Origin of the sequence: Microcystis sp. M20BS1 (assembly GCF_020245305.1) — a bacterium.
GTDB lineage: Bacteria > Cyanobacteriota > Cyanobacteriia > Cyanobacteriales > Microcystaceae > Microcystis > Microcystis ichthyoblabe_A.
The window spans coordinates 1-103,371 of sequence record NZ_JADBUZ010000017.1 but is presented as its reverse complement, the minus strand read 5'-3'; the positions used below and the strand labels follow the sequence as shown (position 1 = coordinate 103,371).

At 42.2% G+C, this 103,371-nt stretch carries 89 protein-coding genes; 39 read left to right on the top strand and 50 right to left on the bottom strand.

Features of this window, described 5'->3' with window-relative positions; translation table 11 throughout:
• Positions 1 to 554: 554 nt before the first annotated feature.
• Together IM507_RS02230 and IM507_RS02225 are read right to left on the bottom strand one after the other, a co-directional pair.
• Positions 555 to 1,337, bottom strand: a complete 783-nt coding sequence (locus IM507_RS02230; protein ID WP_002734632.1) for a DUF3153 domain-containing protein — start codon at positions 1,335 to 1,337, stop codon at positions 555 to 557.
• 2 nt (positions 1,338 to 1,339) lie between these two features.
• Entirely contained in the window at positions 1,340 to 3,592 is a 2,253-nt protein-coding gene (locus IM507_RS02225) for a ribonuclease R family protein (RefSeq protein ID WP_287231635.1), read from the bottom strand.
• 89 nt (positions 3,593 to 3,681) lie between these two features.
• Here IM507_RS02225 and IM507_RS02220 point away from each other — a divergent pair, with 89 nt between their 5' ends.
• Positions 3,682 to 3,813: a hypothetical protein gene (locus IM507_RS02220; RefSeq protein ID WP_002732870.1), complete on the top strand. Its 132-nt coding sequence runs from the start codon at positions 3,682 to 3,684 to the stop codon at positions 3,811 to 3,813.
• 201 nt (positions 3,814 to 4,014) lie between these two features.
• Entirely contained in the window at positions 4,015 to 4,836 is an 822-nt protein-coding gene (locus tag IM507_RS02215) for a hypothetical protein (RefSeq protein WP_287636479.1), read from the top strand.
• A gap of 317 nt (positions 4,837 to 5,153) precedes the next feature.
• Here IM507_RS02215 and IM507_RS02210 read toward each other — a convergent pair whose 3' ends face one another.
• Positions 5,154 to 6,446, bottom strand: coding sequence for a DUF4377 domain-containing protein (locus IM507_RS02210; RefSeq protein WP_123231094.1), 1,293 nt, complete (start codon positions 6,444 to 6,446; stop codon positions 5,154 to 5,156).
• Between the two features lie 163 nt (positions 6,447 to 6,609).
• Here IM507_RS02210 and IM507_RS02205 point away from each other — a divergent pair, with 163 nt between their 5' ends.
• The 3 genes from IM507_RS02205 (at position 6,610) to IM507_RS02195 (ending at position 8,115) form a co-directional block, all read left to right on the top strand.
• A complete protein-coding gene (locus IM507_RS02205) occupies positions 6,610 to 6,954 on the top strand; it encodes a YbaB/EbfC family nucleoid-associated protein (protein WP_002733791.1) in 345 nt (114 codons plus the stop codon).
• Between the two features lie 59 nt (positions 6,955 to 7,013).
• Entirely contained in the window at positions 7,014 to 7,736 is a 723-nt protein-coding gene (locus IM507_RS02200) for a pyridoxine 5'-phosphate synthase (protein WP_211569805.1), read from the top strand.
• A gap of 67 nt (positions 7,737 to 7,803) precedes the next feature.
• On the top strand, positions 7,804 to 8,115 hold the full coding sequence (locus tag IM507_RS02195) for an MgPME-cyclase complex family protein (RefSeq protein WP_002734125.1): 312 nt from the start codon (positions 7,804 to 7,806) through the stop codon (positions 8,113 to 8,115).
• A gap of 41 nt (positions 8,116 to 8,156) precedes the next feature.
• Here the strand turns inward: IM507_RS02195 and IM507_RS02190 are convergent, their stop codons facing one another.
• The gene (locus tag IM507_RS02190) at positions 8,157 to 9,785 is read right to left on the bottom strand and encodes a DUF655 domain-containing protein (RefSeq protein ID WP_287636477.1); all 1,629 of its coding nucleotides are present in this window, start codon (positions 9,783 to 9,785) and stop codon (positions 8,157 to 8,159) included.
• 355 nt (positions 9,786 to 10,140) lie between these two features.
• On the opposite strand from IM507_RS02190, the gene IM507_RS02185 reads away from it, so the two are divergent.
• Positions 10,141 to 12,567 carry a dynamin-like GTPase family protein gene (locus IM507_RS02185; RefSeq protein ID WP_002740487.1) on the top strand — a complete coding sequence of 809 codons (2,427 nt, stop codon included), beginning with the start codon at positions 10,141 to 10,143 and terminating at the stop codon, positions 12,565 to 12,567.
• Positions 12,568 to 13,173: 606 nt separating this feature from the next.
• Here IM507_RS02185 and IM507_RS02180 read toward each other — a convergent pair.
• From IM507_RS02180 to IM507_RS02155, 6 genes are all read right to left on the bottom strand, one after another.
• Entirely contained in the window at positions 13,174 to 17,595 is a 4,422-nt protein-coding gene (locus tag IM507_RS02180; protein ID WP_287636475.1) for a hypothetical protein, read from the bottom strand.
• A 247-nt stretch (positions 17,596 to 17,842) separates the two neighbouring features.
• Positions 17,843 to 18,619 (bottom strand): YajG family lipoprotein, encoded by a 777-nt coding sequence (locus tag IM507_RS02175; RefSeq protein ID WP_287636473.1) that lies wholly within the window; start codon positions 18,617 to 18,619, stop codon positions 17,843 to 17,845.
• A gap of 43 nt (positions 18,620 to 18,662) precedes the next feature.
• Entirely contained in the window at positions 18,663 to 23,255 is a 4,593-nt protein-coding gene (locus IM507_RS02170) for an FkbM family methyltransferase (protein ID WP_287636472.1), read from the bottom strand.
• 48 nt (positions 23,256 to 23,303) lie between these two features.
• Positions 23,304 to 27,068, bottom strand: a complete 3,765-nt coding sequence (locus IM507_RS02165; protein WP_123231110.1) for a tetratricopeptide repeat protein — start codon at positions 27,066 to 27,068, stop codon at positions 23,304 to 23,306.
• A 164-nt stretch (positions 27,069 to 27,232) separates the two neighbouring features.
• Entirely contained in the window at positions 27,233 to 27,691 is a 459-nt protein-coding gene (locus IM507_RS02160; protein WP_123231098.1) for a hypothetical protein, read from the bottom strand.
• Positions 27,692 to 28,300: 609 nt separating this feature from the next.
• Positions 28,301 to 28,768, bottom strand: coding sequence for a hypothetical protein (locus IM507_RS02155; protein ID WP_123231099.1), 468 nt, complete (start codon positions 28,766 to 28,768; stop codon positions 28,301 to 28,303).
• Positions 28,769 to 29,176: 408 nt separating this feature from the next.
• Here IM507_RS02155 and IM507_RS02150 point away from each other — a divergent pair, with 408 nt between their 5' ends.
• The 5 genes from IM507_RS02150 (at position 29,177) to IM507_RS02130 (ending at position 32,385) form a co-directional block, all read left to right on the top strand.
• Positions 29,177 to 30,037, top strand: coding sequence for a formylglycine-generating enzyme family protein (locus tag IM507_RS02150; RefSeq protein WP_287636468.1), 861 nt, complete (start codon positions 29,177 to 29,179; stop codon positions 30,035 to 30,037).
• A 46-nt stretch (positions 30,038 to 30,083) separates the two neighbouring features.
• Positions 30,084 to 30,392, top strand: coding sequence for a nucleotidyltransferase family protein (locus tag IM507_RS02145; protein ID WP_002733690.1), 309 nt, complete (start codon positions 30,084 to 30,086; stop codon positions 30,390 to 30,392).
• On the top strand, positions 30,379 to 30,720 hold the full coding sequence (locus IM507_RS02140) for a HepT-like ribonuclease domain-containing protein (protein WP_002734383.1): 342 nt from the start codon (positions 30,379 to 30,381) through the stop codon (positions 30,718 to 30,720). The genes IM507_RS02145 and IM507_RS02140 overlap by 14 nt, the downstream gene beginning before the upstream one ends.
• Positions 30,721 to 30,863: 143 nt before the next feature.
• A complete protein-coding gene (locus tag IM507_RS02135; protein ID WP_190537480.1) occupies positions 30,864 to 31,439 on the top strand; it encodes a Uma2 family endonuclease in 576 nt (191 codons plus the stop codon).
• A 49-nt stretch (positions 31,440 to 31,488) separates the two neighbouring features.
• A complete protein-coding gene (locus IM507_RS02130) occupies positions 31,489 to 32,385 on the top strand; it encodes an AEC family transporter (RefSeq protein ID WP_123231102.1) in 897 nt (298 codons plus the stop codon).
• 147 nt (positions 32,386 to 32,532) lie between these two features.
• On the opposite strand, the gene IM507_RS02125 is transcribed toward IM507_RS02130, so the two are convergent.
• A complete protein-coding gene (locus IM507_RS02125; protein ID WP_287636466.1) occupies positions 32,533 to 33,807 on the bottom strand; it encodes an O-antigen ligase family protein in 1,275 nt (424 codons plus the stop codon).
• A gap of 1 nt (position 33,808) precedes the next feature.
• Positions 33,809 to 34,636, bottom strand: a complete 828-nt coding sequence (locus tag IM507_RS02120; RefSeq protein ID WP_123231103.1) for a YaaW family protein — start codon at positions 34,634 to 34,636, stop codon at positions 33,809 to 33,811.
• Positions 34,637 to 34,733: 97 nt separating this feature from the next.
• On the opposite strand from IM507_RS02120, the gene IM507_RS02115 reads away from it, so the two are divergent.
• The 4 genes from IM507_RS02115 (at position 34,734) to IM507_RS02100 (ending at position 38,976) form a co-directional block, all read left to right on the top strand.
• Complete coding sequence (locus tag IM507_RS02115; RefSeq protein ID WP_123231104.1) at positions 34,734 to 35,678, top strand: NAD(P)/FAD-dependent oxidoreductase; 945 nt, start codon at positions 34,734 to 34,736, stop codon at positions 35,676 to 35,678.
• Between the two features lie 98 nt (positions 35,679 to 35,776).
• Positions 35,777 to 36,031 (top strand): DUF7219 family protein, encoded by a 255-nt coding sequence (locus IM507_RS02110; protein WP_002740468.1) that lies wholly within the window; start codon positions 35,777 to 35,779, stop codon positions 36,029 to 36,031.
• A 218-nt stretch (positions 36,032 to 36,249) separates the two neighbouring features.
• A complete protein-coding gene (locus IM507_RS02105) occupies positions 36,250 to 38,313 on the top strand; it encodes an ABC transporter ATP-binding protein/permease (RefSeq protein ID WP_287636463.1) in 2,064 nt (687 codons plus the stop codon).
• 129 nt (positions 38,314 to 38,442) lie between these two features.
• On the top strand, positions 38,443 to 38,976 hold the full coding sequence (locus tag IM507_RS02100) for a GNAT family N-acetyltransferase (protein ID WP_016517284.1): 534 nt from the start codon (positions 38,443 to 38,445) through the stop codon (positions 38,974 to 38,976).
• 209 nt (positions 38,977 to 39,185) lie between these two features.
• Here the strand turns inward: IM507_RS02100 and IM507_RS02095 are convergent, their stop codons facing one another.
• The 10 genes from IM507_RS02095 to IM507_RS02050 form a co-directional block, all read right to left on the bottom strand.
• The gene (locus IM507_RS02095; protein WP_002733569.1) at positions 39,186 to 40,160 is read right to left on the bottom strand and encodes an MvdD family ATP-grasp ribosomal peptide maturase; all 975 of its coding nucleotides are present in this window, start codon (positions 40,158 to 40,160) and stop codon (positions 39,186 to 39,188) included.
• Positions 40,161 to 40,265: 105 nt separating this feature from the next.
• Positions 40,266 to 41,243: an MvdC family ATP-grasp ribosomal peptide maturase gene (locus tag IM507_RS02090; RefSeq protein ID WP_287636461.1), complete on the bottom strand. Its 978-nt coding sequence runs from the start codon at positions 41,241 to 41,243 to the stop codon at positions 40,266 to 40,268.
• A 42-nt stretch (positions 41,244 to 41,285) separates the two neighbouring features.
• A complete protein-coding gene (locus IM507_RS02085; protein ID WP_002732918.1) occupies positions 41,286 to 41,507 on the bottom strand; it encodes a DUF2283 domain-containing protein in 222 nt (73 codons plus the stop codon).
• A gap of 107 nt (positions 41,508 to 41,614) precedes the next feature.
• Positions 41,615 to 41,941, bottom strand: a complete 327-nt coding sequence (locus tag IM507_RS02080) for a mannose-binding lectin (RefSeq protein ID WP_002775566.1) — start codon at positions 41,939 to 41,941, stop codon at positions 41,615 to 41,617.
• A 385-nt stretch (positions 41,942 to 42,326) separates the two neighbouring features.
• The gene (gene rodA / locus IM507_RS02075; RefSeq protein ID WP_016517289.1) at positions 42,327 to 43,607 is read right to left on the bottom strand and encodes a rod shape-determining protein RodA; all 1,281 of its coding nucleotides are present in this window, start codon (positions 43,605 to 43,607) and stop codon (positions 42,327 to 42,329) included.
• Between the two features lie 219 nt (positions 43,608 to 43,826).
• Entirely contained in the window at positions 43,827 to 44,888 is a 1,062-nt protein-coding gene (locus tag IM507_RS02070) for an Mrp/NBP35 family ATP-binding protein (protein WP_002733003.1), read from the bottom strand.
• Positions 44,889 to 45,018: 130 nt separating this feature from the next.
• On the bottom strand, positions 45,019 to 45,810 hold the full coding sequence (locus IM507_RS02065; protein ID WP_002740456.1) for an MOSC domain-containing protein: 792 nt from the start codon (positions 45,808 to 45,810) through the stop codon (positions 45,019 to 45,021).
• Positions 45,797 to 47,074, bottom strand: coding sequence for a glycosyltransferase (locus IM507_RS02060; protein WP_123231107.1), 1,278 nt, complete (start codon positions 47,072 to 47,074; stop codon positions 45,797 to 45,799). The genes IM507_RS02065 and IM507_RS02060 overlap by 14 nt, the downstream gene beginning before the upstream one ends.
• Before the next feature lie 271 nt (positions 47,075 to 47,345).
• A complete protein-coding gene (locus IM507_RS02055; RefSeq protein WP_123231108.1) occupies positions 47,346 to 48,677 on the bottom strand; it encodes an AtzE family amidohydrolase in 1,332 nt (443 codons plus the stop codon).
• On the bottom strand, positions 48,674 to 48,850 hold the full coding sequence (locus tag IM507_RS02050; RefSeq protein ID WP_069474623.1) for a DUF4089 domain-containing protein: 177 nt from the start codon (positions 48,848 to 48,850) through the stop codon (positions 48,674 to 48,676). Before IM507_RS02050 ends, IM507_RS02055 begins: the two co-directional genes overlap by 4 nt.
• Positions 48,851 to 49,372: 522 nt before the next feature.
• Here IM507_RS02050 and IM507_RS02045 point away from each other — a divergent pair.
• The 3 genes from IM507_RS02045 (at position 49,373) to IM507_RS02035 (ending at position 53,406) form a co-directional block, all read left to right on the top strand.
• Positions 49,373 to 50,974: a B12-binding domain-containing radical SAM protein gene (locus IM507_RS02045; RefSeq protein ID WP_069474622.1), complete on the top strand. Its 1,602-nt coding sequence runs from the start codon at positions 49,373 to 49,375 to the stop codon at positions 50,972 to 50,974.
• A 169-nt stretch (positions 50,975 to 51,143) separates the two neighbouring features.
• The gene (locus IM507_RS02040; RefSeq protein WP_123231109.1) at positions 51,144 to 52,559 is read left to right on the top strand and encodes an ABC transporter substrate-binding protein; all 1,416 of its coding nucleotides are present in this window, start codon (positions 51,144 to 51,146) and stop codon (positions 52,557 to 52,559) included.
• Positions 52,560 to 52,680: 121 nt separating this feature from the next.
• On the top strand, positions 52,681 to 53,406 hold the full coding sequence (locus IM507_RS02035) for a WecB/TagA/CpsF family glycosyltransferase (RefSeq protein WP_002733785.1): 726 nt from the start codon (positions 52,681 to 52,683) through the stop codon (positions 53,404 to 53,406).
• 9 nt (positions 53,407 to 53,415) lie between these two features.
• Here IM507_RS02035 and ureG read toward each other — a convergent pair whose 3' ends face one another.
• From ureG to psbP, 4 genes are all read right to left on the bottom strand, one after another.
• Positions 53,416 to 54,009, bottom strand: a complete 594-nt coding sequence (gene ureG / locus IM507_RS02030) for an urease accessory protein UreG (RefSeq protein ID WP_002792251.1) — start codon at positions 54,007 to 54,009, stop codon at positions 53,416 to 53,418.
• 175 nt (positions 54,010 to 54,184) lie between these two features.
• Positions 54,185 to 54,772 carry a Maf family protein gene (locus tag IM507_RS02025; RefSeq protein ID WP_002731779.1) on the bottom strand — a complete coding sequence of 196 codons (588 nt, stop codon included), beginning with the start codon at positions 54,770 to 54,772 and terminating at the stop codon, positions 54,185 to 54,187.
• A 133-nt stretch (positions 54,773 to 54,905) separates the two neighbouring features.
• Positions 54,906 to 55,316 (bottom strand): hypothetical protein, encoded by a 411-nt coding sequence (locus IM507_RS02020; RefSeq protein WP_002731575.1) that lies wholly within the window; start codon positions 55,314 to 55,316, stop codon positions 54,906 to 54,908.
• Positions 55,317 to 55,569: 253 nt separating this feature from the next.
• A complete protein-coding gene (gene psbP / locus IM507_RS02015; protein WP_002731843.1) occupies positions 55,570 to 56,118 on the bottom strand; it encodes a photosystem II reaction center PsbP in 549 nt (182 codons plus the stop codon).
• Positions 56,119 to 56,180: 62 nt separating this feature from the next.
• Here psbP and IM507_RS02010 point away from each other — a divergent pair, with 62 nt between their 5' ends.
• Complete coding sequence (locus IM507_RS02010) at positions 56,181 to 56,963, top strand: tetratricopeptide repeat protein (RefSeq protein ID WP_002732050.1); 783 nt, start codon at positions 56,181 to 56,183, stop codon at positions 56,961 to 56,963.
• Positions 56,964 to 57,037: 74 nt separating this feature from the next.
• Here the strand turns inward: IM507_RS02010 and psb34 are convergent, their stop codons facing one another.
• Positions 57,038 to 57,217 carry a photosystem II assembly protein Psb34 gene (gene psb34, locus IM507_RS02005; RefSeq protein WP_002732326.1) on the bottom strand — a complete coding sequence of 60 codons (180 nt, stop codon included), beginning with the start codon at positions 57,215 to 57,217 and terminating at the stop codon, positions 57,038 to 57,040.
• A gap of 396 nt (positions 57,218 to 57,613) precedes the next feature.
• On the opposite strand from psb34, the gene IM507_RS02000 reads away from it, so the two are divergent.
• A complete protein-coding gene (locus IM507_RS02000; RefSeq protein ID WP_002733807.1) occupies positions 57,614 to 58,204 on the top strand; it encodes a ScaI family restriction endonuclease in 591 nt (196 codons plus the stop codon).
• On the opposite strand, the gene IM507_RS01995 is transcribed toward IM507_RS02000, so the two are convergent.
• The 7 genes from IM507_RS01995 to IM507_RS01965 all read right to left on the bottom strand — a co-directional run bounded on the left by IM507_RS01995 (position 58,201) and on the right by IM507_RS01965 (position 66,003).
• Complete coding sequence (locus tag IM507_RS01995) at positions 58,201 to 59,250, bottom strand: DNA-methyltransferase (RefSeq protein ID WP_069474620.1); 1,050 nt, start codon at positions 59,248 to 59,250, stop codon at positions 58,201 to 58,203. The two genes, IM507_RS02000 and IM507_RS01995, sit on opposite strands and share 4 nt — an antisense overlap.
• A 237-nt stretch (positions 59,251 to 59,487) precedes the next feature.
• A complete protein-coding gene (gene trpS, locus IM507_RS01990) occupies positions 59,488 to 60,498 on the bottom strand; it encodes a tryptophan--tRNA ligase (protein ID WP_069474619.1) in 1,011 nt (336 codons plus the stop codon).
• 61 nt (positions 60,499 to 60,559) lie between these two features.
• Entirely contained in the window at positions 60,560 to 61,873 is a 1,314-nt protein-coding gene (locus IM507_RS01985) for a dolichyl-phosphate-mannose--protein mannosyltransferase (protein ID WP_069474618.1), read from the bottom strand.
• Between the two features lie 13 nt (positions 61,874 to 61,886).
• The gene (locus IM507_RS01980; protein WP_016517300.1) at positions 61,887 to 62,516 is read right to left on the bottom strand and encodes a Uma2 family endonuclease; all 630 of its coding nucleotides are present in this window, start codon (positions 62,514 to 62,516) and stop codon (positions 61,887 to 61,889) included.
• 34 nt (positions 62,517 to 62,550) lie between these two features.
• On the bottom strand, positions 62,551 to 64,599 hold the full coding sequence (locus IM507_RS01975; RefSeq protein WP_069474617.1) for a DNA phosphorothioation-associated putative methyltransferase: 2,049 nt from the start codon (positions 64,597 to 64,599) through the stop codon (positions 62,551 to 62,553).
• A 43-nt stretch (positions 64,600 to 64,642) separates the two neighbouring features.
• Positions 64,643 to 65,422, bottom strand: a complete 780-nt coding sequence (locus tag IM507_RS01970; protein ID WP_002733167.1) for a photosystem II S4 domain protein — start codon at positions 65,420 to 65,422, stop codon at positions 64,643 to 64,645.
• 71 nt (positions 65,423 to 65,493) lie between these two features.
• Positions 65,494 to 66,003 carry a hypothetical protein gene (locus tag IM507_RS01965; RefSeq protein ID WP_002732892.1) on the bottom strand — a complete coding sequence of 170 codons (510 nt, stop codon included), beginning with the start codon at positions 66,001 to 66,003 and terminating at the stop codon, positions 65,494 to 65,496.
• 578 nt (positions 66,004 to 66,581) lie between these two features.
• Between IM507_RS01965 and pyrC the strand changes: the two genes are divergently transcribed.
• Entirely contained in the window at positions 66,582 to 67,616 is a 1,035-nt protein-coding gene (gene pyrC / locus IM507_RS01960; RefSeq protein WP_002732640.1) for a dihydroorotase, read from the top strand.
• Positions 67,617 to 67,758: 142 nt separating this feature from the next.
• Here the strand turns inward: pyrC and IM507_RS01955 are convergent, their stop codons facing one another.
• From IM507_RS01955 to IM507_RS01945, 3 genes are all read right to left on the bottom strand, one after another.
• A complete protein-coding gene (locus IM507_RS01955) occupies positions 67,759 to 70,128 on the bottom strand; it encodes an endonuclease MutS2 (protein WP_287636457.1) in 2,370 nt (789 codons plus the stop codon).
• Between the two features lie 281 nt (positions 70,129 to 70,409).
• Complete coding sequence (psb27, locus tag IM507_RS01950; RefSeq protein WP_108935662.1) at positions 70,410 to 70,811, bottom strand: photosystem II protein Psb27; 402 nt, start codon at positions 70,809 to 70,811, stop codon at positions 70,410 to 70,412.
• Positions 70,812 to 71,394: 583 nt separating this feature from the next.
• On the bottom strand, positions 71,395 to 72,759 hold the full coding sequence (locus tag IM507_RS01945) for a sensor histidine kinase (protein ID WP_287636456.1): 1,365 nt from the start codon (positions 72,757 to 72,759) through the stop codon (positions 71,395 to 71,397).
• A gap of 243 nt (positions 72,760 to 73,002) precedes the next feature.
• Here IM507_RS01945 and IM507_RS01940 point away from each other — a divergent pair, with 243 nt between their 5' ends.
• The 3 genes from IM507_RS01940 (at position 73,003) to IM507_RS01930 (ending at position 75,401) form a co-directional block, all read left to right on the top strand.
• Positions 73,003 to 74,211 (top strand): RNA-guided endonuclease InsQ/TnpB family protein, encoded by a 1,209-nt coding sequence (locus tag IM507_RS01940; protein WP_287636455.1) that lies wholly within the window; start codon positions 73,003 to 73,005, stop codon positions 74,209 to 74,211.
• 24 nt (positions 74,212 to 74,235) lie between these two features.
• Positions 74,236 to 74,928: a response regulator transcription factor gene (locus tag IM507_RS01935; protein ID WP_016517306.1), complete on the top strand. Its 693-nt coding sequence runs from the start codon at positions 74,236 to 74,238 to the stop codon at positions 74,926 to 74,928.
• Between the two features lie 170 nt (positions 74,929 to 75,098).
• Complete coding sequence (locus IM507_RS01930; protein WP_104396653.1) at positions 75,099 to 75,401, top strand: hypothetical protein; 303 nt, start codon at positions 75,099 to 75,101, stop codon at positions 75,399 to 75,401.
• Positions 75,402 to 75,460: 59 nt separating this feature from the next.
• On the opposite strand, the gene IM507_RS01925 is transcribed toward IM507_RS01930, so the two are convergent.
• Positions 75,461 to 75,547, bottom strand: a complete 87-nt coding sequence (locus tag IM507_RS01925; protein WP_238560410.1) for a hypothetical protein — start codon at positions 75,545 to 75,547, stop codon at positions 75,461 to 75,463.
• A 134-nt stretch (positions 75,548 to 75,681) separates the two neighbouring features.
• Between IM507_RS01925 and IM507_RS01920 the strand changes: the two genes are divergently transcribed.
• The gene (locus IM507_RS01920) at positions 75,682 to 76,245 is read left to right on the top strand and encodes a Uma2 family endonuclease (RefSeq protein ID WP_123231198.1); all 564 of its coding nucleotides are present in this window, start codon (positions 75,682 to 75,684) and stop codon (positions 76,243 to 76,245) included.
• Positions 76,246 to 76,383: 138 nt separating this feature from the next.
• Here the strand turns inward: IM507_RS01920 and IM507_RS01915 are convergent, their stop codons facing one another.
• The gene (locus tag IM507_RS01915) at positions 76,384 to 77,043 is read right to left on the bottom strand and encodes an SDR family oxidoreductase (RefSeq protein WP_002734230.1); all 660 of its coding nucleotides are present in this window, start codon (positions 77,041 to 77,043) and stop codon (positions 76,384 to 76,386) included.
• Between the two features lie 124 nt (positions 77,044 to 77,167).
• On the opposite strand from IM507_RS01915, the gene IM507_RS01910 reads away from it, so the two are divergent.
• From IM507_RS01910 to IM507_RS01900, 3 genes are all read left to right on the top strand, one after another.
• Positions 77,168 to 77,872 carry a DUF1997 domain-containing protein gene (locus IM507_RS01910; protein WP_287636454.1) on the top strand — a complete coding sequence of 235 codons (705 nt, stop codon included), beginning with the start codon at positions 77,168 to 77,170 and terminating at the stop codon, positions 77,870 to 77,872.
• Between the two features lie 151 nt (positions 77,873 to 78,023).
• Positions 78,024 to 79,817 carry a translational GTPase TypA gene (gene typA / locus IM507_RS01905; RefSeq protein ID WP_287636452.1) on the top strand — a complete coding sequence of 598 codons (1,794 nt, stop codon included), beginning with the start codon at positions 78,024 to 78,026 and terminating at the stop codon, positions 79,815 to 79,817.
• A 216-nt stretch (positions 79,818 to 80,033) separates the two neighbouring features.
• Positions 80,034 to 80,993 (top strand): ribose-phosphate pyrophosphokinase, encoded by a 960-nt coding sequence (locus IM507_RS01900; RefSeq protein WP_002733299.1) that lies wholly within the window; start codon positions 80,034 to 80,036, stop codon positions 80,991 to 80,993.
• A 271-nt stretch (positions 80,994 to 81,264) separates the two neighbouring features.
• On the opposite strand, the gene lepB is transcribed toward IM507_RS01900, so the two are convergent.
• Positions 81,265 to 81,867: a signal peptidase I gene (gene lepB / locus IM507_RS01895; protein WP_016517311.1), complete on the bottom strand. Its 603-nt coding sequence runs from the start codon at positions 81,865 to 81,867 to the stop codon at positions 81,265 to 81,267.
• A 326-nt stretch (positions 81,868 to 82,193) separates the two neighbouring features.
• Between lepB and IM507_RS01890 the strand changes: the two genes are divergently transcribed.
• Positions 82,194 to 82,364, top strand: coding sequence for a hypothetical protein (locus IM507_RS01890; protein ID WP_223211047.1), 171 nt, complete (start codon positions 82,194 to 82,196; stop codon positions 82,362 to 82,364).
• Between the two features lie 5 nt (positions 82,365 to 82,369).
• Here IM507_RS01890 and IM507_RS01885 read toward each other — a convergent pair whose 3' ends face one another.
• Both IM507_RS01885 and IM507_RS01880 read right to left on the bottom strand, forming a co-directional pair.
• Positions 82,370 to 82,585 (bottom strand): hypothetical protein, encoded by a 216-nt coding sequence (locus tag IM507_RS01885; protein ID WP_002733358.1) that lies wholly within the window; start codon positions 82,583 to 82,585, stop codon positions 82,370 to 82,372.
• Positions 82,586 to 82,969: 384 nt separating this feature from the next.
• Complete coding sequence (locus IM507_RS01880; protein ID WP_287636450.1) at positions 82,970 to 85,297, bottom strand: tetratricopeptide repeat protein; 2,328 nt, start codon at positions 85,295 to 85,297, stop codon at positions 82,970 to 82,972.
• Positions 85,298 to 85,902: 605 nt separating this feature from the next.
• On the opposite strand from IM507_RS01880, the gene IM507_RS01875 reads away from it, so the two are divergent.
• Positions 85,903 to 86,964: a CIA30 family protein gene (locus tag IM507_RS01875; RefSeq protein WP_002775482.1), complete on the top strand. Its 1,062-nt coding sequence runs from the start codon at positions 85,903 to 85,905 to the stop codon at positions 86,962 to 86,964.
• 86 nt (positions 86,965 to 87,050) lie between these two features.
• The gene (locus IM507_RS01870; protein ID WP_002732774.1) at positions 87,051 to 87,671 is read left to right on the top strand and encodes a CPP1-like family protein; all 621 of its coding nucleotides are present in this window, start codon (positions 87,051 to 87,053) and stop codon (positions 87,669 to 87,671) included.
• On the opposite strand, the gene IM507_RS01865 is transcribed toward IM507_RS01870, so the two are convergent.
• Positions 87,668 to 88,363 (bottom strand): HAD family hydrolase, encoded by a 696-nt coding sequence (locus IM507_RS01865; RefSeq protein ID WP_002775478.1) that lies wholly within the window; start codon positions 88,361 to 88,363, stop codon positions 87,668 to 87,670. The two genes, IM507_RS01870 and IM507_RS01865, sit on opposite strands and share 4 nt — an antisense overlap.
• Before the next feature lie 413 nt (positions 88,364 to 88,776).
• On the opposite strand from IM507_RS01865, the gene sds reads away from it, so the two are divergent.
• A complete protein-coding gene (sds, locus tag IM507_RS01860; RefSeq protein ID WP_002775476.1) occupies positions 88,777 to 89,748 on the top strand; it encodes a solanesyl diphosphate synthase in 972 nt (323 codons plus the stop codon).
• On the opposite strand, the gene IM507_RS01855 is transcribed toward sds, so the two are convergent.
• Positions 89,745 to 90,290, bottom strand: coding sequence for a hypothetical protein (locus IM507_RS01855; protein WP_123231200.1), 546 nt, complete (start codon positions 90,288 to 90,290; stop codon positions 89,745 to 89,747). The genes sds and IM507_RS01855 overlap by 4 nt on opposite strands.
• Positions 90,291 to 90,408: 118 nt before the next feature.
• Positions 90,409 to 90,741 carry a 2Fe-2S iron-sulfur cluster-binding protein gene (locus IM507_RS01850; RefSeq protein ID WP_123231201.1) on the bottom strand — a complete coding sequence of 111 codons (333 nt, stop codon included), beginning with the start codon at positions 90,739 to 90,741 and terminating at the stop codon, positions 90,409 to 90,411.
• Positions 90,742 to 90,803: 62 nt separating this feature from the next.
• On the opposite strand from IM507_RS01850, the gene cimA reads away from it, so the two are divergent.
• Entirely contained in the window at positions 90,804 to 92,444 is a 1,641-nt protein-coding gene (gene cimA / locus IM507_RS01845; RefSeq protein ID WP_004158098.1) for a citramalate synthase, read from the top strand.
• Between the two features lie 110 nt (positions 92,445 to 92,554).
• On the opposite strand, the gene IM507_RS01840 is transcribed toward cimA, so the two are convergent.
• From IM507_RS01840 to pilM, 4 genes are all read right to left on the bottom strand, one after another.
• Positions 92,555 to 93,049, bottom strand: a complete 495-nt coding sequence (locus IM507_RS01840; RefSeq protein ID WP_002731919.1) for a hypothetical protein — start codon at positions 93,047 to 93,049, stop codon at positions 92,555 to 92,557.
• 64 nt (positions 93,050 to 93,113) lie between these two features.
• Positions 93,114 to 93,578, bottom strand: a complete 465-nt coding sequence (locus tag IM507_RS01835) for a hypothetical protein (protein ID WP_002733632.1) — start codon at positions 93,576 to 93,578, stop codon at positions 93,114 to 93,116.
• 52 nt (positions 93,579 to 93,630) lie between these two features.
• Positions 93,631 to 94,410, bottom strand: coding sequence for an ABC transporter permease (locus tag IM507_RS01830; RefSeq protein WP_002733502.1), 780 nt, complete (start codon positions 94,408 to 94,410; stop codon positions 93,631 to 93,633).
• A 450-nt stretch (positions 94,411 to 94,860) separates the two neighbouring features.
• Positions 94,861 to 95,988: a type IV pilus assembly protein PilM gene (gene pilM, locus IM507_RS01825; protein WP_123231203.1), complete on the bottom strand. Its 1,128-nt coding sequence runs from the start codon at positions 95,986 to 95,988 to the stop codon at positions 94,861 to 94,863.
• A 508-nt stretch (positions 95,989 to 96,496) separates the two neighbouring features.
• Between pilM and ilvC the strand changes: the two genes are divergently transcribed.
• A complete protein-coding gene (gene ilvC, locus IM507_RS01820) occupies positions 96,497 to 97,489 on the top strand; it encodes a ketol-acid reductoisomerase (protein ID WP_002734030.1) in 993 nt (330 codons plus the stop codon).
• Positions 97,490 to 97,614: 125 nt separating this feature from the next.
• Here ilvC and IM507_RS01815 read toward each other — a convergent pair whose 3' ends face one another.
• A complete protein-coding gene (locus IM507_RS01815) occupies positions 97,615 to 98,403 on the bottom strand; it encodes an ECF transporter S component (protein ID WP_002734248.1) in 789 nt (262 codons plus the stop codon).
• A 303-nt stretch (positions 98,404 to 98,706) separates the two neighbouring features.
• On the opposite strand from IM507_RS01815, the gene IM507_RS01810 reads away from it, so the two are divergent.
• From IM507_RS01810 to IM507_RS01790, 5 genes are all read left to right on the top strand, one after another.
• Positions 98,707 to 98,991 (top strand): hypothetical protein, encoded by a 285-nt coding sequence (locus IM507_RS01810; protein ID WP_002732467.1) that lies wholly within the window; start codon positions 98,707 to 98,709, stop codon positions 98,989 to 98,991.
• A 166-nt stretch (positions 98,992 to 99,157) separates the two neighbouring features.
• Positions 99,158 to 99,934, top strand: coding sequence for a M48 family metallopeptidase (locus tag IM507_RS01805; RefSeq protein WP_002733454.1), 777 nt, complete (start codon positions 99,158 to 99,160; stop codon positions 99,932 to 99,934).
• A 356-nt stretch (positions 99,935 to 100,290) separates the two neighbouring features.
• On the top strand, positions 100,291 to 100,467 hold the full coding sequence (locus tag IM507_RS01800; RefSeq protein WP_002734246.1) for a hypothetical protein: 177 nt from the start codon (positions 100,291 to 100,293) through the stop codon (positions 100,465 to 100,467).
• A 307-nt stretch (positions 100,468 to 100,774) separates the two neighbouring features.
• A complete protein-coding gene (gene argZ, locus IM507_RS01795) occupies positions 100,775 to 102,886 on the top strand; it encodes a bifunctional arginine dihydrolase/ornithine cyclodeaminase (RefSeq protein ID WP_287636445.1) in 2,112 nt (703 codons plus the stop codon).
• Positions 102,887 to 103,044: 158 nt separating this feature from the next.
• The coding region (locus IM507_RS01790) for a serine/threonine protein kinase (RefSeq protein WP_287636444.1) at positions 103,045 to 103,371 on the top strand (327 nt) is incomplete at its 3' end.

Sequence of the window (103,371 nt, the reverse complement as noted above, 5' to 3'; positions counted from 1 at the left end):
CCAAGCAGTGTCATAACTGATCCCTTTTTTCTTAGCATAATCTGATAGTTTCATGTGAACTGCAACGTAAACTTGTACTAACCATATTAGCAGTTGTTTGCAGTCATTTGCATATATTTTTTACAAAACTTTACAATACAATCTTTTTAGGCTGCCGCATACTGATGAGCCTTTCTTTGTCAACTCTTGAGGTTGATGCTTTTCATTTTTGAATTGGCACTTTCTTGCGTCAGGCTTTGGCCTCTGTCCATCACCCCTTGAATAGGTTTGTCTCTCTTATCCCCACTGCTGATTTTTCTCTCTTTGTCAACCCCTAGACCTGAATAGCAGCAATTCTCAGTTTTAGACACAGCAAGCCTTTTAAGGGATTTAAAGAACATTTTAAAGGGGGATTTTTGGCGCAACTTTGGGTGTACTATCACGTCAAAAGTCCGAAGACTCGTCAAATGAAATTCGCCATCCCATTGAATTTCACCCCGTATTATGCGAACTAACTCCCAAAAGCCTTGCTACAGGGCAAATTTAGAATTGCTGCCTGAATAGTTACTCTCAATTTAAGTCGATGGGGATACACCAGGCAAGCGTTTATATTTCAAGTAATAGGCAAAAACTGTTATTACAACAATAATTATTGTGCCGATACCCAAATAGTTAGGAACCCAAAAAGCCGCGCCAATGGTGTTAATTTCTCCCGGTTTTAAATGCCAAATTAACTGATTGTCAACTTGTTCTACTGGGGGATTTAATCCTGAGTCATCTTCAATATTTTGACCAGCTAAGGGAGTCTTTAAAGCGAAGTCGATATCAACTAAGGAACCGGGGCTAATGATAATATTTCCCTGTTCGGAAAGTACACCCAAAGCCCGCAAATCAACGGTTAATTTTAAGTTTTTCTGGGTCAAAAAGAACCAATCTTTTTCTGTAACTGCCAGTTTTGAATCCAGTTGCAGTAACTTTATATCATCAGTATTAGCGGAATTTTTAATTTTAAAGGAAGAACTAGGATCAAAAAATTGATTGAATTTTTCCTCTAATTCCTGACTATTACTAAAGGGAATAGTGACAATTATTTCTCGTTCGGAAATATGATCGGTTTTCCCCTTAAGTAATTTTGCCCTCTGTTCGATACTATTTAACCATTTAGTGGCTTCGGTTTGACTGAGACTGGTTAAGCGTTGTCCGAGGGTGATATGTTGAATAATTTCCCCGTGGTGTTGGTGGGGAAAATTAATGCCCACATCGTAACGGACACAGCCAGTTAAAAAGAGAAAAATACCGCATAAAAAGGGCAGAATAAAGCGGGTTTTCCCGATTTTTTCGGTGGTTAATTGATTCATAATTAATCTTCTTCTAAGTCGTCATAACTTGCTGAACTGCCACCGCTAACCGTAACTAGATCGATTTGCTGACGATAATAGTCTACATCTTTTATCTCCACTTCTACCTCATCACCGAGACGATAGGCAACGCGATTTTTCCGTCCTACCAAACAGCTATGACGAGCGCGATATTCGTACCAATCATCCTTGAGAGAAGAAACATGGACCAACCCTTCCACTAATAAATCGGAAATTTCCACGAAGAAACCATAGGATTGTACACCGGTAATTAAGCCGCGAAAAACTTGACCCATTCTTTCTTTCATTTTCTCGGCTTTTTTCAATCCTTCTAGGTCTTTTTCGGCATCTTCAGCAATTTTTGAGCGATCATTGAGATGGGAAACAATTAGATGGCTTTCTTCTTCCAAATCCTCCTGAATTTGACTTGGGAGAATATTCCAATGAATCTGTCCATGACAGCTATTACTGCCCAAATTAACCCCGACTTTGACGATTTTGCTGCGGCGATCTTTCCCCTCGGTTAATAGGAGTTTTAACACCCGTTGTACCCAAAGATCCGCATATCTTTGTAGGGGTGAGAGACAGTGGGTATAATTGCTAGGATAGGCCAAACCAAAATGGGACAGAGGATGGCTGCTATATCTAACTAATTTGAGAGTTTCTTGCAGGAGATAATTGAGGACTTTCACCGATGAGGAAGCGGAAAAAGTGCGGGTGAGATTTTGATAGTCATTGGGTTTAATCTCCTCCTCGGCAGTTAAATTTAATTCTGCCCCTAAATTATTGGCCAATTTGAGTAAATCCTCCAATTCATCCCAATCTGGTTCCGATTGTCCACAGTAGATACAGGGCAATTTTAAGGCCTGTAAATGTTCAGCGACGACTTTGCCGGCTAAAATTGCCACTTCTGTCAGTAAAGAACGGGCAGGTAAATTATTAGAAGCGAGAACAGTCCCCCCCCGTCCTTCGTCTTTGTAGGGAGAGATTTTGTCTAATTGAATATCAAAACTACCCCGCTGCAGACGTTGGGATTTTAGGGTGGGGCAAACGCTGAAAAATAAATCTTTCAGGGTTTCAACGGTATCGGTGGGGGCAGCTTCGCTATCTTCTTCACTGAGCAGATCGCGCACCTGTTGATAGGTAAAATGTTGATCCACTTGGATGAGGCTGCGGGTGATTTCGTACTCCACTAGCTCCCCCTTGTCATCGAGGGTGACGAGGATAGAAATAGCGGGGCGCTGTTCTTGGGGTGACAGGGAACAACGACTGGCAAGGGCAGCCGGGACTAATGGCAGCACTTTTTCGCCTAAATAGACGGCTGTTCCCCGTTTTTTGGCAACTTTATCCAATAATCCGCCCCGTTCAATGTAACGGGTGACATCGCTGATATGAATGGCGACTTGCCAGCGATTTTGGTTGATTTTCTCTAAAGAAAAGGCATTTTCAATGATTGGGGGATAATCTAGAGGGGTGTCATCTTCGATGGTAAAGGTGAAGAGTTGGGTTAAATCTCGCAGTTGTTCTTTTTCGCCACTATCGAAGAAATCCGCTAAATTATCGGCAATTTCGAGGGCTTCTGGCGGAAAATTATGGGGTAGATCGTGTTTACAGGAGACGATATCCGTGTCGGCAGCGGCCTCGGCCGTGGAACCGAGAACGCGAGTAACTTTACCGATGGGAGGCATTTCCCCTAGGGGATAACGGAGGACGGAAACATGAACGAGGTGATCGATGTTTTCTAGGAGATTTTGACCATTTTCGAGGAGATTAAGGGTAAATTTCAGACGATCATCCAGGGGAACCGCCACAAACTGCTCATTTTCCTGTTTTACTTGCGCTAGAAGCGAAGGATTAGCTCGTTCGAGAATTAATCTCACCTCTCCTTCTGGGGAACGACGACGGGTTCCCTCGCGGATGATTTTGACTAAAACTCGATCGCCATTCCAAGCGTTACTGAGATGATTTTTCGAGACGTAGATGTCATCAGCATCTTCGATATCTTGGATAGCAAAGCAAAATTCTTTACTGGAACAGCGCAGCTTTGCTTCTACAATATTTTCCTCGATCACACGACGATAGCGCCCCCGTTCTTTGACAACCATTCCCAGACGTTCCAAAGCATCGAGAATCACTTGCAATTTTTCGCAGCTTTCGGGATCGTCTTCGCAGCCTAATTTTTTTTCGAGAAGTTTACCCGTAGCTAATTTATCATCACTAAGATGAGAGAGGAGTGTGGCGATCGAGAAGTCCATCTAACAATAATCCTTACTTACAAGACACTGACGGAATGGTGGACAATTAAGTTTAAATACTTATATAATGAGAGGATTGATTTAAACCATTGACTCGAGAGATTATCTCTATCGGGCTAATTGCGATCGCTGGTGGTGACAGTGAAGGTAAACTGACCAAGCATCGAACACCCGAACCTACCCTGAGAATTATCGAAGCCTTCGTTAGTATAAGCCAATAGCGAACACTGGCAAACCTTTTGGCGATCGCTCATCTTGCTGGCAGAAGCTTCAGCCTAGTAGAATCTTGTTACTGTGGGCAAGGCTAATCCTAGGACTGAAAATTTTATCTAATCTTTAATCCTAGCAAGAACTTGCTACATTTTTCCATAATTACGATAGAGTATTTTAGTATAAGTACAAAAGAACTCGAAAAAGTCACCATGTTGCAAAAGTTACGCCAACGTTACCCCCAAGTTGCCCTGATTAGCGAGTTAGTTCAAATCGATCACGGCAAGTATATTGTGAGAGCGATCATCGAAATTGAGGGAAAAACGGTTGTTACAGGTTTAGCAGCGGCAGATACGGTGGAAATCGCCGAAGATAGAGCCAGAGAACGAGCTTTACTGCTTTTAGAGGCTGAAAACACCCCCGATCTCCAGCTTGTGGAAAAAGTCAGCCCCAATAATATTTCTCTACCGTCCGATTTACCTAAAACCGTCCCTAGTACCAAAAAATCGACTAAAACGGCTAAAGTCACTGAAATACCTCGTCCTGAAGCTAAAATTGAACCGGAATTACCCCAAGTTCAGGATATTCCCCCGGCTAAAATTGAACTGGAATTACCCCAAGTTCAGGATATTCCCCCGGCTAAAATTGAACTGGAATTACCCCAAGTTCAGGATATTCCCCCGGCTAAAATTGAACTGGAATTACCCCAAGTTAAGGATATTCCTTTACCGGAACCAGAGCCTTTATTATTAGAAATGGAAACCGATAATTACTCCTTATTATCAGAATTGCCAGAAGAAGCGAGTTTAACTGAAGAAGAACCCCCGGCACCGGAACCAGTTGTTGTTATTCCCGAAGAAATCGATTATTCAGTGCTTAAAACTAAAATTGATGTGGAGATGAAACGATTAGCTTGGACTACAGAAAAAGGTCGAGAATACCTGATTTCTACCTATGGCAAAAAGTCCCGTTTACTGCTAACTAATGAGGAGTTATTAGAATTCTATAACTACTTATCTAGTATCAGTGCCTAATCACTAAACCTGCTGCATAAATCAAAAATCTTCCGTTAAGTGAGGAGTCCCCGATCCAGTATTCTCCGAGTCAGGATAAGCGGAAAGAAATAGATTATTTTCTGGCAGTAGAAAAGCGATCTTTTTCTGTAAAAATCCTTAAATTAAGGACTTTAATAGCATCTGCGATTAAAAACTCACTTTTGCGGGAGATATAATAAAAAAGTAAGCTATTAGCTGCCAGTCTTTTTTTCCCTATCTCACTGATAACTGATAACTGATGACTGATAACTGATAACTGATAACTGATAACTGATAACTGATAACTGATAACTGAATTAATTTCTTACTGCTTCTGTTTCCGCTTCTTTGGGAACAACCACTGGCACTCCGCTGACTGTTTCAATTTGATAAACAACGCGACTTAATTGGGAAGGACAACAGAGAGGATCAGTATCTTTATAGCGATTAAAAACCACAATAATTCGAGTGCTATTTTGTAAAACAATTCTCTGAGATGCACCATCAGTGCGGGAATCCATCGGTCGCGGGGAAAGAGTGCCAGCGAATTTACCATCGACAAAAACAAAGTCTTGATAACCCATTGGTCGGCACATTCCATCCACTCCACTCATAGCCGAAATAACGCTAGTTTTGCCATAGGTTTGCACGGCCCCGTAGAGTAACCATCCTGCTTTATTAAGTGCTTGATCATTGGCAGTAATTGCCGGACGAACCTGTTCACGACACTGGTTATCGATCACGGTTTTAACGGGAGATTTGGGGATAGGGGACTTGGCTTTATTCCAATTAGTTAACGGTCGATCAAACCAAGCTCGCGGAGTCTCTTTTTCTGGGGTTTGGCTAATAACTTCTAATAGCTTCCATGTTTCGGAATTTTGATTAGTAGCTGGATTGGATACGGTTTCAACGCTAACTTTAATTTGATAGAAAAATCCTGGTTTATAATCAAATCCCTCGATACTATTAGGGAACAATCTCCAGTTTTCCTCTGGTTTTTCTCGCATCTGTAAACAGTCTTTGCTTTGGCCTTGAGTACAGGGTTGTTTCCTAGAATTGATATAAATTGTCCTTTCCGTGCGCGTGGTGGTTGGTGCGGGGGTAAAAGTGAGTATTCCTAAACCTTCGGGAGTACGATAAAATAATTGTAAATCGCCTTTAGCTGTCACTTGGAATTGTTCCACTCCTTGCAAGGCAGCAAGATATTGATTTTCTTGTTTCATCTGCGGTTCCGGACAGGCTTTTTTGGTAGTAGCGATCGCTTGATTGATCTGAAGCGTGTCATCATTGACTTGATAGCCAGTATTATACTGGTTGCATCCGGCCGAACCACTGAGGATATTTTTCTGGAAAGCGGCAGTAATTTCCGTTTCTTTCACCAAACTTCCGGCTGTCCACCCCCTTAGTTTCCATCGAGTCCCCTCCAAAGGGGAAGTATTAGCGATCGCCGCTTTCCCCGCTAAAGCACAACTTAGGGCAATTGTCAAGAAAATTCCCGTTTTTTTGGCGTTCAAAATTGCTATTCTCCTCGTCAAAGCAACAATTCTATTATGGCGTGGGGCGGTTGCCCAGCGGCCCGGGATGAAGGATAGAAAAAGACTTTTCCCCATTCCTTGACTCCTTCCCTTGCCTTGATTCTATCAGAGGCAAAAGCCGATGGTCGTCCCCCGATTGCAGAGGTTTGATCGTCCTCCAATGGCCAAAAGTTGACCCCAGTTCACCTTAAGCAGTACAATAAAAACCTTGAGTGACCCCTTAAACAAAAAAAACATCATGGCACAAGGACAAGGATTCGGATTCGGTCTCGGTAAGATTAAAGAACTACAAGACGCTTTCCAAAAAGCGCAACAGGTGCAACAAGGGGCCAAAGTTCTGCAAGAAGAACTGGAAACTATGGAAATTCCTGGCCAGAGTGAAAATGGCTTGGTGACAGTCTATCTCAGTGGCAACCAAGAACCCCGGGGGATTGAAATCGACCCTTCTCTCCTCTCCCAAGATCTGGAGATTGTGGCTGGGTCTATTCTAGAAGCCATGAAAGCCGCCTATGATGCCTCCACGGAAACTATGCGCAGCAAAATGGAAGAACTGACCATGGGTTTAAATATCTCCAGTATGTAATCGCTTTTGACCGCAATGGTAAGATGGAAAGTTGGACTAACAAACAAGGAGGTTCAACTTTGCTGACTTTGGGTGTCAATATCGACCATGTGGCCACAATTCGCCAAGCGCGTCGTACCGTGGAACCGGATCCCGTGGCGGCGGCAGTTTTGGCTGAAATCGGCGGTGCTGATGGCATTACCGTTCACTTGCGCGAGGATCGTCGTCATATCCAAGATCGCGATGTGCGGATTCTCCGGCAAACGGTGCGGACTCATCTGAATCTGGAAATGGCCCCGACGGAGGAAATGATCGCCATTGCTCTCGATCTTAAACCCGATTATGTCACCCTTGTCCCCGAAAAGCGCGAGGAAGTGACCACGGAAGGGGGGATCGATATGCTGGGCAATTTTAACCGTTTTTGTCAGGTTGTCGAGCGCCTACAAGCGGCTAATATCCCCGTTAGTTGGTTTATTGATGCCGATTTTGCCCAAATTCAAGCGGCCGCTAACACGGGGGCGAAATTTATCGAACTCCACACTGGTCAATACGCCGAAGCACAACAGGAGAGCGATTGTCAAGCGGCATTAACAATTCTTAAAGAAGGCTGCGAATACGCTTCCTCTCTGGGTTTGCGGGTGAATGCTGGTCACGGTTTGACCTATTGGAATGTTTATGCCGTCGCCTGTTTGCCCAATATGGAAGAATTGAACATTGGTCACACAATTATCAGTCGTGCGGTTTTAGTCGGGTTGGAACGGGCTGTTAGGGAAATGAAATTGGCTATGCGTGGGCAATTGTAAAGGCTATCAGCTATCAGCTAATCTCCCGACTAGGGAACAATTACACTGAAAAATTAAAGGAAAGATGATGACAACTTATTATTATTTGGTAGCCAGTCAAAAGTTTTTAGAAGAAGAAGCGATCGAAAAGGAAGTTTTGAAGGAAAGAATCAGGAATTACCAAGAAAAAGGTCAAGAAATTGATTTTTGGTTAATTGCCAACCCAGCTTTTTTAGATACCCCCGCTTTTGCCGATATCAAAAAGAAAACTCCCCAACCAGCAGCGGCAATTGTTTCTCTCAATCAACAGTTTATTACTTGGCTGAAATTGCGTCTAGAATACGTGATTACTGGACAGTTTGAGGCTCCTTCCGATAGTATTCCCGATCCGTTAAAATAGTCCCTTTTGGACTGGGGCAAAAAATACAGACGAGACAATCATCACCAGCTAACTTTGCCTTGCAGCTTGTTAATTTTTCCCTTACCGATTCCCGATACTCGATCCAAATCTTCTAGGGAAGTAAAGGGTTTTTCTTGCCGGGCTGCGATAATTTTTTCGGCTAATTTGCCACTGATACCGGGTAAAGTATCTAGTTCCTCTTTTGTGGCGGTGTTTAAATTAATTAAGCGATCGCTTTTAACTGTTACGGATTGGGGGCAGTTTTTTCTATCCCGTTCGATCCGATTTTTAATAGTTTCCGGCAGTCCTAATTTAGCGGTACGGTAAAGATATTGAAATTCTCGATCGAAATGAGCGGCAACGGTGGGATTATCGATAATAACTAAAGCTTCATCATTTTGATGGTTAGCGGCTCTTGACCAATTATGAGAACCAGTAATCACAATTTTATCATCGATTAAACCGAATTTATGGTGTAACTTATCTCCCGCCGCTAGAGCGGGAACTCCTAGGGTATTAATTGGGTTTTGCCAAGGCTGATTATCTGGTTCATAACGACATTTATTACTGAGAGCAACTCCTAATAAATCTAATCCTTCGCTATAGTATCGGAAGGCAAAACTAGGATCAATTAAAGCTTTAATTTCTATCTCTTTTTGATGTCGTTGATCGAGAATATTAGCTAAAGGCTGTTCTGTAAAGACAAACAGGGCTAAATTCACGGATTTTTTAGCTTTATTTAAAGTTTCACCGATCAGACCATTGCTAGTAATTGCCCAAGGATAAGCGGTAGAATCGGGGGAAAATTTTACCGTCAGACTACTATTACCGATAGTAATTGTTTGCGGGTTTCTCTGGGGTTTATCTAACCCAAATCTAGGCCGATCTTCCCTTCCCCACATCAGGTTAAATTCTTTTTGAAAAACTCTAGCTAGTGGGGGATTAGTAATTACTAATAAGTGATTGGCATTCCCGACAGTTTTGGGATTAGAAAAGTCTCCATGAATATCACTTAAGGTATAGTTAGCTGAACTGATTAAAGTAGTGTGATGATCAATAACCATGAATTTATGGTGCATTAAACTGCTACCTTTTGAGCGATCTGCACTATCATCAATTAGGGGAATACCAGCTTTTTTGAGGATAGTAATTGCATCTCTTTGGGCGATTTCCTCCGCACTTAATTTACCATCTCGATTTAGATCAACTAAATCAAAAAGGTTTTGATAACGTTCCTGTTCTCGATCGCTTAATTGTTCTTGGTTTTTGGCTAAACTATGAATAGGTTGATTGTAAATATTTTCGAGGATAACCCTAACTTTAATTCCCTGCTGCTGACGAGCAACTAAAGCTTGAGCGATGGCGGGTAAACGTAACTCTTGCACCGCTAGATCGATCGAACTTTTTGCCGAGTTAATATTATCAATAATAATCTGTTCTAAATTATCCCCTGGACGATTAATTTGGCGATAGGGATCGGTATAATTTGAACCCTGGGCCTGATTATAATTAAAATAGACTTGAATATATTGATCTTGGGGCAAGGGTTGGGGACGATTTTGGATAGCATTGAGAGAATGACAGCCACCCAAAAGAAAAACTGTTCCTAACAAAAATCCTAACTGTCTCATCGGCTGAATTTTTTTTAATCTCAATTTATCTAGTGCCATTTTTGCCCATATAATTATCATTGTACTAGGATTGAGTAGGAGTCAGGAGAGAATTTTTACCTAAGGAGGTTCTCGGCAATCAGTATGTACTAAATTGATTATAAGTAGTCGGACATAAATTCTGTTGTCTATCTTAAGAAATGTAAATTGCCGCAATTCTTACTGACTACTGACTCCTTACCCCACAGTTAACTTTACTTTTGTCCAACTACTTAATCAATCCTGATTCTAGATTGAAGACGATGACTTTGTCCTTGATTGCTTAAATCGCCGACCAAAGATCTGACATCTAGTTAGTGAATTTTGTTATAATCTGGGAAACAATAGCACTGTTCTTCTAGATCTGGGTTTTACCATGACTGAACTTTTACCCCAATGCAGTAATCTGGCTGGTAATGTTAACAGTATAATTGAACTATTAAAAGGCGAATCCTCTCTCCGCAATCAACAGGATACCAGCAAGATAGAAATCGCCCTACAAAAAGCCATTTCTCCCAAATTTGAAATCGTTTTCGCTGGTGCTTTTAGTGCGGGGAAATCAATGTTAATCAATGCACTTTTAGAGCGAGAATTGCTGTATAGTGCCGAAGGACACGCAACGGGTACAGAATGTTATATTGAGTACGCAGAAGCTGATGAGGAAAGAGTGGTTTTAACCTTTCTCAGCGAAGTAGAAATTCGTACTTTAGTCGATACCGTCTGTCAAAATCTGCAATTAACCAATCCCAGTAACATTAATTCCCCGGAATACTGTAGTCAGTTAAACCAATACTGTCAAAAAATTATCGAACAGGAAGGGGGAGAAGGCAAATCCGAGCGAGCTAAACAAGCTCAGGGTTTAAAATTATTAATTGAAGGATTTACTCAAAATCGTGAGCGAATCCATACGCTGCATAATGCCACCTATTCCATGGAACAATTTCACTTTTCTAATTTAGCAGAAGCGGCCAGTTTTGCCCGTCGTGGTAGTAATAGTGCCGTCTTAAAACGTCTAGAATATTACTGTCATCATCCTCTCCTTAAAGATGGTAACGTTTTGGTAGATTTGCCCGGTATTGATGCCCCAGTCAAAAAAGATGCCGCCTTAGCCTATCGTAAAATAGAGCATCCTGATACTTCGGCAGTGGTTTGTGTTTTAAAGGCTGCTTCTGCGGGAGAATTAGCCACAGAAGAAACGGAATTACTCGAAAAAATTCGCTCTAATGCTGGTATTCGTGATCGAGTTTTTTATGTTTTTAACCGCATTGATGAAACCTGGTACGCAGCCCAACTAAAACAACGTTTAGAAAACCTGATTCAAACGCAATTTCGTGATACTTCCCGCCTCTACAAAACCAGCGGACTTTTAGGATTTTATGGGTATCAGGTGAAAAATCAAACCAATATTAATCAGCGTTATGGTTTAGATTCTATCTTTGCCGAAAGTGTCAAAAATTTAGGAGGACAAGAAGAAACACCGCAATTTGTCAGCGAGTTTAATAACTATTGTGCCAACTCCGGTAAATTACTGGCAACTCCCTTTAAAGTTTCCATCCACGGTTATGAAACTCCCAATAAAAATTATTTCCGAGTTTTAAGTGAGTGGGGAACTCCTTTACTAGAGCAGTTAATTGCTGATAGCGGTATCGCAGAATTTCGCACGGCAATTACTCGTTATCTCACCGAAGAAAAACGTCCGCAATTGTTTGCTAATTTAGCCGATGATTTACAATCTCTCTGCATTACTCTGAAAAATCATTATCAAGGGATTTATCGTGATTTAGAAAGTCAACCACGAGAAATTGAGGCGATGAAAGCTCTGGAGTTAAATCACCTCAATCAAGAGTTAAAAGAAGTGGGAGAGAAATTAACTAAACATATCGATGGTTATGTCAATGCTATCGTGGTTAATAGCGATGAAAACTTTGAGGAAGACTTTAAGAAACTGAAAGCGAGAATGGTATCAAGATTGGATGAGTTATTAAATACTTTTTCTGTCAAAAATGCTTACTCACAAGCGACTTTAACCCATCCCCGCAATGCTACAGCACCTTTATTAGCAGTATTGGTAGAAGCTTTTTATTATCTGTCTAACCAGCTAGAAGATGTGTTGATTGAGGAGTCAACAAGTTTAATTAGTCGCTTTTGTCAGCGTCTTTTAGATGCGGTAAGGCAAGGTGATTATTATCGGCAAATTTATCGTTTATTGGGTAACGATAGTGGCATAGAAAATCAGCTAAAACAGCTAGAAGATCAGTTAATTCATGCCTTAGTTTCCGAAGCGAGAACAGAGTGCGATCGCTATGTAAGAGAAAATCACAATTTTTACAACGAAGGCACTTTTTCTATCTTTCAATTTCGGCAAACTGTCCAACAAACTGCCCAAGGTTATGACTGTGAAAGTATTCTTGATGCTGAACCTGCTATTCGTCAATTACTTAAGTTAGATTTTGAGCCAAAAGTATCAGCGACAATTCAGAAAAACTTCCGTCAAACTATTAATAATACTCTGAAAAATCAATTGATACCAATGGCAAAAAAACAAGCCGATACTATTCTACAACAGTTCAATCAAGCTCGTTCTTATCTAGAACAAACCTTAGAACAGGAAGCGGCAGAAAAAATTGCGAATAATGCCCACAAACAGGAAGAAATTAACCAAAAAATTGAGAATTATAACCAAGCGATAAATTCTCTCAATACTTGTTTAACTGCTATGGGTTTACAGAAAAATCATTTACCTGTCATTGGTGAACAAGAATTAGAGATTGCCCCTGAAGTTGTTAATCACTCCAGCAATTAATATGGGGAAATTATCGGCATGAAGCACCAATTCCAGTGTGAATTGGCGTTGTCTTTGAGTAAAAAATGTAAGTTATACTGGCTCTTCGTTACTTGTTATGGTTCGATAGGGGGGCATAGATCGACTAAATCCTTATCTGGCAAGAGACTTAATTGATTAGTTCGCTCTAGATAAAAAACAATTGACAAAAATCGCTAAATGACTTTCTATATAAGGGTTCCATCCCTTATAACCCCCGTCCATTGCATAACACAAACCGAAGAGCCATAATCAATCCCGATTCTAGGCAGTAATCTGGCTGGTCATGTTAACAGTATAACTGAATTATGTCGTCCTTTGTATCCGGTAGAAGAATGTGCGGTTAGGCAGTTTTGATCATTACCCTTAATTAGGGTTTGATCAATAAATGTGAAATGTAGGCAAGGTAAGGGTTTTGTGGCTTTTCTGGCGAAACAGGTGCCAGATTTTGAGAGAATCGTGCTTCAAAACCTTGCGTCTTCATCGGCCCGCGTCCCGTAGGGGCGAAGCATTCGGGCAATAACCTATCGGTGAAACCGGAGATTTTCTATCCGAATGCTTCGCCCGTACTTTTTCAGCAGACCCTAATTAGAACTTAAAGTTTATGCTAGATTGAATTCGACCCCTAAAACCAGAATCACTATGACCCAGATAAGCTTCTATGGAGAGCAAAGATGAAGGATTATTGTATTTGATTACCAAGCCATAGTTAGGATCTTCAAATTGGTTATCAAAACCCCGAGTAGCGACGGAATAGTTACTATAATAAAATCCTAGTCTCGTACTACCAAGTTTTTGATCTTTAATAATGGGATAAGTTGCCTCAACAGAATAAAAAACTTTATCGCCAAACGAAATAGGAAAAATAATATTTAATCCTGAAGACTCGGAAAAATTAAGAGAACTAAAATAGGAAATATTCCCAAGACTAGACCTGGGAGCTGCCGCATTTAATTCTTGAGGGCTGAAGCTAAAGTTACTAAACCAAGTCAGATTCCAATTTTGTCTCACGAACTGAAAAACATTACCAAAATTGGCACTGGAAATATTCAAACGATTAGGACTACTATTCCAACTAAAATTGACAAATGGCGAATTACTAATAATTGTCTCCCATTGTTTGTTCTTATTATACCAAATGTTATTAAAATTCCACCTTAAGTTAATACTGGAAAATATTCCAACTGTTTTTTCCTGGAGATCGGAAATATTTTCATCAATTTGAGGAGAAGATTGAGGATATAAATTTGTCCAAGCTCCCAGGGATAAACTATAGCTGAAACCCTTGCTTGTACCGGAGAGTATAAACTCCAAAGCGGGTAAATACAAATAACCGATGTAGGACGTATCTTCAAATTCTCTTTGACGAAATCGACTAATTTCTATTCTGCCAAATTCTATGTCGGCGGCTTTCCCAGGACCGACAATCGGAAGAGCAGTAAAAGCTTCGGATTGTACTGCCAATTGTTGCTCGAACAATACATCTCCCTGGCTATTTTGAACTTTTGTAAAAGCAAAACTTGTACGATTCAAAGGTTCTATATTCGTAAATTCAATGGGGACATTAACACCAGTATAGGCTAAGGGTCCAAAATCATTGGGAGATATTACAGAAAAGAATAGAGGACTTTCCGGAGTCCATTCACCAATTTCTCGACTAAAAAATTGAACCGCCCTTTGATAAGTACCAGTACGCAATTGAAAAAGCAGAGAACTATTAGGAGTAACATGATCTGTGATTGTATAACTACCAGATACTTGATTTAATTGACTAACAAGGTTTGCATTCTGAAGACTATTATTTAATCTTAGGTTCATTGCTCTTCTATCAGCCGAGGTGGATTGAGTAGAAAAAGACTCGGGAGCTTGATTCTCTTCATACTTTTGTCTGGCTGTGGTTAGAGCGCCATTAATATCATTCGGGTTGAGTAAGTAAAATAGCCCCCCCAAAGCTAAACCCAAAGTAGCATTCACCATTTGTCTCTCATCTACATCACTCAAAAAGGGAGATACGGTTAGGGAAACGCCAGGATTAGCAAAGACATTTGTATAACTTAATTCAACTTTTTCAGGGTGATATTTTAGAAGAGTTCGATTCTGGGAATAATTGAAAATATAACGATACCAATTATGAGTTTCTGGCTCAAAAGAACGAGTCGTAATTTCGGGCGCTCGTTGACCGCCACTATACCAGATAAGAGAATTCAGGTAATGAAAATCTCGCTGCTCTTGAGTTAAAAAAGGATTGCTCATCAAAGCGACAATATCATTATTCTGCAATTGTGAACTATCAAGATTTAACGCACTAGCATAAATTCGAGACAATTGATCCTCAAATCCTTTGTCAAATTGTAAGGTTTTTACCCCGGGTAAGGAACTGAAAGACTGATTGAAGTTAAACCCCGCCGTTGTGAAAAAATCTCCTACTGTAACCCCGATTTTGGCTAAATTTTCTAGGGGAATTCTTTGGCCAATTTGCAATCTGACTTTATTGTCTAATAAACCTTGAAAGTTAATAGTAGGAAACCCTTGTAAAAATTTGGGAGCATTTTCTGCATCTAAGTTACCGAAAGAAGAACCTCCCCCCTGTTCGGTAAAAGTTGAAGCTTTACGAGTGTCATCCAAACTAACAACCTCAATCTCTCCGTTAATATTAAAAACTACTTGAGGAACACCTGGCACACCTTGAGGAGAAACAACCTCAACAGCACCGCTAGTAATATTTAAGTTGTTATTATCTTTTTCAAAACCCCTAGCACTTTCAAATGCTTGAGGTAGGGCAAAGACTGTCTGAACTCCGAAAAATGGGATCGTGGAAATTGCCGTCTGTCGAGATTTTTGAGTAATAACGTTTCCCTGATAATTGATGTTGCCATGAAAGCCATTTGTTTCAATCACGACATTGTTATCATAAAGCCAATAAAATTGCTGATTATTTGGATAGTAAGAAAAATTAAAGTTTTTAAGTAGAGGATCATTAAACTCTTTAAAACTTAATTGATTACCCAGGGAATATTGATCTAAATCAAAAGTAAGATTAACATAAAAATTAAGAATAGTTGGCCTATATTCGTAGGGGTTTATTGTAAGTAAGTCATTGGTATTAACAATAAAAGGATAGCGTACCGCAACACTTTCCAGAAAACTCTTGACGGCAATATCTTTAATTTTCAATTGTTCCTCAGTTAACGGGGATTGACTGGGAACTTCTTCCTCTGGTTTAATAATTTCTGGAACTGGAGGAACTGGAACAGTGGGTACATCTTTGGGAATAAAAAAATCTGAGGTTCCAGTTTGTGCTAAATTTAGTTGGCTAATTTCTTTGTATGTAACTATACCAAAAACAGGTGCGTTAATGATATTTTGATTTAATTCTAAGTCATTCAATATATCAATTATTGCCGGCGTAGCAGGAATAGTAAAGGGAGCTAACTGAGTATCTGCCGATAAAAATTCTTGAGCGGGAATCTGAGCTATCGATCTATCGCCGGAAGAATCAATCTCCAGTTTGATGGTGGTGGTGGGAATTTCCCAGGTATCAATTATTGCCGGCGTAGAAAAAGTGGTAAAGGGAGCTAACTGAGTATCTGCCGATAAAAATTCTTGAGCGGGAATCTGAGCTATCGACCTATCGCCGGAAGAATCAATCTCCAGTTTGATGGTGGTGGTGGGAATTTCCCAGGTATCAATTATTGCCGGCGTAGAAAAAGTGGTAAAGGGAGCTAAACGAGTATTTGGTAAGAAAAATTCTTGAGCGGGAATCTGAGTAATGACCTTCGGTGAGGAAGAACTAATAGTTACAGTTGCAGCCGACCCTTGATCCGTTTCGGCCCGACGGTGATATTGCCCCTGGGTGAGGAACTGACGCAAATCCGAGTCATCCTCCACTGACGGTTGATCAGATAGATTCAGAGACCCGGTTGAAGCAGAATTTGGAGAATGGGGCAGAGACTGATCCAGGGTTTGACTGTCCAACGGCATTAAATCTGACGCTTTTCCCGAGAGATTCTCCCCAGAAAAAGCTTGAGTTATCAATACCGACTCCGTGGAGGGCTGCTCGGAGCGTTTAGAGAGACTCTCTGAAAGGTTCGGGGAGGAGGAACCAGTAGTTACAGTCATAGCCGACTCTTGATCCGTTTTGGACTGACGGTGATATTGCCCCTGGGTGAGGAACTGACGCAAATCTGAGTCATCCTCCACTGACGGTTGATCGGACGGATTCAGAGACCGGGTTGAAGGGGAATTTGGAGAATGGGGCAGAGACTGATCCAGGGGTTGACTGTCCACTGGCATTAAATCTGACGCTTTTCCCGAGAGATTCTCCCCGGAAAAAGCTTGAGTTATCAATACCGACTCCGTGGAGGGCTGCTCGGAGCGTTTAGAGAGACTCTCTGAAAGGTTCGGGGAGGAGGAGCCAATAGTTACAATCACAGCCGACTCTTGATCCGTTTCAGCCCGACGGTGATATTGTCCCCGGGTCAGGAACTCAAATAAATCTGACTCATCTTTGGCTGACGCTTGATCAGACAGATTCAGAGACCCAGCTGACGCAGAAGAAACGGTTTTTTCTGTTTCAGCGACTTGAATGGTCTCTTGACGAGATTGGGTTTCTCGGTTCGCCGATGCTGCCGCAATCGTAAGAGACACGCCCTTAACATCGAGGATTTGTTCGGACGATCGATCGAGTAAGATTTGCCCCGAATCAGAAGTCAGAGCCTGATTTTGGGCAGAACACAAAGAAGGATAAAACCATTGCAACAGTTTAGCTTCTATGGCTTGCCAGTTAACCAATGGGAGCGGGTCAAATTTGCCAAACAAATGATCGCTTGATTGGTAGCGATGATCAACATACAGTACAATTGAACTAAAGCGTTTGACCTGCCCGTTAACCAATAACGATTCATGAGCATCATAAAACAACAAAATGAAGGGGGTTGAGCTAATAGCTAAACCCGACAAAATCACAAAAACAAAGAGGTGATTCGGAGACTCATTCGCTCGCCTTGTCATCGAGATTCAGAAAGATAAATATTTTAGGCACTCCATACAGGATAAGCAATACGGCTCACCACTACTACCAAATCATCATCGAAAATGTTATCTAGAAGAGGGCGTGTGTTTTATGCCCCTACATAAAACGGATTTGCTCCACATTTGTGGGCGCAGGTTCTTTGCGCCCACAAATGTAATACACTAGAACGTTTCCGCCCGTGATATTGCGAAAGTCATTGGGCTTACTTACTTATCACCGTTCATCCTAGTCTAAAACCGGAGGCGTGAAATTAACAGTTAAAGTTGATGACTGAATTGTAAATGGGTTGGAAGGATTGCTGAATGAATTGTTAAAACTAGAAGTTATATTACTGGCTTCGGCTTTTTGACTAGATGGAAAAACTACATTAACTGTAGATACCGTGACCAGCTGATCATTGACTGCTGTTGGTTGTGGAATAGTAATACTTGTGCCTGCACTTGTTTTGACAACTTCGGTCAATAGATCATTCGTTGGGTCTGGTGTCACTCCATTATTGTTATTGTTAATAACAGAAAGAAAACTACTAGGATTATCTTCACTTCCCGTGACGGAAAAAGTAAGGGGTTTTAACTCAGGAACAGCAGTAGGAACACCCTTATTATCAAATGTGACATTTACTGTCGGAATTACCGGAGTGGGAGAATTGATTAGGGAAGTAGATGGAATATTATTTGTTGTTGTTACGTTTACCGTCGGAATGATCGGTTGAGATCTGAGGCTGGTGGCAGGAATATTATTTGTTGTTGTTACGTTTACCGTCGGAATGACCGGTTGAGATCTGAGACTGGTGGCAGGAATATTATTTGTTGTTGTTACGTTTACCGTCGGAATTGCTACATTTGGGGTTATTACGGGAATAACAGGAGTAGCAAGACCTGGAATAGAAATTCGGGGAATTGACTGGGCAATTACCCGATGATTAACGAGAAAAATTTGTGAAACAATAACTAAGACAGTTAGTGCTGATTCTTTGGAGTTGAGTCTGCTGAGAGTTTTCATTTTGTTAGCCTCATTTTTAATTGTTGACAAGGGAATCACGCTGTCACTTGTTTGGATTGTAAACAGCAATTAAATTTAACTGACTGTTGAGCTGGTTGGCATCGGTCACAGGAACTAACTCCTGGATATAGGGGCGGTAACTGTAAACCTGATAACCCTTTGCTTGGATGTATTCCATTATAGCACCATTGCTACCGTGGGCTCCAGCAATATTTTCATAGATAATATTGGGCTTAAATTCTGTTAATAAACGTTCTGCTCCCTGTAGAACTTTTATTTCATGTCCCTCGGCATCTATTTTTAACCAGTCAACCCTCGTCAGGTTTTCTGTTTCAATTAAACTATCAAGGGTTAAACATTGAATAGTTACAGTATTAGCCAAATCATAATTAGGGGAATTATCGCTGATAACTTCATTTAACTCACTGGCATTATGGAGAGATAGTTTCGCCGAACCACAATGATCACTGGCCGCCGCTTCGTAAATTTTAACCCAAGGGAGTTGATTGATACGGCTTGTTTCTTGTAAGCAGTTTACACAAGCTTTAAATGGTTCGATAGCGATGACTTTCCCTGTTTCTCCCACCCTTTGAGCAGCACTAAAGGTATAAACTCCCACATTTGCCCCCACATCAATAACGGTCATATCAGGACGGATTTGGGTACGCCACAATTCCATTTCCGCTTCAAACCAATCTCCTTGGGCGAGTAAAACAGCAGTGGTAATACTTTTTAAGTTAGCTTCCACTGTCAGAATGAGATTATCATAGGGAACATAAGTAAAAGGATTTTCCGGTCTGGCTTGGGTCCAAATCCACTCTCCCACATCGGGAGAGTTGGGGTTAAAATGAGTGACCCCTTGCTGAAGCCAATATTCTGCCGCTTTTGCTTCCGGTAAGTTACGATAAGCCAAATAAAGAGCTTGTATTGAGGGTGCGTAATTGGGATTAATCTGATGGGCTTTGAGCAGGTAAAAAATACCATCCCATTTTTGCCCACAAAAACGAGCAATTCCTAGTTGTAACTGTACGATGGGAGATGTTGCAAGGGATTGAGAGATTAATTGTAGGGTATCTTGCCCAGAAGCGTTGTAAAAGTAGGGTTGAGATAGATTAAGAACTTCGGCACATAAAAATAATATTTGCTCGTAGCAGTTTTCGGCTGCTAGAATTTTCTCTAAATATTCAGCTTTGTTTAATAAAGTACGGGCGGTGGAAGGTAAATAGACAAGTCCTTTGTTTGAAGCGGTTTTCCTAAAAGCCGGATCAAGAATACCGACAAAAACAGAATAAGCTAAAACATAGGCTTTGCTGTAATCGCCTATTAGACTATAAATCAGCGCTAAATGGACGGCGGCTAAGGGATGGGCTTTTCCCTGCTCCAAAACCGCTATCGCATTGTTTAATAGTTGTTTGCGAAAGGCAATATCTTGTGTCTCTTCTGCCTCAATAAGCATAATAACTGCTACATTGTTCCATTCTCTGAGCGTAGTGGGTTGATTCCAGTTAGTATTATCAGCAAAAGCTAAAAGTTGATCACAATCTTCTGAGGTCATTTGAGGGCAATTTTTCTGCACATATTGACTGTAATAATTGAGGGGACTTTGCGTCTCTACATTCCTCAATGCATTAAGATAATCTATTAAGTTCTCAGGTGATGACTTAATGATTTCTAATCTGCTCATAGGGGTAAAGTTTGTAAAAACAGGACTAACTAAAGGACTAGACGCGAAAATAAAACCGTCATAAGAAGTTGTTTGATCAAAATCGGAGGACACCTCTACTCTATAGCTAAAATGTTTTAATTTTTGAATAACCTCATAATGTAAGTCTTGAGAATGAGTGGAAATAAAAAGATAGTCAATATTGGCATTACTTAGAGAAAAACTGCAATCACTCAACATTTCCACTTCATACCCTTGAATATCAGAGTGAAGTATCGAAAGCTTTTTAATATAGTTATCCCTTAAGTACTTGTCAACGGAAAAATAGCCTTTACCTACAAAATTTTGCAAAAATTGACCTTCAATTCCGTTTAACTTAAAGTTTTTTTTGCCAACTTTGATATTTTGACTTTCAGGTTCCACCAAGATCACAGTAGCGTTGGGATGTAAAATCTTTAACCACATAGAATAATGTCCCCAATAGGCTCCCAACTCAAGCATATTCGGAGCAACAGAAAGCCGTTTAAGCACCTGTTGAAATACAAACTCTTCTAAAGGCTCGTGAACACCACGATTCATGACAAGAATCGAACTAAAGTCACCGTAATAAGCATCTTGCCCTTTGAATGGAACTTTTATCCCGTTGTGAAGATAGACAAAATTGCCATCAACAATACCAGCACGAGTATCTCTCTTAATCACTAAATTTAGTGGATCAGAAATAATTTCTCTAAACCTGGCAGAAAAGTCATCAGCCCTAGCTTTTTTTAACAAATCAATAATCGATGTATCAGAAATAGCGCTTGTTATTTTTGGGGGGATAGGTAAGGCAATTTTGTTCAAATTCTCGTGCGGGTTGTCGAACTCATCTTCAAACCTATCCACTTGAGCAGCTAAGGTACTATTCACTAAACTCTGAAAGCAGGCTTCTAAGGCTAGGGTTAGGCCTTGTATATCTCCTAGTTCAGAATGTTGAAAACGCTCTCTTAAGCTAGTTCTTAATGAGGCGATCGCCTCTAGATCCTGGGCAAAAGTAATGGCTTTGTTAACGTATTCTTCGGGACTATGAGCGATCCAATCCCCTAAGCCGATCGCCTGTAGGAGACTATTACCCATCCGTTGAATTTTACGATCGCCAGCAAGGGTTAAAACCGGAACCCCCATCCACAAAGCATCGCAAGTGGTAGTACAACCATTGTAAGGAAAAGTATCAAGGTGAATATCGATACGATGATACAAGGCGAAATAATCCTCAGCCAATGTCGGTGAGTCAATTAATTCAACTTGTTCGAGATTCAAGCCCTGTTCTTGCAGGAATAATTCAACACTTTGTTTTTCTTCGGTATCGTCTAAATTATGATAGTGGCTTTTGAGGATGAGACGGGACTGAGGTAATGCCTGAAGGATTTTTGCCCAGAGGGATAAAAGGAAAGGATTAAGTTTAGAAAAATTGTTCAAACAACCAAAGGTAATATATTCTGAACTTAAAGCGGGCAGGGGATTGACTTCTAGGGCTTCCGGGGAAGGTTGATAAGCCACATAGCATCTGGGGAGTCGCCAAATCGTCTCGCTGGTTTTTTCTTCCGTATCTACGGGGTGTAAATGATGATCGGTAATCCAATAATCGATGGTAGGGATACCTGTCGTGGCAAAATAGCCCAAGTAGGAAGCTTGAATAGGGGCAGGTTTGCTAAAAAAGATCGGCAAGCGATTATCTTCCGTATGACCCGCTAAATCAATTAGGATGTCAATCTGATCCTGTTTAATTTGCTCGATTACTTCAGCATCGGTAAGTCCAAGGGTTGATCGCCAGTGATCGCAAGAAGACTGAATTTCTTCCGTTATTTCATCAACTTTGCGGATTTCCCCATAACAATAAATCTCAAATTTTTGACGATCATGATGTTTAATAATTGGGGCAATAAACTTGCCCACGGGATGACGTTTAAAGTCAGGGGACACATAACCAATTTTGAGTTTGTGTTGGGCAGCAGACCCTTGGTTAGGGATATTTGGTTGGGGAATAGTCAATTCTGCCATATTATTACTTGTATTTCCCTTGAGAATCGACAGGCCAATATTAATTACTTCTGTGAAATTATATTGAGGATTAGAACCATAATTGACGGTGAGATATTCCAGCAATTCTAAAGCATAATCAGGAAAGTACAATATGTCCGCGATACAAGCCTGTTTTAATAGTTTTTCTGGGGATACCGGACTAGATTGACCAATTAAATCTTGAAAGTAAAACGCATCACCCCACAACATTTGTGCCGCAAGATACTGAGGAACACCCGCTTTAATCTCAACAGGAAAAGATTTTTTGGAAATACAATGTAATCCTTTAAAACCTTGAAGAAAAAAACCTTGCTGCCGTAAATGATTATCTACGTCAGCAAAAAGCGGTTGATTTTTATAGATAGGGGCAAATTCAACTTCGGTTTGAATAGCCAAGGTGCTGTTTTTGATGATCTGTTGCGCCCCTTGAAAAATGTTTAATTCTGCCCCTTGTACATCTACTTGCAGAAAATCAATGGTATCAATTAATTCACTAGCACAAAAACTATCCAGAGTGGTTGTTTCTATTTCTGATACATAATCTAGGGTAAGAAATTCAGGCAAAGAACTACGAAAACGAGATACATAGCTGTGATTTGGTTCATAAAGAGAACTACACGCTTTATCTTTAGTAACATATAGTTGGGATTTGCCTTGAGTGTTACTGAGGGCGATGGGAATATGTTTTTCTTGATGCCTGATATTTCTTTCCTTTAAATTCTGATTCATGCGCTTACATTCATCGGCATCGGCCTCAAATCCATAGATAGTTAAGTTAGGGGCAAAAATTCCCCACGATTGACTACTATAATCATCGGCCCCAGAAATTTTTCGAGAACCTATCTGGGCGATGGTAATATGAATGTTATCTAAAAAATGTTGAGCTTTTAGCGTTTGTAAGAAGATAGTCATGGTAGTAAATTTAATGATTATAGAAACAACTGTAACTATTGACAATATTTAAGTTTGGATTTTGTTCCGATACCAACGAGAAGAAGCATCGTAAATTTCCTCGGAACTAACTTCTTTAATACCACTCAGCGCAAAAAGAAGTGCTGTATGGGCTAATTTATTTGCGGGATCACAGCGGAGGCACTGACGAAAACAATCAACCGCTTTCTTCTCATCAGGTTGACAGCTATAAACCACTCCCAGATTGTAATAGGCCATCGCATAGTCGGGATCTAACTCGATCGCTTTTTCAAAACAACTTTTTGCCTTGGTTAACAATTTTTGCTGCTTATAACTTATTCCTAAGTGTAAATAAGCGATCGCATCTTGGGGTTTGGCTTGAATAATTTTTTGGAAGCAACTGACTGCTTTATCAAACTTTTCCTGTTCGTAGAGAACGACTCCCAAGTTATAGCGCAATTCTAAGTTATGGGGTTGCAGCAGTAAGGCACAACGGTAGTATTTTTCCGCTTTGGCATAGTTTTCTTGACGATCATACAGTTGCGCCAGGGATTTATAAACCTCCACATTAGTAGAATCTAACTGTACACTATGGGAATAACAAGCGATGGCTTTTTCTGTCTCTTCTAACTGTTCATAAACCAAGCCGAGATTATAAAAAGCGGTGGGATAATCAGGTTGAGATTCAATCGCTTGTTGATAATAACTAATCGCCTGCTGTAATTGTCCTTGTTGTGCGGCTAAAAAGCCCAGATTATGATAGGACTTGGCATAGGTGGGATCTACTTTTATCGCTTGCACATAGAAGTTTTTGGCTGACTCCAATTCTCCCGTAAGGGTTTTTTCTCGTCCAAGTTGGTGATAATATGCCGCACTGTTCTCCTCTGGGACTACGGGAAGGGGAGGAGAATTAACCTTATTTTGTTCCTCTAAATAAATTTGCCACATTTGTCGATAAGCCTCCTCCATCGCCGCTGCCATTCCCTCGGCATCTAACAATTTCGATTGAGCTAGGCGATCGCGCATCGTAGCTCGTAAATTGGCTAAATAGACAGTATCTTGAGCAAATTGTACCGCCTTCTGCACATAATCTTCGGGAGTATCCGCAATCCACTCGTCTAAACCCACTGCTTTTAAGAGGGTGACACTCAAACGCTCCATATTACGTCCCCCGGCTAAAGTCAGGGTGGGAACTCCCATCCACAGGGCCTCGCAGGTGGTAGTACACCCCCCATAGGGAAACGGATCAAGATGAATGTCCACATTATTGTAGGACGAAAAATGTGCTTGATTGCCTAATAATCCCCCTTGAATAAACAGTCGATCAGCACTGATTCCCCGTTGGGTAAAGTCATTGATGATGTTCTCTTGAACCCTAGGATCAACCCCCGCCTGATGAATTGCTTTTAGGAAAAGACGGGAGTTAGGAACGGCTTTCAGTATTTGGCACCAAACATCAAGGGTTTCAGGGGTTAATTTTCTAGTGTTGTTCAAAGAACCGAAGGTAATTAAACCCGTTTTTTGACAAGGTAGGGGCGAAACCTCTGGGGTGTCGAGATAGTTGTTATAGGTTAGATAACAACGGGGTAAACGCCAAATTGTCTCACTGGTTAATTCGGGAGTGTCTAAAGGATGTAAGTCCTCATCGGTAATCCAATAATCAATGGTGGGTAAACCCGTGGTGGCAAAATAACCTAAATAGGTCGCCTGAATAGGAGCGGGTTTTATTCCCAACACTTTAAGGCGGGTCCCCACAGTGTGACCGGCTAAATCTACCAAAATATCGATTTGATCTGCCTGGATTAACTCCGCTACTTCTAAATCCGATAAACCCACAGTACAGCGCCAGTGATCGCAGGCTGCTTGGATTTTTTCGGTAACGTAATCCTCTTTGGCGACTTCCGCGTAGGCAAATATTTCAAACTGATCGTGATGATGATTTTCTAGTAAAGGTTTAATAAAAAAACTACAGGAGTGACGACGAAAATCAGGAGAAATATAGCCGATACGCAAGCGGCGATCGGGGTCTGGTTGTCTCCGGTGGTGTTTGAGGGTAGGAAGGCCCTGTTTAACAACGTGGTAGATATACCAGAGATAGGAACTATCGAGAATCTCCTGGGGAGAAACAATGGTCAATGCGCCAAGACACCACAACAAAAATGAGTGGTTACCACAATCATGCGGCTCTAATTGCATGATTTTATGACTATAATCGACCGCATTGGCTATTTTACCGAGTTTTTCGGCACAAACAGCTAAATTTGTGAGAGCTGCAAGATGATCATTGTCTATAGTTAAGATTTTTTGATAATAGCTGATCGCCTCGTGAATATAACCACTTTTTTCTAAGATAATGCCACAATTTTGTAGCGCGGGAATGTAATTAGGGTCAAGGGTTAAGACTTGGCGATAATACGCCATCGCCTCGGGTAGTTTGTCCTGTTTTTGAAAGATGAGAGCCAGATTAAATAAGGGTTCAATGGCCGAAGGTTCAAACTCCAACGCCATCTCATAACAGTTTTGCGCTTGAAGGAATTTTCCCCGTCGCTCCCATTTGTTCCCTGTATTAATTAAATAGGCAACAAAATCCGGCAATAACTCCCATTCTTTCGCTGTTAAAAGACTTTTGGCTTTTGCTGATTCTCCTTGATCCTGCCAAAATTTAGCTAGTTGAAATTTGATACTAGGATGATTGGGGTCAAGATTTAAAACCTCAGTCAAGCATTCGCCTATTTCCAGGGTGATTGCTTGCTTTTTCTCGTCTTCGAGGTTTTCTCTCTGGTTAATTAATTGCTGTTTGAGATTTAAGCCTAAACGATAGTAGGCTTTAGCGTATTGAGGATTCAACCTAATCGCTTGACGATAATAGTCGATCGCCGATTGCCATTGTTGTTCTTTTTCATTGACAACCCCCAAATTGTAATAGGATTGGTAACGTTCAGGCTCTAACTCGATCGCCTTGAGATACCAAGACTGAGCCAAAGCAAAATGACCCTGCTGGGTGAATTGATTGCCCAGATAGTGGGCGATTTCCGCACCTTGATTCCCTAAACCGCAATCGGCAAAGGAATCGATCAAAGAATTTTTTATTGCTTGATAAACTAGCTCCCGCTGCTCGGGTAGTATTTTCCAAACGTCTTTCTGTAGGGTTGCTAATAAATCCAGCCAAGTTTGCCAATTTATTTCTTTAACCAAATTTAAAAATATTTCCCTGAAGGTTTCGCCGGTTTCATCTCCGCCGAATAGCAGCAAGGGTTTAAAGAGACAGTGGATTAATAACTGCTCTTCCTTGGTGAAATATTCCTGCCAAGGCGCAGACTCGGTTGGAAAATCTAATAAATGCTCGATCGGATAATCTTGGCTATTAAACCTTAACCCAACGGACTGGGCTAGAGCCTCTATCTGCCCTAGGGGTGTTTGCCTGATGTCCTTTTCTTTTAACCAAATAACTCGATGGGCTAAGGGCAGCCAAATATGGGGCTGACATTGCAACTGTTTGGCCACGGCTTGGGTAACGGTCTCTTGACTACCCGTGATGGCGTTGCCCAAGGACTGACGCGGATCCGCGTGGCTATAGACCACTAACGCCCCCTCCCGTTGAATCTCCTGAAGGGCATCTTGCCCCAATACCTCAAACTGCAATAAAAGGGGGATAGCTTCTCCCTGCCGTAACCTTAAATAACGGTCAAGAGACACCGCATCTGGAAATACCCCCGCCTGAAAATCGAGGCCCGATTGAGTGTACAGTTCACCCAATACTCGGTAACTCCAAGCGGTTTGATAGTAGGGAATACGATTACAGAATATGATCATTACAACGACTGCATCCGCAGAGCTAGAAAGATTCAGGTTATTGGCAACCACTCAGAAGACGTTTGGGGAGTGACATCAGTAAAAAATTCTCCCCCTACCCTTCGGCTTTGCCCAGGGTAACAATTCCCTCACTGAAGCGCCGACTTTAAAAAGGGGACTTGTTGCTAATCTAAGACGGAAGTACCAGCAGTCCAAGCCCGGACGATACCAGACACATCCCCAAACTGACTGGCAGCAGCAGCCTGCGAAATAGCATCGGCAGTGGCACGCTCAACTGTTAGTTGCGTACCTGAGTTTACCTCCACCGTAGCGGTCAATACTGCGCCTGTAATAGCAACGAAGTTTTTGTCCTTATCCAGGGTATCGTAACTTATTTGTACTGAAATAGGAGAACTGAAAACATAGTCACTGGAGGGCAATACTTGCTCAATGGCAAAGCTATTGGTGGCTGCAGTGTTGCCGTCGGTGAGAATGCTAGTGGTGGCACCGGACACTCGGGATTGGGATGCTGTACCGATAAATTGGGCTTGGGCACTGTCGCCAACGGATAATACACCCGCGGCGGCGAGACCACCGGCTAGAATAGCTCCTCTGGCGATTCCTTGGTAATTAGAGGCCTTCATTGTTTGTCTCCTTTGTTAAGGGGCCAATGATTTTGAGGTCATGAGGCAGACTATGGCTCAGTTCTTCGTCTCGATAAGCTGTTGACTATCTAAATTACTCGTTAAGAGTGCGGGGGAGCGGGCTTCGTCCGTGAGCTTAACCGAAAGGGAGCGGGGAGAGGCAGTTTGAGCATTTGTACCAAAATTTCCGATAGCGCAGTTTAAATTCAGTACAGCTTACCCGCGTTTTCTTGGTATGGATCGTTACAGACTCGACCGTCATCAGCTACATATAACTGCGGTTGGCCACTGTCAAGGTTTACCACCCAGAACTCTTGGCTCTGTCAATCACCTATTGGACGTAAGTACCTAAGCAAAATTAATTACACACTTCGATAAAGCTTTTGCCTCTTGCCTATTGCCTCTTGCCTGTCTTCACTAGGAAATTTATTTTGCATGACTACTTATCCCTTGCGATTGATCGATTAAAAATAGGCCACCCAGGGCAATCCTGGGGGGCAATTGCACCACTTTTCTACTAGCGAAAAAAAACAGCAAGAGTTAATTCGGGTAGTATGTGGCTACAAAGTGGTATTTTTCACCCGGGTTGAGACGGGTTGCCCACTTCAACTAATCTAAGACGGAAGTCCCTGTTGTCCAAGCCCGGACGATACCGGACACATCCCCAAACCGACTGAGGTCAGTAGCGGCTGTAATAGCATTAGCAGTGGCACGTTCAACCGATGGGGTGGTAGATGCGTTTGCCGCTACGGTAGCAGTAAGCACTCCTTGAGTAATAACAGGGGTGACCACGCTTGCCGTACCAACCGGCTGCGTAGCGTAAGTCACTTGTACCGTAACCGGACCAGTAAATACATAGTCGGCAGAAGGCAGAACCTGCTCAACGGCAAAGCTATTGGTAGCAGCAGCGTTGCCATCGGTGACAATGCTAGTGACGGCGGCGGACACTCGGGATTGGGATGCTGTACCGATAAATTGGGCTTGGGCGCTTTCGCCAACGGACAATACACCGGCTGCGGCGAGACCACCAGCTAGAATAGCGGCTTTGGCGATTTCTTGGTAGTTAGAAGCTTTCATCGTTTGTTTCCTTTGTTAAGGGGTTAATGGTTTTGAGGTCATGAGGCGGGTTATGAACTGTTTGGTCGTCTCAATGCCCTCGTTTTTTTTGGTATGGATTGTTACGGAATCCAACCTCTTCTAGTATATATCGCTAGGAGGCTCTACTGTCAAGATCAACTACACAAAATTAAAGTTTTGTAAATGATCTATTGGACGTATCTTTTGTGATCGATGAATTAGAGGCAACTTGGGGCAATTCCGTGCCTAGTTATACCATTTTTCTAATTTTCTAGTAAGGAAAAAAACAGCAAGAGTTAATTCGGGTAATCGATCGAAGTCTTGTTATTCTTATAACTGGTAGGTTTCGAGATTTTTCTAGGCTCGCAGCTTAACCCGATCGACCGATAACTGATAGAGGGGTGCAGAATGGGAGAATGGTTAGATTTTATCGATGAAGTGGTCACTGTTAATGGCAAAGGTGAGGAAATTAAACGGGAAAAAGTCACTAATCGAGGTTATAAATATTTTTTAAGCAAAAAAACCTTTTTAGAAATGATTTTTATCCCTAGCGGTCAATACCTCATCGGTGCACCCAAAAGCGAGTTAGGCTGGAAATTGAGTCAAAGTCCCCAATCTCTGGTTAATATTCAGGCTTTTTGTCTAAGTCGCTACCCAATTACCCAACGACAATGGCGCGAGGTGGCAAAATTAGAAGCAGTAAATATTGAACTTAATCCCTATCCGTCCCATTTTGAAGGTTATGATCGCCCCGTAGAACAAATTAACTGGTGGGAAGCGGTGGAATTTTGCGATCGCCTATCCCGTCTCACCGGACTGAATTATCGTTTACCCGCAGAAAAAGAATGGGAATACGCTTGTCGGGGAGGTACATCCACCCCCTTCCACTTCGGCCCGACAATTTCCACGGATTTAGCCAACTATTCCGGGGTGGACTGGGATTATGGCGGCAAAGTGTGCAGTTCTGGTCGTTATGGGGAAGGTTCCCTAGGCTGCGATCGCAGGGAAACCACACCGGTGGGAATGTTTGCCGTCGCTAACCCTTTCGGACTCTACGATTTGCACGGAAATGTCAGGGAATGGTGTGCAGATTACTGGCGCGATAACTACGAAGCAGCCACAATAGAAGATAGGGACAGACGAGTTTTACGCGGCGGTTCCTGGAATGATGGCCCTAACAAATGTCGCTCGGCCTACCGAGTCAAATTTATGGCTACTGCTGGACTCTATGATATTGGTTTTCGTGTGGTTAGCGATAATTCTCCTTAAATCTGAAAACCGATCACTGATTACTGGTGACAGGGAGGTGAAAAAATTGAAAATAGAACTACCCCAGCAAATAATCAGCGAATTTTGTCAGAAATGGCAGATATCTGAAATGTGTTTATTCGGATCGGTTTTGCGGGAAGATTTTCGTCCAGATAGCGATATTGATATACTGGTCAGTTTCCAAGATAGTGTTTCTTGGGGACTTCTGGAGTTTTCGAGGATGAAACGGGAATTAGAGAATTTATTGGGACGGAAAGTTGATTTGCTAACGAAAAAATCGATCGAGCAGAGTCATAATTGGATTCGTCAACGAGAGATTTTAGGGACAGCGCAAGTGATTTATGTGGCGGGATAAGGCTTTTTTACTAGATATTGTCCGAGCAGGTCAATTAGCTCAACAATTTGCCGAGCAGCTGGATCGGGAACTACTAGAATCGGATTTACGCACCCAATCCGCAATTCTCTATCAAATTACTATTATGGGAGAAGCTACCAAGCGCCTATCCCCTGGATTTCGTAAACAACATCCAGAAATTCCTTGGGACGACATCGCCGGTATGCGAGATATTATCGCCCATCAATATGATCGGATCGATCTTGATATCGTCTGGCAGGTTATTCGACGCAATATTCCTGAACTATTGAACTTGTTAATACCTTTATTGCCCACACAAGATACTTGATTAGTGATATCTTTGATAAGGTTCGGTAAAATGAAAGAGAAATACTAACTTTAAATCAGACTTCTGGTCAAATTTTAAAAATGTACCGCTCCTCGATCGAGAGTTAGAATTGATTTTAGAGACAATAAAGGTGATTTAACCAAATGATTGCTAACTTTGACCATAACTATCTTTCCCCGGAAGATTATTTAGCAACGGAGACAATAGCCAAGGATAAACACGAATACATTCGCGGTCAAACCTACGCCATGGCTGGTGCAAGTAAAGCCCATGGTATGATTATTATCAACTTAGCCACACTTTTAAAAAACCGGCTGCGGGGTAGTGGTTGTCTTGTCTATGCCACAGCTATGAAAGTTCGTCTAGAAATAGCTAATAGTTATTTTTATCCCGATCTTGTGGTCACTTGCGACTCGCGAGATAATCGGTCTTTCTCGGAAGATTTTATCCGTTATCCGCGCTTGATTGTAGAAGTATTATCCCCCACTACGGCTGCTTTTGACCAGGGCGATAAATTTGCCGACTATCGTTCCCTTGAAACTTTAGAAGAATACGTTCTTATCAGTCAAGAACGCATCAGTGTGGATTGTTTTCGTCGCAATGATGAAGGATTCTGGGTTCTTTATCCCTACAGCAAAGGAGCAGATATTTATCTAGCTAGTATCGATTTTCACTGTGCGATCAAATCTTTATATGAAGATATAACAGAAATCTGTTAAAAAATCAGATCAGTTTTTTTCTATGTACTATTTACTTTTTACTTGATTAATGCTTGCTATTCTCTCCGCTATTATTCCAGTGGGTTTTATCATCCTCATCGGTGTGATAGCAGGAAAAGTTCTCACTGTTGAAGTGCATTCCCTTTCCCAAATCACGGTGTATATTCTTGCTCCCGCTTTGGTGATTGATGGACTCTATCGCACCACTTTATCCGGCAACAATATCGGTTTAATTCTCCTAGGCTTTGCTCTTATCTCACTGGTAATGGCGATTGTCGTCGAAATTATGGCCTATTGTCTCAGTCTCGATGATGATACCCGCAAAAGCCTCATGGCTGCCGCTGTGATGCCCAATAACGGTAATATGGGTTTACCGGTGGCTAGTTTTGCCCTGGGTGCGGCCGGACTGGAAAGAGCGATAATCTATATGATTGGTTCTAGTATTCTGTTATTTGGTATTAGTCCCGCTTATTTGCGAGGAAAAAGCTTTCTTTCAGGATTTCGCCTAGTTTTTCGCTTGCCCTTAATCTGGTCAATTTTTATCGGCATTAGCTTTCAAACTTTCTCTTTTCATCTTCCCCTGCAATTAGATAAAAGTATTAGCTATCTGGGACAAGCGGCAATTCCTTTGGCTTTAATTATCCTAGGTATTCAATTATCTCAGCAAAAATTAGCGATCGGTAAATTAGAATTATTAGGGGCCGGTTTGCGTCTTTTAGTCGCTCCTCTTTTGGCATTTGCGATCGGCAATAGTTTAGGATTAACCGGTATGGATCTAAAAATTCTTATCCTACAGAGTGCCATGCCCACCGCCGTTAATACCGTCATTTTAGTCACAGAATTCGGTGGTTCGGCCGCTTTGATGGCCCGCACAGTTGTGGTCACTACCCTTGCTAGTTTTCTGACTATTCCTTTCTTTCTTTGGTTATTAAAAGTCTATTTATAGCAGTTATCTTAATGGTGAGGTGCGAAGTTTTCGTTTTGGGGAGCCAGTATTCAGTTATCAGTTATCAGTTATCAGTTATCAGCTCACTGAGAAAACTCCCCACTTCCCCACTTCCCACACCCTACACCCCACACCCCACTTCTCACTTCATAATTCATAATTTAACCTTTGACTGACACCAGCAATGGCAGCCAAGAGAAGCCAAACAATAGTATTAATCTTGACATCGGAGAGGGTGACATCGACGAGATTAAATAAAACGCAAGCACCAAAGGCCACCAGATAGGTAAAGATAATTAACTCCCCCCCGGCTTTTTGTTGCCGTAGAAAGATAAATAAACGCACCCCTTGGGCATAAATCCAACCCACCCAAACAGACAATAAAATTAAGCCAATAATTCCCGTTTCTGCCATTAACATCAAATATAAATTATGGGGATGACCTAACCACAATCCCTGACTTTTTTCGTAGAGAGGTGTAAAACTGCGTAATCCCCAACCGAATAGGGGTCTTTCTTGGGTCATTTCTAGAGTAAAACGCCATTGAGTTGATCTGAGAGTAGCTAGAGGGCGATTGGGGAACATTTCATCGGATAATCGCGCCCAAATCGCTCTAGGAACCCAAAAACGCAGACTATCCCTGAAAGGATTTGGTCCCCAAGAAGCAAGAGAAATCACCCCTCCCAAGAGGACAAAACCGGCGACTAAGGCATTCCAACCCAGATAAAGGGCGAAAATTAGGCAACCTAAAAAGGCTAAGGCCCAAGCATTGCGAGAATTGCTTAAAAATAGCCCTACACTGTCGATAAATATGGTTAAAGTTAAAAACCCGACTTTGAGATTTAAAAGGGTATTTCTTTGTCTGTGCCACTGCCGCCAAGTTAGAATTAATAAACCGAGCGCTAAAATCAGAGTTATCAGTAAATAAGCCCCCAGAAGATTAGCATACATAAAAACCGAAGACATCCGCCCCAAAGGTTCGCCCCCCGCTCCGTAGGGCCAGGTAAAAATCCCTTTTAATGCTTCCGGTTTTTGCCAACCGAGAAAAATCTGTCCCCATCCCATCACCACTACCCAAACCGACGGAATAACCATCACCCAAGCTAGTTGACGCAATTGAGAGGGTTTTTTAATTAATTGCCGAATATTGCTAAAAAAGAAGAAAAAAGGCAGAAAATTTCCTAAACCAATCCAAGCATCCCCCGGAGTTGGGGAAAGACTGGCACTAATCATTAACCAAAGAGTGACGATACCGAGACCTTGATTGAGACGTGACCGGATAATTGCCCGAAAATTGCCAGTAAAAACCCTTATTAAGACGATAATAATGCCGATACCCGCCAACTCCGGCAGAACCATGGCGATAAAAACTGAAAAAAGTATTAAATTCCACTCCCACCCTTGACAAAAAATCTTTTTCATGTTATGCAGGTTGCCAACAATCCTCACGAGTCAGACGAATTTGGGCAAGAGCAAAAATAGTCGGGATAATCCGGCCGTAATCAGTGGCGATCGCCTTCCAACCGAGATCAGCAATAAACCAACCCCATAGAGCCGGTCCTACCAAACTTAACACGGTTCTGACGGCTCCGTAGCGGGCTGCCGCTCTAGTCATGCCCTGTTTAGCCGTTTGTAGGGCGATTTGATTAACAATTGTCCCACCCTGGACTAGGGCAGTTTTTGCCCCTTGATAGCGGGCAAAATGGAGAGCGAACTGCCAGGCGATATGTTTGAGCAGAATCGGTTTCAGGATAGAATTAATGGCGATGACGCTGCCGCCTTTGAGGACTATATCGAGGGGATTGTGTTGTAGGTGAACCGGTAAGGGTTGGGGAGTGTGGGAATCCGCGAGTGCTTTTTGAATTTGAATCGAGAGGGATTTTTGTTCCGATGGGGGGAGACGTTTCCAAGCTTTGTTAACGAGGTGAAGATAGATTTCCGCTTCAATTTCCGTTGTCGGCATTTTTTGGGAGTAGGGAACCTTGAGGAAATGACAGACACGGACGAGAATTTGACGATAACTAACTTTTTCGGTTTGACCTTTTAATACTGTCACACCATCGGCAGCCAAGTAACGAAAACGATCCTCGACGCTATCTAACCAACTATCCCAATCTTGACTTTGAACGGCGATTGCGTCCGGCGCTCGTAGATAATCGAGAGGGTTAAAACGACGGCAAAAGAGGATGTTAGTGATTTGCTGTAGTTCCTCCTCGGTGGCTAACTCCAAAGCTGTGCGTAGTTCGTCCAATGTGGTTTCTCCTCCTCAGCCCCAATAATCAACTTAGTTTCGCTAGTGCTGATTACTACTAATATTAACTCAAGGGTTCACAGGATTAGGAAGGCTAGTGACAAATTTTTCGATTAATGTTGGGATCATTGGTGCGGGTTTAGCCGGGTTAACCTGCGCTCGTCAGTTGTGCGATCGAGGTTATACTGTTAAGCTATTTGATAAGTCTAGAGGTATTGGTGGTCGTTTAGCCACGCGACGGGTTAATCGAGCCAATCAAGAGATGGCTGTGGATCATGGCTTGCCTTTTTTGACTATTCAGGGGGAAAAAACGGCGGCTTTAATTGATAATCTCCTGAGAGAGAATATAGTTACTTCTTGGTTTGATTCTAGCTATGTTGCTCCTTCTGGCATCAATAGCGTGGCGAAATTTTTAGCTCAAGGTTTAGAAATTGAACGAGATTTTCTGGTTACTCGTCTGGAAAATCGTCAAGGAAAATGGGTTTTAAACAATAACGGTCAAATTCGGGGGGAGTTTTCGGTGATTGTCCTGGCTATTCCCGCCCCGCAAGCAGCGTTATTGTTAGAAAACTCTCATATAACTACTATGCCAGAATTGCGATCAATCGTTTACGATCCCTGTTTAACGGTAATGGCGGGTTATGGCGATTCTTTACCCGCAGTTGCTCCCTCCACCGATATCGCTTGGTTAGGACTTGATAGCAGTAAACGGCAATCATCCCCTGATTATGTCTTTGTTGTGCATAGTAGTGCCGATTTTGCGGTTAAATATCTCGATAGCGAGGATTTAGAAGCAGTTAAGCTAGATTTGCTCTCTCGTGCTTCTTTGCCTCTCCCGGATTGGTCTCAGCTGCACCGTTGGCGTTATGCTTTAGTCCGTCAGGGTTTAGCTGTACCCTGTTTAAGTGTTAATAGTCCTTTACCTCTAGTTGCCTGTGGTGATTGGTGTCAAGGGGGAGATTTATCGAGAAATTCTTCCCTAGAAACGGCCTTAACTTCTGGGATAGCGGCGGCTAATCAAGTTCAGCAGCTACTCTCTTAAGAATCTAGGGACAGGTTTAAATTCTTAGGTTAAGCCTAAGTTAACAAAAGTTTAAATATATAATAATGTAGATATCCTATACTGGGGGGTCGGTAACAATGGAAAAATTCAATTCTAAAGATAACTTTCTCTACCCTAAAACCAGCTACAGGGGTTTATTCACGCCACAAAATTTAGTTTTTAACGCTAATTTGCAGGAATTCGCCCTGAGAGTCTCTTTTATCGCTGGTTTACACAGTGGGGGAAAGCTTACCTCCACGGAAGCTTACGAGAAAATTAACCAGCTTTGGCAAGAGTTGAATACCAGTCAAAAATTCCTACTAGCTAATCATTTTGAGGATCACGGAGATTGAGAGATGGGGTTTTTCAGTGACCAGTAAACAGCATCTAGACTGCCACAGTAACAAAAGTGGGTCAAGTAGTTCTTAGTCAAGTCAGAGCTTTCTGACCATAGCTGGCTTTCATCTTCTAGATAAAAATGTCAACAAAAGACAAAAGCGGGTAATTCTGCCGCTACAATATGATAGCGAGTTGTCAAGAGAACAGTAAAAGAACTGCCAATTGGATCTAGATGCCTCAATATACTACTAAACAAGCAACGGAAAACCCTGTTGTGTCCGACCAGTCCGCCAATAATCCCTTTTCACTATTTGGTCAATTTTGGGAAAGCCTAAAAATTGTCGCTCAACCCTATTGGTATCCAACGGAGTTAAATGGACGTGCCTTTGGAGATGTGATCATTTCTTGGGGAATGTCAGCTTTGATCCTTTTAAGTATCTTGGCAACAGTCGGGGTAGAAGCTTTTAGTAGCTACTGGAATCGTTATGTACTCGATATTATTATTGAAGATAGAGATCTTTCTAAATATCTAAATACGCTTTGGTTATCCAGTTTGTTGATTATAGGAACAACGGGGTTATTTGCTTTTTCTCAATTTATTCGTCGTCAAGTGGCATTGGATTGGTATAAGTGGTTAACCAAACAAACCGTTAAAAAATATCTCAATGATCGCGCTTATTATAACATTGATTTTACCTCAGCTTTAAAAAATCCCGATCAAAGATTATCTCAAGAAATTGAACCAATTACGACCATGACCCTAAGGTTGTTAATCACCTTCGTGGAAAAAGGGTTGCAAATGATTACTTTTGCGATTATTCTTTGGACAATTTCTCGGCAAATTGCGGTTTATCTAATAATTTATACAATCGCAGGAAATTTCATAGCAATTTATCTAACTCAAGAATTAAACAAAATTAATCAATCGGAGCTTAATAATAAAGCTGATTATAATTATGCTTTAACCCATGTGCGTAACCACGCCGAATCAATTGCTTTTTTTCAGGGAGAAGAGCAGGAAGAAAAAATCATTGAAGACCGTTTTCAACGGGTTATTGAAAGCTCGGCAAAACTGATCAATTGGGAACGGTTTAATAATCTTTTTAATCGAGGTTATCAGTCAGCGATTAGTGTATTTTCAATGTTTATTTTGACCCCGATGTTTATTAAAAATGAAATCGATTATGGGGAAATTAGTCAAGCGAGTTTATGCTGTTTCCTTTTTTCTAATGCCTTGGGACAATTAATTACTGAATGGGGAACATCGGGTAAAGTTTCAAGTTATATTGAACGGTTAGCTACCTTGACAGATGCCTTAAAAGTTGCCAGTGAAGAGCCGAAAAACTTAAGTCGTATTACCACCCTGGAAGATAATCGTCTAGCTTTTGAAAATTTTACCCTACAAACTCCCGATTATGAAAAGGTAATTGTGGAAAATTTATCGGTTTCTGTCCCTTTGGGAGAAAGCTTACTGATTATTGGCCCCAGTGGTCGAGGAAAAAGTTCCTTGTTACGAGCAATCGCCGGTTTATGGAAAGCAGGTAGTGGTCGTTTAGTTCGTCCTCCTTTAGCTAAAATGTTATTTTTACCCCAACGTCCTTATATTATCCTTGGCACTTTACGCCAGCAATTACTTTATCCCCATACCAATGAGCAGGTGAGCGATGAAGAATTAGAAAACATCTTAAAAAAAGTCAACCTGCAACATTTATTAACTGACAAAAATACCTTAGATAAACAAGTCAATTGGGAACAGATTTTATCCCTCGGAGAACAACAAAGATTAGCTTTTGCTCGACTATTAATCACTAAACCCACTTTTACTATCTTAGATGAAGCAACCAGCGCTTTAGATTTGGCCAATGAAGCCAGCTTATATCAGCAATTACAGGAAAGTGAAACCACCTTTATTAGTGTTGGTCATCGGGAAAGTTTATTTAATTATCATCGATGGGTCTTAGAGTTAACAGAAAATTCCCATTGGCAGCTGTCAACTGTAGAAGATTATCAGCGCAAAAAAGTGAATAACCTAGTGATGATGTCAAAAAAATCAGAAAATTTTTCGTCGGTAAAAATAGAGACTTTGTCTGAGGTTAAAACTGAGCATGATGCGGAAATTGCCGGAGTTTCTGAAATAGCCGAAGGTTTGTCCCATCAACAAATGCAGTCCCTAACTGATTATTCTTTAAGTAACGTCCGGAGTCGTGCCAGTTTAGGTAAAATTATTACTGCCAAAGATGGTTTTAATTATCGTTACGATAAAGACCCAAAAACCTTAAAATGGGTGAGAATATAGCTAGGGGCTGCTGAAAAAGTTTTTCGTGGGGGTAGGGTGTGGGGTGTAGGGTGTGGGGTGTGGGGAGTTTTCTCAGTGAACTGATAACTGATAACTGATAACTGATAACTGGTATAGGAATTTTATCAAATGAAAGCACTGGAAAAACTGGTGACGGAACGATTATATTTAGTCCCCTTAAAGCTTGAACTTCTCAAGGCCGCAATTATAGGTATCGATGAATTAGCAACAATTTTGGGGATAAAAGTTGCAGCTGACTGGGCCGAACAAGAATTGATTCAAGCTTTCCCTGATATTGCGAATATTTTGCTGCAATTCCCCTTACAAAATGAATGGGGATGGGGAAGTTTAATTATTCATCAAACAGAAAATACTCTTATTGGTCATGTGATGATCAAAATTATTCCTGATGTCACAGGTTTACCCACAGATGCTGTAGAAATTGGCTATCAAGTAGCGCCGTTATATCGACGACAAGGCTACGCATCCGAGGCGACAAAAGCAATGATGGACTGGACACTTTCTCAACCTGGTATGCAAACAGTGACCGCTGGCTGCGCTCCCGATAATATAGCTTCAAAGCGAGTTTTAGAAAAAATAGGCATGGATCTGATAGAAGCACGAGAGAAAGTCTTGGTCTGGAAATTAAGTAGGGTTTGCTGAAAAAGTTTGTTGGTGGGGTTAGGAGTCAGTTATCAGTTATCAGTTATCAGTTATCAGTTCACTGAGAAAACTCCCCACTTCCCCACTTCCCACACCCTACACCCCACACCCCACACCCTACACCCTCTTTCAAGTCAGTAGTCGGGGGGGAAATCTGGAGTCAGAGCCTCGTCGATGCGATAAAATACTCTGGCTCTGTATTTGTTGGTTTATGAGTTGACGAGGACTTCAGCGATCGCCTGGGAGATGGGAAAATAAGGAGGATAAAGTTCTAGCCAGAAAAACTCGCCAACGGGATTAATTTCTAAAAAGATATAACGTTCATCTGGTGTGACAATCATATCAATTGCACCATAATTAAGACCGAAATATTTCATTAATTCTAGTAGTTGCTTTTCAATAGTTTTCGGTAAATCGTAGGGTTGCCATTGTTGATGGAGCGCTCTTCCCTCTTTTCGCCAATCGTAGATAGCACCGTCTAATTGTTGGGAATTAATCGCCGCCGTAAATATTTGTTCACCGACGATAGTGATGCGTAATTCCAAAGCTTTAGGAATGTTTTCCTGAAAAGTCATTGGACAAAATTGCAAACCTTCCAAATTATCTAGGTCTTCCTTAGTAACAGGACTGGTAAAAACAACCATTTCCTCTTGCTTGTCTCCATAAATAGCAAATTGAGAAAGCATTTTAGTCACAATTCCCGTCGCTTCAAACTCCTGAGCAAATTGCTTGACAGCTTCAGGATTATTAGAAGTTAAAGTCCCCGGAATTAATAAACCTAATTGTTGCGCTACTTGTAACTGCAATTGTTTATGATTGGCATGATCTACCTTAGCAATTGGATCAAGATGAAAGCCAGATAAACTAGCAATCATTCCTCGAATACTTAACCGACATTCCTTAAGAGAAGCTTCGCGAAATTGACTATCCATCCCATCGGGTAATTTTAGTCCGTATCTCATGCGTCGATACCAGACAGAAGAAACTTCTTTTAGCTCTAATTTTTGGTCTCCATCGGTAATAATTCCGCCTTTTTGACCGCCTGAGTAAAGATCAACTTTCACCTCTGTGGGGAAGCGATCGGTATCAAAACGGAAGGCTTTTTTCCCCATCGTTTCTATGGCTTTGATTACCAGAGGAATACTTTCATTATCGTGGCTAAAAGTAACAATTAAAACGGTCATAGATTTCCTTGATGATTTGGGATTGAGAATCCTGATTAGATTTTGGATTGAGAATCTTGATAATCCTAAAATCCTCAAAATCCTGATTAGGTTTTGGTTTGATTTTTAGCATACTAAAAAATCAGCGATCGCATGAGAAATAGGTAAATCTAAATCCCGTTCTAACATTCCCCACTCACCACCCGGATTAACTTCTAAAAAAACGTATTCTCCCCCAGGAGTTAAGATAAAATCAAACGCCCCAAAATTCAACCCTAAATTAGCCATAAAAATCTGAAGTTGCTGCAATAGTGAATCGGGTAAAGTATGATGTTGCCAAGCACCAGGATCAATACCCGGTCTTCGCCAATCTACGGCAGAATTATTATACTGAGAAGATTCTAAAGCACCCACAAATGTTTGTCCATTAACCACGACAATTCTCAATTCTAATTGTTTGGGAATTTCCGCTTGAAAAACCATAGGACAATAGCGTAAAGATTCCGCTTCCTCAAGGTCTTCTGCTTTCACCCTACTGGTATAAAGAAAAAATTCCGGCGATTCCATGCTGTGGGCGATCGCAGTTAACAATTTACTCACCATTCGTCCCTGAACCTGGGAAAAAAACTTCCGGGCAGCATCAGGATTATTGGTCACTAAAGTGGGGGGAATAATCAAGCCAACTTCTGAGGCCAAACGAAGTTGTAATAACTTATTTTTAGCCTTCTCAATTTGCGCTAAATTATCTAACCAACGCGCTGACCTTAAACTATCCCAAAAACCAGCCAAAGTCGTCTGGGATTCTCGCACACAAGCCTCCCGAAACTGAGGATCTAAATCCCCTGTTAGTTCAGGCTGCCAAATACGTCTTGTCCAAACAGATTGCACCTGTTGACTATCAATAGATTGATGGTTATAGGTTAATTGATAAAAACTTTTTTTACCATTAAATTGGGCTGCTAATTGAACCTCTAAGGGAAATTTATCGGTATCTAAGCGAAAAGGTGTGGCTCCTTTTTTTTCTATCGCCTCAGCCACGCGGTCAATCGTGAAAAAATCGCCGCTATGGGTCAACAATAAAACAACTTTAGGCGATTCTTTCATATCAGTGGGAAATTCCTATATTTAAATTTCTTTTTGTCTCTCTTAACTGGCGACTAATTCCGGTTTAGTGGTCAGAATCGAATATTCGCAAGACCGGGGATTGTCCATCCGCTCTTGAGCATTGAGGATTTCTAACCCCACCACGTTCCCCCACTGGTCATAGTCGAGAATCACCCCCGGACTCTGCTCGTCGCTTTCTGCAATTGGCACATTACTTAAGGTGATTTTGAGAGCATCAACGACCGGATCATAGGTCACTTTCATGGCGTTCTCCAATATTTGCTGAACTACCTACACTTTTCTTGCGGGTAAGTGTAGGTTTTCTACCCAACAGATAGCGGAATCGTGGATTTCTTGCGTCCTCTCCTACCCTATCCGATTTCCAGTTGGCTGTCGTTATTATCGATCTGACTGTCTAACAGTATTTGCGTAGGTTTCCATTCCCCATCCATTGTTTGACAAGTGCATACCAACCATACGGATTGGTCTCCATCCCCGAACTCAAGGTGACAATCTTGGCAGGTTTCTTGGAAGTTTTGATCCCCGAACTGCAATTCCCCATCTATATTACCGATATGGTCACTAAGCCTCAGTTCGGTGGGCATCCATTCTCCATCGCGAGCTTGGCACTCAGCACTCAGGATTGTGCTGTTAGGGTCGTAGTTAATACTGCTGCAAGTGTGCGAAAAATTGGGCATGACAACTCTGTGTGTTAAAAAACAATATGATTCAGCATAGTGCCTTAACAGCCGACATTCCGCACATCTTCATATACTTTTATATATTTTTACATTCCCCAAGATGTTTTAACGAAAAACCTTGATTGTAGAAACTACTATTGAGAACATTTTCAATAATTGATTTTTTCTGAGAAAAAAATTTACAATTCTTCACCTTGATCAAAATCCATCATTGTAGCTATAATCCTTACTGGACAAGGATTGTAAGCAATATATTGGTAAAAATTATTAATTCAATGTTAAGAAGTGCGGAAAGTGGGATTTAATACTCCACACTTAAAACTCAAATCTGATAACTGATAACTGATAACTGATATCTGATAACTGATATCTGTACAACTACTTAGTACAAACGCTTACGGGGGCGATAATTAGCCACGGATTCCACTAAACCCAAGGCGATAAAATTGGTTAATAAAGATGAACGTCCATAACTTAACCAAGGTAGAGGAATCCCTGTAATCGGGGCTAATCCCACGGTCATGCTAATATTAAGAATTGCCTGAAAAGCGATCATCGAGAGAACACCGATCGCTATTAAAGAACCAAAGTTTTCTTTAGCAGTATTAGCAATGACTAACAAACGCCAACAAACTAACCAGAAAGCTATTAAAACTAGAATACTGCCAACAAAACCGAGTTCTTCCCCGACTACCGAGAAGATAAAATCGGTGTGTTGTTCGGGAATAAAATTTAATTGGGTTTGGGTGCCTTGGTGTAATCCCCGTCCCAATAATTCTCCTGATCCGATGGCAATGCGAGATTGAATTAATTGATAACCTCCCCCCAAAGGATTCTTTTCTGGGTGAAGAAATAGGGTTAAACGATCTTTTTGATATTCTTTTAATAAACCCCAAAAAACCTCGCCTAATTTACCCACTGCCAGATTAGTTGCCACCACGATGAAAGTAGATAAAAAACGGTAGGGAAGGGTAAACCAAGCAAGCACAGCGATGATAATTGCTAAAACAATCCAAGCAGGAAAAAGTAAATTAAACAGAAAAACCGATGCGATGGGAGATAACAGGATAATCATCCAAGGCAGTTTCGCATTAGCCCAGTAAATCATGCCTAGGGTAATTGCACCAAAGACTAATCCTGTCCCCAGGTCCGGCTGCGCCATAATTAACACCCAAGGGATGGCAGTGACGGCAAAAACACGAGCGATCGCAAAAAGATTATCGGCGGGACGATGATGTAGGAGGGCTGCTAGGGTGATAATTAAACCTACCTTGGCAAATTCCGACGGTTGCACGTTAAAACTGCCGATATTAATCCAACTTTGCGCCCCATTCGCCGTCACGCCTAGGATAATTACCGCGATTAGGGAGAGATTGGTGAGAAGATAGGTTAACCAGTGCCATTTGAGCAGACTTTCGTAACGACAACGGGCCAGAAATAAAGCGATCGCCACTCCCACGCATCCGAATAACCAGTGTTGCCACCAATCGAGAGCAGTGGTATGTCTTTCGGCACTACGAATCATTAAACCACCGAAAACGGTTAAACCCGTCACCAAAACGAACAAAAGCCGATCCATTTGGGCTATATCCCGGAAAATGAAGCTAAACTGCTCACTAAAACCGCGTAGTTTCCTACTAATAAGGGACTGTCTTCTCACCATTTCTCTCCCCAAATTTACTAACTAACTAGGGTTTGCTCAATAAATCTAAAAACATTGTTCGATAATACTTTTAGACCTTTTTGAAATCCAAAAGCACCGGCCCTTGGAGTGATCGGGGGGAAAATTTAGGGACTTTTTCCCTGAAAATGGGTAAAATCCTACACCCTACACCCTACACCCCACACCCTGCCCCCACCGAAAAACTTTTTGCCGCAAACCCTAACTATAGGCTGCCACGGATACTTTCGCCGCCACCTGACGAGCGATCGCTATCAGGGCTTTAGCTGAGGCCGATTCTGGTTGCCCTAAAACTACTGGTACACCAGTATCACCGCCCTCCCGTAGGGCTATCTCCAGAGGTACACATCCCAGTAAAGGAATGCCCAATTCTTGCGAGGTTTTTTCCCCACCACCGGACCCAAATAGATCATAGGAGCGATCGGGCTGATCGGGAGGGATAAAATAACTCATATTTTCCACGATACCCAAAACCCGCGCCCCTAGCTGTTGGAACATTTTTAAACCCCGACGCGCATCAATTAAAGAAACCGTCTGGGGAGTGGTGACAATCACCGCACCGGCTAGGGGGACCGATTGAATTAAAGTTAATTGTGCATCCCCGGTACCGGGAGGCATATCGACGATTAAATAGTCTAAATCGCCCCAGTTGACTTGATAGAGAAACTGACGGATAATGCCGTTTAACATCGGACCGCGCCAGATTACCGGTTGATCGGGGTTGATCAAAAAGCCCATGGAAACCATTTTGATGCCATGGTTGAAAGCGGGTTCCAATATCTCGCCATTTGCGCCCTGTACGGTCACTTGTGCGTCATTTAAGCCCAACATTGTCGGGGCGTTGGGGCCGTAGATGTCCGCGTCTAATAGCCCCACTTTTGCCCCTAAATGAGCCAAGGCGACGGCGATATTGACAGCCACGGTACTTTTTCCCACACCGCCCTTACCACTGGAAACGGCGATAATATTTTTAACCCCCTCCACGCCTTGGCGATCGGGTAAAGCTTTTTGTTGCGGGGTTTCGGCAGTTACCTCCACGGCGACACTTTCCACCCCGGGCAGCTGTTTAACGGCTTTTTGGCAGTCTTCCACGATAAATTCGCGCAAAGGACAGGCGGGAGTGGTCAAAACTAGGGTAAAGCTAACTTTTCCGCCATCGATCGCCACATTGCGGATCATGTTCAATTCCACTAGGCTTTTTTGCAGTTCTGGATCTTGAACGGGACGTAATACTTCTAAAATCGATGCGGTATCAAGGGGCATGGTTTCAGTGTCTCTAGTCAAGTATTGTTCTTATGGTTATTTATCTTAACCTTGTGGGGGTTGGGTGTTGGGGTTTTAGGGTTTTAGTTGAAATTCCCCCATTCCCCTATCCCCCTAGATATCTAGATCTCTAGATTACGGTAATAGGATCGCCGACTTTAATTGTACCTGTCTTTTCGGGGATGACATTTTCTCCGAACATAATGCCCCCGGGGAAACGGCGAAAAGTGCTTAAGGTTTTTAAAGGTTCTTGCTGGGGATTTCTCCTACCTGTTTCTTGATCGGTGGTGGTGATAATACAGCGACTACAGGGTTTAACTAGGGCATAATTTATCTCTCCAATTGTGATCTTTTGCCAACTACTTTCGCTAAAAGCTCGATCGCTACTAATAACAATATTAGGCCGAAAACGATTCATCGGCACTGGTGTGACTAAACGCCGATTTAAGTCCGCTAAAGAAGCAGTATTAGTTAATAGAATTGGATAACCATCGGCAAAACTGACGGGAGTATGATCGTTCCCTGCATAGCGAGGATTCGCAGGACGTGGATAATCGGGAGATTGTCGCACTAAACGACAAGGAATGTCGAGAATTTTCTCAAACCATTCGGCGATTTCATCTCCTTGATCCATGGCTATGGTTTGGGATTCCCAGATTTGAACCGCTCTTTTTTCTCCTGTGAAATTAGGCTGAAAAGTCAGGGAATCTTGAGATGTTTTCAGAGAAAAGTTATCCTCTGTTATGGTGACAGAAACGGTGGCTAATTGCGGATATTCCCTTTGGGTGATAAATTTACCCTTACCATCCACTAACATCATTTCTCGATCCCAGAGTAAACCTTTAGGAGTCACTTCAGCTTGGGATAATTGAATACCTCGACAGGATTTAATCGGGTAGATATAGAGATCAGTAACCTGCATTTTCTTTCAGTAGTTCTACATATTTTTTAGCCACATCTTCCCACGTCCAGAAATTAATTTTATTGGGGATATCTTCGGGTAACAAGCGAGGAATTGGATTGAGGATAAATTGTTCTAAACAATTGGCTAAACTGTCCGCATCTCCCCTAGGATAGAATTGCACTCTTTCGGGACAATTATATAATTCTACCTGTTCTTGAAACACTTCTAAATCGGAAGCAATAACGGGAATACCTTGTAAAATTGCTTCTGCTATTGCTAATCCAAAACCTTCGTATTTTGAGGGAAATACCACACAGGAACAGATTTGATAATAAAACTGCAATGTTTCATAGTCTTGATAACCTAATCCCTTGAAATGACTCTGAAAAATTTCTTGATTTTCCCGATAAAGTCGGGTACATTCTTTGAGATAATCTTGGTATTCTTGAGTTTGGGACTGTTGAGATAATTGCAGATTTCCATTAACTAGATTATCGGTTTCCTTGCCAATAAAAACAACCTTGAAGTTTAAGCCTTTTTTGGCTAGTTGTATAGTTGCTTTGAGCAAAGTCAGATGATCTTTGTAGATACCAAAGGAGGAGGGAAAATAAAAAGTAACTAGCTCACTTTTGACTAAATCACTCTTGGGATTAGACTGCTCGACAAATCCTGCTAAAAGTACAGCTTTTAATTTACTAGCATAGGTAACATTAGGAAAAATTTTTAAAACATCTTCTTTAGTTTTTTGGGAAATTGTGAACAGTAGATCAGCCCGATCTAACCATTCTTTTAACGCTTCATTGTAGGGTTCTTGATAAGATTCTGAGTAAGTTAAGGGAGCAAATTGCCAAAAAACATCATAAATAATGCCACTTAAAGTAACCTTGACATTAGGAGGAGAAATCCGATTAGTCATTCCATACAAACAGTGATCAGCTTGGTAACGCTTGATAATCTGATTAATTCTTGCTTCGATGCGTAAAAGTCCAATTCTACGAGAGAAAATATGATGAATAGAAGTTAGTCTTAGGGTTTTATAAAAATTCGCTAGAAGACCATAAACATAGATTAATTTTGTTTCAAAACTATGGGGATAAAAATCAAAATTTTCGTAGATAAGTTTATCGGAATCGGGCATTAAATATCTAAAATATTCAATTTCCTTACGAGGGAGGACGATAATAATCTGTTCGACATATTCTAATAAGCTAGGTATCAAAGAGATAATGACTCTTTCTACTCCTCCTTTGCTATAAAATAGGATCGGGATGACAATTTTCATAGATTTCCTTGCAGATAGATGGCAATAAAAAAATTGATTCTCGATTTGAACCTAATTATATTATAGGCTCGAATTGTTCTAATGAGTCGAGAAATCGAGTTAAATTCAAAAAAATAAGACCCTATCAACCATTGAAAAGTAGTCTCCGAGCCAGTAGTCAGCATTCAGAGAAGAAAAAACGAATAGATTGTTTACTTAGACTAGAAAAATGACCTTTTTGCCTATATGTCCTTAAATTAGGGATTTTAGGATTAAGTGTGCCCTTAATATCTCACTTATGCGGGATATCTATGAGCATTTCCTCTAAAACCCTGGCTACCCTTAGGATTAAGTCTTCGCGATCGGGTGCGGCGATGATTTGCAAACCTAAAGGTAGCTGGGATGGACGTTTAATCGGCAAAGAAAGGGCAGGTAAACCGATAAAAGAAAAAGGTTGGGTGAATCTGCCTAAATTGGGTCTAATTAATAGCTCTTGCCCGTCAATAATCATTTTTTCTACTCCTAATGGTGGCGCAATACAGGGAATCGTCGGGGTGAGAATAATATCGACTTCGGCGAAAATCTCTCGCAGACGATCGCGATACCAACGGCGAAAACGTTGAGCCTGTAAATACCAGCTAGAGGGAATTAATGCCCCTGCCAAGAAGCGATCCCGGGTTGCGGGGTCAAAATCCTCTAATCTGGTCTGTAAACGCGGTAAATGCCAATTTGCGCCCTCGGAAGCGGTAATTATATAGGCGGCTGCCCTGGCGCGGGCGGTTTCGGGAATGGTGATTTTTTGGCTCACTCCTAAACGTTCAGCGATCGCTGTCACCGCCTCGATTACTTCCGGTTCGGCTCCCTGCTGAAAATAATCGTCGGCAAGGGCTATTTTTACCCCCTCTAAGCCATTTAAAGGGGCTTTAAGGTTATTTTTGGCAAAAAGACTCCAAATAGCCGCCATATCCGCCACATTGCCGCTAAAAAATCCCAGATGATCCAAACTACTGACGAACAAAAATAGGCCCTGACGGGATACGCGCCCAAAGGTGGGTTTTAGCCCCACCACGCCACAGCAAGCGGCGGGAACCCTCACGGAACCATTAGTATCGGAACCGAGGGCGAGAGGCACTAAATTAGCGGCAACGGCAGCAGCGGAACCGCCGGAGGATCCCCCCGAGACGCGACTAGGATCGCGGGGGTTGGGAGTGGCTCGATAATGGGCATTTTCGGTGACAAAACCGTAGGCGTACTCATCCATATTGGTCGCCCCCACCAAAACTGCCCCGGCTGCTTCTAGGGTTTGAATAGCGATCGCATCTTGTCCGGCGGCAGGGTGATCTCGATTGATTTTGGAACCGGCAAGGGTGACAATACCCTTGATATCAAAGAGATTTTTGACGGCGAAGGGGACTCCTGCTAAGACACCGACGGGTTCCCCATTGGCGATCGCTAGATCGATTTTTTGGGCTTGAGCGAGCGCTCTAGGCTGTAAAATGTCGGTAAAGCAATTTAAATGGGGATTTTTTGCCTCTATCTCCGCGAGAGTCTGGCTAATAACTTCTAAGGCTCTAGTTTGACGATTTTGGATCGATCGAGCTAAATTGATCGCAGAAATAGTCATGGTTCAAAGCTGAGGGCGCTTTCCCCGTCATCCTCTAAGGGAAATTCTGTCACTAAACTGGCGATTTCTTGCAAGCGTTGCCAGTTTTCAACCACAGAATTTAAATAGCGATCAGGAATGGTTAAATCTAGGATTTTCGCCATGATTATAACGTATTCTTCGGAATTATTCATAGAGGTTGCATTCCATATTTGTGATTCAAAGAGGGCGAATGCAATTCGCCCCTACAATAAATAATATTATTGCGCCAATAGTAGGGGCGCACCGCGTGCGCCCAAAATGTCATCTAGACATTTCGACCAAATTGAGATGCAGCCTTCATAGATTTCGTTCTGGTTGGGGTAAAGGAGATCAAAATTTGCTTGAAAGCGGCGCTCAGGAATAAAATCGACACCTAGTTAAGCTGTGAAAATTGCTAGGATATAAGAGAAAATCTCCTGTAAATACAATAGCTATCCCTAGGGAGGAAGTATAACTTGAATTTGTTCTTGACCACCGACTCCCCAGCATCATAACCTGAGATATGATCCTAGAACTGTATATTGAGATATTTTCCCCTCCTTCACCCCCCGATTAAATTAAACTTATATATGACCAAAAACAAGAGGTAACAAGTCTCCCCTTTCAAGAGAATGAAAATTAAAAGCTACTGAAGACTACTGGTAGTCACTGACAACTGATAACTGATAACTGAAATGACCATCTTACAAGACGAAAAACTCCTCTTTACTCCCGCAATACCCCACAGTGATGCCCTTAGAACTATTTTTGCCTTTCCTAATCAGTATTCTGTGGGTATAACCAGTTTAGGTTATCAAATTGTTTGGGCAACTTTAGCCCTGCGATCGGATATACAAGTTAGTCGTTTATTTACGGATTTTCAAGAATCTTTACCCCGTTATCCCGAATTAGTTGGCTTTTCCTTTTCCTGGGAATTGGACTATGTTAATATCCTCTCGCTGTTAGAATCTTTAGAAATTCCTTGTCACAGTCATCAACGGCAAGATCAGCAGGCGATAATTTTTGGGGGTGGACCAGTTTTAACCGCTAATCCCGAACCTTTTGCCGCTTATTTTGATGTAATTTTATTGGGAGATGGTGAAAATTTAATTGCTGATTTTATTAATGCCTATCAAGAGGTTAGAAACGCCGATCGACCGACAAAACTCCGTCATTTAGCCCAGGTTTCGGGGGTTTATGTTCCTAGTTTATATACCGTTAATTATGACAGTCCAGAAGGTGAAATTACGGCAATTCTACCCATAGATAATAATGTTCCCGCCTTTGTTAGTAAACAAACCTATCGCAGTAATACCCTTTCAGCTTCTACGGTGGTAACAAAACAAGCGGCATGGGAGAATATTTATATGGTAGAGGTGGTGCGAAGTTGTCCAGAAATGTGCCGTTTTTGTTTAGCTAGTTATTTAACTTTACCCTTTCGTACCGCTAGTTTAGAATCTTTAATTCCCGCCATTGAAAAAGGTTTAAAAGTGACCGATCGCTTGGGTTTATTAGGTGCTTCCGTCAGCCAACATCCTGAATTTGAAACCTTACTCGATTATCTTTTTCAACCAAAATTTGAGGGGGTTAGACTCTCGATCGCTTCAGTTAGAACTAATACTGTCACGGAAAAATTAGCCAGAATTTTATCCCTAAGAGACAGCAAATCAATTACTATTGCCGTAGAAAGTGGTTCCGATCGCTTGCGGGAAATTATCAACAAAAAGTTAGCCAATGATGAAATTATCCAAGCTGCCATTAATGCTAAAGCGGGCGGTTTAAAAGGGATAAAACTCTATGGTATGGTGGGAATACCGGGAGAAGAAATCGAAGATATTGCGGCAACTGTGGAAATGTTAATAGCCTTAAAAAAAGCCGCCTCTGGACTGCGAATCTCTTTCGGTTGCAGCACCTTTGTGCCTAAATCCCATACTCCTTTTCAGTGGTTTGGAGTTAATAAAATGGCCGAAAAAAGATTAAAATATCTAGAGAAACAATTAGGTAAACAGGGCATAGAATTTCGACCAGAGAGTTATAATTGGTCAGTGATTCAAGCCCTATTATCTAGAGGCGATCGCCGCTTAACTTCCCTGTTAGAATTAACTCGTGGCTACGGTGATTCTTTAGGCAGTTATAAACGCGCTTTTAAGGAACTAAAAGGACAAATTCCCCCGCTAGATTATTATGTTCATCAACAATGGCGTTTAGAACAGGTTTTACCCTGGAGTCATTTACACGGTACTTTATCCTCAAATGTTTTAATAAAACATTTAGAAGATTCCCAAACAAAAAGGTAAAATATTGCTAATAAGCTAAGACACATTTAAACAATGTCTTGACTATCAGACCCCAAATGAGGTATTCTATCAAGGTAGATCGGATATTGGTGCAATTCAGAATTGAATTGGTGCTTTTATTAATTATCAATCTCGATTAAACCATTAATTTAATCTTAGTTATCAGCCCATGAGCCAGAAAAATGATACAGTTACCCTGCTTTTATCCCTGCTGATTACCCTAATATTTTTTGGGGCTGGTAGTTGGTGGTTATACAATCGTTTTCAAGGATCAAATAACCCAACCAATCTTTCTGAAATCGAGAAAATATCACCAGAGCAAAAATCGGTATCGCCACAAGCAAGATTTAGTCAAGGTGAAAACTTATTAATAGTTGAAGGGGCTGCTTCTGACAAACAAGCTGCTATACAGGCACTCGGAAAAGGAGACTTTCAGCAAGCAGTTTACCTCCTAGAAAAATCCCTGCGAGCTAATCAAAATGATCCTGAAGCTCTCATCTACTTAAATAACGCCCGTATTGGTGAAGCTAAGTCCTATACTATCGCCGTTTCCGTGCCAATTGGGAGCAATGTCAACACCGCCCTAGAAGTTTTACGAGGAGTTGCCCAATCTCAAAATCAAATCAATCAAAGCGGAGGAATTCATGGCACTCCTTTAAAAGTTCTCATTGCTGATGATGCTGATAGTCCCGAAATTGCCGCTCAAATTGCCCAAAAATTAGCGGCTGACAACAGCATTTTAGGAGTAGTAGGACACACTAGCAGTGACACCTCTTTAGCGGCGGCTGCTATCTATCAAAAAGCGGGATTAGTAATGATTTCCCCCATCAGTACCTCAACTAAACTCTCCAATTTTGGTGACTATATCTTTCGTTCTGTTCCCAGTGATTTTGTGGCAGCACGAGCATTAGCCGAATCTAGTTTGCAAAAAATTCCTAACGTCAAGGCAGTGGTATTTTTTAACTCCCAAAGTGGTTATAGTCAATCCCTAAAATCTGAATTTACCACCGCTTTAGGATTAGGAGGAGGTCAAGTGGTGAGTGAATTTGATCTATCTTCCCTCACTTTTACCCCTTCTAAAAGCCTCCAACAAGCTCAACAGGAGGGAGCAAATCTCATCGCCCTTCTTGGGGATAGTGGTACCCTAGATAAGGCTTTACAGGTGGTTCAAATCAATGGCCAAAAATTACCGATTGTGGCGGGTGATGACGTTTATAGCCCCAAAACTCTGGATGTAGGCGGAAAAAATGCCCTGGGCATGATTGTCGCTGTCGCTTGGCATTTGGCGGCTAATCCGAACAGTCCTTTTGTGAATAATTCCCGCCAATTGTGGCAAGGAGACGTAAATTGGCGCACTGCCACCGCCTATGACGCTACCCAGGCTTTAATCGCCGGAATTAAGGCAGAATCTAGCCGAGAGGGAGTTCAACAGGCGTTAAGAAGCAGTGATTTTTCTGTACCCGGGGCGACTAATCCCGTGCGATTTTTACCCTCTGGCGATCGCAATCAATCCGTGCAATTAGTGGTAGTTGAACCAGGTTCTCGTTCTAGTTTTGGGATGGATTTTGTGCCAATTTCTCGATAAAATAACAACTAAATCAAGATGAATTGTAAGTAAGTATTTATAATTAAATTGAAGATAGATTTTGCCTCTGATCCCCCCTTAATAAGGGGGGTGTCTGACAACTATTAGCACCTACCTACTTATGTTAGAAACTCCCCCCAAATATTCTGTTCTTGGTTTACCGGTTCATCTTCTCGATAACTACAGTCGTTGGTTAATCGATCGCCTCTATCAAGGTTTTGGTTCCCACGTTGTCACTCTTAATGCAGAAATGGCAATGTTAGGGGAAAATGATGCTAAAGTAGCCCAAGTTATTCGAGAAGCAGATTTAGTTATTCCCGACGGCGCGGGGATTGTTATTTACTTAAAATTAAGGGGTAAAAAACAAACCCGCTGCCCCGGTATTGAATTATCAGAATCCTTAATTACTGAGTTAGGAATGCAGGGAGAAAGTTTTCCTATTGCTTTTTTTGGTGGTAAACCGGGGATTACTGAACAAGCGGCAAGTAATTGGCAAAAAAAGATACCTAATATCCGTATTCTGACTAACCACGGTTATCTATCCTCCCAGGAAATGTCCGATTGGATCGAGGTATTAAAAGATCAACAACCGCGGTTAATTTTAGTTGGTTTGGGAGTACCCCGACAAGAATATTGGATTAGGGAACATCGATATCTCTGTCCCCAAGCTATCTGGGTAGGTGTGGGGGGCAGTTTTGATATCTGGTCCGGGACAAAAATCCGCGCCCCTCGCTTTTTCTGTGACAATAATTTAGAGTGGTTGTATCGACTCTATCAGGAACCTTGGCGCTGGAAAAGAATGTTAGCTTTACCTAAATTTTTCTGGCGCTCTCTTTTTTATTCCTAGCAAGAGTTATTATAAATTCTTTTCGATAAAGGCAATCACTCGCTCTAATCCTTCCCGTGTTTTCAAGTTGGTGAAGATAAAGGGTTTATCCCCGCGCATCTTTTTGGCATCTCTATCCATCACCCCTAAATCTGCCCCCACCATCGGGGCTAAATCTATTTTATTGATTACCAATAAATCCGATTTGGTGATACCCGGTCCCCCCTTGCGAGGGATTTTATCTCCGGCTGCCACGTCAATCACATAGATGGTTAAATCTACTAATTCGGGGCTAAAGGTTGCCGCTAAATTGTCACCACCACTTTCCAGAAAAATTAGCTTTAAGTTAGCAAATTTTCTCTCTAACTGTTCAATGGCAACTAAGTTAATTGAGGCATCCTCGCGAATAGCTGTATGGGGACATCCTCCCGTTTCTACTCCTAAAATTCTTTCTGGAGCTAAAGCTTGCGATCGCACTAAAAATTGGGCATCTTCTTGAGTATAAATGTCATTGGTGACTACGGCGATCGGATATTGATCCCGCAAATTTTTACACAGGGCATCGAGCAGGGCTGTTTTTCCTGAACCCACCGGACCGGCAATTCCCACGCGCAAGCAAGACATAGTTTTTTCGGGAAAAAGTGAAAAGGAAAGGGTTAAAAATTTTGGGGCTATCGGATAGAAAAAAGAGGGGTTCGCAGGGCGACACGGATTCCCACTATAATAAAAGGTTAACATAAATCTGAGAATTTGTCAAGCCCTTTTGCCAATAAATTTGGGGAAATTATCGGCAAAAAGATCACCAAAAGTCAGTGATTTGGTAGCCAAAATCCGTTAACATCTGCCTAAACAGGGGCAAGCTTAAACCGATAACATTACTGTGACATCCCTCTAATCTTTCCACGAATAGACCCCCCTTTCCTTCTAAGGCAAAACAGCCGGCACATTTTAGGGGTTCTTCGGTGTCAACGTAGGCAATAATTGTTTCATCGCTGATATTGGCAAAGTGAACTTTAGTAATCCCACAACGAGTCAAAGTTTGATTATTAACTCGATCAATTAAAGCATGACCTGTATAGAGTGTACCCACCAGACCGCGCATTTTTTGCCAACGATTGATCGCTTCTAATTTATCCTTGGGTTTGCCATAGACTTCCCCCGCTACTTCTAAGACGGAATCACAACCAAGAATTAATCCTGTATCAAATTGGGGGGCGATCGTTTGCGCTTTACATTGGGCTAAAGTTTGGACAAGATGGAGAGTATCATCGGCATTAATTGTCGATTCATCAAAGTTACTCACTCGCACAATCGGATCGATTCCCACCATTTGTAATAGTTTTTTACGCGCAGGAGAAGCGGAAGCAAGAATCAAGGGAATAGACATAGTTTTTTCAGTCAAAAGAGATAGGAGATAGTTAGGTAGGGTGGGTTAGGCAATGACAAATTATTAGAATTAATTATTAATTGATCTATTGGCCGTAACCCACCATCAGTTATCAGTTTTTTAGCTATTTATGCTAAGAATTGGCAGGATTTTCGGGGGGAAAATAACGATCTAAAATCTCAACCATGCGGGATTGTCTTCCTTCATTGTCAAATCGATTGTAAAAATCTGACTGAACCTCATAAAAATCCGACATCGATCGAGTTAATTGTCCTAGCAGTTGATAAAGTCCCCGTCTGTCTTTTTCCCATTCTTTTTTAGACTCAGCAAGACTATTAGTTAACGCTTCGATCGATTTGGCGTTAGAATTAGCAATCACTCTAGTTTCTTTTAATCCCTGATTGGTTTCCTGTAGTCCTAATTTAATCTCCTGTAATCCTAATCTAATCTCCTGTAGTCCTGATTTAATCTCCCGTAGTTCTGTTAGGGTATTTTCAGCAAGAGATTCGAGTCTATCTAGTCTATTTTCTTCCGAGTTACTCATATTCAGTTATCAGTTATCAGTTATCAGTTACCACTTTCTTACTGATTACTATTTACTGATTCAGTAAGTAATCTCAATTAATTGTTAGATAGTGGGACAGGCTTCTGGTTCTTTATATGTTATCTTTAATTATAACCGGCTACCTAGTTGATGATAGGTGGTGCGTTACGACGGATTGTTACCTTTAAGTCAAAACAGGAATTTTTGCCGTCTAACGCACCCTACGTTTTACTATTACCTGTTGCCTATTTCCCTAACTAACCGAGAAAGAATCAACGATAGTTTCAAAGAGTTCTTGAATTTGCGTCCAACGTTTTTGGGAAGTGGAAAGATTAAAAGAATAGAGTTTATGATTATTAACCGTGACGCTGGCCAGATTATGACGTTCTTGGCCGTTGACTAATTTAACTTGATATTCGAGGATATAATAATCTTGGCCGTCAATTTGATGGGATTCTGAGCGAATTAATTCTACTTCCTTATCAAGATTGGGGTTAAGACTGTTATTTTTTAGGAGACGATAGCCAACTTCCGAGGGGGTCCCTAAATCTGTTAAAGTTTTATTGTCGGGGACGGGATTGATAATAACGCTTAAATTTTCGCTCGTTTCGATCAGGTCATGAAAAACCACATCTACTCCTGCAACTTTTTTCACTTCCACCTGCGTCCAACCCTTAGGATATAAAAATTGATAGCCTTGGCTGCCACTGGTGTATCCTTGCAGTCCAGCGATGGGAGTTGCACAACCGGTGAAGAGGAGGGTGGTAATTAGGAGGAAAGTCGCCAAAAGAGATTTAATCATGATATTTTGACCTGTAAGTAGGGCTGTTTAATTTTACCTTGAATTGTTTAGGTGAACGGATTATGAAAATTAAGAAAAAATTGACAATTATTATAGCTATAGCGACTTTTTTACTGACTGTCTCTCCCCTAAGCGCTCAAACTACCGCTAACCCCGTGAAAGCTGTAGAATTTTATAATCGGGGGGTGGATCGTTTAACCGCAGGGGATTACTCAGGGGCGATCGCCGATTTTACTCAAGCTCTACAATTAGAACCGAAGGATGCCGATGCTTACTATAATCGCGGCTATGCGGAATTAGTTCTCGGCCAGTACGAGCGAGCGATCGCAGATTACACCCAGGCCTTGACAATCAACCCCAATTATGTTAATGCTCTCGGTAATCGTTGTTATGTGCATTATCTGACGAAAAAATACGAGGCAGCGGTGGAAGATTGCACAAAAGCGATCGCTTTAAACGGAAATTTTGCTGATTTCTTTATTTATCGCGGTAATGCTAAGGATGACTTGGGAAGACACCTAGAAGCGATCGAGGATTACACAAAAGCTTTGAGTTTACAGGGAACTAGAGGACAGGATCGCATTTTCTATAATCGCGCCCTGTCCTATAACCGAGCCGGACAGCAGGAAATGGCTTTAAGGGACTATAATGAGAGTCTGAAAATTAATGCTAATTTTGCCGAAGCGTACCACAATCGGGGTTTGACCTATTATAAATTGGGAAACAGGGAAAAAGCGATCGCTGATTTAGAGGAGGCGGCCCGTCTAGCGTTATCTCAGGGTAAACAGGGGACTGCGGCTAAGTCTCAGTCAGCAGTGGCATTAATTCAGGGTCAAAAGCCTTAAAATAGGGAGTAGTTGTGATATTAGCGGTAAAGAGGAGTGAAAGGGGCTAAATCGCAACTACGAGGGACTAAATTTTAGCCAGCTTGAGATGCGTAAAAAGCGACGGCTAACAGTCCACCGACAAGTGTGATCGCAGCAACACCCCAGAAAAGATAATTACGTTGTTGCGATTTAGTGGGGGGATCCGCTTGATAAACTTTCGGTTCGGCGGCGAAATTATTTAAGCGTCCACCTTCTTCATTTGTATAAGGCATAATCAAAACCTCAAATATGACAATTTTTCAGGAAAAAAATCCTCTTATTACAATCCTACAACATATCAGCAACCGAGTCGGGTATGTTGGAAATTCCCACGGGGATAACAATTCTTAGTCTTGGGGTAACTGCCGGACTCTGCTATTTTTATTAGCGATCGCATTTTCAAGGATTGAAACTGCGAAAACAAGTTTAAAAAGGCTAATCATACTAAATCCGTTTTTAATACTATGATTAACTCCCAAGTTATGGATTGTTTTTCCCTGCTCCCTGATCCAGCATTCCCCACTCTCCTATGCCTTTTAAACAGAATTTAGTATTAGGTGTTGGGATAGGGGGAGGTGGTTGCGTTAATATTAGTTACTGTATCTAATAACGCCGTAAAAAAACTATAGATGAATTCTCCCTATGCAGATTTCTCTCCTAGTAATTGGTTATCTATCACCCAACGACTTGTGGAAAGACATCCCCTATCTACCGATGCAATTGTTGATGTTGTTTTAACATCTTGGCAATCAATTTTTAATTCTCAGTTAGGTACAAAAGGTTTTAGAATTGGTAGGGATATCTTCCCTAAACCTCAAATTATGGGTTTTCTACTTCATGAATTAATTCCTTTAGAACTAAAAGCAAAATATCCCGATTTCTGGAGAGGAGATATCAGTATATCTGATAAAGATATTGTCTATATACCTGATGACTTTTTTTCAATTGAAGTCAAAACCTCCTCTGATCCTAGACATATATATGGCAATAGAAGCTATGCTCAAAATTCTAATAACAGCAAAAAAGGTAAGTCTGGATACTATTTAGCAGTTAACTTTGAGAAGTTTTCTAATACTACTAATCCTCAGATTAAACTAATTCGTTTCGGTTGGATTGATTCTGGGGATTGGATTGGGCAAAAGGCAGCTACAGGTCAACAATCGCGTCTTTCCTCTGACGTAGAAAACTATAAATTGCTCCAATTGTATCGAAAAATCTAGAATAATGAGCCTTGGATATAAGTATTGCTTCTTTCTTTTTTAAATCTTTTAAATCTCTCTGCAGCTATCTCGCAATAGTCTGGTCGAATTTCAAAACCCACAAAAATTCTTCCTAATCCCAAGGCCGCTATTCCTGTAGAACAAGAACCGGCAAAGGGATCAAGAATTATTTCTACCGGATTAGATGAAGCTTGTATAATTCTCTCGACAATTGCTAAAGGAAATTGTGCGGGATGTCCGGTTCTTTCCTTAGAACTGCGCTTTTCTCCTGTAGTGACTTTAGAAACTTCCCACACATCAGAAGGATTTTTACCGAGGGGATTACAACGATATTTACCATTTTTCTTTTGATTGGGATACTTAACGTTAGGGTCACGAATATTGTCTAAGTTAAAAGTATATTCTTGGCAATTTTTGAGATAAAAAAGCCATTTTTCATTGCGAGGACTAAGACGATTTTTTGTAGAAACACCTGCCCCATATTTCCAGACAATTTCTTGTAAAAGATAAAAGGGAGACTTATCCCAAAGAAGATAGGGAATCGGAACACATAATCCCTTTTCTGGTACTTCTAAATAACCAACATTTAGCCACAAAGCGCCGTTATCTTGAGTAATCTGATAAATTTGCCGCAGCCAATTAGCACACCAATCAACATAGTCATTGATTGAAAGAACTCGTTCATATTCTTTGCCAATATTATAAGGTGGTGATGTAACAGTGAGGTCAATTTTTATGTCACTATGAGATAGTTTAGACAAAAAGTTTGTGGCATCTCCTTGATAAAGAATAAAGCCGTTGTCCGAGTAAAAAGGTTGACCAAGATGACTAACCAGAATTTCTTTAAGAAAATTAAATTTGTTGGCTCTATCTTTTTCTAACTCTGGAGAAAATGGCTGTAGTAAGGAGGAAGGAGCAATCTGAGTTGATTGATGATCAACAATTCCCTCTGCTAGATAAGAGTTTTGTTCCTTGCTGGCAATTGGACGAGACTCATCTTCCCTAGACGATAGTTTTTTTTGTTTCCGCTGGGACTCTACAACCATAATCTCAAAGGACAGGTAAGTATTTTGATAGTTTTAATTATGCCCTTATTTTACCAAAATATCACTGGAGTTGTGCTTAATTTAATAACTTTTGTAATCATTCTCCTTCCCTTACCCTGGATGGGGGGGATAAAACCCCACCAAGAGTTAAAGATTGACTGATAAAGCAGCGAGTTTTCCTTGAAAAATCTCAACTGAGTAGATTGGATAATTATCAGATGCACCCGAAAATTATCCCTAAAATGGTGGTAAATAACCCATGGCATTTTTGACTCGATCGAGAGTTTGATTGGCTACCGCTTCTGCTTTGAGACGACCTTGCCGTAAAACTGTAGCTAAATAATCTTTATCCTCTCTAATTTCGGTGTATTTTTCCTGAATAGGTTGCAGAGATTCTATGGTGACTTCTGTTAACATCGGTTTAAATTGTCCCCAACCTAAATCTGCACATTCTGCTGCGACCACCTCTTGACTTTTTCCCGATAAAATGCTATAGAGAGTTAATAAATTATAGCATTCGGGACGTTCTGGATCATCGAAAGTTAAACCCTTAACTAGATCGGTTTTACAGCGTTTAATTTTCTTGGCAATGACATCGGGACTATCGAGAATATTAATCCGACTCATCTCGGAAGGATCGGATTTAGACATTTTATTCCGGCCATCGGTTAAACTCATCACCCGCGCTCCTTCCTTGCGGATCATCGGATCAGGAAGTTTTAAAATTGGTTGTTTCGGTTGCCCAAAAAGATGATTAATTCTAACAGCTATATCGCGGGTTAATTCTAAATGTTGTTTTTGATCTTCTCCCACAGGTACTTTATCGGCATCGTAGAGTAGAATATCGGCAGCCATTAGTACGGGATAATCGAGTAACCCCGTGCCAACATTTTCCCCCTGTTTAATTGCTTTTTCTTTAAATTGAATCATATCGGTTAACCAATTTAAAGGGGTGATACAATTCAATAACCAAGTTAATTCTGTATGAGCTTTAACGTGGGATTGGACAAAGATAGTCGCGTATTCTAAATCAATTCCGCAGGCTAAATATAAAGCGGCAATTGCTAAAGTATCCTCCGCAAGAGTGGCGGGATTATGGGGAACGGTGATCGCGTGTAAATCGACCACACAAAAGAAATTATCGTAGTCTTGTTGTCCCTCCACCCAATTGCGGATCGCACCTAGATAATTGCCTAAATGTAAATTGCCAGTTGGTTGCACACCAGATAAGATTCTTTGTTTACCCATAACTCATGCGATCGCTTTTTATCATGATTTTATTGTATCAGTTTTTGGTGCTAATTTCATCCTAAATCCAATTGGGAAAAATCATTCTCAGATAATAATCCTGCACTGACAGGGGAATGCCTAAATAAATTGGTAGCCAATGAATAAAAGCAAAAGTTATCAAAATTATCAGCGAGCGCGAGCCATTTTTATAAATAGGACTGGAACTTTCTAAACCATCGGCTAAGAGCCAAGCTAGAGCAATCCAAGTGAAACTATAGGCAGCCATATAATGATAGAGAAAGGTACAGCGACTAATTTTTAACCAGGGCAGCAGATTAGCAATATAGTTACAGATAAGATAGGCAGAAATTACTCGCTCTTTTCGGTTAAATAATCGACTAAAAACCACTAGAATCGCTATCGTAGAAAACCACCATAACAACGGATTTCCCATCGCGTGAACATCATAAATTTTATCACCTACTCTCTTAAAATAATAAGCCACAGGTCGCCCCATTACTAACCAACTATACCAAGGAGAACAATAGGGATGAACATCAGATTGATTACCCTTGATTCTCTGATGAAATGACCAAATTTCTTGATGTACTTGCCAAAAATTATATTGATGGTTGACGAGAAGATGAGGTATCCACAGCAAACTATAGGTAATAAGAGGAAAGACAATTAAGGCGATAAAAATGTCCTCTAATCTCAGGTTAGTTGCCTTTGTCCAAAGATGATCTTTTGACTGCTCTTGATTAAATAATTTTATTAACCAAGCAATACCGATAAAAATAAATATTCCCAGTAAAAATCCTAAGCCATTCCATTTAATATTTGCCGCTAAACCGAAAGAAACTCCCGATAATAATAGCCAATTAAGTTTCTGATTTTTCTGGAGTGCTAATAAAAAAAATAATTGTCCAGACAAACCGAATAAAATTAAGTAAATATTATTGAGAGCATAGCGGGATTCCACCAAAAATAATCCGTCTAAACTGGCGAGAAAAGTTGTGATTAAAAATACAGTTTTTCTCTGGGTTAATTGATAAGCAATTGCGCCAATAATGAGGGGAATAAAAGAACCAGTCAAAGCATTTAACCAGCGATAACTAAAAGTTGAGCGCAGGGAACCCGTTAAATTATTAATGGTTTCAGGATCGGCAGGAAAATGGGAGCCAATCCAGATACTAATAGCAATTAAATATTGACTTAACGGTGGATGAGACTGAAAAAATTCTTTACCGATTAGATATTCATTGCCGTATTTAGCATAATAAACTTCATCGAAAACAAGAGTATTAAACTGACTGAGATTCCAGAATCTTATTCCTAGGGAAAATACAAATATCCCTAGGATAGGTAGGTTAAATTTTACTTGAGAATTCATGGAAAGATAATAGTTATGATAACTGGGAATTTTCTGTTAAACACAAGCGAAATTCTTTGACAGCAAGACGGGGATTAGGATGGTTGACGTATTCGGCTAATAATTCTAAATTTAAATCCGGTAATAAAGCACTTTTAGGGATTAAAATATATTCGCCATTCTCTTGCAAAGAATAAATTTTTAACTGATTATCTTGCCAAAACCAAACCTCTTGAGTTCCTAATCTTTGATAAACTTCTAAAATTTTCAGGCTGCCACTGGTTAAGATGATTTCAATCGCCAAATCAGGAAACTCTTTTTCTGTAAATAAACAAAAACATTTGTCAGGTTCTTTACCCGCTTCTTTTTCCTGTTTTCGCAACGTGGTGGAACCTAATCCCCAGAAATCAATTTCAGCATATTCTAAATAAGCTTCCACTAATCTACCAATATCTTCTTTGCTAACTTCATGACGACGACTAGGAGCCATAATTTCTACCATTCCATCTAAGTAAGTAATGCGATAACTGGAACTATCTTCTAAATGTTTTAAGAGGGTTTCGTACTGTTGCCAATTAACCCCAGAAATTAACATTCTTTGTTCAGGATCATTAGCTTTTAACTCGAAATCTTCTAATCCTTGTAACCGAATCGTAGTCATCATACAATTAATTACCTCATCTATTTTACTTAATTACTCAGGAAGACTTATTTTGATTTCTTCTGGCGTTAATTTTAGCGCGTAAAATCCTAACTTTATAGGGATCGGCATCTTTTCGCCACAGAATTTGATGGCCTTTGATTGTAGCACAATGCTCCTCTAAACATTTTTGCCAACCCTGTAAACGTTCGATCGCTTTTCGATCTTCTAACAATCCCCAATCCTTTTCTAATTGAGTTAAGCGAACCAATTTATCATAGTTGGGATAATCAGCCGTTACTAAAAGCTCTTTTTCGTGTAAAATTGGCGGATTAGGACTATCCCGGTAATCGCGAAAACTAAAATCAGCCGAACCTAAATATACATCCATGCTAGTAGCTAAAATCGGATGAATTTCTGTATCAAAATTGGGGTAATAGAGATAGGAAATTTTGGGTTGACGAAAGGATAAACGAATAACATTAGCATTTTCTAACCGTCCGATAGTTTGACTAGCACAACCTTCATATAAGCGTAATAACATCGGTAATTTTTCCAGAATGCTAATATGAATAGTTAGGGAATAACGGGAAAGTTTGCCTAGGGAACTATTTTCACAAGCACGAGCGATTGCTGGTAGATTTCCCGCACTTATTAACACTTCTTCTGCTAAAGCGCAAGCATTGCGATAACTGCCAAATAAAGCTTTAAAATCGGCACGGGTAGCGGGGGATAATTCCCTTACTTTCGGACAGTGGCTAAATTGACTTAAAGCTAAATAAAGTAAAAGATCGGCGCGTCTTTTGTCGGCAATTATCTCCCATTCTTCCCCTTCTGTTACTTGTAGAATCACTTGAAAAGCGCGTCTAAAAGTGCCAAATTCTGCCTTAATTTCTTCCTCTTGTAATAATTCTCCTGCGACGGGTAAACGTCCCTGCTGGGTATAAAATTCCATCAGTGGAGTTAATAAATCTTCGTAATCTTCAAAGCGTTTGAGATGGGTTTTAATTTTAGGTGTGGTAGCGCGGGAACGACATCTGGATAAACGAAAAGTTTCGGCTTTTTCCTCCTCTCGAAAAACCAGATAAATTCCCAAAGTTATTGGAATAGAATCAACCCCCAAAGTGCTATCAATATACTGTTTTAGTTCTTCCTGTTGATAGTATTTTTGAAAAGTATTGCGACGGGTTATAATTCCATCTTCATAGGCCATTAAACCCCGTTCACTATCATCAATTAGAATCTGTGCTGAAACAATTAAAACTTGACGGGTTAATTGCCAAGCTTTTAATAAAGCTTCTTGCCTTTCTTCGGCGGATTCAATAACATTAATTACATAGCCTAAATTAACAATATCAGATTCAATTAAAGGACTATCGGGACGATAATAAGGATCCCAACCTTCACTTTGATAACCCTGTTCAGCTATGCGTTCTATATCACCTCCATAACCACAACCGTAATCAAAAAAAGTGGTTTCAGGAAGGAATAATCCCGCCGCTAATGCTAATCTTGCTGGACGAGAAAGGGTTTTGCGAACAAGAGCAGCCTTGTGGCGATCAATTATTATCGATTTTTCCTTTTGTCCCTCTAGATTACAAACTAAATAATCTCCTGCAAAATCAAGGTGATGCTTTCTTAAAAGTCGTTGCCATTCCTGTTTAGTACCGATGGGATAAGAACTGTTTAAAAGTCCTAAAGCACTCTCGATTTTTGTGAGATGCTCGAATTGTTCATAAAAAGGATAGTCCCTAGTAACAAAAGTTTCTTTTCGGTGTAAAATAGGCGGATTATCAGCATTTTGATAATTCCATTCACTTAAGATTAATGTCCCCAGATCTACCACTAAACTTTTAGTTAAAACTGGGTGAGGTTCCCGATCAAAATCGGGATAAAAAAGATAGGATATTTTCGGTTTATCGGTGCTAAATTTAATTATTGTTGCCTCAGATAAATGCTGATTAATTCTTGCTTGTTGTTCGTAACTCTGGAGGATAGGATCCAGTTGATGTAATGCTTCTCGATGAACATAAAGCGCCCCCGGTAATAGTTTACCGATGGGACTCACTTGACACAGTTGCACGATTAAGGCGAAATTCTCAGCCATGGCAATTAATCTGTCTAATAACAAATTCTAGAGACAGAAAAAACTAAATAAATCTGGTTAAATGAACCCGATAGCGCTCTTTTTTGGTCACAGTAACCTCACCCACTTCTAAACGACCTTTTCCCCGAAAAGAAATCAAATCACCGGTTTTAACGTTATAACTAGATTGACTGATATCTTTCCAGTTAACTCGCACATCCCCAGCGCTAATTGCCTCGGCCATTTTACTGCGAGAAATGCCAAAACCCGCCGATGCGATCGCATCCAAACGTAAGGAAGCTTCCACGGTATTAATTTCTTTTTTTTGCGGTGGTCTAACTTTTAATTCCGTCAAAGGAATCAGGCTAGTTTTCACTGGAACCGAACGCACTTGTAGTAAATTAGCAGATAAAAAATCTGCCAATTCAGGCACTACAATCGCCTGCGCTCCTCGCTCACCTAAAACGATTATATCACCGACTTTTTCCCGAACGATACCCGTCCCCAACATTGCCCCTAAAAAATCCCGATGGTTAGCGGTATCAAAAAGAAAATTACCAGCAATATCAAGGGCAGATAGGGGAATATCTGTTACTGTCAAAGGTAGATCAACTCTAGCAATACCGAGGCGCTGTCTTTCTGCTTGGGGATAACCGCCCCATTTTTGCATTGACACATCAGTTAAACGCTGAAAAACTCGTTCCACTTCCGCTAAAACCGCAGGAGAAAGAAAGTCTGTAGTCGTCACTTCCCAAGTCTTAATCGCTTGTTCGGCTTTATCAATAACTTTCGCTATCTCCTCGCGGTTTTCAACACCCTTTAGTAATTCTTCTCTTGGTAACATTGTTTTCTGGTAATTAATCAAAAATTCTTAGGAAAAAATCAAATGACCGATAACTTATTCCCGATAACCGTTCACCGTTCTAGGGCGTATCCTTGCAGATTTTCGGGGTTAAATTGACGCAGGATAAGAGTCGCTTGATTTTTCAGGTTTTCCGAACCCTGCACGATAATAATATATTTTCCCGCACCGAGACGATTGCGATAAGGAAGTGCATCGCCACTGCCGGACGATAAACCCACGCCACCACCGACAAAAATACTGCCCATCGCCCCCCCCATCGCCCCAGCAATGCCGCCGACGATATGATTGCCCGGTTCTCCGGCCCAATCAAAGGTATGCAATCCCGTAATCAGGTTAAAAAGGTAGCCGCCGGCAAAACCGAAGGGAATTAACCAAAAAGCCATGAGAGTAGCCCGTTTTTTGGCCTGTTGGAAGGGATCGATCAAACCGAACTCATCAGCACTTTTATAGCCGCGACCGAGAATGGTCACTTGAGATTGGGGAATTCCCGCCTTTTCCAGGGCAACGGAAGCTTCTTCTGCTTGTATGCGATCAGCTAACACGGCAATGAGATAATTCATATTCTCCAACTTTTCAGGTTATCTTCATCTCCTATTGTAAGGATTTTGGGGACTGAAAAGCCGCTCGATCAAGAAAATATTCAAGGGGATGCGTTAGTCAATCTTAGATAGGATTGATTAATGTGGAATTATTAGCAATTCAAGAAATTGCTCTATCTTGGTTATTTTTGGCACTAATTTACTATAAAGAAAGATAGTTTAATGATTATTAACAGGAAGTTTTTTAGGACTATTACCATTGGGATTAGACTGTAAAGTTTGACTCACTCCTGTCATTATTTGAATGTTTTCATCGGCTACATCTGAGGTAAAAACTAAAAGAGAGATTAGATTTTTGGTAATAATATCTAGTCTTAAGTAATTCACTTGTACGCCAATTGAATTTATGAAAAAAAGAGAAATAAATAGCGCAGATCCAGCCTTCTCTTATCGACCTAGACCCATTTAGAGGCGCGGCAGCTTATTAGTTAAAACCGACTTGACTGCTGAAATAGGGAATTGATTCCCTGACCGAAGATTGACTTCTCTCTTGCGTTTAATTGTGGCGCTGGGATTCCTAACCGTTGTATGATGGAACAATGCGAAGACTCACAATCACTCGACCCGACGACTGGCACCTTCATCTCCGCGACGGTGCGGCACTGAAAGCGGTTCTACCCCATACGGTGCGTCAGTTTGCCCGTGCCATTATCATGCCGAATTTAAAGCCCCCAGTGCGCTCCGTGGCCGATGCCGCCGCCTACCGCGATCGCATTCTGGCAGCAGTTCCAGAGGGTCAACAGTTCGAGCCATTGATGACCCTCTATCTCACCGATAATACCAGTCCCGAAGAAATTATGGCGGCAAAAGCCTCCCAGTTTGTCAAAGCGGTGAAATACTACCCGGCCGGTGCCACAACTAATTCCGACTTGGGGGTGACGGACCTTCGTAGGTGTGATCGCGTTTTGGCAGCGATGGAGCAGCTGGATCTGCCGCTACTACTGCACGGAGAAGTTACCGATGGTGATATTGATGTGTTCGATCGCGAGAAAGTGTTCATTGAGAAGCAATTAATCCCACTGATAACCAGATTTCCGAAACTGCGGGTCGTCTTTGAACACATTACCACTGCCGATGCGGTCAAGTTTGTTCTATCTGCTAACAACAACGTCGCCGCCACAATTACGCCCCAACATTTATTGTTTAGCCGAAACATTCTCTTTACCGGTGGCATTCGTCCCCATTTTTATTGCCTGCCGATTTTGAAACGAGAGGATCATCGTTTGGCACTTTTGCAAGCGGCAACATCGGGCAACCCCAAGTTTTTTCTAGGGACTGATAGTGCGCCCCATTCTCGCTACAGCAAAGAAAGTTCCTGTGGCTGCGCGGGTTGTTATTCGGCTCTGCACGCCCTAGAGTTGTACGCAGAAGCATTTGAGAGCGTCGATGCGCTTGAGCAACTGGAAGGGTTCGCCAGCTTTCACGGGCCAGATTTTTATCAACTCCCCCGGAATACGGAACAAATCACATTAAACAAAACCCCTTGGCGCATTCCCGATGAATTGCCCTTTCCCGAATCTGGACTGGTGCCGTTACGAGCGGGTGAAGAGATAACCTGGCAATTAGGGCAATAAAAACCGCCAGTCTTGATAGTTGCGGTCAAGAATTCACGATTTATTAAAGACTGATTATTTATTCCCCCTCTTGCCCCTTGCATGAGTGCCTGCCCTGATATGTAGCCTATACTCAAGGGATTTAGTATCACATCTGAAAACCCTAAGTTAAATAAGCGATAGTTACCCCCGAACCCCCCTCATTTTGGGGTGCTAATTGAAAGCGTTTTACCTGGGGATGACGGGATAGGAAATCGTGAACACCTTGACGCAATTTCCCCGTACCTTTACCGTGAATAATCCATAATATACCCGATGGGGTAGCCCTGATGATCGCCTGTTCGATATCCGTTTCTGACTCTGCCACCCTAGAACCGCGAATATCGACGGTATTATTAGCAGTACGAATTAAAGGAGTCTCCTGGGGTTTTGTGGGAGTTTGTGGCAAATTTTTGGCAGGTTTTGGCGCAGTTTCCACTTTTTGACCATCCAAAGACTCAATCTGATCTAAGGGTAGGGTCATCTTCATCATACCGAAACGCAGGGAAATCTCGTCTGATTCCGGTGAAATTGCTAAAACTTCGGCAGTTTGTCCCAAATTGGGCAAGCGGACTCTTTCCCCCACTTGCGGACGATAATTAACCTTAGTTTTTTCCGTTTTTGGTAATACCCTTTCTGCGATCGCAGTTAATTCCTCTGTGGCTTTTTGGGCATCTCTACCGGTTTTTGTTCCTGCTTGCAATCGGCGAATAACGTCATTAATCTCTGCTTTTGCTGATAATAAAGCCTTTTGTATCTCCTGCTCCTGATAACGCTTTAATTCTCGCTCTCTCTCCTGTAGAGAATTAGCCCGTGTGGACACTTCTGTATAAAATTTCTCCGTTTGTTGGAGTAATTGACTAGCTTCTTTAGCTTTTGACTCCTGTTCCCGTCTTTGCGCTTCCAAACCAGCAATTACTTGATTTATCTCCTCCGATAACCCCCCCAGATGATTTCTCGCTTCGGCCACAATTTCGGCACTTAATCCCAAACGCTGGGCAATAGTTAAAGCATTAGAACGCCCCGGAATGCCCCATAATAGTCGATAAGTGGGGGAAAGAGTGCGATCGTCAAACTCTACCGAGGCATTTTCAAAGCGAGAATCTCGATACTTTAACGCTTTTAATTCCCCGTAGTGAGTGGTAGCCACCGTCAGTAAACTATGATCGGCGAGGTATTGTAAAATAGCGATCGCTAAAGGACTTCCCTCGGCCGGATCCGTACCAGCTCCCACCTCATCGAGTAAAACCAAGGAACGAGAATTTAAAGCCGCTAAAATGCGGACAATCCGGCGAATGTGACCCGAAAAAGTTGATAAACTCTGTTGCAAAGACTGTTCATCGCCGATATCGGCTAAAACCTGATCGAACCAGGGTATCTCTACCGGTTCCCGCGCTGGAATAAACAAGCCCGCTTTCGCCATTAAAGCCGCTAATCCGAGGGTTTTTAAAGTAACGGTTTTTCCGCCGGTATTTGGTCCGGTGATGGCAACAACGCGAATTTCTGGGCTAATCTGCACATTTATTGGTATGACCTCCCCCCCCTGTTCATGGTGTTTTTGCCACCAGAGCAAAGGATGACGCAAATTCCGTAAAGTAATCGTTTCCGAACCATCGATAAAGTGGGGGGGATTACCCTCTAACCATAAACTGTAACGGGCCCTGGCGGTGGCCAGATCGAGCCTAGTAGCGATCGCTAGTAAATATTCTAAGTCTTCAAAAGCTTCGGCGATCAGATTACTTAACTGTCGCAGGATTTTTTCTTCTTCGATTTGTTCCAGACGACGATATTGCCGCAGTTGATTGCCTTGGTCAACGATAGAGTGAGGTTCAATGTAAAAAGTCGCCCCTGTGCTGGAAGTATCGTGAATTATCCCCGGTATTTGCTCTTTTTGCGATGCTTTGACGGGAATCACCCAGCGCTCGCTTCTTTGGGTAATGACTGCTTCTTGGATAGCCCCGCCCTGCTTTTGCATGATATCCTGTAATTTTCGGTAAATTCGCTCTTTAATCACCTTCATTTGTCCCCGAATTTCGCGTAATTGGGGACTAGCGCGATCGGATATCCGGCCATCTTCATCGATACAACGGTGTATTTCCTGTTCTATCTCTGGATAGGTGCGAATTTCCGCTACTAACTCTTTTAAAACTGGTATATCTTCCTGTTCGTCAATTAAACGCCGTAAACGTCGCACTCCGGCCAAAGTCGTGGCAATATTTAAAAGTTCCTGTCCCGATAATAACCCCCCCAGATGCGCCCTTTCTAGGGCATCACCGATGTCGGTAATCCCATCAAAGGAAAGACGACTATCTAATTTTTGTTCTAAGCTATAAACTTCTTTGGTTTGGCAAAGTAGGTTTAAACTTTCCTCTTTGCTTTCCGGTAAGGGCAATTGACGAATCGCGATCGCACCTAGTTTAGTCGCTGCAAAAGTAGCTAGGTGTTGACATAGCCGCGGCCATTCCAATAATTCTAGGGTTTCGTCTTGAATCAATTTTGTAGTTTTTTATAATACGCTTTGTATTTCTAGTCTAACCGGATTTGGTCTGATTAGGTCGAGTTCTACTGATAACTGATAACGGGTGCATCTCAATTTGGTCGAAATATCTAGATGATATTTGGGGCGCACGCGGTGCGCCCCTACCATTGGCCCGATGATATTATTTATTGTAGGGGCGAATTGCATTCGCCCTCTTTGAATGACTTCTGCTGCTCACCAATATGTGAGAGAAAGTCACAAACGTGAGATTCACCCCTGATAACTGATAACTGTATCTAAATTCCTTTCTGGAGAGAGAATTGCACCTGTTTAAATTCTTGTTTTAAACGTTGTTTGAGTTTGTCGGGGATAGGACGGGAACCGTAGGCGGTATAATAACCAGCTAGAGAGTTTAAGGCTGTTTGCATAGTAGTGAAAGAACGCAAACCCCCGGATTTTTTATCTCGTCGGTAGAGGGAGATGTAATCGTTGATTTGTTCCTTTGCTTGCGACTCAACTGCCGCTTTATTCGGGTCATCTTTGACTAAATCAAGGGCTGTGGTTAAAGTTTCAATCACTGTTAGGGTATCCTGTCCATAATTGCCGGTTAACCCCGAACTACTAGAACAACCCATCAATCCGATGACCAGGACGAGAACCAAAGCTAATAAGCGAGAAATGTAAGGTTTTAGAGACATATTTTCAACACCATAAGTTAATCCCAAGTCACCTTATCCTATCAGGAAACCGTGACCAGTTCCCCAGGAGAGTCAACCGGCTGCAAAAATCAGGGGTCAACAGGGGGGAAAATAGGGTTTGCGGCAAAAAGTTTTTCCTGGTGGCAGGGTGTGGGGTGTGGGGTGTGGGGTGTGGGGGTTTACCCATTTTCAGGGGGTCAATTACCTAATTTTCAGGGAAAAAGTCCCTGAATTTTCCCCCCAATCACTCCAAAGGTCGGCACTTTTTGAGGGAAGAAAAGTCTAAAAACCTTGTTGGATAAGGTTTTTAGATTTATTCAGTCAACCTTAAATAGCGAAAATATAGGCTTTTTGGGCGGTAAAAGCCCTATTTTTGCCTAAAAGTTGCGATGCCATCAACCCGGAGTGAGTTGATTCTGGACTAATTCGGGCCGCGATCAGGCACTGGTGACGGTTTCAGGGTCGATCGAGATTGGACTTTGCGATCGATCAATCTAGAAGATAAAAATTCTCCATTGCTTTCGTCCCATTTCGGAAGAAAGAAAGTTAAATTTTGTAATCTTTAGGGCCGCTCAAGCTGGAACTAGGGTGAAATGGGCAGTTTGACGGTAAAGCTTGTTCCCTTATCCACTTGGCTATCTAGGGCGATTTCGCCACGGTGGAGTTCGACGCATTTTTTAACCACTGCTAACCCCAATCCCGTGCCGATAATATTTTCCACATTCTGACCCCGATAAAAGGGTTCATATATCTTACCTCTATCTTCCTCGGCAATGCCGATCCCGTGATCCCGGACTTGAAAAACAATGCGATCGCTATCTTTCCCCAAAATCAAACTAATCCCTGCTCCTGTGGGGGAATATTTAATCGCATTTAAGAGTAAATTACTTAAAATCGAGTAGAGCAGTTTCTCATCTAGATAAGGACGGATCATCAATCCCTGACTGACAAATTTAATCGGGGTATTATTTTTATTGATAAATTGAAAATCTTCGACTAAATTTAAACAAAAAGCTTCAATATCGAGCGGCTCTAACTGACAACTGAGATTCCCAGATTCTGCCCTTGTTAAAATCAAAATATCTGTTAAGAATTGATTCATTAGCTTGACAGAAGACTGGATTCTATATAGGTTTTTTCTGCTCGACTGTTCTGCATCTTTTAAGCCATTTTCTAATAACTGCGAGGCAGAAAGAATTACGGTTAAAGGAGTTCGGAACTCATGGGATATCATAGAAAAAAGCTGAATTTTTAGATCAGAAAGTTCTTTTTCCTGTAGTAATAACCGGTGAACTTCCTCACTTTTTTGTCGCCGTTTCTCTTGCCAAAAAACTAAAAGATAAACTCCGCAAATAATCCCAAAGCTAGTAAAAGTTCCCAGTAAACCCAACAGAGAATTTTCGCTAATACTATCCCTAGAACTAGCGATGCTACTTCTTAAATTCCTTTTCTGACTAGCTTGTAAATAGGTAAGAAGATTTTGAAACTTATCCCGGACTTCGACACTTTTAACCGTGATTGCATCTTGAGAAATATCATCGGATCGATCGGATTTATAGGTAGCGATCGATTGATTAAATAGAGCAATTCGCCGATACATTAAATCCCCGATCTGAGTGACGATTTCCCGCTCGAAATCCGTGCCGTTTTCTAATTGTTTAGCCAAGAGTTGCCAGTTAGATTGCATCAAAGCGATCGCCCGACGATGACGGCCCAATTCACTGGGGCTGCCAGTTTTGATATAACCCCGTCTTCCCGATTCGGCCACCGCCATGTTAGCGTAAAGATTAGCGAGATTATCGATGATCTCGTAGGTAACTTCCACCTCAGCAGCGCGCTGACGCAGGGCGAGGGTATTGCGATAGGAAACTAGGCTAATAGTTCCCATCAATAAGACAGTTAGCCCGAAACCTCCCGCGATCCATTTTCCTTGTTTGAGCCAATTCATCAGCAGCAAACCGAAGCTATTTCCAGCTTACTCTATCTAAATGGAGCAAGAGGACTCCCGTTAAATTTCTCCTTAATTAAAAATATACCAGAAATTAACGGGAGATGAATTGCCCCCAGAATCTAAACTAACGCGACAGCGTTTCCTAATAAGGAAAGGCTTGATTCTCAAGGTATGTATGAGCTTGACATATTTAAGCGGTAAGTGTTATACTGAAAAGATAGCACAGATGGGGTCAGGCTGATGTTAAATGTTTTAAAAGTGAGAATATACCCAAACAAAAAACAGGAACTAGCCTTAGCTAAAAACTTTGGTTGCGTCCGTTTTGTTTGGAATTACTACTTAAATAAAACTAACAATCAGTACCTAGAGACTGGTAAAGGAATGACCTACTGTGACATGGCAAAAGACCTTACCCAACTCAAGAAACAACTGGATTTTGAATGGTTAGCTGAGGCTACTGCCGCTACCTTGCAGCAATCATTGAAAAACTTAGAATCTGCTTTTAGGAACTTCTTCTCAAAAAGAACAAAATTCCCTAAATTTAAAAGTAAGCACAAAAAACAATCAATCCGTTATCCTGAAAGTTGTTCAATTAGAAATAAGGGAATTAAGCTACCTAAATTAGGGGGTGTAGAAGCTAAGATTTCTCAAGTAATAAATGGTAAGATTAAATCCGTAACTGTTTCTAAAACCAGTACAGATAAATATTTTGCTGCCATCTTGTTTGAGATGGATGACTCAACAACCATTGAAAAACTAAAAATATCAGGGATAGACCTAGGTTTATCTTCTTTAGTTACGGTTTTTGATGGTGAAACAACCTACAAGATTGACCCAATCAAACCTACCGGAAAATATGCTAAACGTTTAAAGCGGAGACAACAAGCATTGTCTCGTAAAGCCAAGGGGTCTAATAATCGCCAAAAAGCCATTAAGGAGGTAGCCAAGGTTCACGAAAAGATAGCAAATACTAGACAGGATTTTCTTCATAAACTCTCCAGAAAGTTATGCGATGAAAACCAAATCGTTGTAGCCGAGAATCTGAATATTAAAGGGTTAGCAAGGACTAAATTAGCTAAATCAATACATGACGCTGGTTTTGGTATGTTGCTTAATTTCTTGGACTACAAGCTAAAAAGAGAGGGAGGAAAACTTGTAGAAGTTGACAGGTTTTATCCGAGTACAAAACTCTGTTCTTGCTGTGGATTTAAAAATGATTTATTGACTCTCAGTATTCGTGAATGGATTTGTCCAGAATGTAAGACGCAGCACGATAGAGATGAAAACGCCGCCAAGAATGTAAGGGAAGAAGGTATGAGAATACTGTCAACAAATACCGATGGACAGTCGGAATTTCAAGCTTGGGGAGAAACTGTAAGACTCGTTGGTACTTGTACCGAAAAGCGGGTTTCTGTGAATCAAGAATCCCCCGTCACAGCGTCAGCTTGACGGCGGGAGTGTCAAGTCTAGACCATGCGAATTTTAGTAGTAGAAGATGATATGCAACTAGCCGAGATTTTGCGAGAGGCATTGAGCGAGCGACAATACGTTGTCGATGTGGCTAGAGACGGAGAAGAAGGCTGGAATTGGCTAGAATTAGGCAAATATGACCTTTTAGTTCTTGATGTCACCCTGCCCAAATTAAGCGGAACTTTACTCTGTCAACGTCTGCGACGAGCGGAATCCCATCATCCCGTCTTTGCTAATGCCACCGTTCCCGTCCTATTATTAACCGCAAGGGATACGGTAATCGATAAAATCGACGGATTAGACGCAGGGGCCGATGATTATGTCACTAAACCCTTCGATTTGGGCGAATTAATGGCGCGGATTCGGGCCTTGATCCGACGCGGCAGCAGCACCAGCAGTGTTTTATTATCTTGGGGGGGTTTGCAGTTAAATCCCAGTACCCACGAGGCCAGTTATAACGGTCAATTTCTTTCCCTCACCCCCAAGGAATTCGCTCTCTTAGAATTACTTGTTACCCATGGGCGCCGGGTCTTAAGTCGATCGGGTATTATTGAGCGAGTTTGGTCTTTGGACGATTCTCCAGCCGAGGAAACCGTTACTTCCCATATTCGCGGTCTTCGTCACAAGCTAAAATCCCTCGGTGCGCCGGAAGACTTTATTGAAACCGTTCACGGTCTCGGTTATCGCTTAAAGTAATATCTGCCTTTAGACAGTGGACAAAATCATTTCTGCACGAAATCTGCACCAAGTTTGCAGAGGGTTTCCATAATCACCCGTTAAATTAGAAAGTTAGACAGGTGCAGGGCTTCTAAACAATCAGAGCGGTCAAACCTGTGACTCTCCTCTCCTAAACGGGGCTGCTTGACATGATTTACACGCGATTTGACTATCACGGTTGGCAGATTGAATTGATCCTAGAAATGCAGGGTTATTCTTTTCAATGTTGGCGAGTGGATGGCAGGGAAGGAATTAGCGATTGCCTAGTTTATGCCACCTCTGAACAAGCTTTAGCGGCTGCCCGACACCGGGCGGATCTAGAGTCCGCTTGTCTTGCCCTACTGCGGTTTCTTAATGATATCGGCGGCCAGAATTATTATCTCACCCGCGATGATCGCGATGCTCTTAGCCGGTCAATTTTAGAATATGCCCGTCTGGGTGGTGTTTCCTAATTTCTTCCCCGGAAGTTTTCCCCTGATTGAGAATGATTCTCGCTCCGATTTATTGATTTTCAGGCCAGTTTCGGTAATAGAATCGTGACAGTGGTTCCATTACTGGGGATAATAGTAATTTCGAGCGAGCCTCCGTGTAGTTCCACGCATTTCTGCGCTACCACCAACCCCAACCCTGTCCAGGCGATGTGACGGACATTTTTATATAACTGTTTTGATCTTCTCTGCTTGGAGAAATTGCGATAAAATTAACGATCATAGCGATCAATAAAAAAATTTTATGGTTGTAACTGTTAATAATTCCCTGACAATAAGGGAATTTCTGCAATTACCAGAAACTAAACCCGCCAAGGAATTTATTGACGGTCAAATTATTCCTAAACCGATGCCCCAGGGTAAACATAGCACTATTCAAGGTGATTTAGTTCCAGCTATTAACGCTAGTCTAAAACCCCAACGAATTGCCCGTGCTTATCCTCAATTGCGTTGTACTTTTGGCAGTCGTTCTCTAGTTCCTGATGTTTCAGTTTTTCTCTGGGAAAATATTCCTCGCGATAGCGAGGGAAAAGTATTAAATACTTTTGCGATCGCTCCTGACTGGCTAATTGAAATTCTCTCTCCAGATCAAAATCAGACTAAAGTTGTTAAAAATATTCTTTATTGTCTAGATCACGGCACTCAAATGGGTTGGTTAATCGACCCTGAAGAAGAAATTATCTTTGTTTATTTTAGTGATCGAACTATCGCTATTTTTGAATCAGAAAATGCTCTTTTACCCGTCCCCGCTTTTGCGACGAATTTTCAAATCACCCTCGGTCAATTATTTGACTGGTTAAGAGGTTAACGGATTATCAGTTACCAGTTATCAGTTACCAGTTATCAGATATGAGTTTTTAGTTTCCACATTTGGGTTATCATTTCACTGATTACTGTTTGCTGATTACTGATTACTGATTACTGATAACTGATTACTGATTACTGTTTAGCCGACACTTTGAAACAATTGAGTCCAATCGAGATTGGGAGCATCTGAGGGAGCAACAATTTCGATAATTTTATTGTTAGCGGCGGGATAAAATAGGGATTCTACGCAAACCGAGGCCACTTTCGTGCGGGGAATACTGCCCTCAGAAAGGGTATCGGCGGATGACATTTTAATGGCATTAAGATTATCATCGTTTTTAAGGCCTCCGGGGCGCACAATCGTGTAGGTTAGTCCACTATTGATTAAATAGTCTTCCGCTTGTTTTTTCCAGAATAAAATTAACCAAAAGAGATTGAGGGGGTGGAAAAAGTTCGATACACAGAGGGAAGTAACGAGAACAAAATGTTCGATTCCTTTCTTTTTGGCGGCATCGATGAGATTTTTAGTTCCCAAGTAGTCCACTAACAAAGGTTCCGTGGGATTAAAACTCGGTCTGGCTCCCGTGGCGCATAGCAAAACGCTACAATCAGCGATGAGTGCCTCTAACTTATCGGCCTGTTGCACATCTCCGACGACGATTTCCACCCCTGCTGGCAAAATTTCCGCCGCTTTCTCTGGGTTTCTCACCAAAGCACGCACGGGAATCTGACGTTCGACTAATTGGGCAACGATTCGCCGTCCCGTTTCCCCTGTGGCTCCTGCTACAAATGCTTTCATCGCTTCTTGACCTAATAGTTTTTAACAATACGTTACACTAATCTCGATTCTACAAATTTCCCTGATCCTTTGGCGGTTAATCCCCAAATTTTTCTAACACTATCATTTGCCAGGTTTATAAGTCATGCAGTGTCCCCCCATTAACTCCCTAGCTCGCGAATCTGTAGAAGTCAAAGAAGACAATCAATTTCTCGGTTTTCAAACCCGTTTTGCCGGCTCTATGGATATGTATAGCAATCAGGACACGGTTGCCGATTATCTGGGCGCTCACGAAGGTTGGTTTTGTCGTTGTGCCGAACCGATGAAAACTCTGCCCTTCGGTGACAATGGTTATATCATCACCATCGGTAAATATGGTGCTTTTGGCTATGAACTGGAGCCGAAAATCGCTGTGGTTCTAGAGCTGCCCGTCAATGGAGTCTATCATACTCGTAGTGTTCCCATTCCCGATCAACCGTTTTTGGGCTATCTAGTGGATTATCAGGCAATTATGAAACTAGAGGAAATGCCCCTATCTTCTCCTAGTCAGGAAATTGAGGCAATTTTTCGGCAACAGGGACGGGATATTCCGGCGGTTATCACCCAAGTCACCTGGGAACTGCGTATGGATGTTATGGTTAAGTTTCCCAAGTTTATTTATAAGATTCCCCGTCCCATTCTCCAAAAAACTGGTGATAAACTGTTGACGCAAATTGTTCGCCAAGTTTCCCCCCGGTTAACCTATAAAGTTCAAGAGGATTTTCACTCTAGCTTCAATTTACCCCTACCCCCTGCCTCCAGTCGTCTTTTCTATCGTCTCGACTCATCCGAGGGTGGGTTGCTTGCCTAGGGTTTGGGGAGTCTGTCAACAGTAATCAGTAGAGCTTGCTGATGGGAAACCAAGGAAAAATAAAGATTTGCTAACGGTGCTGGTCAGTCTAAGCTAGAATTTTAAGAAATGTTTACTCGTAAAAATAAACCTAAGACTACTTCAATATTTTATGTCTCTGCCTATCCGTAACGTTGCTATCATTGCTCACGTTGACCACGGGAAAACCACCCTCGTCGATGCACTCCTCAAACAGTCGGGAATCTTTCGAGAAGGGGAAGATGTACCCACCTGCGTCATGGATTCCAATGACCTGGAAAGAGAGCGCGGTATCACCATTCTGGCCAAAAACACCGCCGTTCGTTACCAAGACACCCTGATTAACATCGTCGATACTCCCGGTCACGCCGACTTTGGTGGCGAAGTGGAACGGGTTTTAGGTATGGTGGACGGTTGTATCCTGATTGTCGATGCTAACGAGGGGCCGATGCCCCAAACCCGTTTTGTGCTGAAAAAAGCCCTAGAAAAGGGATTAAGACCAATTGTCGTGGTTAATAAAATCGATCGCCCTAACGTGGATCCTAACCTAGCCGTGGACAAAGTTTTCGATCTGTTTGTGGAACTGGGTGCTGATGACGACCAATGTGATTTTACTACTCTGTTCGCTTCCGGGATGCAAGGATTCGCCAAAGAAAGCCTCGAAGATGAAGACAAAGATATGCAGCCCCTGTTTGAGGCGATTTTACACCACGTTCCACCGCCGGCCGGGGACGTTAACAAACCCCTACAGCTGCAAGTAACCACCCTCGATTATTCGGAATACTTAGGACGCATCGTTATCGGCCGCATCCATAACGGCGTAATTAAAGCTGGTCAACAGGCTGCTTTAGTAAAGGATACGGGCGCAATTGTCAAGGGTAAAATAACAAAACTTCTTGGTTTTGAAGGCCTCAAACGGGTGGAATTAAACGAGTCCAGCGCCGGTAATATCGTCGCTGTGGCTGGTTTTGCCGACGCTAACATCGGGGAAACCGTAACTTTAGCCGATGACCCGCAAGCTTTACCCCTAATTAAAGTCGATGAACCGACCCTACAAATGACCTTCTCGGTGAACGATTCTCCCTTTGCCGGTCAGGAAGGCACTTTTGTCACCTCGCGGCAAATTCGCGATCGTCTCATGCGAGAATTAGAAACTAACGTCGCCCTACGGGTGGAAGAAAGTGATTCTGCCGAGAAATTCCTGGTTTCGGGCCGGGGAGAACTACATTTAGGCATTCTCATCGAAACCATGCGTCGGGAAGGCTACGAATTCCAAGTATCGCAGCCGCAGGTTATCTATCGCGAAATTAACGGTCAACCCTGCGAACCCTACGAATACCTCGTTTTAGATGTACCCGAAGAAGCGGTGGGTTCCAGTATCGAACGTCTCGGCCAACGGAAAGGGGAAATGCAGGATATGCAGACGGGCAGCAATGGCCGTACTCAATTGGAATTCGTGATTCCGTCCCGAGGTTTAATCGGTTTCCGGGGCGAATTTATCCGTCTGAGTCGCGGTGAGGGGATTATGAACCATAGTTTTCTCGAATATCGTCCTTTCTCCGGGGAATTAGCCACCCGTTACAATGGTGTGATTACTGCCTTTGAGGAAGGAGTGGCCACTTTCTACTCCCTCAAAAACGCCGAAGACCGGGGGGTATTCTTTATTACTCCGGGGACAAAAGTGTATAAAAACATGATTATCGGCGAAAGTAACCGGCCTCAAGACGTGGAGATCAATATCTGTAAAACTAAACAGTTAACTAACCATCGTTCCGCCACCGGGGATGAATTGGTTCAGTTACAATCCCCCGTGGATATGAGTCTCGAACGCGCCCTCGAATACATTGGACCAGATGAGTTGGTGGAAATTACCCCGAAATCGATCCGTCTGCGTAAATTACCGGTGAAAAAGTTAGCCAAACGTTAATCGGTTTTGACAAAATCCGGCGGCAATTTTGCCATGGCCGTTGCTGCTAAAAGGGGCTGCAACGGCTCGAAAATGATCGGTAATTGGTTATGATTGAGATCTAACAAAGAAATCCACTCAGATTTTCAACAAAACTGAGATGATAGAAAAAAGTGCCTTGAGTTTGAGGGTAAAGAATCTGCTGTGAGCTATTCTGCTACTTTGATGCGACATCCGATGTTTCCCGCCGCGTCGGACAGCAATCGTCTGCGTCTCTTTTCGGGATCCGCTAATGTATCTCTCGCCCAAGAGGTGGCCCGTTATCTGGGTATGGATGTGGGTCCGATGATTCGTAAACGTTTCGCCGATGGTGAATTGTACATCCAGATTCAGGAATCGATCCGGGGCTGTGATGTCTATTTAATTCAACCCTGTTGCAATCCCGTCAACGATCACTTGATGGAATTGTTAATCATGATTGATGCCTGTCGTCGTGCTTCTGCCCGACAAATTACCGCCGTAATTCCCTATTATGGTTATGCTCGCGCCGATCGCAAAACCGCCGGCCGGGAATCGATCGCCGCTAAACTGGTGGCTAATCTGATCACGGAAGCGGGGGCAAGTCGCGTGTTGGCCATGGATTTGCATTCGTCCCAAATTCAAGGTTATTTCGATATTCCCTTCGATCACGTTTACGGTTCCCCAGTGGTGGTGGACTATCTTCTCAGTAAAAAATTACCCGATATCGTGGTGGTTTCTCCCGATGTGGGTGGGGTGGCCAGGGCGCGGGCTTTTGCCAAAAAACTCAGTGATGCGCCCCTAGCAATTATTGATAAACGCCGGCAAACCCATAATGTGGCGGAAGTGATGAACTTGATCGGCGATGTTAAGGATAAAACGGCGGTTTTAGTCGATGATATGATCGATACGGCCGGTACGATCGCTCAAGGGGCGCAGTTACTGAAAGCCAAAGGGGCGCGGCAGGTTTATGCTTGTGCCACCCATCCGGTTTTTTCCGGTCCTGCGATCGAGCGTTTATCCAGTGGCATAGTCGAGGAAGTGATCGTTACTAACACGATTCCCGTCCCACAAGACCATTTTTTCCCGCAACTGAAAGTCTTGCCGGTTGCCCCGATTCTGGGTGAGGCCATATGGCGCATCCATGAGGACAATTCCGTAAGTAATATGTTTAAATAGGGTCTGCTGAATAAATCTAAAAACCTTGCTGGATAAGACTTTTAGCCTTTTTTGAAATCCAAAAGTACCAGATATGGGAGTGATCAGGGGGAAATTCAGCTACTTTTTCCCTGAAAATTAGGTAATTGACCCCCTCAAAATCGGTAAAACCCCACACCCCACACCCTACACCCTACACCCTGCCCCTAGGAAAAACTTTTTCAGCAGACCCTAAATAGATGGCCGAATCCCCCTAGTTTTAGGGGGAATTTTTATATTTATTTTGTTGACATTAATTCTGATTTGTGGCAGCGTCGGGGTTATCAAATCCTCCCAGACGATTGAAGGGCCAAAAACGCACCACGGCGCGACCGATTAAGTTTTCCCGGGGAACGAAGCCCCAAGCGTGGGAATCATAACTATTATTGCGATTATCGCCCAAAACCAGATATTGATCGGGGGGAACTGTCACCGGTCCGTAAGTATAATTAGGTTCTTCGGCGATATACTTTTCCGCTAAAACTTTACCGTTGACGTAAACTAAACCGTTTTTGACTTGCACCTTATCCCCCGGCAGTCCAATCACCCGTTTAATAAAAGCATCCTGAAAATTTTGAGCTTTTAGAGCGGCTGTCGGACTAAAAACCACTATATCACCCCGTTCTGGCTTCTGAAAATGATAGCTAACTTTCTCGATAATTAGGCGATCATTAATCTGGAGAGTGGGTTCCATGGAAGAAGAGGGAATATAACGGGCCTCAGCCACAAAAGTGCGGATGCCAAAGGCCAAAATTCCAGCCGTGACAATGGTTTTAACTGCTTCTAGCCAAGGATTTTCTTGGGGTACGGGAGGGGGAGAAGGTTTTTCGGATTTATGGTTCAAGCTTTCAGCCATAGAATTTTAACTTTTGAGAAGGATTAAGCTAATGCGCTCTTTAATTTTTTAGTTTAGTGATAGTAGCAGCGTAGATAATATTTTAAGACAATTTTCCCACACATACCGGATCACGGTTAATTTGTCAAGGCCGCATTCTGCTGCCGGAAGGGGAATTTCCTCGGGGGTAGAAAACGGTAAGATTATACCAAATTTCTAAATCCATGACAGACATCCACGCTCGAATGCTTGCCAAGCCTGCATTCGTTGTGACGCGAATAAAGAAAAATGGTATAACTCCTCTAGATAAGTATTTTGGCTCACGCCCCTTCCTCTTTTAAGACGTTGTGACACTTAGGGTGCGGAATGTGGGTCACTACGATCCGTCCTTTGAAAAACCCAATGGCGAAGACGGAACCTCATGGTGTATCGCCCTGACCAACCGAGCGGATCTCGACCAGGTGTTGAATTACGTTCGTACTTATCGACCTCAATATCTCGAAGTTAATATTCAGTAATTCACTCACTTACATTCTATGTAATCGTAAATTTTCGGGTCTTCCACTGGTTTTAACTCTCGACGAGGACACCACTGATTAATATTGACTGCCTTAGCTTTATTCTTCATCTCTTGCGGTACTTGCGGTATTTGCTGATTAGCCTCTTGCGTATTCTTGTAATTAATCACGGCTGGATAGAAAGGTTCTTCGTTACTTGGTATGGTTCGATAGGGGGACATAAATCGACTAAATCCTTATCTGGCAAGAGACTTAATTGATTAGTTCGCTCTAGATCAAAAACAATTGACAAAAATTGCCAAATGTCTTTCTATATAAGGGTTACATCTATTATAACCCCCGTCCATTGCATAACACAAACCGAAGAACCGTTTTTATTTTACCATAGCAAGCTCTATTTACGTATCAAATGGAATTGCTATAAAACCTAATTTGTTCAGCTAAAAGCTTTCATGTACTTAGTTTATAGCCTTCTTTTTCGGGGGGAGAATTGCCAGATTTTTTCTGGGAGCCTTTTGACCCCCCAAAAATTAATTATGCAAGAAAGCTAATCAATGATAAAATCTTGAAGCCTTTGTCAAAAATGAGCTTATTTTTTAGACAAATTACTGCATTTTTAACATCCATTCTACCGCGCGTTCATACAGTTCTAAATTACCAGTTTTTATCAAAGCATTAGCGGCTTTTTGCAAATAGTTAAGACTCCCTACTCGACTACTAGGATTTTTATCATCGTAGGTGGCAAGAGCCAAGTTATAATAAGCTTCGCCATAATTGGGACGATAAGTAATTGCTAATTGATAATCCGCAATCGCTCCCTTCTTATCGCCCATTTTTTCCTTAACTAAACCTCGATTATAGTAAGCTTCAGCATAGTTAGACTGGAGAGCAATAGCCATATTTAAATCCTCCAAAGCACCGGCATTATCTCCCAAATCAAAGCGAATAACTCCCCGGTTATTATAGGCGATTGGGTTATTGGAATTCAAGCTGATTGCCCTATCTAAATCCTCTAAAGCACCCTCTTTATCACCAGTTTGTCGTCGAATAATACCACGATTATTATAGGCGATCGGATTCTCCGATATTCTCGGTGTTACTTGTACATTATCGGGAATAGTAGCGGTATCCGTGCGTGCATTTCCCCGATTACTATACACTGTCACATCGATAGGACTAATGCTCAAAGATTGCAGATAATCTGTAATCGCTCCTTGATCATCTCCCACGTCAGCGCTACTATTACCACGACTATAGAAAATTCTCGCATCGCGGACTTTTTGTAGAAATACATTATAATCCTCGATCGCTCCCTGTTTATCCCCTTTTTCAAAACGCGCATTGGCCCGTTTATGATACCCTTCTGGATCGTTAGGATGGGCAACTATATAAGTAGTATAATCTCTTTCGGCCGCGGCAAAATTTTTCAGAGCAAAATAAGCATCTCCCCGGGCTTGAGCATGACAAGAGATGTTATAATTAGGACGAAAATCGGTTTCTCTGGAGTTATAAAAATAATTTTTGTCGGCAGATTCTTGGATATTTTCGCTACAGACAGAGCGAGAAGTAAAACTAGGTGTATTAATCCGATCATCTTGGGCTAAGGCAATATTATAATTATCTACAGCCTCCTGATAACGCCCCAATTTATACAGCACTAACCCCCGATGATAGTGAGCGGCTGCATCATGACGATTTCGTGCCACTGCCGCAGTAAAATCCTCTAAAGCTCCTGCGTATTCTTGATATTTATTGGCTCGCATTAACCCACGATATACATAGGCTTTTGCGTCTTGGGGTTGCAGATAAATTGCTTGGTTATAATCTTGAATTGCCCCTTGATTATTGTTGAGTCTTAGGTGAGCATAACCCCGTTTAAGAAATGCTCTAGCATGGGGAATTTTATCGTAGTTGGGATTAATACGGATGACAAGTGCTAAGTCTTTGATGGCTCCATTATAATACTCGATCGCTGTTTGATATCCTTCGGGGGAATTATTCGATAAATTGGCTAATTCGACTTCCTCGTCAGCCATTTCAATTTGTACTCTGGCGCGGTTTTGATAACTGCGAGGAGCATTCTTGGCTAAAAATAAGTTAGGTGAGCATTTTAAAACGATTTTATAATCCTTAAAAGCCTCTCTTTTGCCGCCTATTTTTTCTAAAGCTATGGCCCGATTATAATAGCCTTCAATTAGATCGGGTTGGTATGAAATGGCCAGATTATAATCTTTGATAGCCGCCGCATAATTGCCTAAGTGAGAGTAAAGGTTTCCTCGATGATAATAGCCGCGATAATTCTCAGTTTCATAACCGATGAAACGCTGGTAATAATCTAAAGCTAAGGATTGATGATTGAGCAAAGAGGCAATAATTGCTAGGTTAAAGTAAACTTCACTTTTATTGGGATTATATTTAAAGGCTTGCTGAAAATCTGAGCGAGCAGCTTCTAATAATTTTAGCTGACGCTGATCCTTGGCCATGGCTAACTTTAACACACCTCTTTGGTAATAGGCTTGGGCTAGTAACTGTCTATCTTTGAAGGCGGGAGCATGATAATTACTATACCAAATGTATTGACTAAAATCATCGATCGCACCGTTTTGATCATTGATTTTTTCTCGCGCTATTCCCCGTTGAAGATAAAGTTTAATCGTACCCAGATCGCTAGGATAGACTCGCAGAGTGGCCGAATAATTAGCAATTTCTCTTTGGAGAGCATTAGTATCAACCTCTTCCCTAGAAATGACAGGACATTGTAGGTTTTCTACTGCTTTAACCGAGCTAATTTCTAAACCAAATAATTCCCACAACAACAGGGGAGACAATAAACATATTTTTCTAAAAAGCTTGACATTTAAACTATTTTGTGCCGCAGGAGTGGGGATGGCTTGCTCTGTCGGGGTTTTAGGGATTAAGGATTGTTGTGGCATGATGATTAAAAAAATTTGTAGTAAACTCAAATCTGAATTGCATCACTATTCGATCATATTTGATAAAATACCTCAAAGGGGGTTCGATAGTCAAGACATTTTCGGGGATGATTGTTAATTAACTCCACAACTTTTGCAGCATCCTTCCGTTGGCTATCCTAGACTGGTTATGGCAAATTAGTAGTTTGAATCAGCTTAGAAACTTAGATAGTATGGAATCGAACAAAGCAAAAATAGGCCCTCTTGGGTTTGCTGGGTACGAGCGAATAGAACGAACCACAAAGACACAAAGGACACAAAGATCGATCGCTCCTATATTAAGTTAAACTGATCAGACGAAGAATAAGAGAGTCAAAATTAATAGACCTCCCGCAAAAGTAAGTTCTCGAGCCGCTATCGGGTCAAAATATCTAAAAGCACAGATAAATTTGACATCATCTTCGGTTTTATGGGTAGGATAGTTGTCTCTTGTCTTTTTTCTCCTCCTGTCTCGGAGTTTCCTCACCTAACGGAAGATTTTTGATTTTTACAGGAGAGCTTTTGATCTCAAACAGCCAAATTAACTCGATAAAATAAAAATTAATGGCAGTAAGGAGATAAAATTTATGGCTGAGTCAAAAACCTGGGATTTTCAGAGATTTTGGCAAACTCTGGACTATTTTGATAGTATTCCCCTCTGGAGTTGTCTGCAAAAACTGCTCGGTTTCGGGGAAGATAAAAAAATTCAGCTAACAAATGAGCAAGGCATGAAGACTATTTTAGTCATTGGTGGTGAAAACGCGATCGGTAGAAAGGTAATCGCTCAACTACAGCAGCAAAACTATCAAATTCGCGCTTTAGTCGATAATATCGAGTCTGCACGTCAATTATTTGCTGAAAATGTCGATTTATTCACTCTGGAAACCCCGCAATTGTTCATGGGGATTGATGAGATTATCTACTGTCAAGGGGAGAATAACCGCCATAGTTTAGCTAATTTACTTGATTTACTGAAAAATGCCGGTATAACCGCCGAAAAAACCCTCTTTGACTTTAGCAATCCCAGCAGTGATATAAAAGAAATCTGGGGTGCGGTGGATGATGTGGTAATGGGAGGAGTGAGCGAGAGTCAGATAACCCTAACCGGAGGACGCGCTCTCTTTTCTGGTATCGTTAGAACTGAAAATAACGGCGGTTTTGCCTCAGTTCGTACCAGAAACCTGAATCCTCCCCTAAATTTATCTAACTACGAGGGAATAGAATTACAGGTACAAGGGGACGGAAAACGCTATAAATTAATTCTGCGTTGTGAAGGACGTTGGGACGGCATCGGTTACTGTTATTCTTTTGATACACTTGATCGCACTTGGCAAACGATTTCTATTCCTTTTGGCGATTTAATCCCAGTGCTGCGGGCCAAAACCCTGCGGGAGGCAGCACCCTTTGATAGCAGTAGCGTCTATGCTTTGCAGTTAATGCAGAGTAAATTCGAGTACGATGGGGCCTTAAATCCCCGTTTCTCCCCAGGATTATTTGCTTTAGAAATTGTCACAATTAAGGCCTACGGGGGTAAAAACCGCTTAATTATCGTTAAGGAAGGAGAAATCGCCGAAAAAAGCCTTTTAGATGCCAGTGGTTATCCCTACGAAGCGATCGATTCTAGCCAGATTTTCGCTAAACTTAATTAATTTAAATAAGCTTGCATCTCAAGTTAAACTACAGAACATCGGGTTAAGATCATGACTATCGGGAGCATAATTAAGGAGGTATGTTCATGAGTGAACAGAATCCCTACGAACAACTTGGGGTTACTGAAGAATCCTCTTTTGAAGAAATTCAAGAGGCCAAACAAAGACTGGTGCAACAGTATCAGAATGATAGCAAAATTGTCGAATCGATCGAGGCGGCCTACGATTCTGTCCTCATGGATCGACTGCGGATGCGACAGGAAGGTAGGATTAAAGTACCCGATCGCATTCGTTTTCCCGAACGTCTGACGATTCCGGTGGAAAGTAAACCAGTTACTAGCAGTAAATCTCCTAACTGGTGGCGAAGCTCAATCGATACACCTTCTGCACAGGATATCGGTGTACCAGCAGTGATTTACGCTTGTTTAGGAGCAATAACGCTGTTAGTTCCCGATCCCAGTGGCTCCCTTTTACCGCTGCTCTTAGCTTTTGGCGTTTTCGTTAATATCTATTTTTTCAACCGCAAAGAAAAACGTTTTGGCCGCGCCTTACTATTCACTCTCGCTGGTTTAGTGCTAGGAGTCGCTCTGGGAGCGGGATTAGCCAGTTTAGCGGCCAAGGCTGATTTGAATATTTTCGGTGATCGCCAAATTTATGCGCTCATCACTTTTCTGATCTTTTGGGTGATTAGTAGTTTTTTCCGTTAACCGAACGCTCGTAGGGATCCTAAGATCACGTCCACTGCTTCCCCAAGGTTATTGACGATATAATCAGGCTCGTAGCTCTCTAAACGGGAACGGCTGCGAATCCCCGATAATACGCCAATAACCTTGATATTTTGGCTCTTAGCGGCGGCAATATCCGCTTCCGTATCCCCCACCATCCAAGTATCGGCAGCCGCCGGCAGTTCTTTAGCGGCCTTAGCCATAAGCAGGGTTTTGTCGCGCACGTCGTTGGTTTTGGTGTAATTGTTATTTAGACAATAACGACGATTAGCGGCGAAAAAACGACCGATATCGTGGCGATTAAAGGCATGATCTAGCTCAGATACCCGCCGCATCGTCATCACGACTAAATCGATCTTTAACTCTTGGATTTTCTGGAGAGTTTCCAAAGAACCAACCACCGGGCGATCGTGGACAAGATAGGGTAAAGTATGGACAGTTTGACGACGAAGATGGGCAAATTTACGCGCTTGATCTTCATCTAATCCTGACATTTCCCCGATACGCTTCTCAGAAACCTGATCCCGTTTTAACTGCCAGAACTCCGCTTTCGATAATTCCCCGATAATTTGACCTTTATAGGCGGTTTTCTGTAAACAGTATTGATAAACTTGGTAATATCGCTCCGATACGTCCATTATCGGGCCGTCAAAGTCGCTAATTAGTCTCAACATCGTTCTAATACTTCTCGCTTTATTAATTTTTATATACAAGTTACCCTAGAGTCTTGACAATGACAAGGGTTTTGTCAGGAAAAAAATTAGGGATGAGGGAAGTGGGGTGTGGGGTGTGGGGTGTGGGGTGTGGGGTGTCGGGTGTGGGGTGTGGGGTGTGGGGTGTAGGGTGTGGGGTGTCGGGTGTCGGGTGTGGGGTGTCGGGTGTGGGGAGGTGGGGGAATTTCAACTAAAACCCTAAAACCCTAAAACCCCAACCCCTCACTGATCACTGATTACTGATCACTGATCACTGATTACTGATCACTGATCACTGATCACTGATGCTTCCCCTTCCCTAGTCTGGACGGTTAGCTTAAAATAAATGTAAGGATATGTAAACTTTCGTAACTATCTCGCCAATTGGCTAACCAATGATCCCAACAACTTCTTTATTCGCACCCGTTGACGATGATCTCCGTCTTTTGACCGATAACTTAAAAAATCTCGTCGGCGCTCGTCATCCCATTTTAGCGGCGGCAGCAGAACATTTGTTCGAGGCCGGTGGTAAACGCGTTCGACCGGCGATCGTGTTGCTGGTATCTCGCGCTACCATGTTAGACCGGGATATCACTCCCCGTCATCGTCGATTAGCGGAAATCACGGAGATGATTCACACTGCCAGTCTTGTCCATGATGATGTGGTAGATGAGGCAGAATTGCGGCGCAGTGTTCCCACCGTTAACAGTTTATTTGACAATCGCGTGGCGGTTTTAGCGGGGGATTTTCTCTTCGCTCAATCCTCTTGGTATCTAGCTAATTTAGATAATTTAGAAGTGGTAAAATTGCTCTCAGAAGTGATTCGCGATTTTGCTGAAGGGGAAATTCAACAGGGAATTAATCGCTTTGATACCAGTATCTCCCTGGAAGCTTATCTAGAAAAAAGTTACTACAAAACTGCTTCTTTAATTGCCAATAGTGCCAAAGCCGCTGGGGTATTAAGCGAGCAATCGGCTGAAGTTAATCATCATTTATATAATTATGGTCGCAATTTAGGATTAGCTTTTCAAATCGTCGATGATATTCTCGATTTTACCTCCCCCACGGAAGTATTAGGAAAACCCTCTGGCTCCGATTTGATCAGTGGTAATATCACTGCTCCCGCTCTCTTTGCTATGGAGGAAAATCCCTATATAGAAGTGTTAATCGAACGGGAATTTAGTCAGGAAGGAGACATCGAAAAAGCTCTTGATTTTATTCACTCTAGCCAAGGTATTCTTCGCTCAAAAGAGTTAGCCAATCAATACGGACAAAGTGCCTTAAAACACCTTGACTGTTTAGCTTCTTCTCCATCAAAAGAGGTGTTAATCGAGCTAGTGGATTACGTTTTGAGCCGAATTTATTAGGGAATCATAGTTCTCGCCGTAGCAATAGTCCACCCATCGACTAATAATAAAAATAGGGTGAGAATAAAAAGAATTCCATACATCCAAGGCTGAGAAAGGGGGCGAATATCGGTCATATCCAAGTTAGTTTTTTCCTCGATTATTTTGACCATGCGATTAAATCCCACCACTCGCATCGGCAATAAATAGGCTTTTTCTGCGGAGCGATCAAGGAAATAATAAACTAAACCACCCTGTCCTGTACTGCGACATTTAAGTTCTTTTATATCTGTCCAATTTAACCACCAACCAGAGCGAAGAAAAGCAGGAAACCATTGGGGATAGGTAACTTGTATCCCTGTCTCTGATAAAATGACTCTTTCACTTAAAGCTCCGTATAAAGCGATTAATCCTAAGCTGATTCCTACCCAGAGAAAATTGGGATTAACGGGGGAATTAGTGACTTTTGCTAAAAAGGGTAAAGGAATGGTTAACGCCACATATAAACTTAATAAAGTTACCCGAATTATTGGTGATATCCGAAAAGTTATTGTCTCGTTCATTTGATAACCTTAATCAGTAAACAGTAAACAGTGAAAAGAAGGCTCCGAACTTGCCACTTAATACTTTAACACTTTAATACTTAATACTGCTCACTGATAACTGATAACTGATAACTGATCACTGATCACTGATCACTGAGTCTCCTTGTCCCCAAAAACCATCGTATTTAGTCACTTCAATATCACCAAAAACTTTGACTTGACAAGCAAGACGACGGTTATTATTGGGGTTATGGGGAGGTAAAGAAAGACGCGCTTTTTCCTGCCAATTGATAGCAGAAACTTCGCCCACAATTGCCACCGCACAGGTTCCACAGCTGCCGATGCCGCGACAATTGATTAACTTGGAACCGCCATTATACAAAGAAATGTCATGTTTTAATAATATACGACGGAGATTTTCACCTCGATCGCAGGTGATTGTTTGACCGTAAACTGTTATTCTAGGCATTAGGAGCGTGATTTTAAGTCGCTACAGTTATTAATTAATATTAACACCTATTGACTATTTCTATGAACAATGGTAAGCGCATTTGGGTCTATGACACTACTCTCCGGGATGGGGCCCAGCGAGAAGGTATTTCCCTCTCCCTAGAAGACAAAATTAAAATCGCTAGGGAATTAGATCGGATGGGTATTCCTTTTATCGAAGGCGGTTGGCCGGGCGCAAACCCTAGAGACGGTCAATTTTTCTGGAAAATGCACGAAAAACCCCTAAAACAAGCGGAATTAGTCGCTTTTTGTTCCACTCGTCGCCCCCATGTCGAAGCCCGAGAAGATCCGATGTTAACCGCCATTCTCGCAGCTAGAACCCGTTGGGTGACAATTTTCGGCAAATCTTGGGATCTGCACGTCACAGAGGGCTTAAAAACCAGTTTGGAGGAGAATTTAGCCATGATAGGAGATACGATCGAGTATCTACGCTGTCAGGGAAGACGAGTCATTTATGATGCCGAACATTGGTTTGATGGTTACAAAAATAACCCCGAATACGCCCTTTTAACCCTCAAAACCGCCAGGGATGCCGGGGCCGAATGGTTAGTTTTCTGTGATACCAACGGTGGCACTTTACCCCAAGAAATCGCCCCTATTGTGGAGAAAGTGCGGGAGCAATTGGGTATCGATCCTGATGAGGAAAATGCGCCTCAATTAGGCATTCATGCTCATAATGATGCAGGAACCGCCGTAGCTAACTCTTTAGCGGCAGTTAACGAGGGCGCACGCATGATTCAAGGCACAATTAACGGTTATGGGGAACGCTGCGGCAATGCCAATTTATGTACTTTAATTCCCAATCTTCAGTTAAAAATGGGCTTTTCTTGCCTAGAAGAAAATCAATTAGGCCGATTGACGGGAACTAGCCGAAAAATCAGCGAAATGGTCAATTTAGCCCCGGATGATCATGCTCCCTTCGTCGGACGTTCCGCTTTTGCCCATAAAGGCGGTATTCACGTTTCTGCGGTGGCGAAAAATCCCCTCACCTACGAACATATTAATCCAGAAGCGATCGGGAATCAGCGCCGCATCGTCATTTCTGACCAATCGGGATTAAGTAATGTCTTAGCGAAAGCGCGCAGTTTTGGCATCGATTTAAATAAAGATGATCCCACCTGTCGGCAAATATTGGAACGTTTAAAAATCTTAGAAAGTCAGGGTTATCAATTTGAGGCAGCCGAAGCTAGTTTTGAGTTATTAATGCGGGAAGCTTTGGGACAGAGAAGTCACCTTTTTGAATTAAAAGGATTCCAAGTTTATTGTGATATGCTCCGGGATAGTGGTAATGCGATTGCGACAATTAAAGTACAGGTAAAAGAGGAAGATTTATTAGAAGTGGCCGAAGGTAACGGGCCCGTGGCTGCTTTAGATCGGGCTTTAAGAAAGGCTTTAGTCAAATTCTATCCCGAAATTGCTAACTTTCACCTGACCGATTATAAAGTGAGAATTCTCGATAGTGGTTCGGGGACGGCAGCGAAAACTAGGGTTTTAATCGAGTCCAGTAACGGTCAACAAAGATGGACTACTGTGGGAGTGTCTAGTAATATTTTGGAAGCTTCCTATCAAGCAGTAGTAGAAGGAATTGAATACGGTTTATATCTGCTGCAAAACAATAAACTAGAATTATCGGGTCAATTTTGTCCTTTGGGGATAATTTAGAGAACAGTTATCAGTAATCAGTAATCAGATTTTTTATCCCCACACCCCACACCCCACACCCCACACCCCACACCCCACTTCCTGCTCCCCTTTCTAGGATTAAATAACCCCTAGGATAATAATCGGGTAACAAAAGAATTTTGCCAACGACGGGCCAAAGCCCGTAGATACATATTAACGGGAAACTGATAATATTCGATAATTAACCAGAGTAAACAAATAGCATGGCAAATAAAGGTTAAAATCGACCAAAATAGAGGCACCCATGACAAAGAACTCCCCTCGACCGGAGGAAAAAGATAGGCTCCCGTAGCCACAATTGCTGTGGGAAAAATCACAAATCCTAAACCGATAATTAAGTAAAAACCTGCCATCTCCATTCCTTCTCTCGGTAAACCCTGCCAATACTTACCATTCCAATACCAAGTTAAGGGTAATTGACTATCGGCCATTTTTAAAAGCTGTCTTTCTAAATTAGCAGTAAAAATGTGTTGACAAAAGTTACAAGCATAGGCTTCCATTAGGGGTAAAGTGGCAATTTTACCATGGCGACAGACGGGACAAGAATAGGTATCGTGATAGTTTAATCGGGTTGGCTCGGTCATGGTAATGTGAGTGAGAGTAAAAAAGGCAATTGCAGATAATTAACTTTTCCCTATTGATAACTAATTAAGCAAGATTGGGAGGAATTGCCGCTAGTTTTTGCAGTTGTTTTTCAATATTAGCCTTTAATTGGATCCGGGAGATTTCTTTTCCTGTTTGAGCGGTGTGTGCATTTTCCAGAAAAATAATACTATCTACTTTTTCTACGGCAAATAATTGGAATAAAAGATGGGTTACAGGAATCAGGAGCGTTGATAGGGGCGAATTAGCAGTATTTTGGGCAGATAGGGCCATTTTTTCCGTAGCAAAGGCATAGATCACCCTTTTTTCCTGTTGCGGCTGCTGCCGATGAGCTAATGTGGTTAGTAACCAATCACCTTGGCTATTCTGAACTACATAGTATTGTAAATGTTTTAACTGTCTAGCAAAAGCTGCAAGGACGGGATTAACCGCTTCTTCCATGACCACGGTTGCCAGTCCGTAATTGACCGCTTCTCGACTTAAAATATGCAGTTGTGCCTTTAATTTCATGGCTAATCATGTCTATAAACTAATCGATGGCGATGACATTCGGCAAGGCCATTTAAAATTGTCGTCGTGAAAAGATGAGGATGGAGATACCCAATAATAGACCAGTATAAACGAGACTGTAGAGGGCATTAGCGATTAAGACATCAGCACTAGGGAGCAAACCATAAACGGCCTCGTTTCTAAAATTCAATCTCTCCAAATCTGGGAGAATTAGATAAATATTTTTGGTGATAGCGAGAATATTGGGATTTTTGCTGATTATACCCAATTGGATCAGATCTTTGCTGATGTGACCCATTAGATAGACCCCAAAAGTCATTAGCGTGGCTAAAATCGAACTGGTAAATACCCCAAAAGCGATCGCCAAGGCTGCGATCAGAATTAATTCCAAACCGAGATAGAAAACCGAGACAATCAGGGGTAAAGCTTGAAAAGATACTTTCATCCCCAGCAACATCAGCAAGTAAATCACCAACATTACCCCCAACATCACCGCTAAAACCCCGGACAAACCCAAGTGTTTACCAAGGATAAATTCGGCCCGACTCAGGGGTTTAGGAATCAAAACTAAAATAGTTCTCTTGTCAATTTCCTGATTAATTAGCCCTGTACCCACAAAAACCGCGACAATTACCCCTAATAGTCCGATAGCGGCTAATCCCAAGTCAAGAAAGATTTTCTGATGGGTTCCCACCGCAATTTCTGGTAATAAACGCCAAGCGAAGGCCATCAACAAGGCAAAAAACCCGATAAAGTAAAGAATGCGATCGCGAATAACCTCGCGAAAACTGTTAGCTGCGATTGCCCAGATTCTCAGGATGCTGATACCCATAGCCTTTCATCAAAAGAACTCTTGCCAATTAATTATATGTTATGGTCGTGGGTTAACTAATTTTCCCCAAAAAATTAGTTAGTTCATTTGTTATGAATGAAAACCTGAAGTTTAACTTTTAACCCAAAACTCTTTAGATATGCTTTAATTTGGTTGTCAAAACCTCTTTATTTAGGGTTTGCGGCAAAAAGTTTGTTGGTGGGGTTAGGAGTGAGTAGCCGGCCGTCAGGAGTCGGGAGTCGGGAGTTTCAGGCTTTGTTGCCCTGCTTCTTTGTACCAGTTTATCTACTAAAAAAAGAATAAGGCCAGGTTTTTGAATGTCCCAATCCGATTTTCGCAGCATGAACATTGGATTTTAACAGGTCAAAAGTCTTATTTTAAAAGGGTTTTACTATTATTCAGCCAACCCTAATTAGTAGCGTATGTAAGTGTATGTTAACAAAACGTTAGCTAATTGTCAACCTCCCGCAATCCTAAACCGAGGACTGTTCCTAAACCAGGTCTTTCGGCATTAGGAATCTCTTGAGTTGTATCTAAGTTCAGTGATGTGATGGGATCGATTACCGTGGTGGGGACGTTGAGACGTTGAGTAAAATATTCGTCTAGTTGCGCTAAACCGCCCCCGGGACCGGCTAAAAGTAACTGGACAATTTCCATTTCCAGTTCATCACTTTGGTTAAGATAGAAATTAATCGATCGCCGCAATTCATCGGTTAATTCCCCTAAAACCCGCATCAGTGCCGCAATCCCGGCGGTAGTAAAGGTTCTGGAAGCACCGGTATTGGTGTCAAGACTATCAAAGGCAGTGATCGGGATTGTCATCCCCAAAAGAATCTCAGGACTGCGGGGGGTGGGCAAATTCATCGCCCTGGAAATGGCGTTTTGTAGCTGGAAAGTGCCGATGGGGACAGTGCGGGAAAATTGGGGAACGCCGTCCACCACGATGGCAATTTCCGTGTTATCAAATTCTATATCGACAATAACGGTAGCTTCATTGGAACTAAACTGTCGCAACTGATCGCGAATCGTCCGAATTAGGGAAAAACTATTAATTTCTAGCACATCTACCTGTAATCCTGCCCGTTGCAGGGTTTCCAGATAGGTATCGGTGATCTCCCGACGAGTAGCTACCAGCAAAACCTGCACCTTTTCGATCCCGTCTTCATCCTGAAAGTAGCCCAGTTTTTGGTAGTCGATATCCACTTCCTCCCGCGGATAGGGAAGGTATAAATTAGCTTCATGATTTAAGACCAGATCGCGCAATTCCTCATCGTCCAATTCCGAGGGAATAGGGATAATCCGGATAATTGACTCGCGCATGGGGACAGCAGTAGCGACTCGTTTGCTAGTAATTTTATTTTCCTTGAGGACTTCTTGGATTAATTCCGCTAAAGCGACGGAATCGACGATTTTTCCCTCCTCAAAGATGCCTTCTGGGATATCCGACGAACAACATTTAACTAATTTATAATTTTGTTTCTGTTTGGCGATCTGAACCACGTTAAGACGCTCTGGGGTAATCTCTAACCCAATACCTTGAGTTTTTTTTGTCAATAGCTTCTTAAAAAAACTTACCATAGATTTTCTGGGGCAGCTCTAAGGGAATTGGTGATCAACAAAGCCAATAATCTTGATCTTTTCACCTGATTTTATTTAGTATCGATCAAGGCAGTAAATCAGTCTATAAACGATCCTAACTGGGTAATTTACCCAGAACAGGTGAAAATCGAGGGGGAGAGAAGCTATTTCTGCACTAATATTAACCTGATTATCTGTGTTCAGACCGAGGTTAATCCTAACTGGATAGGAGCAGAGGAAGCAGCTATTGATGATGATATTGTAATCAATTTTGGTGAAAGAACCAAGTCCAAGCTAAAAATTGGCCATTATCCCCCCCTTCTGCTCCACTAGATCAAGTCAGCTTTCCCTAGTTAGAGTACCCAAATATCTCGAGAAAATTCAAATTTTCTCGACACTATTTTTTCTTGACTCCTAGAAATAGGCGATCAAATGCTTCTGACGGGCGTGATTTTCGCGTATAATTAGGAGTTTGCACAGTGACAAAAAAATTTAAGGAGCGAGTTCGATGGCACGAATGTACTATGATGAGGATGCCAATTTAGACTTATTAGCGGGGAAAACGATCGCTATTATTGGTTATGGTTCCCAGGGTCATGCCCACGCATTAAATCTCAAGGATAGTGGCGTTAATGTGATTGTTGGTCTATATCCCGGCAGTAAATCGGCCATCAAAGCCAAAGAAGCCGGTATTCCGGTTTATGATGTGGCCGAAGCCGCTAAAATTGCCGACTGGATCATGATCCTCTTACCAGATGAAGTGCAGAAAACGATTTATCTCAACGAAATTGCCCCGAATTTAAGCGCAGGCAAGGTGTTATCTTTTGCCCACGGTTTTAATATTCATTTCGGTCAAGTGGTTCCCCCGGATAATGTCGATGTGGTTATGGTTGCCCCCAAAGGACCGGGCCATCTCGTCCGTCGCACCTACGAACAAGGTCAAGGGGTCCCCTGTTTATTCGCCGTCTATCAAGATGCTACCGGCCAAGCACGCGATCGGGCAATGGCCTACGCTAAAGGTATTGGTGGCACTCGGGCCGGGGTTTTGGAAACCACTTTCCGTGAGGAGACAGAAACCGACCTTTTTGGCGAACAAGCAGTATTATGCGGCGGTTTAAGTGCTTTAATTAAAGCTGGCTTTGAAACCCTCGTAGAAGCCGGTTATCAGCCCGAATTAGCCTATTTTGAGTGTTTACACGAGGTAAAACTGATCGTCGATCTGATCGTCGAGGGCGGTTTAGCCAAAATGCGCGATAGTATTTCCAATACAGCCGAGTACGGTGACTACACTCGCGGTCCGCGGGTGGTGACGGAAGCAACTAAGGCCGAAATGCGGAAAATCCTCCTGGAAATTCAATCGGGACAATTTGCCAGAGAGTTTGTCCTCGAAAATCAAGCTGGTAAACCGGGTTTCACCGCTATGCGTCGTCAAGAAGCAGAACATTCGATCGAAGAAGTCGGCCAAGATCTGCGGGCGATGATGAGTTGGCTAAAACGCTAGTTCTCTTTTTTTTCGGTGTCGGGTTGGACGCAACCTGGCAATTCTTGCCCTTGCGTCCGCCCCTACACCCCACACCCCACACCCCACACCCTGTCCCCAGGAAAAACTTTTTCAGCAGCTCCTACCTAGTAGATCGCCTCCCGTGATTTAACCAAACCGATCGCCCGTAAACCGGCAATGACACCACAACCGATCACCATACCGACGAGGGAACGAATCAGATTTTCTATGGGAACGATCCCAATTAAAGCGATCCAGACTTCTTCTGGCCAGTTAAAAATCGAGTAGGTAATGGCGACGGCTCCTAAATGGGAGAGGCCGCTGGCGGTCCAGGTACCCCCAAAAATTCCCGCCGCTACTAGGGCTAAATTGCTACCTTTGATCCAATGAGGAAAAAGAGTCCGGGTCGGTAGGATAAATAATACCAAAGCCGACCAATCGACGAAAGCGCCAGCAATAAAGATTCGTGGCGAAATGCCGTTCAGTCCGATCGCCCGGTTAGCGTAGATAAACAGGGGAATCAGAAAAATTAACGTCAATCCTAACCACCAATAACGGCGTTTTTTGCCTAAAACCATCGTTCCCGCGACAAAACTGGCTATAATTGCCCCAAAGACCGAAATAGCGGGAATTCCTGCCGTGTAGGGGGCAAGAAAAGCCCCAATTAAGGACCCAATGCCACTAGCGATCGCCCCAGCGATCGGGCCGAGTAACCAACCCAAAAGGGGAAAAACCGCTTGACTGAGGGGCATACTACCGCCGGAAGCGAGGACAATGGAGAAGGGAATAAAAGAAAGGGTAGTGACAATGGCCGCTAAGACGACAATATAGGCGATCGGCGCCCCATCAATAGCGGCACTACTGACAGCTTCTACTTTGCGTTCTTCCCCTTCAGGGATAATATCTAGGGTCATAGATGAAAGGGTAATTCTAACTTTTCTATCATCCTCTGGTTTTATCCGCTTCGGGCAGTTAATGGTCAACGTTATAGCAGAGGATTTGAGCAAGCGGAAAGGAGGCAGTCGCTGCATCCCCACCGGTGTACGCTCCTGTGGGGAATTCCTCTGCTATATTTTTCTTAACCAAGAATCTTAATGATATTTTAAGATTTTTTAAAAAACCGTCCCTATCGGAGATGAACGTATATCCTAGAGGGGAGCGAGTATAAATTCTTATTCCCGTTCGATCGCGCCCCAATTCTCTGGAGATCAGCACCCATGCTTACTTTGCTCCGTTCTCTGCTATTTTCCACCCTATTAAGTTTTGTTGCCCCCGTCCTCCTGGTGGGTTCGATTTTAACTGCTTTATTCGCCACCAGTCACGTCCCCGGCTTTACTTGGGTTTCTCAGACTGTTTTTAGCCAAATTCTGCAATTTTTAACCATTTTCGGTGGCGGTTATCCCCTACAAGGAATGTTAACCATCGCTGTTACTTTTGCTTTTGTTGGCAGTTTATTCGATTTATTTAACTTTTACGTCTATCAAACCAATCGGGGACAGTAACAGACAAAGGGTGATAAGTAGTCGTGCAAAATTAATTTCCTAGTGAAGATAGGCAAGAGGCAAGAGGCAAGAGGCAAGAGGTGGTTAGATATGTGTAATTAATTTTGCTTAGGTACTTAGACAATGTCTAGAATAAGAATGAGGTTTTTATGGGATCGAATCGTCTATGCGCCTTATTTTCTCCCGTTTTTGGCTATTAACAATAATTTCTCTGCTGCTGAGCCTGAGTATCGGGATTATCAATCCCCAAAACAGTTCCGCGCTCTCGTGGATGGATTTACTTTTTCGGGGTGTGCAAGTTATTCAACTCTCCACTATTTCTCCTCAGCAGGAAGTCGCCATCGGTAGGCAGATTAATCAAGGTTTATTAGAATCAGGTAAGGTGAAACTGTCCAAAGATGCCAGAATTAACCAATATGTCCAAGAAATCGGGCAGCAATTAGCGGCAACTAGCGATCGCCCTGACCTTCCCTACACTTTTCAAGTGGTGCGCGACAATAGCATTAACGCCTTCGCAACTATGGGTGGATTTGTCTATTTACACACGGGATTGATTAAAACTACTGATAATGAGGCCGAATTAGCCAGCGTGATTGCCCATGAAATCGGCCATATCATTGGTCGTCATTCTATCACCCAATTACGCAATACTGCCCTCGCCCAAGGACTTCTCAGTGCGGCGGGATTAGAGACAAAAACTTGGGTACAATTGGCGGTTAATCTCGCCTACAGTTTACCAAACAGTCGCAAGGATGAATTAGAAGCGGACCGACTGGGTTTAACAAATTTGGCCAGGGCTGGTTATGAACCCACGGCGATGATCTCCTTTATGCAAAAATTAACACAACAGGGGGGTTCTACCCCGACAATTCTCAGCACCCATCCGGCTACAAGCGATCGCATTGTGGCACTGCAAAAACAGCTTAATTCGGTTAATAACTGAACTTCCCCCAGACATTATTCTTCTCCCGAATGGCGATCGCTATTCCCCTGCTCTCATGACTTTTTGTTGGGTTTCCTTGGGTCAACCCAACCGGTTTAGCGGTGGGCGTTCCACAGAGGCTAAAATCGATATATTTCCCCACGAAAATTTAGTTAGGACTTGCTGAATAAATCTAAAAACCTTGCTGGGTAAGACTTTTAGACTTTTTGTCAATCAAAAAGTACCAAATATGGGAGTGATCGGGGGGAAAATTCAGGGACTTTTTCCCTGAAAATTAGGTAATTGACCCCCTCAAAATCGGTAAAACCCTATACCCCACACCCCACACCCCACACCCTACCCCCACGAAAAACTTTTTGCCGCAAACCCTAGTTAGAGATGCAATTAAAGTCGTTTCTGATAATTCCTATGTGCAGTCTCACCTAATTTGGCGGATAATGGATGCGGCTGCTACCGTCGCTCCTAACTGGTTGATCGATCATGTACGTCCTGCTGCGGAAAAGATACTCGACGAAAAAAGGGCTGATCCCTAGGAAGAAGCAATTAAATGGCTGATTATATGTCGGGAAGACGGGAAGAATGGCAAACTTATCGGGAAAGTTTAATTAAGGAACATGGACGCAAATCGAAATTTATGGGGTTATTTAAACATCAGGATTTACAATAATTTAAGCTTCTAGCCGTCAGTTATCGGCTAGAATCAGGCTGTTTTTAGCTTGTAGAGTGGAAATTGTCCTAATCTTAGGCCTAGTGACATTTCGGGGCAAAGTGGAGTATAATGGAAGATTGGTCTAAACTTATCTCCAGACTACTTATACTGAATATTCATTGTCAAAAAATATGACTGAAACTATTCGCTTTTTGATGTGTTCTCCCGATCATTACGATGTGGATTATGTGATTAATCCTTGGATGGAGGGCAACATTCACAAATCTTCCCAAGAAAAAGCTAGGCAACAATGGCAGCAGCTTTATCATGTTCTCAAAGATCGGGCGCTCGTGGATTTAGTCACACCAGAAAAAGGCTGGCCTGACATGGTTTTTACCGCTAATGCAGGTTTAGTTCTGGAAAAAACTGTCGTTCTCAGTCGCTTTTTACACAAAGAAAGACAGGGAGAAGAACCCTATTTTAAACAGTGGTTTGAAGATAACGGTTTTACAGTTCACGAACTGCCCAAAGATTTACCCTTTGAAGGTGCAGGAGACGCATTATTAGATCGGGAAGGACGTTGGTTATGGGCAGGATATGGCTTCAGAACTGAGTTAGATTCCCACCCTTTAATCGCTAAATGGCTCGATATCGAGGTTTTATCCCTACGTTTAATCGATGAACGTTTCTATCACCTTGATACCTGTTTTTGTCCCCTTAGTGGCGGTTATCTACTCTACTATCCCGATGCTTTTGATGCCTATTCTAATCGATTAATTGAGTTAAAAATTCCCGAAGAAAAACGCATTATCGTTGAAGAAGCCGATGCGGTTAACTTTGCTTGTAATGCTGTGAATATCGGTCAAGTAATCGTCATGAATAAAATTAGTGACGACTTACAACATAACTTAGCTGCAAAAGGGTTTGAAGTAGTACAAACTCCCCTGACAGAGTTCTTAAAAGCAGGAGGAGCCGCCAAATGTTTAACCCTGCGTACCACCGAACCCTTAATTCCAGACCATCACGCTAATGTCACCATTGAAAGTCGCATTCTCCAGCTAGAAGGTCATCTGCTCGACGCGGGAATTATGAATAAAGCTCTCGATGTTGTGGTAGGAAATGGGGGCAGCTTCAAGGTTTTAAACTTCACCTTAGGGATTGAGCGCCAAAGTACCTCCTCGGCCGAAGTGCGCGTTTCTGCACCCTCTCACGAGGTAATGGAGGAGATCATGGTACAATTGATCGACCTCGGTGCGGCCGCTCGTCCCCAAGAAATCTGTGATGTCAATACCGCAGTGGTGGCACAAGATGGGGTCGCTCCCGATGATTTTTATGTCAGCACCATCTATCCCACGGAAGTGCGGGTTAACTGTGAATGGGTGCGGGTGGAAAATCAACGCATGGATGCGTCCATCGTCGTCACTGAAAGTCCGGAAGGCAAAACGGCAAAATGTACTCTGCTGCGGGATTTAAAAGCTGGCGATCGCGTTATGGTGGGAGTTGAGGGCATCCGTACTATCCGACAGGCGGAATCCAGGGAACAACGCAACAGCACTCAGGAATTTACCTTTATGGGTGCGGGGGTTTCCAGCGAGCGCCGAGTCGAGTTAACCGTGGAGCAGATTGCCTGGGAAATGCGTAAAATTCGCGACCAGGGCGGTAAAGTGGTGGTAACGGCAGGTCCGGTGGTCATTCACACTGGAGGAGCGCAACATCTCTCCCGTTTAATCCGCGATGGTTACGTTCACGCTTTACTGGGGGGAAATGCGATCGCAGTTCACGACATGGAACAGGCGATCATGGGTACTTCTTTAGGGGTAGATATGCAGAAAGGCATCCCCGTGCGCGGTGGCCATCGTCACCACCTCAAGATTATCAACCTCATCCGTCGCCACGGCAGCATCGCCAAAGCTGTATCGGCCGGGGTATTGACAAAAGGCGTAATGTATGAATGCGTCAAGAATAATGTCCCCTTCAGTTTGGCCGGTTCAATTCGCGATGATGGTCCGCTTCCGGATACGGAGATGGATTTAATTAAAGCACAGGAAGAATATTCCCGCTTAATTCAAGGTGCAGACATGATTCTCATGCTCTCTAGTATGCTCCATTCCATCGGTGTGGGCAATATGACACCGGCGGGGGTGAAAATGGTCTGTGTTGATATTAACCCGGCCGTGGTGACAAAATTAAGCGATCGAGGTTCCGTAGAATCCGTCGGTATTGTCACCGATGTGGGTTTATTCCTGAGTCTGTTAACCCAACAGTTGGATAAGTTAACCCGTCCCTTGGTAGAAACGGTTTAAAACCGCAAATAGATATCGGGTGGGTTACGCTTTGCTAACTCACCTATTTTTATCGGTATTTTCAAGCAATTATCGGAGAAAATTTACCCACTAGAGTCGCCCTAGCTTGCTTTCTTTTTGTATAATAGGGTTAATCTTCCCATACTTGTCAAACGGCTATGAGTCTCTGTCTCAATCCCGATTGTTCGCACAAAAACACCCCCACGGATAAATTCTGTCATAAGTGCGGTTCTCAATTACTGCTCAGAGAACGTTATCGAGCGCTAAAATTAATCGGTCAAGGGGGTTTTGGGAAGACATTTCAAGCGATAGATGAGGATAAACCTTCAAAACCCTATTGTGTGATTAAACAATTTTTCCCGTCAGCGCAGGGAACAGGAACTTTACAAAAAGCAGCAGAATTATTTAAAGAAGAAGCGATTCGTTTAGATAGTTTGGGAAGATACCCACAAATCCCCGAACTTTACGCCTATTTTACCGCTAAT

Excerpts from the sequence above, each read along its gene's own strand:
- IM507_RS02230 (WP_002734632.1), bottom strand. The coding sequence starts at position 1,337 with ATGAATCAATTAACCACCGAAAAAATCGGGAAAACCCGCTTTATTCTG.
- IM507_RS02225 (WP_287231635.1), bottom strand. The coding sequence starts at position 3,592 with ATGGACTTCTCGATCGCCACACTCCTCTCTCATCTTAGTGATGATAAA.
- IM507_RS02215 (WP_287636479.1), top strand. The coding sequence starts at position 4,015 with ATGTTGCAAAAGTTACGCCAACGTTACCCCCAAGTTGCCCTGATTAGC.
- IM507_RS02210 (WP_123231094.1), bottom strand. The coding sequence starts at position 6,446 with ATGGGGAAAAGTCTTTTTCTATCCTTCATCCCGGGCCGCTGGGCAACC.
- IM507_RS02205 (WP_002733791.1), top strand. The coding sequence starts at position 6,610 with ATGGCACAAGGACAAGGATTCGGATTCGGTCTCGGTAAGATTAAAGAA.
- IM507_RS02195 (WP_002734125.1), top strand. The coding sequence starts at position 7,804 with ATGACAACTTATTATTATTTGGTAGCCAGTCAAAAGTTTTTAGAAGAA.
- IM507_RS02190 (WP_287636477.1), bottom strand. The coding sequence starts at position 9,785 with ATGGCACTAGATAAATTGAGATTAAAAAAAATTCAGCCGATGAGACAG.
- IM507_RS02185 (WP_002740487.1), top strand. The coding sequence starts at position 10,141 with ATGACTGAACTTTTACCCCAATGCAGTAATCTGGCTGGTAATGTTAAC.
- IM507_RS02180 (WP_287636475.1), bottom strand. The coding sequence starts at position 17,595 with ATGACAAGGCGAGCGAATGAGTCTCCGAATCACCTCTTTGTTTTTGTG.
- IM507_RS02175 (WP_287636473.1), bottom strand. The coding sequence starts at position 18,619 with ATGAAAACTCTCAGCAGACTCAACTCCAAAGAATCAGCACTAACTGTC.
- IM507_RS02170 (WP_287636472.1), bottom strand. The coding sequence starts at position 23,255 with ATGACTATCTTCTTACAAACGCTAAAAGCTCAACATTTTTTAGATAAC.
- IM507_RS02165 (WP_123231110.1), bottom strand. The coding sequence starts at position 27,068 with ATGATCATATTCTGTAATCGTATTCCCTACTATCAAACCGCTTGGAGT.
- IM507_RS02160 (WP_123231098.1), bottom strand. The coding sequence starts at position 27,691 with ATGAAGGCCTCTAATTACCAAGGAATCGCCAGAGGAGCTATTCTAGCC.
- IM507_RS02155 (WP_123231099.1), bottom strand. The coding sequence starts at position 28,768 with ATGAAAGCTTCTAACTACCAAGAAATCGCCAAAGCCGCTATTCTAGCT.
- IM507_RS02150 (WP_287636468.1), top strand. The coding sequence starts at position 29,177 with ATGGGAGAATGGTTAGATTTTATCGATGAAGTGGTCACTGTTAATGGC.
- IM507_RS02140 (WP_002734383.1), top strand. The coding sequence starts at position 30,379 with ATGTGGCGGGATAAGGCTTTTTTACTAGATATTGTCCGAGCAGGTCAA.
- IM507_RS02135 (WP_190537480.1), top strand. The coding sequence starts at position 30,864 with ATGATTGCTAACTTTGACCATAACTATCTTTCCCCGGAAGATTATTTA.
- IM507_RS02130 (WP_123231102.1), top strand. The coding sequence starts at position 31,489 with ATGCTTGCTATTCTCTCCGCTATTATTCCAGTGGGTTTTATCATCCTC.
- IM507_RS02125 (WP_287636466.1), bottom strand. The coding sequence starts at position 33,807 with ATGAAAAAGATTTTTTGTCAAGGGTGGGAGTGGAATTTAATACTTTTT.
- IM507_RS02110 (WP_002740468.1), top strand. The coding sequence starts at position 35,777 with ATGGAAAAATTCAATTCTAAAGATAACTTTCTCTACCCTAAAACCAGC.
- IM507_RS02105 (WP_287636463.1), top strand. The coding sequence starts at position 36,250 with ATGCCTCAATATACTACTAAACAAGCAACGGAAAACCCTGTTGTGTCC.
- IM507_RS02100 (WP_016517284.1), top strand. The coding sequence starts at position 38,443 with ATGAAAGCACTGGAAAAACTGGTGACGGAACGATTATATTTAGTCCCC.
- IM507_RS02095 (WP_002733569.1), bottom strand. The coding sequence starts at position 40,160 with ATGACCGTTTTAATTGTTACTTTTAGCCACGATAATGAAAGTATTCCT.
- IM507_RS02090 (WP_287636461.1), bottom strand. The coding sequence starts at position 41,243 with ATGAAAGAATCGCCTAAAGTTGTTTTATTGTTGACCCATAGCGGCGAT.
- IM507_RS02085 (WP_002732918.1), bottom strand. The coding sequence starts at position 41,507 with ATGAAAGTGACCTATGATCCGGTCGTTGATGCTCTCAAAATCACCTTA.
- IM507_RS02080 (WP_002775566.1), bottom strand. The coding sequence starts at position 41,941 with ATGCCCAATTTTTCGCACACTTGCAGCAGTATTAACTACGACCCTAAC.
- rodA (WP_016517289.1), bottom strand. The coding sequence starts at position 43,607 with ATGGTGAGAAGACAGTCCCTTATTAGTAGGAAACTACGCGGTTTTAGT.
- IM507_RS02070 (WP_002733003.1), bottom strand. The coding sequence starts at position 44,888 with ATGCCCCTTGATACCGCATCGATTTTAGAAGTATTACGTCCCGTTCAA.
- IM507_RS02065 (WP_002740456.1), bottom strand. The coding sequence starts at position 45,810 with ATGCAGGTTACTGATCTCTATATCTACCCGATTAAATCCTGTCGAGGT.
- IM507_RS02060 (WP_123231107.1), bottom strand. The coding sequence starts at position 47,074 with ATGAAAATTGTCATCCCGATCCTATTTTATAGCAAAGGAGGAGTAGAA.
- IM507_RS02055 (WP_123231108.1), bottom strand. The coding sequence starts at position 48,677 with ATGACTATTTCTGCGATCAATTTAGCTCGATCGATCCAAAATCGTCAA.
- IM507_RS02050 (WP_069474623.1), bottom strand. The coding sequence starts at position 48,850 with ATGAATAATTCCGAAGAATACGTTATAATCATGGCGAAAATCCTAGAT.
- IM507_RS02045 (WP_069474622.1), top strand. The coding sequence starts at position 49,373 with ATGACCATCTTACAAGACGAAAAACTCCTCTTTACTCCCGCAATACCC.
- IM507_RS02040 (WP_123231109.1), top strand. The coding sequence starts at position 51,144 with ATGAGCCAGAAAAATGATACAGTTACCCTGCTTTTATCCCTGCTGATT.
- IM507_RS02035 (WP_002733785.1), top strand. The coding sequence starts at position 52,681 with ATGTTAGAAACTCCCCCCAAATATTCTGTTCTTGGTTTACCGGTTCAT.
- ureG (WP_002792251.1), bottom strand. The coding sequence starts at position 54,009 with ATGTCTTGCTTGCGCGTGGGAATTGCCGGTCCGGTGGGTTCAGGAAAA.
- IM507_RS02025 (WP_002731779.1), bottom strand. The coding sequence starts at position 54,772 with ATGTCTATTCCCTTGATTCTTGCTTCCGCTTCTCCTGCGCGTAAAAAA.
- IM507_RS02020 (WP_002731575.1), bottom strand. The coding sequence starts at position 55,316 with ATGAGTAACTCGGAAGAAAATAGACTAGATAGACTCGAATCTCTTGCT.
- psbP (WP_002731843.1), bottom strand. The coding sequence starts at position 56,118 with ATGATTAAATCTCTTTTGGCGACTTTCCTCCTAATTACCACCCTCCTC.
- IM507_RS02010 (WP_002732050.1), top strand. The coding sequence starts at position 56,181 with ATGAAAATTAAGAAAAAATTGACAATTATTATAGCTATAGCGACTTTT.
- psb34 (WP_002732326.1), bottom strand. The coding sequence starts at position 57,217 with ATGCCTTATACAAATGAAGAAGGTGGACGCTTAAATAATTTCGCCGCC.
- IM507_RS02000 (WP_002733807.1), top strand. The coding sequence starts at position 57,614 with ATGAATTCTCCCTATGCAGATTTCTCTCCTAGTAATTGGTTATCTATC.
- IM507_RS01995 (WP_069474620.1), bottom strand. The coding sequence starts at position 59,250 with ATGGTTGTAGAGTCCCAGCGGAAACAAAAAAAACTATCGTCTAGGGAA.
- trpS (WP_069474619.1), bottom strand. The coding sequence starts at position 60,498 with ATGGGTAAACAAAGAATCTTATCTGGTGTGCAACCAACTGGCAATTTA.
- IM507_RS01985 (WP_069474618.1), bottom strand. The coding sequence starts at position 61,873 with ATGAATTCTCAAGTAAAATTTAACCTACCTATCCTAGGGATATTTGTA.
- IM507_RS01980 (WP_016517300.1), bottom strand. The coding sequence starts at position 62,516 with ATGATGACTACGATTCGGTTACAAGGATTAGAAGATTTCGAGTTAAAA.
- IM507_RS01975 (WP_069474617.1), bottom strand. The coding sequence starts at position 64,599 with ATGGCTGAGAATTTCGCCTTAATCGTGCAACTGTGTCAAGTGAGTCCC.
- IM507_RS01970 (WP_002733167.1), bottom strand. The coding sequence starts at position 65,422 with ATGTTACCAAGAGAAGAATTACTAAAGGGTGTTGAAAACCGCGAGGAG.
- IM507_RS01965 (WP_002732892.1), bottom strand. The coding sequence starts at position 66,003 with ATGAATTATCTCATTGCCGTGTTAGCTGATCGCATACAAGCAGAAGAA.
- pyrC (WP_002732640.1), top strand. The coding sequence starts at position 66,582 with ATGCGAAGACTCACAATCACTCGACCCGACGACTGGCACCTTCATCTC.
- psb27 (WP_108935662.1), bottom strand. The coding sequence starts at position 70,811 with ATGTCTCTAAAACCTTACATTTCTCGCTTATTAGCTTTGGTTCTCGTC.
- IM507_RS01945 (WP_287636456.1), bottom strand. The coding sequence starts at position 72,759 with ATGAATTGGCTCAAACAAGGAAAATGGATCGCGGGAGGTTTCGGGCTA.
- IM507_RS01940 (WP_287636455.1), top strand. The coding sequence starts at position 73,003 with ATGTTAAATGTTTTAAAAGTGAGAATATACCCAAACAAAAAACAGGAA.
- IM507_RS01935 (WP_016517306.1), top strand. The coding sequence starts at position 74,236 with ATGCGAATTTTAGTAGTAGAAGATGATATGCAACTAGCCGAGATTTTG.
- IM507_RS01930 (WP_104396653.1), top strand. The coding sequence starts at position 75,099 with ATGATTTACACGCGATTTGACTATCACGGTTGGCAGATTGAATTGATC.
- IM507_RS01920 (WP_123231198.1), top strand. The coding sequence starts at position 75,682 with ATGGTTGTAACTGTTAATAATTCCCTGACAATAAGGGAATTTCTGCAA.
- IM507_RS01915 (WP_002734230.1), bottom strand. The coding sequence starts at position 77,043 with ATGAAAGCATTTGTAGCAGGAGCCACAGGGGAAACGGGACGGCGAATC.
- IM507_RS01910 (WP_287636454.1), top strand. The coding sequence starts at position 77,168 with ATGCAGTGTCCCCCCATTAACTCCCTAGCTCGCGAATCTGTAGAAGTC.
- typA (WP_287636452.1), top strand. The coding sequence starts at position 78,024 with ATGTCTCTGCCTATCCGTAACGTTGCTATCATTGCTCACGTTGACCAC.
- IM507_RS01900 (WP_002733299.1), top strand. The coding sequence starts at position 80,034 with ATGTTTCCCGCCGCGTCGGACAGCAATCGTCTGCGTCTCTTTTCGGGA.
- lepB (WP_016517311.1), bottom strand. The coding sequence starts at position 81,867 with ATGGCTGAAAGCTTGAACCATAAATCCGAAAAACCTTCTCCCCCTCCC.
- IM507_RS01885 (WP_002733358.1), bottom strand. The coding sequence starts at position 82,585 with ATGTCCCCCTATCGAACCATACCAAGTAACGAAGAACCTTTCTATCCA.
- IM507_RS01880 (WP_287636450.1), bottom strand. The coding sequence starts at position 85,297 with ATGCCACAACAATCCTTAATCCCTAAAACCCCGACAGAGCAAGCCATC.
- IM507_RS01875 (WP_002775482.1), top strand. The coding sequence starts at position 85,903 with ATGGCTGAGTCAAAAACCTGGGATTTTCAGAGATTTTGGCAAACTCTG.
- IM507_RS01870 (WP_002732774.1), top strand. The coding sequence starts at position 87,051 with ATGAGTGAACAGAATCCCTACGAACAACTTGGGGTTACTGAAGAATCC.
- IM507_RS01865 (WP_002775478.1), bottom strand. The coding sequence starts at position 88,363 with ATGTTGAGACTAATTAGCGACTTTGACGGCCCGATAATGGACGTATCG.
- sds (WP_002775476.1), top strand. The coding sequence starts at position 88,777 with ATGATCCCAACAACTTCTTTATTCGCACCCGTTGACGATGATCTCCGT.
- IM507_RS01855 (WP_123231200.1), bottom strand. The coding sequence starts at position 90,290 with ATGAACGAGACAATAACTTTTCGGATATCACCAATAATTCGGGTAACT.
- IM507_RS01850 (WP_123231201.1), bottom strand. The coding sequence starts at position 90,741 with ATGCCTAGAATAACAGTTTACGGTCAAACAATCACCTGCGATCGAGGT.
- cimA (WP_004158098.1), top strand. The coding sequence starts at position 90,804 with ATGAACAATGGTAAGCGCATTTGGGTCTATGACACTACTCTCCGGGAT.
- IM507_RS01840 (WP_002731919.1), bottom strand. The coding sequence starts at position 93,049 with ATGACCGAGCCAACCCGATTAAACTATCACGATACCTATTCTTGTCCC.
- IM507_RS01835 (WP_002733632.1), bottom strand. The coding sequence starts at position 93,578 with ATGAAATTAAAGGCACAACTGCATATTTTAAGTCGAGAAGCGGTCAAT.
- IM507_RS01830 (WP_002733502.1), bottom strand. The coding sequence starts at position 94,410 with ATGGGTATCAGCATCCTGAGAATCTGGGCAATCGCAGCTAACAGTTTT.
- pilM (WP_123231203.1), bottom strand. The coding sequence starts at position 95,988 with ATGGTAAGTTTTTTTAAGAAGCTATTGACAAAAAAAACTCAAGGTATT.
- ilvC (WP_002734030.1), top strand. The coding sequence starts at position 96,497 with ATGGCACGAATGTACTATGATGAGGATGCCAATTTAGACTTATTAGCG.
- IM507_RS01815 (WP_002734248.1), bottom strand. The coding sequence starts at position 98,403 with ATGACCCTAGATATTATCCCTGAAGGGGAAGAACGCAAAGTAGAAGCT.
- IM507_RS01810 (WP_002732467.1), top strand. The coding sequence starts at position 98,707 with ATGCTTACTTTGCTCCGTTCTCTGCTATTTTCCACCCTATTAAGTTTT.
- IM507_RS01805 (WP_002733454.1), top strand. The coding sequence starts at position 99,158 with ATGCGCCTTATTTTCTCCCGTTTTTGGCTATTAACAATAATTTCTCTG.
- argZ (WP_287636445.1), top strand. The coding sequence starts at position 100,775 with ATGACTGAAACTATTCGCTTTTTGATGTGTTCTCCCGATCATTACGAT.